Annotated in this window: 102 protein-coding genes, 1 tRNA gene and 1 pseudogene (1 of these 104 running past the window's edge); 40 read left to right on the plus strand and 64 right to left on the minus strand. The window is 70.9% G+C overall.

Translation table 11 applies throughout. The features are described from left to right. Positions 1-520, minus strand: a 520-nt coding sequence (locus ACGFZA_RS22285; RefSeq protein WP_393681379.1) for a LacI family DNA-binding transcriptional regulator, incomplete at its 3' end; no start/stop codon positions are given. Continuing rightward, positions 517-705, minus strand: a complete 189-nt coding sequence (locus ACGFZA_RS22290; RefSeq protein WP_393681381.1) for a hypothetical protein — start codon at positions 703-705, stop codon at positions 517-519. The genes ACGFZA_RS22285 and ACGFZA_RS22290, both read right to left, overlap by 4 nt. A gap of 192 nt (positions 706-897) precedes the next feature. On the opposite strand from ACGFZA_RS22290, the gene ACGFZA_RS22295 reads away from it, so the two are divergent. Beyond that, the gene (locus tag ACGFZA_RS22295) at positions 898-1524 is read left to right on the plus strand and encodes a precorrin-8X methylmutase (RefSeq protein WP_385284547.1); all 627 of its coding nucleotides are present in this window, start codon (positions 898-900) and stop codon (positions 1522-1524) included. A 12-nt stretch (positions 1525-1536) separates the two neighbouring features. Here ACGFZA_RS22295 and ACGFZA_RS22300 read toward each other — a convergent pair whose 3' ends face one another. Continuing rightward, positions 1537-2292 (minus strand): cobalt-precorrin-6A reductase, encoded by a 756-nt coding sequence (locus ACGFZA_RS22300; RefSeq protein WP_393681384.1) that lies wholly within the window; start codon positions 2290-2292, stop codon positions 1537-1539. Between the two features lie 11 nt (positions 2293-2303). Here ACGFZA_RS22300 and ACGFZA_RS22305 point away from each other — a divergent pair, with 11 nt between their 5' ends. Together ACGFZA_RS22305 and ACGFZA_RS22310 are read left to right on the plus strand one after the other, a co-directional pair. After that, a complete protein-coding gene (locus ACGFZA_RS22305) occupies positions 2304-3419 on the plus strand; it encodes a cobalt-precorrin-5B (C(1))-methyltransferase (RefSeq protein WP_385284551.1) in 1116 nt (371 codons plus the stop codon). Positions 3420-3688: 269 nt separating this feature from the next. Further along, positions 3689-4483 carry an SGNH/GDSL hydrolase family protein gene (locus tag ACGFZA_RS22310; RefSeq protein WP_385284554.1) on the plus strand — a complete coding sequence of 265 codons (795 nt, stop codon included), beginning with the start codon at positions 3689-3691 and terminating at the stop codon, positions 4481-4483. A 211-nt stretch (positions 4484-4694) separates the two neighbouring features. On the opposite strand, the gene ACGFZA_RS22315 is transcribed toward ACGFZA_RS22310, so the two are convergent. Together ACGFZA_RS22315 and ACGFZA_RS22320 are read right to left on the minus strand one after the other, a co-directional pair. Further along, positions 4695-5156: a nuclear transport factor 2 family protein gene (locus ACGFZA_RS22315; protein WP_393681389.1), complete on the minus strand. Its 462-nt coding sequence runs from the start codon at positions 5154-5156 to the stop codon at positions 4695-4697. 74 nt (positions 5157-5230) lie between these two features. Then, entirely contained in the window at positions 5231-6079 is an 849-nt protein-coding gene (locus ACGFZA_RS22320) for a class I SAM-dependent methyltransferase (protein WP_385284559.1), read from the minus strand. 71 nt (positions 6080-6150) lie between these two features. Between ACGFZA_RS22320 and ACGFZA_RS22325 the strand changes: the two genes are divergently transcribed. Together ACGFZA_RS22325 and ACGFZA_RS22330 are read left to right on the plus strand one after the other, a co-directional pair. Further along, positions 6151-7989, plus strand: coding sequence for a S9 family peptidase (locus ACGFZA_RS22325; RefSeq protein WP_393681392.1), 1839 nt, complete (start codon positions 6151-6153; stop codon positions 7987-7989). A gap of 104 nt (positions 7990-8093) precedes the next feature. Continuing rightward, entirely contained in the window at positions 8094-8972 is an 879-nt protein-coding gene (locus ACGFZA_RS22330; RefSeq protein ID WP_385284564.1) for an SURF1 family protein, read from the plus strand. Positions 8973-9248: 276 nt separating this feature from the next. Here the strand turns inward: ACGFZA_RS22330 and ACGFZA_RS22335 are convergent, their stop codons facing one another. The 5 genes from ACGFZA_RS22335 to ACGFZA_RS22355 form a co-directional block, all read right to left on the minus strand. Continuing rightward, positions 9249-10445 carry a hypothetical protein gene (locus ACGFZA_RS22335; protein ID WP_393681394.1) on the minus strand — a complete coding sequence of 399 codons (1197 nt, stop codon included), beginning with the start codon at positions 10443-10445 and terminating at the stop codon, positions 9249-9251. A gap of 98 nt (positions 10446-10543) precedes the next feature. Beyond that, complete coding sequence (locus tag ACGFZA_RS22340; protein ID WP_323178042.1) at positions 10544-11119, minus strand: SigE family RNA polymerase sigma factor; 576 nt, start codon at positions 11117-11119, stop codon at positions 10544-10546. Between the two features lie 359 nt (positions 11120-11478). Next, a complete protein-coding gene (locus ACGFZA_RS22345) occupies positions 11479-12543 on the minus strand; it encodes an aspartate-semialdehyde dehydrogenase (RefSeq protein WP_393681396.1) in 1065 nt (354 codons plus the stop codon). After that, positions 12540-13811, minus strand: a complete 1272-nt coding sequence (locus ACGFZA_RS22350) for an aspartate kinase (protein WP_148019924.1) — start codon at positions 13809-13811, stop codon at positions 12540-12542. The genes ACGFZA_RS22345 and ACGFZA_RS22350 overlap by 4 nt, the downstream gene beginning before the upstream one ends. A 219-nt stretch (positions 13812-14030) precedes the next feature. Next, positions 14031-16184: a LamG domain-containing protein gene (locus ACGFZA_RS22355; protein ID WP_393681398.1), complete on the minus strand. Its 2154-nt coding sequence runs from the start codon at positions 16182-16184 to the stop codon at positions 14031-14033. A gap of 184 nt (positions 16185-16368) precedes the next feature. Here ACGFZA_RS22355 and ACGFZA_RS22360 point away from each other — a divergent pair, with 184 nt between their 5' ends. Continuing rightward, entirely contained in the window at positions 16369-16659 is a 291-nt protein-coding gene (locus tag ACGFZA_RS22360; RefSeq protein WP_393681400.1) for a hypothetical protein, read from the plus strand. Positions 16660-16669: 10 nt separating this feature from the next. Here ACGFZA_RS22360 and ACGFZA_RS22365 read toward each other — a convergent pair whose 3' ends face one another. The 3 genes from ACGFZA_RS22365 to ACGFZA_RS22375 all read right to left on the minus strand — a co-directional run bounded on the left by ACGFZA_RS22365 (position 16670) and on the right by ACGFZA_RS22375 (position 18893). Then, a complete protein-coding gene (locus tag ACGFZA_RS22365) occupies positions 16670-17632 on the minus strand; it encodes a hypothetical protein (RefSeq protein ID WP_393681402.1) in 963 nt (320 codons plus the stop codon). A 269-nt stretch (positions 17633-17901) separates the two neighbouring features. Next, positions 17902-18096 carry a DUF397 domain-containing protein gene (locus ACGFZA_RS22370; RefSeq protein ID WP_393681404.1) on the minus strand — a complete coding sequence of 65 codons (195 nt, stop codon included), beginning with the start codon at positions 18094-18096 and terminating at the stop codon, positions 17902-17904. Then, positions 18093-18893 (minus strand): helix-turn-helix domain-containing protein, encoded by an 801-nt coding sequence (locus tag ACGFZA_RS22375; protein WP_393681406.1) that lies wholly within the window; start codon positions 18891-18893, stop codon positions 18093-18095. Before ACGFZA_RS22375 ends, ACGFZA_RS22370 begins: the two co-directional genes overlap by 4 nt. Positions 18894-18977: 84 nt before the next feature. Between ACGFZA_RS22375 and ACGFZA_RS22380 the strand changes: the two genes are divergently transcribed. Continuing rightward, positions 18978-19382: a hypothetical protein gene (locus tag ACGFZA_RS22380; RefSeq protein ID WP_393681408.1), complete on the plus strand. Its 405-nt coding sequence runs from the start codon at positions 18978-18980 to the stop codon at positions 19380-19382. Here ACGFZA_RS22380 and ACGFZA_RS22385 read toward each other — a convergent pair. The 3 genes from ACGFZA_RS22385 to ACGFZA_RS22395 all read right to left on the minus strand — a co-directional run bounded on the left by ACGFZA_RS22385 (position 19375) and on the right by ACGFZA_RS22395 (position 21153). Then, a complete protein-coding gene (locus ACGFZA_RS22385; protein ID WP_385284590.1) occupies positions 19375-20034 on the minus strand; it encodes a DUF5063 domain-containing protein in 660 nt (219 codons plus the stop codon). The two genes, ACGFZA_RS22380 and ACGFZA_RS22385, sit on opposite strands and share 8 nt — an antisense overlap. A gap of 101 nt (positions 20035-20135) precedes the next feature. Next, the gene (gene recR, locus ACGFZA_RS22390; protein ID WP_266780167.1) at positions 20136-20735 is read right to left on the minus strand and encodes a recombination mediator RecR; all 600 of its coding nucleotides are present in this window, start codon (positions 20733-20735) and stop codon (positions 20136-20138) included. An 82-nt stretch (positions 20736-20817) separates the two neighbouring features. After that, positions 20818-21153 (minus strand): YbaB/EbfC family nucleoid-associated protein, encoded by a 336-nt coding sequence (locus ACGFZA_RS22395; RefSeq protein ID WP_385284656.1) that lies wholly within the window; start codon positions 21151-21153, stop codon positions 20818-20820. A 394-nt stretch (positions 21154-21547) separates the two neighbouring features. Between ACGFZA_RS22395 and ACGFZA_RS22400 the strand changes: the two genes are divergently transcribed. Then, a complete protein-coding gene (locus tag ACGFZA_RS22400) occupies positions 21548-22327 on the plus strand; it encodes an SLATT domain-containing protein (protein ID WP_393681899.1) in 780 nt (259 codons plus the stop codon). Positions 22328-22386: 59 nt separating this feature from the next. On the opposite strand, the gene ACGFZA_RS22405 is transcribed toward ACGFZA_RS22400, so the two are convergent. The 3 genes from ACGFZA_RS22405 to ACGFZA_RS22415 form a co-directional block, all read right to left on the minus strand. Continuing rightward, positions 22387-23037 (minus strand): hypothetical protein, encoded by a 651-nt coding sequence (locus tag ACGFZA_RS22405; RefSeq protein ID WP_385284597.1) that lies wholly within the window; start codon positions 23035-23037, stop codon positions 22387-22389. Positions 23038-23301: 264 nt separating this feature from the next. Then, entirely contained in the window at positions 23302-24066 is a 765-nt protein-coding gene (locus ACGFZA_RS22410) for a GntR family transcriptional regulator (RefSeq protein WP_385284600.1), read from the minus strand. 67 nt (positions 24067-24133) lie between these two features. Next, positions 24134-25495 carry an aspartate aminotransferase family protein gene (locus tag ACGFZA_RS22415; RefSeq protein WP_393681412.1) on the minus strand — a complete coding sequence of 454 codons (1362 nt, stop codon included), beginning with the start codon at positions 25493-25495 and terminating at the stop codon, positions 24134-24136. A 251-nt stretch (positions 25496-25746) separates the two neighbouring features. Here ACGFZA_RS22415 and ACGFZA_RS22420 point away from each other — a divergent pair, with 251 nt between their 5' ends. The 4 genes from ACGFZA_RS22420 to ACGFZA_RS22435 all read left to right on the plus strand — a co-directional run bounded on the left by ACGFZA_RS22420 (position 25747) and on the right by ACGFZA_RS22435 (position 31376). After that, complete coding sequence (locus ACGFZA_RS22420; RefSeq protein WP_385284606.1) at positions 25747-26346, plus strand: type 1 glutamine amidotransferase family protein; 600 nt, start codon at positions 25747-25749, stop codon at positions 26344-26346. After that, positions 26343-26831 (plus strand): MarR family winged helix-turn-helix transcriptional regulator, encoded by a 489-nt coding sequence (locus ACGFZA_RS22425; RefSeq protein WP_385284609.1) that lies wholly within the window; start codon positions 26343-26345, stop codon positions 26829-26831. Before ACGFZA_RS22420 ends, ACGFZA_RS22425 begins: the two co-directional genes overlap by 4 nt. Before the next feature lie 214 nt (positions 26832-27045). Then, complete coding sequence (locus ACGFZA_RS22430; RefSeq protein ID WP_393681415.1) at positions 27046-29139, plus strand: protein kinase; 2094 nt, start codon at positions 27046-27048, stop codon at positions 29137-29139. Positions 29140-29384: 245 nt separating this feature from the next. Next, positions 29385-31376, plus strand: a complete 1992-nt coding sequence (locus tag ACGFZA_RS22435) for a YncE family protein (RefSeq protein ID WP_393681417.1) — start codon at positions 29385-29387, stop codon at positions 31374-31376. A 149-nt stretch (positions 31377-31525) separates the two neighbouring features. Here the strand turns inward: ACGFZA_RS22435 and dnaN are convergent, their stop codons facing one another. Next, the gene (dnaN, locus tag ACGFZA_RS22440; protein ID WP_393681419.1) at positions 31526-32650 is read right to left on the minus strand and encodes a DNA polymerase III subunit beta; all 1125 of its coding nucleotides are present in this window, start codon (positions 32648-32650) and stop codon (positions 31526-31528) included. A gap of 340 nt (positions 32651-32990) precedes the next feature. On the opposite strand from dnaN, the gene ACGFZA_RS22445 reads away from it, so the two are divergent. Next, the gene (locus tag ACGFZA_RS22445; protein ID WP_385284658.1) at positions 32991-34517 is read left to right on the plus strand and encodes a helix-turn-helix domain-containing protein; all 1527 of its coding nucleotides are present in this window, start codon (positions 32991-32993) and stop codon (positions 34515-34517) included. Between the two features lie 70 nt (positions 34518-34587). Here the strand turns inward: ACGFZA_RS22445 and ACGFZA_RS22450 are convergent, their stop codons facing one another. Together ACGFZA_RS22450 and ACGFZA_RS22455 are read right to left on the minus strand one after the other, a co-directional pair. After that, positions 34588-35481, minus strand: coding sequence for a glycoside hydrolase family 19 protein (locus ACGFZA_RS22450; protein WP_385284621.1), 894 nt, complete (start codon positions 35479-35481; stop codon positions 34588-34590). Between the two features lie 318 nt (positions 35482-35799). Next, positions 35800-36732, minus strand: a complete 933-nt coding sequence (locus ACGFZA_RS22455; RefSeq protein ID WP_393681902.1) for a glycoside hydrolase family 19 protein — start codon at positions 36730-36732, stop codon at positions 35800-35802. A gap of 254 nt (positions 36733-36986) precedes the next feature. Between ACGFZA_RS22455 and ACGFZA_RS22460 the strand changes: the two genes are divergently transcribed. Further along, positions 36987-38522 carry a substrate-binding domain-containing protein gene (locus ACGFZA_RS22460; RefSeq protein WP_393681421.1) on the plus strand — a complete coding sequence of 512 codons (1536 nt, stop codon included), beginning with the start codon at positions 36987-36989 and terminating at the stop codon, positions 38520-38522. 182 nt (positions 38523-38704) lie between these two features. On the opposite strand, the gene ACGFZA_RS22465 is transcribed toward ACGFZA_RS22460, so the two are convergent. After that, complete coding sequence (locus ACGFZA_RS22465) at positions 38705-39988, minus strand: adenylosuccinate synthase (protein ID WP_393681423.1); 1284 nt, start codon at positions 39986-39988, stop codon at positions 38705-38707. A gap of 186 nt (positions 39989-40174) precedes the next feature. Between ACGFZA_RS22465 and ACGFZA_RS22470 the strand changes: the two genes are divergently transcribed. Further along, positions 40175-41032 carry a diacylglycerol kinase gene (locus tag ACGFZA_RS22470; RefSeq protein ID WP_393681425.1) on the plus strand — a complete coding sequence of 286 codons (858 nt, stop codon included), beginning with the start codon at positions 40175-40177 and terminating at the stop codon, positions 41030-41032. A 163-nt stretch (positions 41033-41195) separates the two neighbouring features. Here the strand turns inward: ACGFZA_RS22470 and ACGFZA_RS22475 are convergent, their stop codons facing one another. After that, positions 41196-41642, minus strand: a complete 447-nt coding sequence (locus ACGFZA_RS22475) for a GbsR/MarR family transcriptional regulator (protein ID WP_385284664.1) — start codon at positions 41640-41642, stop codon at positions 41196-41198. A 233-nt stretch (positions 41643-41875) separates the two neighbouring features. Here ACGFZA_RS22475 and ACGFZA_RS22480 point away from each other — a divergent pair, with 233 nt between their 5' ends. Then, positions 41876-42814 (plus strand): ATP-binding cassette domain-containing protein, encoded by a 939-nt coding sequence (locus tag ACGFZA_RS22480; RefSeq protein ID WP_385284632.1) that lies wholly within the window; start codon positions 41876-41878, stop codon positions 42812-42814. After that, positions 42811-44442 carry an ABC transporter permease gene (locus ACGFZA_RS22485; RefSeq protein ID WP_385284635.1) on the plus strand — a complete coding sequence of 544 codons (1632 nt, stop codon included), beginning with the start codon at positions 42811-42813 and terminating at the stop codon, positions 44440-44442. The genes ACGFZA_RS22480 and ACGFZA_RS22485 overlap by 4 nt, the downstream gene beginning before the upstream one ends. A gap of 128 nt (positions 44443-44570) precedes the next feature. On the opposite strand, the gene ACGFZA_RS22490 is transcribed toward ACGFZA_RS22485, so the two are convergent. From ACGFZA_RS22490 to ACGFZA_RS22565, 16 genes are all read right to left on the minus strand, one after another. Then, positions 44571-45806, minus strand: a complete 1236-nt coding sequence (locus ACGFZA_RS22490; protein ID WP_393681428.1) for a cytochrome P450 — start codon at positions 45804-45806, stop codon at positions 44571-44573. A gap of 296 nt (positions 45807-46102) precedes the next feature. Then, positions 46103-46780: a response regulator transcription factor gene (locus tag ACGFZA_RS22495; RefSeq protein ID WP_362539279.1), complete on the minus strand. Its 678-nt coding sequence runs from the start codon at positions 46778-46780 to the stop codon at positions 46103-46105. Further along, positions 46777-48090, minus strand: coding sequence for a sensor histidine kinase (locus tag ACGFZA_RS22500; RefSeq protein ID WP_393681431.1), 1314 nt, complete (start codon positions 48088-48090; stop codon positions 46777-46779). Before ACGFZA_RS22500 ends, ACGFZA_RS22495 begins: the two co-directional genes overlap by 4 nt. 100 nt (positions 48091-48190) lie before the next feature. Further along, the gene (locus ACGFZA_RS22505; protein ID WP_385284644.1) at positions 48191-49066 is read right to left on the minus strand and encodes an alpha/beta hydrolase; all 876 of its coding nucleotides are present in this window, start codon (positions 49064-49066) and stop codon (positions 48191-48193) included. Between the two features lie 98 nt (positions 49067-49164). Continuing rightward, positions 49165-49884, minus strand: a complete 720-nt coding sequence (locus ACGFZA_RS22510) for an SUKH-4 family immunity protein (protein WP_393681434.1) — start codon at positions 49882-49884, stop codon at positions 49165-49167. Between the two features lie 94 nt (positions 49885-49978). Beyond that, positions 49979-51184 carry a kynureninase gene (kynU, locus tag ACGFZA_RS22515; RefSeq protein WP_393681436.1) on the minus strand — a complete coding sequence of 402 codons (1206 nt, stop codon included), beginning with the start codon at positions 51182-51184 and terminating at the stop codon, positions 49979-49981. After that, a complete protein-coding gene (locus tag ACGFZA_RS22520) occupies positions 51177-52025 on the minus strand; it encodes a tryptophan 2,3-dioxygenase family protein (RefSeq protein WP_385284652.1) in 849 nt (282 codons plus the stop codon). Before ACGFZA_RS22520 ends, kynU begins: the two co-directional genes overlap by 8 nt. Before the next feature lie 356 nt (positions 52026-52381). Next, entirely contained in the window at positions 52382-52795 is a 414-nt protein-coding gene (locus ACGFZA_RS22525; RefSeq protein WP_393681439.1) for a DUF3151 domain-containing protein, read from the minus strand. Positions 52796-53061: 266 nt separating this feature from the next. Next, complete coding sequence (locus ACGFZA_RS22530) at positions 53062-54570, minus strand: MFS transporter (RefSeq protein WP_393681441.1); 1509 nt, start codon at positions 54568-54570, stop codon at positions 53062-53064. Between the two features lie 81 nt (positions 54571-54651). After that, positions 54652-55815: a MalY/PatB family protein gene (locus ACGFZA_RS22535; RefSeq protein ID WP_393681443.1), complete on the minus strand. Its 1164-nt coding sequence runs from the start codon at positions 55813-55815 to the stop codon at positions 54652-54654. A 98-nt stretch (positions 55816-55913) separates the two neighbouring features. Next, positions 55914-56936 carry a class II fructose-bisphosphate aldolase gene (gene fbaA / locus ACGFZA_RS22540; RefSeq protein ID WP_385289134.1) on the minus strand — a complete coding sequence of 341 codons (1023 nt, stop codon included), beginning with the start codon at positions 56934-56936 and terminating at the stop codon, positions 55914-55916. A gap of 212 nt (positions 56937-57148) precedes the next feature. Beyond that, on the minus strand, positions 57149-57688 hold the full coding sequence (gene pyrE, locus ACGFZA_RS22545) for an orotate phosphoribosyltransferase (RefSeq protein WP_393681445.1): 540 nt from the start codon (positions 57686-57688) through the stop codon (positions 57149-57151). Positions 57689-57747: 59 nt separating this feature from the next. Then, positions 57748-58545 carry an aldose 1-epimerase gene (locus tag ACGFZA_RS22550; protein ID WP_385282878.1) on the minus strand — a complete coding sequence of 266 codons (798 nt, stop codon included), beginning with the start codon at positions 58543-58545 and terminating at the stop codon, positions 57748-57750. Positions 58546-58566: 21 nt separating this feature from the next. Continuing rightward, positions 58567-59571, minus strand: a complete 1005-nt coding sequence (locus ACGFZA_RS22555) for an SRPBCC domain-containing protein (protein WP_393681448.1) — start codon at positions 59569-59571, stop codon at positions 58567-58569. An 84-nt stretch (positions 59572-59655) separates the two neighbouring features. Then, complete coding sequence (locus tag ACGFZA_RS22560) at positions 59656-61254, minus strand: polyamine aminopropyltransferase (RefSeq protein WP_393681450.1); 1599 nt, start codon at positions 61252-61254, stop codon at positions 59656-59658. Between the two features lie 84 nt (positions 61255-61338). Then, the gene (locus tag ACGFZA_RS22565; protein ID WP_393681452.1) at positions 61339-61863 is read right to left on the minus strand and encodes a DUF2617 family protein; all 525 of its coding nucleotides are present in this window, start codon (positions 61861-61863) and stop codon (positions 61339-61341) included. 787 nt (positions 61864-62650) lie between these two features. Between ACGFZA_RS22565 and ACGFZA_RS22570 the strand changes: the two genes are divergently transcribed. Beyond that, a complete protein-coding gene (locus ACGFZA_RS22570) occupies positions 62651-63829 on the plus strand; it encodes a pyridoxal phosphate-dependent aminotransferase (protein ID WP_393681454.1) in 1179 nt (392 codons plus the stop codon). Positions 63830-63898: 69 nt separating this feature from the next. On the opposite strand, the gene ACGFZA_RS22575 is transcribed toward ACGFZA_RS22570, so the two are convergent. Further along, entirely contained in the window at positions 63899-64459 is a 561-nt protein-coding gene (locus ACGFZA_RS22575) for a YbjN domain-containing protein (RefSeq protein WP_385282889.1), read from the minus strand. A gap of 141 nt (positions 64460-64600) precedes the next feature. Next, a complete protein-coding gene (gene clpB, locus ACGFZA_RS22580; protein WP_385282891.1) occupies positions 64601-67195 on the minus strand; it encodes an ATP-dependent chaperone ClpB in 2595 nt (864 codons plus the stop codon). Between the two features lie 190 nt (positions 67196-67385). Here clpB and ACGFZA_RS22585 point away from each other — a divergent pair, with 190 nt between their 5' ends. Continuing rightward, a complete protein-coding gene (locus ACGFZA_RS22585; RefSeq protein WP_385282894.1) occupies positions 67386-67790 on the plus strand; it encodes a pyridoxamine 5'-phosphate oxidase family protein in 405 nt (134 codons plus the stop codon). A 163-nt stretch (positions 67791-67953) separates the two neighbouring features. Here the strand turns inward: ACGFZA_RS22585 and ACGFZA_RS22590 are convergent, their stop codons facing one another. Both ACGFZA_RS22590 and ACGFZA_RS22595 read right to left on the minus strand, forming a co-directional pair. Then, complete coding sequence (locus tag ACGFZA_RS22590) at positions 67954-68826, minus strand: hypothetical protein (protein WP_393681457.1); 873 nt, start codon at positions 68824-68826, stop codon at positions 67954-67956. 195 nt (positions 68827-69021) lie between these two features. Beyond that, positions 69022-69342 (minus strand): (2Fe-2S)-binding protein, encoded by a 321-nt coding sequence (locus ACGFZA_RS22595; RefSeq protein ID WP_350994739.1) that lies wholly within the window; start codon positions 69340-69342, stop codon positions 69022-69024. A gap of 281 nt (positions 69343-69623) precedes the next feature. On the opposite strand from ACGFZA_RS22595, the gene ACGFZA_RS22600 reads away from it, so the two are divergent. From ACGFZA_RS22600 to ACGFZA_RS22610, 3 genes are all read left to right on the plus strand, one after another. Beyond that, complete coding sequence (locus tag ACGFZA_RS22600; protein WP_393681460.1) at positions 69624-70634, plus strand: helix-turn-helix transcriptional regulator; 1011 nt, start codon at positions 69624-69626, stop codon at positions 70632-70634. 188 nt (positions 70635-70822) lie between these two features. Continuing rightward, positions 70823-71803: a LuxR C-terminal-related transcriptional regulator gene (locus ACGFZA_RS22605; RefSeq protein WP_385282902.1), complete on the plus strand. Its 981-nt coding sequence runs from the start codon at positions 70823-70825 to the stop codon at positions 71801-71803. 11 nt (positions 71804-71814) lie between these two features. Further along, complete coding sequence (locus ACGFZA_RS22610; protein WP_385282905.1) at positions 71815-72810, plus strand: LuxR C-terminal-related transcriptional regulator; 996 nt, start codon at positions 71815-71817, stop codon at positions 72808-72810. A gap of 31 nt (positions 72811-72841) precedes the next feature. Here ACGFZA_RS22610 and ACGFZA_RS22615 read toward each other — a convergent pair whose 3' ends face one another. From ACGFZA_RS22615 to dnaK, 4 genes are all read right to left on the minus strand, one after another. Then, positions 72842-73288, minus strand: coding sequence for a heat shock protein transcriptional repressor HspR (locus ACGFZA_RS22615; RefSeq protein ID WP_093899393.1), 447 nt, complete (start codon positions 73286-73288; stop codon positions 72842-72844). Between the two features lies 1 nt (position 73289). After that, positions 73290-74480 (minus strand): molecular chaperone DnaJ, encoded by a 1191-nt coding sequence (gene dnaJ, locus ACGFZA_RS22620; protein ID WP_393681463.1) that lies wholly within the window; start codon positions 74478-74480, stop codon positions 73290-73292. 81 nt (positions 74481-74561) lie between these two features. Next, positions 74562-75215, minus strand: a complete 654-nt coding sequence (grpE, locus tag ACGFZA_RS22625; RefSeq protein WP_385282910.1) for a nucleotide exchange factor GrpE — start codon at positions 75213-75215, stop codon at positions 74562-74564. Further along, the gene (gene dnaK, locus ACGFZA_RS22630) at positions 75212-77071 is read right to left on the minus strand and encodes a molecular chaperone DnaK (RefSeq protein WP_385282912.1); all 1860 of its coding nucleotides are present in this window, start codon (positions 77069-77071) and stop codon (positions 75212-75214) included. The genes grpE and dnaK overlap by 4 nt, the downstream gene beginning before the upstream one ends. Positions 77072-77409: 338 nt before the next feature. On the opposite strand from dnaK, the gene ACGFZA_RS22635 reads away from it, so the two are divergent. The 4 genes from ACGFZA_RS22635 to ACGFZA_RS22650 all read left to right on the plus strand — a co-directional run bounded on the left by ACGFZA_RS22635 (position 77410) and on the right by ACGFZA_RS22650 (position 83081). Continuing rightward, positions 77410-78108, plus strand: coding sequence for a sugar transferase (locus tag ACGFZA_RS22635; protein ID WP_393681466.1), 699 nt, complete (start codon positions 77410-77412; stop codon positions 78106-78108). Positions 78109-78262: 154 nt separating this feature from the next. Then, complete coding sequence (locus ACGFZA_RS22640) at positions 78263-80530, plus strand: (Fe-S)-binding protein (protein ID WP_385282918.1); 2268 nt, start codon at positions 78263-78265, stop codon at positions 80528-80530. 445 nt (positions 80531-80975) lie between these two features. Then, positions 80976-82052, plus strand: coding sequence for an FG-GAP repeat domain-containing protein (locus ACGFZA_RS22645; RefSeq protein WP_393681468.1), 1077 nt, complete (start codon positions 80976-80978; stop codon positions 82050-82052). A 108-nt stretch (positions 82053-82160) separates the two neighbouring features. Further along, complete coding sequence (locus tag ACGFZA_RS22650) at positions 82161-83081, plus strand: Yip1 family protein (protein WP_385282922.1); 921 nt, start codon at positions 82161-82163, stop codon at positions 83079-83081. A gap of 108 nt (positions 83082-83189) precedes the next feature. Here the strand turns inward: ACGFZA_RS22650 and ACGFZA_RS22655 are convergent, their stop codons facing one another. Further along, positions 83190-83690 carry a phosphoribosyltransferase gene (locus ACGFZA_RS22655; protein ID WP_385282925.1) on the minus strand — a complete coding sequence of 167 codons (501 nt, stop codon included), beginning with the start codon at positions 83688-83690 and terminating at the stop codon, positions 83190-83192. A gap of 6 nt (positions 83691-83696) precedes the next feature. Continuing rightward, positions 83697-84272, minus strand: coding sequence for a dCTP deaminase (dcd, locus tag ACGFZA_RS22660; RefSeq protein ID WP_136326616.1), 576 nt, complete (start codon positions 84270-84272; stop codon positions 83697-83699). A gap of 502 nt (positions 84273-84774) precedes the next feature. Between dcd and ACGFZA_RS22665 the strand changes: the two genes are divergently transcribed. Continuing rightward, positions 84775-84848: transfer RNA gene (locus tag ACGFZA_RS22665), tRNA-Gly, on the plus strand. Between the two features lie 448 nt (positions 84849-85296). Here the strand turns inward: ACGFZA_RS22665 and ACGFZA_RS22670 are convergent. After that, entirely contained in the window at positions 85297-87606 is a 2310-nt protein-coding gene (locus ACGFZA_RS22670; RefSeq protein WP_393681471.1) for an N-6 DNA methylase, read from the minus strand. Positions 87607-87927: 321 nt separating this feature from the next. On the opposite strand from ACGFZA_RS22670, the gene ACGFZA_RS22675 reads away from it, so the two are divergent. The 4 genes from ACGFZA_RS22675 to ACGFZA_RS22690 all read left to right on the plus strand — a co-directional run bounded on the left by ACGFZA_RS22675 (position 87928) and on the right by ACGFZA_RS22690 (position 91079). After that, positions 87928-89352, plus strand: coding sequence for an ATP-binding protein (locus tag ACGFZA_RS22675; RefSeq protein WP_393681473.1), 1425 nt, complete (start codon positions 87928-87930; stop codon positions 89350-89352). Positions 89353-89553: 201 nt separating this feature from the next. Next, positions 89554-90300, plus strand: a complete 747-nt coding sequence (locus ACGFZA_RS22680) for a hypothetical protein (RefSeq protein WP_393681475.1) — start codon at positions 89554-89556, stop codon at positions 90298-90300. 132 nt (positions 90301-90432) lie between these two features. Continuing rightward, the gene (locus tag ACGFZA_RS22685) at positions 90433-90681 is read left to right on the plus strand and encodes a hypothetical protein (RefSeq protein ID WP_385282939.1); all 249 of its coding nucleotides are present in this window, start codon (positions 90433-90435) and stop codon (positions 90679-90681) included. Then, on the plus strand, positions 90678-91079 hold the full coding sequence (locus tag ACGFZA_RS22690) for a DNA-binding protein (RefSeq protein WP_306089338.1): 402 nt from the start codon (positions 90678-90680) through the stop codon (positions 91077-91079). The genes ACGFZA_RS22685 and ACGFZA_RS22690 overlap by 4 nt, the downstream gene beginning before the upstream one ends. 424 nt (positions 91080-91503) lie before the next feature. Here ACGFZA_RS22690 and ACGFZA_RS22695 read toward each other — a convergent pair whose 3' ends face one another. Both ACGFZA_RS22695 and ACGFZA_RS22700 read right to left on the minus strand, forming a co-directional pair. Continuing rightward, a complete protein-coding gene (locus tag ACGFZA_RS22695) occupies positions 91504-92622 on the minus strand; it encodes a fatty acid desaturase family protein (RefSeq protein WP_385282945.1) in 1119 nt (372 codons plus the stop codon). Between the two features lie 7 nt (positions 92623-92629). Then, positions 92630-93685, minus strand: a complete 1056-nt coding sequence (locus tag ACGFZA_RS22700) for a ferredoxin reductase (protein WP_327710285.1) — start codon at positions 93683-93685, stop codon at positions 92630-92632. Between the two features lie 85 nt (positions 93686-93770). Here ACGFZA_RS22700 and ACGFZA_RS22705 point away from each other — a divergent pair, with 85 nt between their 5' ends. After that, positions 93771-94910, plus strand: coding sequence for a helix-turn-helix domain-containing protein (locus tag ACGFZA_RS22705; RefSeq protein ID WP_327710284.1), 1140 nt, complete (start codon positions 93771-93773; stop codon positions 94908-94910). 352 nt (positions 94911-95262) lie between these two features. Then, positions 95263-96012, plus strand: coding sequence for an SDR family NAD(P)-dependent oxidoreductase (locus tag ACGFZA_RS22710; protein ID WP_393681479.1), 750 nt, complete (start codon positions 95263-95265; stop codon positions 96010-96012). A gap of 139 nt (positions 96013-96151) precedes the next feature. On the opposite strand, the gene ACGFZA_RS22715 is transcribed toward ACGFZA_RS22710, so the two are convergent. Then, positions 96152-97120 carry a formylglycine-generating enzyme family protein gene (locus tag ACGFZA_RS22715; protein ID WP_393681481.1) on the minus strand — a complete coding sequence of 323 codons (969 nt, stop codon included), beginning with the start codon at positions 97118-97120 and terminating at the stop codon, positions 96152-96154. 31 nt (positions 97121-97151) lie between these two features. Then, positions 97152-98540, minus strand: coding sequence for a sulfatase (locus ACGFZA_RS22720; protein ID WP_385282958.1), 1389 nt, complete (start codon positions 98538-98540; stop codon positions 97152-97154). Between the two features lie 136 nt (positions 98541-98676). Between ACGFZA_RS22720 and ACGFZA_RS22725 the strand changes: the two are divergent. Continuing rightward, a pseudogene (locus ACGFZA_RS22725) lies at positions 98677-98844 on the plus strand (DNA-binding protein); the annotation flags it as partial. A 41-nt stretch (positions 98845-98885) separates the two neighbouring features. On the opposite strand, the gene ACGFZA_RS22730 reads toward ACGFZA_RS22725, so the two are convergent. From ACGFZA_RS22730 to ACGFZA_RS22740, 3 genes are all read right to left on the minus strand, one after another. Beyond that, the gene (locus tag ACGFZA_RS22730) at positions 98886-99170 is read right to left on the minus strand and encodes a hypothetical protein (RefSeq protein ID WP_385282960.1); all 285 of its coding nucleotides are present in this window, start codon (positions 99168-99170) and stop codon (positions 98886-98888) included. Between the two features lie 394 nt (positions 99171-99564). Then, positions 99565-101511 carry a YncE family protein gene (locus tag ACGFZA_RS22735; RefSeq protein WP_393681483.1) on the minus strand — a complete coding sequence of 649 codons (1947 nt, stop codon included), beginning with the start codon at positions 101509-101511 and terminating at the stop codon, positions 99565-99567. Positions 101512-102032: 521 nt separating this feature from the next. Next, positions 102033-102338, minus strand: coding sequence for a hypothetical protein (locus tag ACGFZA_RS22740; protein ID WP_393681485.1), 306 nt, complete (start codon positions 102336-102338; stop codon positions 102033-102035). A 406-nt stretch (positions 102339-102744) separates the two neighbouring features. Between ACGFZA_RS22740 and ACGFZA_RS22745 the strand changes: the two genes are divergently transcribed. Together ACGFZA_RS22745 and ACGFZA_RS22750 are read left to right on the plus strand one after the other, a co-directional pair. After that, positions 102745-103446, plus strand: a complete 702-nt coding sequence (locus tag ACGFZA_RS22745) for a response regulator transcription factor (protein WP_385282968.1) — start codon at positions 102745-102747, stop codon at positions 103444-103446. Continuing rightward, a complete protein-coding gene (locus tag ACGFZA_RS22750) occupies positions 103443-105077 on the plus strand; it encodes a sensor histidine kinase (protein ID WP_393681488.1) in 1635 nt (544 codons plus the stop codon). The genes ACGFZA_RS22745 and ACGFZA_RS22750 overlap by 4 nt, the downstream gene beginning before the upstream one ends. 154 nt (positions 105078-105231) lie before the next feature. Here ACGFZA_RS22750 and ACGFZA_RS22755 read toward each other — a convergent pair whose 3' ends face one another. From ACGFZA_RS22755 to ACGFZA_RS22775, 5 genes are all read right to left on the minus strand, one after another. Beyond that, a complete protein-coding gene (locus ACGFZA_RS22755; RefSeq protein ID WP_393681490.1) occupies positions 105232-106500 on the minus strand; it encodes an ABC transporter permease in 1269 nt (422 codons plus the stop codon). Continuing rightward, complete coding sequence (locus ACGFZA_RS22760; RefSeq protein ID WP_385283079.1) at positions 106497-107132, minus strand: ABC transporter ATP-binding protein; 636 nt, start codon at positions 107130-107132, stop codon at positions 106497-106499. The genes ACGFZA_RS22755 and ACGFZA_RS22760 overlap by 4 nt, the downstream gene beginning before the upstream one ends. A 143-nt stretch (positions 107133-107275) precedes the next feature. Continuing rightward, a complete protein-coding gene (locus ACGFZA_RS22765) occupies positions 107276-108583 on the minus strand; it encodes a peptidoglycan-binding protein (protein ID WP_393681491.1) in 1308 nt (435 codons plus the stop codon). A gap of 8 nt (positions 108584-108591) precedes the next feature. After that, positions 108592-109173: a hypothetical protein gene (locus ACGFZA_RS22770; RefSeq protein ID WP_393681492.1), complete on the minus strand. Its 582-nt coding sequence runs from the start codon at positions 109171-109173 to the stop codon at positions 108592-108594. A 180-nt stretch (positions 109174-109353) separates the two neighbouring features. After that, positions 109354-110097, minus strand: coding sequence for an alpha/beta fold hydrolase (locus tag ACGFZA_RS22775; protein ID WP_393681493.1), 744 nt, complete (start codon positions 110095-110097; stop codon positions 109354-109356). Positions 110098-110257: 160 nt separating this feature from the next. Between ACGFZA_RS22775 and ACGFZA_RS22780 the strand changes: the two genes are divergently transcribed. The 4 genes from ACGFZA_RS22780 (at position 110258) to ACGFZA_RS22795 (ending at position 114966) form a co-directional block, all read left to right on the plus strand. After that, positions 110258-110653: a winged helix-turn-helix transcriptional regulator gene (locus ACGFZA_RS22780; RefSeq protein WP_393681494.1), complete on the plus strand. Its 396-nt coding sequence runs from the start codon at positions 110258-110260 to the stop codon at positions 110651-110653. Positions 110654-110987: 334 nt separating this feature from the next. Further along, positions 110988-112652 (plus strand): D-alanyl-D-alanine carboxypeptidase/D-alanyl-D-alanine-endopeptidase, encoded by a 1665-nt coding sequence (gene dacB / locus ACGFZA_RS22785; protein ID WP_393681496.1) that lies wholly within the window; start codon positions 110988-110990, stop codon positions 112650-112652. Between the two features lie 186 nt (positions 112653-112838). Next, the gene (locus tag ACGFZA_RS22790; RefSeq protein WP_393681498.1) at positions 112839-114296 is read left to right on the plus strand and encodes an FG-GAP repeat protein; all 1458 of its coding nucleotides are present in this window, start codon (positions 112839-112841) and stop codon (positions 114294-114296) included. Between the two features lie 325 nt (positions 114297-114621). Continuing rightward, entirely contained in the window at positions 114622-114966 is a 345-nt protein-coding gene (locus ACGFZA_RS22795; RefSeq protein ID WP_385282993.1) for a hypothetical protein, read from the plus strand. 289 nt (positions 114967-115255) lie between these two features. On the opposite strand, the gene ACGFZA_RS22800 is transcribed toward ACGFZA_RS22795, so the two are convergent. Continuing rightward, positions 115256-115343, minus strand: the 3' portion of a protein-coding gene (locus ACGFZA_RS22800) for an AAA family ATPase (RefSeq protein ID WP_393681501.1). It continues 482 nt past the right edge of the window; 88 of the gene's 570 nt are visible here — the last part of the coding sequence; its start codon lies off the right edge, out of view; its stop codon occupies positions 115256-115258.

The raw sequence follows: 115343 nt of genomic DNA on the forward strand, positions 1-115343 counted from the left end.
CAGCGGTCGCATCATCGGTCCACACCGCCGGAAACCCCCCGGTCAGCGACGGATGCCCCACCGCCACCGCCGGCAGCCCGATCGACTCCAGCGCCACAACCCTCGGATCGTCCTCGTGGAAGTCGACCAGAATCGCCCCCGCGATCGTCTGACTGCGCCACCAGGACCTGTACAGCTCGCTCTCCTCGTCGAGATCCCGCACCAGCCGCAGAAGCAACGAGTACGACCGCTCGGCCAGCACACTCTCGATACCCGAGATGAAGTCCATGTAGAACGGCTCCAGCCCCAGCAGCCGGGCCGGACGGCACAGAGCCAGACCGATGATGTCCACCCGCTGACTCGACAGACTGCGCGCGGTCAGATTCGGCGCCCAGCCCAACTCCTTCGCCACCCCGAAGATCCGCTCCCGGGTGGCATCCGAAACACCGGGCTTGTTGTTGAACGCCAACGACACCGCACCCTTGGACACACCGGCCCGGGCAGCGACGTCCTTGATGGTGATACGCGCCGGACCGTTCACTCCGTATCCGCGCAGACGTGCACAGCTCGCGCCCTCTTCGCGTCCGCGCAACCGCGGCCGGTCACGCGGAACCGGGCCTGCTCGCCGGGCGGCAGCGTCCGCAGCCCCTCATCGGCCGCGACGTGCGAGCCGAGGCGGTGGGCTCGAAGGAGGGGGTTACTCAGCAGAGTGCGCGCGCTTGCCACGACGCCGACTGTATCGCCCCTGCTCGCCCATGCCCGCGGCCTGCCCGCCCCTGCTCAATGTCCGCGATCGGGTGATCGGGCCGGCCGTGCGGGGGCCCATCGGGCGGTGGGTAGCCTCGGGCGGACCCGTACGGCCGTTCCCCGCGCCCGCACGGGCCGAGAAGGCAGCCACTCGAAGAGAGCGACAGCACTGTGCACCAGTACGAGAAGGACGGACCGGCCATCTATCGCCAGTCCTTCGCCACCATCCGGGCAGAGGCCGATCTCACGGGCCTGCCGGCGGATGTGAGCCAGGTCGCGGTCCGGATGATCCACGCCTGCGGCATGGTCGACCTGGTGCGCGATCTCGCCTTCAGTCCGGACGTGGTCGGCCGCGCCCGTGCGGCGCTGCGGGGCGGTGCGCCGATCCTGTGCGACGTGGCCATGGTGGCCAGCGGTATCACCCGGCGGCGGCTGCCCGCGGACAACGAGGTGGTGTGCACCCTCTCCGACCCGGCGGTGCCCGGTCTCGCGGCGGAGCTCGGGACGACACGCAGCGCCGCCGCCCTGGAGCTGTGGCGCGACCGGCTGGACGGTGCGGTCGTCGCCGTCGGGAACGCGCCCACCGCGCTGTTCCGGCTGCTCGAACTGATCGAGGAGGGGGCGCCGCGTCCCGCCGCCGTCATCGGTGTGCCGGTCGGGTTCGTGGGCGCCGCCGAGTCCAAGGAGGCCCTGGCCGCGCACCCGTCGGGACTCGACCACCTGATCGTGCGGGGCCGGCGGGGCGGCAGCGCGATGGCGGCCTCGGCCGTCAACGCGATCGCCAGCGAGGAGGAGTGATCCGCCGGCCGTTCAGGATGCGTGGCCGAGGTGGTCGCGCAGCCAGGTGACGGCCTCCTCCGGAGTGCCGGCCACCGCCGTGCCCTCCGGGACCGGTGGCCGGCGCACCACGATCACCGGGATCCGCGCCTCGCGGGCCGCGCCGAGCTTGGGGGCGGTGGCCGCGCCGCCGCTGTCCTTCGTGACGAGGACGTCGATGCGGTGGCGGCGAATCAGCTCGTGCTCCCCGTCGAGGGTGAACGGCCCCCTGTCCAGCAGCGTCTCCATCCGCACGGGGTGCGGCGGTACGGGTGCGTCCACGGACCGCGCCAGGAACCACAGGCCGTCCAGTGCCGCGAAGGCCGCGAGGCCCAGGCGCCCCGTCGTGAGGAACACGCGCCGGCCCAGGGCGGGGAGTGCCGCCGCGGCCTCCTCCAGGGAGGCGGCCGGGTGCCAGTCGTCGCCCGCGCCGGGCACCCAGCCGGGGCGGCGCAGAGCGAGCAGGGGAACATGGGCGGCAGCGGCACCGGCGGCCGCGTGGAAACTGATCGTCCCGGCGAAAGGATGGGTGGCGTCGATGAGCGCATCCACCCTGTGCGTACGCAGCCAAGCGGCCAGGCCCTCGGCTCCGCCGAAACCGCCGATGCGCACCTCACCGGGCGGCAGCCTCGGCCCGGTCACGCGGCCTGCCAGCGAACTCGTCACCCGGGCGCCCGCGGGCAGTTCCTCGGCCAGCAGCTCGGCCAGCCGACGGGCTTCCGTCGTGCCGCCGAGTACGAGGACGTGCATCGGATCCCTCCATGGGTGAGGCGACGGGCGGCCGCGGCGCCCAACTCAAGCACACCGGTCTGCGCCCCGGCTGGACCACCGGCGCCTGCGCGACCGCCGCCGCCACGGCCGCGTACACCGCCCTGCTGACCGGCGACTTCCCCGATCCGGTGACCATCACCCTGCCCGGCGGCCAGACTCCCGCCTTCGCTCTCGCGGTGGAGGAGGTGCGTGACGGGCGGGCCACGGCCGGCATCGTCAAGGACGCGGGCGACGACCCCGACGTGACCCATGGAGCGCTCGTCAGGGCCACCGTGCGGGTACTGCCGGCCGGCTCGGGTGTCGTCTTCAGGGCCGGGCCGGGCGTGGGAACGGTCACGCTGCCCGGCCTGCCGCTCGACGTCGGTGAGCCCGCCGTCAACCCGGTGCCGCGCCGGATGATGCGTGAGCACATCGGTAGGGTCGCGGCAGCGCACGGGGGCGCGGGAGACGTGGAGATCACGCTCTCCGTGGACGACGGCGAGGAGATCGCGCGCTCCACCTGGAACGCGCGTCTGGGCATCCTGGGCGGCCTGTCCATCCTCGGCACGACCGGCGTGGTGGTGCCGTACTCCTGCTCGGCGTGGATCGATTCGATCCGCCGCGGTGTGGACGTGGCGCTGGCCGACGGGCAGACGCATGTGGCGGGCTGTACCGGTTCCACCTCGGAGAAGACCGTCGTGGCCGAGTACGGCCTGCCGGAGATCGCCCTGCTGGACATGGGGGACTTCGCGGGCGCGGTGCTCAAGTACGTACGCCGCCATCCGGTGGAACGGCTCACCGTCTGCGGGGGGTTCGCCAAGCTGTCGAAGCTCGCCGCCGGCCATCTCGACCTGCACTCGGGGCGTTCCCAGGTCGATCCGTCGTTCCTGGCCGGGCTGGCCCGGCGGGGCGGGGCGGACGAGGACCTGGCCGCCGAGGTGGCCGCGGCCAACACGGGGCTCGCGGCTCTCCGGTCGTGCCTGGCGCGCGGGGTCCCGCTCGGGGATCTGGTGGCGTCGGCGGCGCGGGACGAGGCGCTGTCGGTCCTGCGGGGAGCGCCGGTCGCCGTCGACGTCATCTGCATCGACCGGGCGGGCGTGGTGGTCGGGCGCAGCAGCGTGCGCTGAGGCGTTGCCCGGGGTTGGCCCGTCGTTCTTCTGCCCGGCACGGCCCTCGCACCGCAACCTGTGAAGTGATGAGCAGGTCGTCGTAAAACCTTTGTTTCAGGGCGAGTTACAGGTTTATCTACGCGCGGAGCTACGGGTACCGAACGATCATTCGGGCATATCCGGCGCGTTCCCGCACGGCTATTACCGACCGGTACCGGAAGCTGCTACAACAGGTGACGCCTCATCAACCCCCCACCCACCCCCCACACTTCGGAGGGCTGACAGCTATGTCAGTACGGAGATTCTGGGCGTCCGCATCCACTCTGCTCCTCGCCGCCGCGGCCGCTCTCGGCGTGGCCCAGCCGGCCTCGGCCGCCGCCGGCGGGTACGTCGCCCTGGGCGACTCGTACTCGTCCGGCGTCGGAGCCGGGAGCTACCTGTCCGACAGCGGTGACTGCCGCCGCAGCACCAATGCCTATCCCTACCTCTGGGCGGCGGCGAACTCCCCTTCGTCGTTCGCCTTCGTCGCCTGTTCCGGCGCCACCACGAGCTCCGTGGCGAGCGGCCAGCTCGGCTCGCTGAGCTCGTCGACCTCGCTGGTCAGTGTCACCGCGGGCGGCAACGACGTCGGGTTCGCCGACGTCATGCAGGACTGCGTGCTGTCCGGCGAGGCCGCCTGTCTCACCAGCGTGAACACGGCCGTCGGACAGATGAACAGCACGCTGCCGTCCCGGCTGGGTTCGCTCTACGCCTCGATCCACTCCAAGGCCCCGCAGGCACATGTCGTGGTGCTGGGCTACCCGCGCTTCTACAAGATCGGCGGCAATTGCATCGCCGGTCTCACGGAGGCGGAACGCACCGCGATCAACAACGCGTCCGACGTGCTGAACGGCGTCATCGCCAAGCAGGCGGCGAACGCCGGATTCACGTTCTCCAGCGTCGTCGACGAGTTCACCGGGCACGAGCTGTGCTCCGGTGACGCATGGCTCCACAGCGTCTCGATCCCGGTGTACAACTCGTACCACCCCAAGGCCGCAGGGCAGTCGGGCGGTTATCTGCCCGCCTTCCGCTCGGCCGCCTAGGGACAGCCCTCAGGGTCCGCACCCAGGCAAGGCGTGGCGTCGCGCGGAGTTCCCGGCTCCGGAGCGATGCCGCGCCTCCGTCATGCCCGGGTGGGCCGAATCCGGCGCGTGCGTGGATGTCCGCGCCCCGCGGTGGCCGGCGGACCCGGGGGCCTATACCGGTACCGCCCGGCCGAGGGCCTAAGGCGTCGCGCCGCGAGCGCCTCTCGGGTCAGTACCGCTCGACGAGGTGCTCCCGGCCTGCCGGGGGCTCGTACGGTTCGGGCCAGAAGTCGGTGACCTCGCTGATCAGCCCCTGTACGTCGAACGTGAAGAAGTGGACGGCGTGCGACTCCTTCCCGCCGTCCGTGAACAGCGTGCGGACGGCGACCTGCCGCCCGTCCCGGTCGGCCACGATCCGCTCGACGCGCACCCGCCAGTCCCCCGGGTACTCCCGGTTGAACGCCAGATACCGCTCCTTGCCGCGAATGCGCTCGCGGGTCTGCGGAAGGTCGTACACCACCTCGTCGGCGAGGGTCGCCGCGAAGGCGTCCCAGTCACGGAGGTCGGCCGCGGTCCAGTAACGCTCGGCCGCGGCACACGGATCGGCGGTCGGATCAACGGCCGGGTCGGCCGTCGAGTGACCGGTCAGGTCGGCCGTCGAGTCAGCGGTCGGATCAGCGCTCGTCGTCATGGTTCGAGTCTGGACCCTGCCACTGACAATCGGCCCGACCTGGGCGAACGGCCCCCGCCGACGGCTCCGCCGCGCTATCGGCTTCTGCCCGGATCCTCCGGACGGGTCGCCTTGATCGAGTACATCAGGGGAATCCGCGGCCGCTCCGCCGGGAAGCGGTAGAAGCCGTCCGAACGGCGTTCCAGCACCGGGAAGCGGGCGAAGAGCGAGGCATCGTGCTCATGCAGGAACTCGATCCGCAGACCAGCAGCGGCCAGTGCGGAGACCACACTGCCCACCGGGTGCTGCCACTCGACGCTGCGGTTGTGGACGGTCGGCGCGTCGAAGTCCGCGTACGTGCCCGGCGTCTCGTCCACCCACGCGTCGCGGCTGAAGTAGTCGTGCACGATCGTCGAACCGGTCTCGTCGTCGAGGCAGTCGGTGAGCGGGTGGAACTCCGCCAGGTAGAGGAATCCACCGGGTGCGACGAGCGAGGCGGCCGTCTCGGCCCAGCGGTCGATGTCAGGCAGCCAGTTCAGCGCACCGATGCCCGTGTAGACGATGTCGTACGAGGAATCCGGCACCGCCTCGGCCGCGTCGTGGACGTCCGCGGCGACGAAAGCCGCCCGGTCCGGGCCCAGGCCCAGCTCCTGGGCCAGCGCGCGGGCGGTCTCGACCGCCGGTTCCGAGAAGTCGAGGCCGACGACCTGCGCGGCGCCGTGCCGGGCCCAGGAGAGGGTGTCGACACCGATGTGGCACTGCAGGTGCAGCAGCGTCCGGCCGGTCACGTCCCCGACCTCCGCCAGCTCGAAGTCCCGAAGGGCCTCCTTGCCCGCACGGAAGGAGTCGAGGTCGTAGAAGTCGCTTTCGGCGTGGATGGGCACACGCTCATCCCACATCGCGCGGTTGGCCTCGCGCCAGTCGGCAGGTATCGGAACAGGCATGCCGGCGAGGTTATCCACAGGCTGCGGACGACGCGAACGGATTGTCGTCCGTCCGGCGCAGAATGGGGGGCATGACTGAGACCACTGGTTCGACGAGCGATTCCATCCCTGCGTGGGAGCAGCGTTTCCGGGCCCCCCGGGTGTCGCTGCCCGATTGGGCGGAGCACGCGCCGGACCGCGCGCTGTTCGTCTCCAACGCGACGGGGACGTACGAGCTCTACGCGTGGGACCGGTCGACGGGCGAGCAGCGCCAGGTGACGGACCGGCCGAACGGGACGACGGACGGGGTGCTGACTCCGGACGGCGAGGCGGTGTGGTGGTTCAGCGACACCGACGGGGACGAGTTCGGGGTGTGGATGCGCCAGCCGTTCCGGGCCGGCGGTGAAGGCGCACAGGACGAGCCGGCGGCTCCCGGTCTCGGGCCCTCCTATCCGGCCGGACTCGCGATCGGACGCGACGGGACGGCCGTGATCGGCCGTTCGACGGACGAGGACGGCACGACGGTCCATGTCGTACGGCCCGGAGCGGCGCCGGTGGAGGTCTACCGCCACCGTGAGTCTGCGGGGGTCGGCGACCTGTCGCGCGACGGCTCGCTGATCGCGCTGGAGCACACCGAGCACGGCGACGCGATGCACTCCGCGCTGCGCGTGGTCCGCCCGGACGGGACCACGGTCGCGGAGCTGGACGACACCGACGGGGGCACGAAGGAGCTCGGCCTCACGGTCCTCGGCTTCGCACCGGTCGCCGGGGACACCCGGCTGCTGGTCGGGCACCAGCGGCGCGGCCGCTGGGAGCCGATGATCTGGGACCCGGTGGCGGGCACGGAGACGGACCTGGCCATCGACCTGCCGGGCGACGTGGGCGCCGAGTGGTATCCCGACGGCTCCGCGCTGCTCGTCGAGCACGGCTTCGAGGCCCGCAGCGAGCTGTGGCGGTACGAACCCGTCGCCGCGGACGGCGCCCTGGTGCGGGTGGAGACGCCCGCCGGTTCGGTCTCGGGTGCCACCGCCCGGCCGGACGGCACGGTGGAGTACCTGTGGTCGTCAGCCGCCGAGCCGCCGGTCGTCCGCTCCACGAGCGGTGCGGTGGTGCTCGATCCCCCGGGTGCGAAGGCCCCGGTGTCCGTGCCGGTCGAGGACGTGTGGGTGGACGGGCCGGGGGGCCGCATCCATGCGCTCGTCCAGCGCCCCGCCACTGTGGCCGACGGCCCGTTCCCGACCGTCTTCGAGATCCACGGCGGACCGACCTGGCACGACAGCGACGCCTTCGCGGCCGGGCCCGCCGCCTGGGTGGACCACGGCTATGCGGTCGTGCGCGTCAACTACCGCGGCTCGACGGGCTACGGGCGGGCGTGGACGGACGCGCTCAAGCACCGGGTCGGCCTGATCGAGCTGGAGGACATCGCGGCGGTGCGGGAGTGGGCGGTGAAGTCCGGCCTCGCGGACCCGGCGAAGCTGGTGCTGGCCGGGGGCTCCTGGGGCGGCTATCTGACCCTGCTCGGCCTCGGCACGCAGCCCGGCGACTGGGCCGTGGGCCTGGCCGCGGTCCCGGTCGCGGACTACGTCACGGCGTACCACGACGAGATGGAGGCCCTGAAGGCGATGGACCGCACCCTGCTGGGCGGGACTCCGGAGGAGGTGCCCGAGCGGTTCGAGGCCTCGTCGCCCCTCACCTACGTCGACGCCGTGCGGGCTCCCCTGTACATCTCGGCGGGCGTCAACGACCCGCGCTGCCCGATCCGCCAGGTGGAGAACTACGTCGACCGGCTGAAGGACCGCGGCGCCGTGCACGAGGTCTACCGGTACGACGCGGGTCACGGCTCGCTCGTCGTGGAGGAGCGGATCAAGCAGGTGCGCCTGGAACTCGACTTCGCCCGGCGCCACCTGGGCGACCCGGCCGAGGAGGCATGACGGTGGCGCAGGTGGCGCAGACGGAGACGTAGGGGCCGGATAAAAGGCAGTGCAGGAGGTGCCCCCGCTCCGGGGAGCCGGAGCGGGGACCGTACCGTGGAGGGGTGTACCGGTTCCTGCTGACCCCGCGATGGTGGGGGATCAACCTCTTCGTCGTGCTGGCCATCCCGTTCTGCGTGTTCATGGGCACCTGGCAGCTCGGCCGCTTCGAGGACCGCGTGCAGACGCACGAGGCCGCCGAGAAGCAGCCCGCTCCGGGCACGATGGCCGCCGAGCCGCTCGACGAGCTGCTGCCCGTCGACACGGTGACCTCCGGCCGCCCCGCCACCGCGAGCGGCCGGTACGCCGATCAGTTCCTGGTGCCCGGCCGGCAGCTGGACGACCGCAGCGGCTTCTACGTGCTGGACATGCTGCGCACCGACAGCGGCAAGGCCCTGCCGGTGGTACGCGGCTGGCTGCCCGGGAAGGCCGGAACGACCCCGGTGCCGGCCGCGCCGACCGGCCGGGTCACCGTGACAGGCGACCTCCAGGCCTCGGAGAACGCGGGCACCGAGGGAGTCGACGCGAAGGGCGGGCTGCCCGAGGGCCAGGTCGGCATGATCAGCGCCGCGTCCCTGGTCAACCTCGTGCCGTACGACGTCTACGACGCCTGGGTGACGCTCCAGGTGACCGACGCCCGCACGGGTGCGTCCGGAACCGACGCGTCCGGGACCGCCGACGCCGCCCTTACCGACGCCCCGGGCAAGGGAGACGGTGAGCTGCGTCCCGTACCGGCCGCCGCCCCGGAGGGTGGCGGGCTGGACCTGAAGGCGTTCCAGAACCTCGGCTACACAGGTGAGTGGTTCGTCTTCGCCGCGTTCGTCGTCTTCATGTGGTTCCGGCTGCTGCGACGTGAGGCCGAAGCGGCCCGGGACCTGAAGCTCGGCCTGATCGCCGACGAGGACATGCCCGAGAAGACGGCCGAGGGCGCCCCCGCGAGCTGACCGCCCGCGGTCCGGAGGTTATGCGGCGGCCTGACGGCCCGTCGGCGCGTCGCCGCTCCGGGCGGGGCCCTGCTCGCCCCGCTCGCACGGGTCCGCCCAGCTCACGCCGAGCCCCGCTCGCACGGGTCCGCCCAGCTCACGCCGAGCCCCACCCGCACGAGGCCGCCCAGCTCACACCGAGCCCCGCTCACGCCTCGCCCGCCCCACTACGCCGCGGGTTCCAGCACGCCCACTCCCGCCCCCACTACGCCGCAGGCTCCAGCACAGCCGTACCCCCTACGACGTGGATTCGAGCACGCCCGTGCGGTAGATCGTGCCCGCGCAGGCGTTGGCGATCGTCGTCTCGGCCACCGGCGCTCCCGGTTCCGGGGTGTGCTGCACCGACACGGCTCCCGGTGTCGTGCCGTCGCCCTCTTCGCTGCCGAACTGCGTCTCCGTGCCCGACTCGCTGTCCGCGGTCCCGCTGCCCGTCGTCGACCCGGCGGCGACCCCCGTACTGCCGGCCGCGCCGTCCGTGGGTGTCGGGGACGGCGAGCCGCCCGTGGTCGGACAGGTGTCCTGGGGCACCCAGGCGAACTGCACCTCGTAGGCCATGGCCGGCTTCAGGAGCACCGTCGCCTCCTCCTGCGCAGGATCGGGCAGTCCGGACGCCGCATCCCCCTGGGTGTGCCGGACGACCACGATCCTGGCCGGGTCGGCCGCCCCGGTCGCGGCGAAGCCCACGGTGCCGCTGCTGCTCACCGAGCAGTCCGTGCCCGACACGTTGGCGATGCGGAAGGTTCCGTACACCGTGCCGTCGGCTCCGGCCGTGCCGGTGCTCGCGGAGGCGACTCCGAGCTGATCGGGGGAGCAGGCCGGCATGGTGGCGGCCTCCGCACTGGCGGACGGGTCGTCCGAGGCTCCGCCGGTCACCTTCTCGTCCGTGCCCTGGCCGCTGCTGTCCGACGGACTGACCGTACTGTCCGGGACGCCGTGGGCACCGCTCTGGTGTCCGTCGCCGCCGGTACCGCCCCCGTTGCCGGATACCGCACCGGGTTCCTCGCCGTTGCCGCCCTGCGCCTGTTCACCGTGACCGGCGATGGCGGGGCTGGCGGTGGTCGAGCCCTCCGAGTTGGCGACATGGACGAAGGCGGGGACGGCGGTGCCGATGAGCAGCGCGGCAGCCGCCACCCCGACGAGCGCCTGCCGACGGCGCGCGCGCCGGGCGGGCACCGCGCGGAACAGGTGGTCGAGGGTGCCGTCGCGCGGTTCGAGGTCGCTGACGGCACCGTGCATCATCCGGCGCAGTGCGGCCTCGTCGAGCGGGTCACCGCCGAGGTGCCCCCGGTCGAAGAGCCCGGAAACGCCACCGGACGAGCCGGCGCCGCCGGAGGAGTCAGCACGGCCGGAGGCGTCGGCGTCGCCCGTGCCGGGGTGCGCGCTCTCCTCCGCATCGCGATCCGTGTGCGGGGTGTTCTCCGGCCCGAGGTTCACAATTCCGTTTCCAGTCCGGTCATGTCGATGTCCGCGAGCAGGCGGACGCCGGTTTCCGCTCCCGCTCCGGTCACCGCGGTCGTCGTCGTGGGGCCGGCTCATGCCTGCGCCTCCATCACCACACGCAGCGCCGCGATACCGCGGGAGCCGTACGCCTTCACCGAACCCAGAGATATCCCCAGCGTCTCGGCGACCTGCGCCTCGGTCATGTCTGCGAAGTAGCGCAGCACCAGCACCTCCCGCTGGCGCCGTTGCAGCCCCCGCATCGCTTTGATCAGCGCGTCCCGCTCCAGCTGGTCGTACGCCCCCTCCTCCGCGCTCGCCATGTCCGGCATGGGCTTGGAGAGCAGTTTCAGCCCGAGGATGCGGCGCCGCAGCGCGGAGCGGGAGAGGTTGACGACGGTCTGGCGCAGATACGCGAGCGTCTTCTCCGGCTCGCGTACCCGGTTGCGCGCCGAGTGAACACGGATGAACGCCTCCTGCACGACGTCCTCACACGAGGCCGTGTCGTCCAGCAGCAGGGCGGCGAGGCCGAGCAGGGAACGGTAGTGGGCGCGGTAGGTCTCGGTGAGATGGTCGACGGTGGTTCCGGCTGCCACGCTCTCCTCAGCGCCCTCGCGCTGCGACGGCAGTCCCGCAGGCCGCGCTGCGGGCATGGGCGCGATCACCGGCATGCCGCCGGACGCGCGGGGCCGTCTGAGCGGTCGCACCGAAGCGCCGCGCAGGGGGCCCACCACTGTGATATCGAGAACCTCTGCCACGCCAGTTGGACACGTTTCCCCCCGTCAGGGTTGTACGCATACGGCACCGCGTTTGAGTCCATGCGATATGCCTTCATACGTACCCGATCTTCCCCAAATGCCCCGAATGTGCGCTCCGCCGCGCAGGAAGTGACCGCTGAGACGCATGCCACCCGGTCGGCGGTTGCGACGGGCCGAAAGGTCATCGTCGGCCACCGCTACACCCCAGCTCAAGAGGTTCAGACCAGCGAGTTGCTCACAGGGCGTTCACAGAGCGTACAAAACAGGTTCGATCAGGACCGGGGAAATTCGGCAGCGACCGCTTCGGCGATCTGCGCCACGTTCAGCGCCGCCCCTTTACGGAGGTTGTCGCCGCAGACGAAGAGTTCCAGCGCCCTGGGGTCGTCCAGCGAGCGACGCACCCGGCCGACCCAGGTCGGGTCGGTGCCCACCACATCGGACGGGGTGGGGTAGTCCCCTGCTCCGGGGCTGTCGTAGAGCACCACTCCCGGCGCGGTGGCCAGGATCTCGTGGGCCCGGTCGACCGCGACCTCGTTCTCGAAGCGGGCGTGCACGGACATCGAGTGCGTGGCGATCACGGGTACGTACACACAGGTCGCCGAAACCCTCAGAGCGGGCAGATCGAGGATCTTGCGGCACTCGTCGCGGATCGCCAGCTCCTCGGACGACCAGCCGTCGCCCGCGTCCGTACCGGCCCACGGCACGACGTTGAGGGCCACGGGCGCGGCGAACGGGCCGCCGTCGGTGTCGCCCACGACCCGGCGCACGTCGCCCGGCTTCGTACCGAGTTCGGTACCGGCCACCATCGACAGCTGCTCACGCAGTACGGCGACGCCGTCGCGGCCGGCACCGCTCACCGCCTGGTAGGAGGAGACGACGAGCTCCCGCAGCCCGAACTCGGCGTGCAGGGCCCCCACAGCGACGATCAGCGACAGCGTCGTGCAGTTCGGGCTCGCGACGATGCCGCGCGGTCTGATCCGGGCGGCATGGGAGTTGATCTCGGGGACGACCAGCGGCACGTCGCCCTCCTTGCGGAAGGCGGCGGAGTCGTCGATGACGACGGCGCCCTTGGACGCGGCGAGCGGCGCCCAGCGCGCGGACACCTCGTCGGGCACCAGGAACAGCGCCACGTCGACGTCGTCGAAGACGTCCTCGGTGAGGGGGAGGACCTCGCTCTCCTCACCGCGCACGACCAGCTTGCGGCCGGCCGAACGCGGTGAGGCGACGAGTCTCACCTCGCCCCAGACATCCGCGTGCTGCGAAAGGATCTGGAGCATGACGCCGCCGATCACCCCGGTCGCGCCGACGACCGCGAGCGAAGGGCGGCGTGCGGTCATCGGCCGGTGCCCCCGTACACGACTGCCTCGTCGGAGTCGCTGTCGAGGCCGAAGGCGGTGTGCACGGCGCGCACGGCCTCGTTGACGTCGTCGGCGCGGGTGACCACCGAGATGCGGATCTCGGACGTCGAGATCAGCTCGATGTTCACACCGACGTCGGACAGCGCCTCGAAGAAGCCGGCGGTGACGCCCGGGTTGGTCTTCATACCCGCGCCGACCAGGGAGATCTTGGCGATCTGGTCGTCGTAGCGCAGCGACTCGAAGCCGATGCCGGCCCGGCTGCGCTCCAGGGCGTCGATGGCCTTGCGGCCCTCCGCCTTGGGGAGCGTGAAGGTGATGTCGGTCAGACCGGTCGACGCGGCGGAGACGTTCTGCACCACCATGTCCATGTTGATCTCGGCGTCCGCGATGGCGCGGAAGATCGCTGCGGCCTCGCCCGGCTTGTCGGGCACGCCGACGACCGTGACCTTGGCCTCGGAGACGTCGTGGGCGACTCCGGAGATGATGGCGTGCTCCACCTGCTGGTCCCCTTGCGGCTCGTTGCTGACCCAGGTTCCGCGCAGCCCCGAGAAGGACGAACGGACGTGGATCGGAATGTTGTAGCGGCGTGCGTACTCCACACAGCGGTGCAGCAGCACCTTGGAACCGGACGCGGCCAGTTCCAGCATGTCCTCGAAGGAGATCCAGTCGATCTTCCGGGCCTTCTTCACGACCCGAGGGTCGGCGGTGAAGACACCGTCCACGTCGGTGTAGATCTCACAGACCTCGGCGTCCAGCGCCGCCGCGAGCGCCACCGCGGTGGTGTCGGACCCGCCGCGGCCGAGGGTCGTGATGTTCTTGCCCTCCTGGCTGACGCCCTGGAACCCGGCGACGATGGCGATGTTGCCCTCGTCGATCGAGGTCCGGATGCGGCCCGGCGTGACATCGATGATGCGCGCTTTGTTGTGGACCGAGTCGGTGATGACACCGGCCTGGCTGCCCGTGAACGACTGGGCCTCGTGGCCCAGGTTTTTGATCGCCATCGCCAACAGGGCCATGGAGATCCGCTCTCCGGCGGTCAGCAGCATGTCGAACTCACGCCCAGCCGGCATCGGAGATACCTGCTCGGCGAGATCGATCAACTCGTCCGTCGTGTCGCCCATCGCTGACACCACGACAACCACCTGGTTGCCGTTCTTCTTGGCATCGACGACTCGCTTGGCAACCCGCTTGATGCCTTCGGCATCGGCTACGGAGGAGCCTCCGTACTTCTGCACGACAAGGCCCACGTGCGCTCCTCGCTCAATCCATTTATCGCGGTCGGCTCAGTTTAACGAGCAGTCCGGAAACGACCCGTTACTACCACATGCTGAGATGTCCCGCTCACCACGTGATCATCGGCGTGTCGCCCCGAACTGCTCGTACGGGGCTGCTGCCCGCCGATCATCCGGCCACTCCCTGATGTGGCCCAGCCCACACGGGGAGGGCTGGGCCACACGGGGGCGTGATCAGCAGGTGAGGCAGGGCTCGCCGCCGAAACCGAGCTGGCTGATGGAGGTCGCGCTCAGCGCCCCGGAGAAGGCCTGCACCTCGTCCACCGATCCGTGCAGGTACTCACCCCAGCCGTCGGCGGTGCGGCCGCGTCCCACCTGAAGACCGCCGGTGCTCGTCCATGCGGAACGGAAGGCGGCGTCGGCGGTCGCCAAGCCGTTCACGTACAGGGTGATCCGGTCCAGGCCCCGGTCATGCACGACCGCGAGGTGGGATTCCCGCCCTCCTGCCCAGTCCGGTTCTCCGGTGTGTACGGCCACCGTCTCATCCGCGTCCGGCGCGTCCGCGTGGCTCATCACCAGCTCGAACGTCTGCGTCGACGGAACGTACCTCACCTTGAACGCGTCACCGTGTTCCCCGCCCTGCGAGAGAACGGTCATGGGGTGTGCGGGCTCCTCGTCCGCCAGGTTGACCACCGCAGCGACGGTGAAGCTGTCGCCGGTGTCGACGACCGGGCCGGCCGTGGCCGCGTAACCGCTGGTCCCGTCAAGATCCAGGTGCCCGAAGCCGACGAGCGGATAGGGGAGCAGCGAGGGTTCACAGTCCGGATCGGCCTCCGGGTCGCACGGCTGGTCGGCGTAGTTGTAGGCCGAGGCGCCCCCTGCGAACTTCAGAGCCTGACCACCGTGAAGCTCCGGGCTGAGACCCTGGGGTGCGGTCTCCAAGGCCCAGTGGCCCCGCTCCTGCGGGGTGCGGCGGCCCAGATCCGCGGCCTCAGCGGGCACGACGACCCGGTCGTACGTCCGGACGTCGCCGATCTCGCCCTGCCAGCGGTCCCGGTAACCCGCCTTACCGCGTGCGCGGCCGATCTGGAAGTCACCGGTGACCGTCGAGGGTGCGGCCTCGGTGGCGGTGCCCGCCTCCTGGCCGTTCACGTACAGACGCGTCAGGCCCGTCTCGGCGTCGTACAGCCCGAGCACGTGCGCCCACTCACCGGTCTCCGGACGGCCACCGCTGACGCGCGTACCGCCGATGCCGAACGACCAGACCGGCTCACCGTCACCGGTACGTGCTCCGAGCGTGAAGCCGGGCGCCGTACCAGCGTCCTGGCTGGCGAGCGTCATGTCGTGGTCCAGCGCCGCAGGCCGTACCCACCCGCCGACCGCGAAGGTCTTTCCGGTGTCGACGACCTGCGTGCCGGGCGACAGGAAACCGTGCCCCGTCCCGTCGAGCGTGGCCGTGGACGTCAGCGGGGTGCCCTGGGGCACCGGGCCACCGAAGGCGACACCCGCTCCGGCGCGGGCGTCGGGCCCTGCGGTGGGTGCGGCGGACTTGGAGCCCGCAGGATCGGACAGCGCCCACTGCGCGACCGGGGAGCGGCCCGAGTTCACGAAGAAGTAGTAAGTGGTGGGCGGACTGAGACGGCCCGCGCGGTCGTCCGCCTGCACCTGCAGAAAGCCCGTCCCCGCCGACGTCGGCATGTAGCGGATCTCCGCCCCGCCGCCCAGCCCGTCTGCCTGCACCGTCCGGAGCGGACCTCCCCCGAAGCTGTACGTGTAGCTGACGACATCATCGGACGGCGAGTCGAAACGGAATGTCCCGTAAACCCCGACACCATCCGACCAGTGCACCTCCTCCGGATACTCGGCCGAGGTGACGGTGGGCTTCTCCGGGCTCACGTTGTCATACATGAACTCACAACCGGAGCCACTGGCATCAGCCGCACTCCACGGCGAGACGGCATCGCCGTCATCGGCCCGCACCCGCCACGAGATGACCGTCCACGGTGGCAGGCCCGAGGGGAGCTGCCACTCCGCAGCGGAACCGGAGGACACCCCTCCCAGGGAGTGGTAGCTCCGGCGCTGCTCGACGCCGTCCGCGTCCGTCCACCACGCCTCGAACTCCGCGGTGACGAAGTTGCCCTCCGCGGGGCGGTCGTCCTCCACCGGGTCGTTCAGCACGGCCGTCACCCGGGGGGCCGCTCTCACGTACGGCCGGTCGTCCCCCGCGGCACACACCTTGCCACCGGTCGTGAGATCTGCGGCGACCGGCTGGAGCGGCGGCAGATTGTCCGCGGCCACGGCCGCGTTCGGCGCCGCCAGCACGACGGCCACACCGACCGACAGCACTCCGAGCCACCGGGCTCTCCCACGTCTTATCCCGCTTGTCATGCTTTCGAGTCCCCTCCCCTGTGCAGCCCGTGATGATCACGGGCTGGGGAGGCTAGCAGCGGGCACCGACAACAACCCCGGCATTTTTCACACGCCGGGCGAGGTCCGTCGCCGGGCCGCGCCTCGCGCCTACCGTGGCCCCGGACCGGACCCCGCGATCTTCTTCCTCCCGGAGGCCCCACCCATGCGCAAGACGCCGCTCCGCGCGCTCCCGCTGCTGTTCCTGGCCGTGTCCGCCGTCCCCCTGGCCGCGTCCCCCGCGCACGCGGGCGGCACCTGCTTCGCGACGCACGCAGACGCCCCCATCTACGGGGGCGACAACCCCTGGACCGACATCGTCGGCTACCTGGACCCGGGCATCCCGGTGAACGGAACCCGGCCGGGCGCGGACGCGCTCTGGCAGGTGTCGCGCACGGACAACGGTGCGCCGCTGGGCTTCATGCGCCCGCAGGACCTGCGCTGCGACGGCGGCTGAGCGCCCGCCCTCACCTGCCCGGCCCCGCAGGGCGCCCGGCTGCCGCCCGCAGCTCCGCCACCATGGCAGCGACGTCCGTACGCTTCCGGGGGCGGGCCAGGAACGTGTCCGGGACATCGCCCGTCGCCCCGTTCGCCTCGTCCCGGTCGATGTCCGCCCGGCAGTCCGGGCAGACCCCGTCCACGAGCGTGGTGGTGCTCTCGTCCTCGTCGCAGAACGCGCACATCTCCAGCGCCCCCACGATCTCTTCGCGGATCTCGCTCTTCCTCGGCTGCGGTACGGGCGGCATCTTGTTCTCCAGTCGGGTACGGAGGAAGGCTCCGGCGGAATGCACGGAAGCCGGCAGTCCTGACACCAGCGCCTGGCTGACCTGTTCGCAGCCCAAGCCACGCACCAGCCACTCCTTCACCAGCTCTTCCAGCGCCACGCATTCGCCCTCGGAGAGCTGGAGCCTCGGCTCCCTCCTCCCGAGGCCGGCCAGCACGGTGTACGCCTCCGAGCGCGGGGCCGGGACGCCCGGCTCGGGCTCGCCGGGCCGCACCTCGTCCGGCGGGGCGGGCTGCCCGGGCGCGTCCACACCCCGGATGAACCGGATGTACTGCCGCCACCAGGCCGCGTCACGGGCGGTGCGGGAGAAGAACGTCCGCGTCACCCAGCGCAGCCCGCTCCCCTCCACGGCGATCTGCACCCTGATCCGGCGCAGGTGCCCTTCCCTGGTCAGCCGGTCCAGGGCACTGCGGCACGCCTGCTGCCCGTAGTCCGCCAGCTCCTCGGCCAGCACCTTGTAGCCGATCGCGGCGCCCTCGGGCAGCCGGTCGACGTACGCGGCGATCGCCGCTTCCCGCGTGGGCAGATGGGCGAAGTCGGCCGCGCCGCGCGGGGCTTCGTCGGGGGCGTGGCGCTTGCCGAAGCCGGCTTTGGCCATGCGGTGGGCGGGCGCGCGCAGGGCAGCACTAATGTGGGGAGAAGTCATGTGGATCGAACCTCTGATTTCGATCTGTCAGGACGAGATCCCGGTTGGTGTTGGCGCACCGCCGGGATCGTCCTTTTCAAGGACTGTTGTGCCGAACCTAGAGCGTGCACACGCTGTGACGCAAGCCGGTCACCGAAAGTCATCCGCGCAGGTGTGCGCGGGACTTGGGAGGGTGGGTGGGTTCAACCTCACCACCCATTCCTACAGAAAGAGGCTCGGACTCCGAGGCTCGCGGCTCGGGGCTTGAGCCTCGGGCGGACCTGCGGAAATCAGTGGTCGGCGGAACCCATGGCGTACGTGAGGAAGTCCGCCCAAGGCTCTGCGGGGAAGGCCAGTTCAGGGCTGCGGGAGGACAGCTTCGAGTCACGTACGTGCATCGCGGTGGGGCAGCGGGCGACCTGCACGCAGTTACCGCCCTCGGAGTTGCTGTAACTCGACTTGAACCAATGCAATGTGTCGCTCATAGCCCGTCCGCCATCCGCTCGATGAAGTCGGCCGACTCCCGCACCCCAAGAGCCTCCATGCGGATCATGCTAAGTCGCTCACTCGTGACACTGACCATGTCCGGGTCGGAGCTCAACCGGCTGTCGAACTGTCCCTCGTCAAAGGCGAGTCGCTCATGGTCCCGGGACTCCAACAACACCACTGGTCCGAGAAGTGCAGCGGGAACGGCGCGCTCAAAGGGCAGCACCTGCACAGAGACATTGCGCAGCCGCCCAAGCTTCACCAGCTGCAGGAGCTGCCCCTTGTCGATGTGGGGGCCGCGCAGTACGGCCTCGTACACGACAAAGCTCAGGGCAACGAGTGGCTTCCTGTACAGGATCTGCTGACGCTCCATCCTGGCGGACACGCGCGCCTCGACGGTCTCTTCATCGAGCAGCGGCGAATGGTTGCCGATCAGCCTGCGGGCGTAAGTCTCCGTCTGCAGCAGCCCGGGCACGAGAACCGTTTCGTATGACCAGTGAGTGCGGGCCTCGCTCTCCCGCGCCATGAAGTCCTGCGCCCGCGCCGGAAACCGCTCCCGCCGCACATACTGCTTCGCCGCGCTCAGCAGCCCCTCCGCCCGGAACAACTCATCCGCCGCGTCGAGCAGTTGCGGCGTCGGCATCCGCACACCCTGCTCCATGGACTTGACGGTGTCCGGGGCGTACTTCGCCGCCGCGCCCAGCTCCTCCCGGCTGACGCCCGCCCGGGTGCGCCAGCGTTTCAGCTGGTCACCGCAGTAGCGCCAGGCCGCGGGGGACGGGTCCTGAACCGACACAGCAGCCACCTCCAACGGATACACCTCTCCGTGTATCACCCCGGTCACTACCGAGCGTAGCCAACCGGCGGCCACTGTGTAGCCATGACGCAAGCAATTCACCGCCCCGACTGGGTACCCGCCTCCGGGCACCAACTCCGCATGAGCGGGGTGCACTTCGATGCCCTGCGTGTCCAGGGCATCCGCGGCGAGGAGGTCGCGGCACGGCTGGGGCGGCTCACGGGTGACGATGCCGGGCCGGTCGTGTGGCAGGGGACCGGGCCGCGGTGGATGTACTTCCTGCTGCCGCCACGAACCGCAGGCGACCGCGCCTGGCCGCTCGACGTCGAGCGGTACGGGACCCGGTTCCAGGTCGGCTTCGTGGGCGTACCGGCCCTGAACGGGCACACCTGGCCCCTGATGTGGCAGTCCCGGCCCACGCCGACAGCGCCCTTCGTCGACGCGGACCGGCTTTACGAAGCGCTGGGCGCCGGAAGAGCCGCTACTTGACCGGACGCAGCCCCAGCGGGCCCGCGATCTCCTCGACCATGACGCGGCCCGCCTCCTCGGCCAGGTCGTCGTCACCGGCGTCCTGGTCGGTGTCCAGGCCGTCGAGCTCCTGGAGGGGCTGGTTCAGCCGGATGTGGGCGATCAGGGACTGGAGCGCGCGCAGGGCGGCGGACGCCGTGGAGCCCCAGTTGGAGAAGTAGGAGAACTGCCACCACCACAGGGCCTCAGTGGTGCGGCCCTCCTCGTAGTGGGCCAGGCCGTGGCGCAGGTCCGTGACGAGGTCGGCGAGGTCGTCGGAGATACGGGCGGCGACCGGGGCCTTGCGGGGCTCGTACGGGTCGAAGACCTCGGAGTAGACGTCGATCGGCTCCAGCAGGGCCGCGAACCGCTCGCGCAGCCCGTCCGCGTCCGGCTCGGCGCCCAGGTCCGGCTCGTAGCGCTCGTCGGGAAGGATGTCCTCGTACGCGCCCAGCCGGCCACCGGCCAGCAGGAGCTGGGAGACCTGGAGGAGCAGGACCGGGACGGCTTCCTCGGGCTCCTCGACCATCGACACCTCGGTGACCGCGACGATGAACGTCTTGATCTGGTCGGCGATCTGGACGGCGAAGTCGTCAGGGTCCTGGGTGACAGTGTTCAGCGTGGCGTCAGACATCGAGGAGACCTCCCGTGGGCACGGTCGCAGACGGTGAGTAGAAGATAGCGGCGCTGAACGTAAAGCCGCCGTGAGACCGCCGGCCGACGGCCGGAAGGCGATCAGACATCGAGCAGGCGCCTCCCCTCGAAGGCGCGGCCGAGGGTGACCTCGTCCGCGTACTCCAGGTCGCCGCCCACCGGAAGGCCACTGGCCAGCCGGGTGACGCGCAGACCCATCGGCTTGACCATCCGCGCCAGGTACGTCGCGGTGGCCTCGCCCTCCAGGTTGGGGTCGGTCGCCAGGATCAGTTCGGTGATGGAGCCGTCGGCGAGACGGGCCAGCAGCTCGCGGATGCGCAGATCGTCCGGCCCGACGCCCTCGATGGGGCTGATCGCCCCGCCCAGGACGTGGTAGCGGCCCCGGAACTCCCGGGTCCGCTCGATCGCCACGACGTCCTTCGGCTCCTCGACCACGCAGATGACCGTCCGGTCGCGGCGCGGGTCGCGGCAGATCCCGCACTCCTCCTGCTGGGCCACGTTGCCGCAGACCGCGCAGAAGCGGACCTTGTCCTTGACTTCCAGCAGCGCGTGGGCGAGACGGCGCACATCCGTGGGCTCGGCCTGGAGGATGTGGAAGGCGATCCGCTGCGCGCTCTTGGGACCGACGCCGGGCAGCCTGCCCAACTCGTCGATGAGGTCCTGAACCACGCCTTCGTACAACGGATCGCCTTTCGGGCCGGGTCGGCTGCTGGGTCGTGGTACGTACCGTAGGGGGTACGCACCGGCTTGGATATGTCCGTGCTCAGAAGGGAAGGCCGGGCATGCCGCCCAGGCCCTGGGCCAGCGGGCCCAGCTTCTGCTGCTGGAGCTGCTGGGCGTTCTCGTTCGCCGCCTGGACCGCCGCCACGACGAGGTCCGCGAGCGTCTCGGTGTCCTCCGGGTCCACCGCCTTCGGGTCGATCACCAGGCCGCGCAGCTCGCCGGAGCCGGTGACCGTCGCCTTCACCAGGCCGCCGCCGGCCTGACCGTCGACCTCGGTCCTGGCCAGTTCCTCCTGCGCCTCGGCAAGGTCCTGCTGCATCTTCTGGGCCTGCTGCAGCAACTGCTGCATGTTGGGCTGACCACCACCGGGAATCACGGTCACTCCAGGCATTTCGACGACAAATGTTTCGGTAAGCCGAGCCTACGTGGTCCCCGGGCAGCGCGCCCCACCCGCTGGCGAGCAACTCTTTCGAGTGAGTTCGGGTGAGCGGTGGCACGACTCCTATACCTGACCAGAGGCCCTGTGCACCCGGGAATACCTCGATTTCGACCCCACGGCCCACCATTCGGCGGTAGGAAGGGGTGGCGTCCCGGTACGCGCATGCGCATCTCCCGTCACGCAAGGTTACGCACGAGGGACTGCGGGTCGCACCGGGGCCGGTGAGCAGCGAGTGCACAGAGAACAGAGATCCGCCCATCGTCGAGTACGCGGTCGAGAACACGCGCCGCCATGCAGCATGCAGAGGAGTACCCCGGTGAGTCAGCCGGAGATGCAGCCCGAAGGGCCGCCCCGCAACGAATCCGGTGTGCCCGGTCCGGCCACTTCCTCCGGTGCGGGCTCCGGCGCTCGGAGCCGCGAGGCGCAGGGCAGGGACCTGGCCGGGACGCCGTTCCCGCTCGGCGACTGGGGCGAACCCGCCCAGCGGCTGGACGAGCTGTACCGATGGGTCGAGGCCGATGCGCTGCGCACCGCCGGCTGGTATCTGGGCGACCGGGTGTGGAAGCGGCGCGGCGCCAGGGCGCTGCGGCTGGGGACCGCGGCCGGGGCGGTGGCGGGTGCCGCGCTGCCGCTGCTCGACCTGACGGGCGCGCTGCACGGCGCGGCCGGCTGGGGGTACCTGTCGCTGCTGCTGGGCGCCGCGTGCATGGCGTGCGACCGGTATTTCGGGCTGACCTCGGGCTGGATAAGGAATCTCGCCACGGCACAGGCCGTGCAGCGACGGCTCCAGGTGCTCCAGTTCGACTGGGCGTCGGAGTGCGTGCGCGAGGTGCTCGGCCCGGCCGAGGGGACGGCGAGCGAGGCGGCCGAGCGGTGTCTGGGGGTGCTGCGGCGCTTCTCGGAGGACATCACGGAGCTCGTACGGTCGGAGACCGCGGACTGGATGGTCGAGTTCCGGGCAGGTCCCGCGCCGATGGGCATGCAGACGCTGGTCTCCGGCGGAGCGGGCGGCGGACGCACGGAGCCGGGGGCGCAGCCGGGAAGGTTTCCGCTGCAGTCGATGGGCCGCCCGAACATGCCGCGGCAGCGGCCGCCGGAGTCCCCGCGGTGACCGGTCACCGGTGAGCACCGCGGGGAGCGGCGGATTCCGTACAGGGCGGCCCCGGGCCCTCAGCTGAAAATGATCATCGAGCCCTGGGCGAGGCTGCGGGTGACCGCCGCGTGCAGGCCGAGCCAGACGTGGCGTTCCCGGGCGAAGGGGTTGTCGTCGTACGGGATCGGCAGCGCCGGTTCCTCCAGCGCGGTGGGCGCGGCGGGCGGCAGCGGGGCGGGCGGCGGGTTGGCCGGATCGATGCCGATGGACGGGGCGACGAACTGCAGCTCCCGCAGCAGCCCGTGCGCCGAGCCGAGCGGACCGCCGCCCTCCAGCAGTGCGTCGGTGGACAGCGGCACGGCGAAGTCCACGGGGACGTAGGCGCCCGCGTGGTCGTAGTGCCACACCAGGTGCGACTGCTGAGCGGTCGGCTCGAACATCTCCAGCAACTGCTCGTAGTCCCCGCCCAGTTCGTCGACGGGGGTGACGGCGAGACCGCTGAGCTGGAGGAGGTACGCGCGGCGCAGGAAGTGCAGCGCGTCGTAGTCGAAGCCCGCGACCGGGGCCACGTCACCGGTCAGTCCGGGCATGTACGCGTAGACGGGCACGGGCGGCAGCCCTGCCTCACCGAGCGCTCTGTCGTAGACGGCTATCTCTTCTGCGAAGGGGTTGTCGGGGCTGTGGCACAGCACATCGACGAGGGGGACCAGCCACAGGTCACAGGCCACGAAGTCTCGCTCTCATGCGGGGATGCGTGCAGGGATGCATGCACGTGTGGGTGCGGGGATGCATGCACGTATGCGTGCGGGTGCGCGTATGCGTGCGGGTATCGGTGCGGGTATGCATGCGGGTGTGCGCGCGGGTTGTCTGTGCGGTGGTGCGATGGTCGGGACAGCGTAATGCGGTCGGGACGTCGCGGACAGTGGTCCCTCACGACCTGTTCGGCCCCGCCCCGCTCCGCCCTGTCCGCCTCGCCCGTCCCGCCGGACCGGTCAACTTCGCGGAGGTCCCCCGGCCGCGGGCCCGTCCGGCCCGTCCGGCAGCGGTGCGGGTCCCGGATCGGCCGGATCTCCTGCCGCCAGCCGGTCCGCCCAGCTCAGGGCGTGTTCGTTGTAGTCCTCGACGGCCCTGCGCAGCGCCTCGCGGTCGCGCTGGGTGATCGCGGCGACGAGTTCGGGGTGCCCGTTCCAGAGCCAGTCCCGCACATCGGCGTCGCCGCGCAGGTACGGCACGGCGAACACCCAGGCCTGGACCCGCAGCCGGTGGAGGAAGTCGGTGATGTAGCTGTTGCCGACGAGCGCGCCCAGCTCGCGCCAGAAGCGCAGGTCGTAGCCGATGAGGATGTCCAGGTCGCCGCCGCGCGCCGCGCGGGAGGCCTCCTCGGCCCGGCGGCGTACGGAGACGAGCGCGTCCCGGTAGGCGGTCTGCTTCGCCGGCGAGGGGAGCGCCCCCGTGAAGACGTCCCGGATGACCGCGTCCATGACCAGGGTGCGGGCCTCCACCATCGCGCGGTAGTCCGCGACGGTGAACTCGTGGACCCGGAACCCCCGGTGCTGGTCGGATTCGAGCAGACCCTGCGCGGAGAGGTCGAAGAGCGCCTCGCGGACGGGCGTCGCGGAGACGCCGTACTGCTCGGCGATCTGCTTGACGGTGAACTCCCGTCCCGGCTGCAAACGCCCGGCGAGCACCTCGTCACGCAGCGCGTCCGCGATCTGCTGCCGCAGCGTACTGCGGGTGACCGCTCCGCTCGCGCGCATGGCGCCCCTCCCCTGTTTCGGCCTCGGGTCACCTTAAACGAGGGGGGCGGGGAGGGGCGCGGCAGCGTTACGCGGTGTGCTCGTCGGCCACGGACAGCGCCGCGTCGAGAGCGACCAGGCCCTCCTTGGCCTCGGCCTCGGTGACGTTGCAGGCAGGAACGGCGTGGGTGCGGTTCATGTTGATGAAGGGCCACAGGCCGTTCTTCTTCGCCGCCGCGCCGAAGGCCGCCATCGGCGCGTTGGCCTCGCCCGTCGCGTTGTACGGGACCAGCGGCTCGCGGGTCTCCTTGTTGCGGACCAGCTCCAACGCCCAGAACGCGCCGAGGCCGCGGACCTCGCCGACCGAGGGGTGGTTCTCGGCCAGCTCGCGCAGACCGGGGCCGAGGACGTTCTCGCCGATGTGGGCGGCGTTCTCGACGACCTTCTCGTCCTCCATCACCTGGATGGTGGCGACGGCTGCGGCGCAGGCCAGCGGGTGGCCGGAGTACGTGAGGCCGCCGGGGTAGGGGCGGGTCTCGAAGGTGGCGGCGATCTCGGCGGAGATGGCGACGCCGCCGAGCGGCACGTACCCGGAGTTGACGCCCTTGGCGAAGGTCATCAGGTCGGGCGTGACGTCGAAGTGGTCGGCGGCGAACCATTTGCCGGTGCGTCCGAAGCCGGCCATGACCTCGTCGAGGACGAAGACGATGCCGTACCGGTCGCAGATCTCGCGGACGCCGGCGAGGTAGCCGGGCGGCGGCGTCATGATCCCGGCCGTGCCCGGGATGGTCTCCAGGATGATCGCGGCGATGGTCGACGGGCCCTCGTAGGCGAGGGTGTCCTCCAGGTGCTGGAGCGCGCGGGCGCACTCCTCCTCCTCGGTCTGCGCGTAGAACGGCGAGCGGTAGAGGAACGGCGCCCAGAACCGTACGACGCCCGCGGAGCCGTTGTCGGACGCCCAGCGGCGCGGGTCGCCGGTCAGGTTGATCGCGGTGGAGGTGGCGCCGTGGTACGAGCGGTAGGCGGACAGCACCTTCGTACGGCCGGTGTGCAGCCGGGCCATCCGGACGGCGTTCTCCACGGCCTCGGCGCCGCCGTTGGTGAAGAAGATCTTGTCCAGGTCACCGGGGGTGCGCTCGGCGATGAGGCGTGCGGCCTCGGAGCGCGCCTCGACCGCGAAGGCGGGCGCGAAGGTCGTCATCTTCCCCGCCTGCTCCTGGATCGCGGCGACGACGGTGGGGTGCTGGTACCCGATGTTGGTGAAGACGAGGCCGCTGGTGAAGTCCAGGTAGCGGTTGCCGTCGTAGTCCCAGAAGTACGACCCCTCGGCGCCGGCGACGGCGAGCGGGTCGATCAGGCCCTGGGCGGACCAGGAGTGGAACACGTGCGCGCGGTCGGCGGCCTTGACGGCCGCGCCGGCGGCGGAGTCGACAGGGGGATGAGGGGTCATGCGACGAGCGTAGGCGGCGGCGGGACGCGTCCGGTATGGCCACCTTGTATGGCGTGGGCCGCCTGGTTCGGCAGGGTGTCGGGTCGCCGAGGACCCGCCGTCCTGCTGTGCCGGGGCGCCGCGGACCGCCGTCCTGCCGTGCCGGGCCCGTCCTGCCGTGGCGGGCCGCCGCGGACCCGCCGCATCATTGACAGCATGTTGTCGAAGTGACAGCATGTTGTCATCAACGTTCTTCCGCCGAGGAGGCCGCCATGACCCACAGGACGAAGACCGCGCACCTGGCCGTGTACGACACCTACGCCGACTGGGAGACCGGGCACACGACCGCCCACCTCGCCCAGAACGGCTTCACCGTCCGGACGGTCGGCCCCACCACCGCTCCCGTCACCAGCATGGGCGGGCTGAGCGTCCGGCCCGATCTCGCGCTCGCGGAGCTGAGTCCCGAGGACAGCGCGCTGCTGATCCTGCCCGGAGCGGCGCTGTGGGACGCCGGCGACGCGCTCGCCCCCTTCGCCCGCACCGCGCGCACCTTCCTGGACGCGGGCGTGCCGGTCGCCGCGATCTGCGGGGCGACGGCGGGCCTGGCCCGCGAGGGCCTGCTCGACGCACGCGCGCACACGAGCGCCGTCTCCTTCTATCTGGCGGCCACCGGCTACGCGGGCGGCGCGCACTACGTCGACGCCGACGCCGTCACCGACGGCGACCTGATCACCGCCGGACCGACCGAACCGGTCGCCTTCGCCCGTGAGGTCTTCGCCCGCCTCGGGGTGTACGACGAGAAGAAGCTCGACGCCTGGTACCGGCTGTTCCACGACTCGGACCCGAGCGCGTACGAGGTGCTGCAGGGATGAGTCACGCGGACCAGGACCGGCTGAGCCGGACCGCCCTCGGGATCTTCCACCTCAACGGCCGTTTCCTCTCCCTGGCGGAGAAGCTGGCCGCCCCGGCCGGGCTGACCGCCGCGTGGTGGCAGGTGCTGGGCGCGGTGATCGACGAGCCGTTGCCGGTCTCCGGGATCGCCCGCTCGATGGGCATCACCCGGCAGGCCGTGCAGCGCATCGCCGATCTGCTGGTGGCCAAGGGCCTCGCGGAGTACCTGCCCAACCCGGCCCACCGCCGCGCGAAGCTGCTCCGGCCGACCCCGGAGGGGCGTACCGCGATGTCCCGGATCAACCCGGGCCACGCGGAGTTCGCGGCGCGCCTGGCGCGGGAGCTGGGGGACGAGGGCTTCACGGAGACGGTACGGGTCCTGGAGCGCCTGACCCGGGCCATGCACACGCTGACCGGCCCCGAGGCCCCAGGCGCATCCGACTCCATTGGCCCTGCGGGAGGTTGAGGACGCGGCACCCGCCCGGCCCGGCCTCCGCCCCGTCCCGGCCCGGTCGCGGGCCCCGGCAGCGCAACCTCTGCGCGGCCCGGTCGCGGCCCCGGCAGCACTACCTTTGCGCGGCCGGTCGCGGAGCCCGGCACCGCAGCCCCGTCACCGCACGACCGCGCCGCTATTCTCGACCCCGTCCGGCGTGTCGCCGTACGGGGGAGGACTGCACACCATGGAGAAGCTCGGGGCCACCGATCCGCAACGCATCGGCGCCTACCGCCTGCTGGGCCGGCTCGGCGCGGGCGGCATGGGCCAGGTGTACCTGGCCCGCTCGGACCGCGGACGCGTGGTCGCGATCAAACTGGTCCGCGAGGAACTCGCCGAACAGCAGGAGTTCCGCGACCGGTTCCGCAAGGAGGTGCAGGCCGCCCGCCGGGTCGGCTCCACCTGGACCGCACCCGTACTGGACGCCGACACCGAGGCCGCCGTGCCGTGGGTCGCCACCGGCTACGTCGCCGGACCCTCCCTCCAGGCCACCGTCTCGGGCCGCGCGAGCACCTCGGCGGGCCCGGCCCCCGGGGCGTACGGCCCCCTGCCCGAACGCTCCGTCCACATCCTGGGCGCCGGTCTCGCCCATGCTCTGCGCGCCATCCACACCGCGGGCCTCATCCACCGCGACCTCAAGCCGTCCAACATCCTGCTGACGATCGACGGCCCGCGCGTCATCGACTTCGGTATAGCCCGCGCCCTCGACACCGTCACCGACGGCGGCCTCACCCGCACCGGCGCCCTGGTCGGCTCGCCGGGCTTCATGTCGCCCGAGCAGGTGCGCGGCGAGCGCGTGACCATGGCGTGCGACGTGTTCTGCCTGGGGTCGGTGCTGGCGTACGCGTCGACCGGGCGGCTTCCGTTCGGCGCGGCGGCCAGCGGGGTGCACGCGCTGCTGTTCCGGATCGCGCAGGGGGAGCCGGACCTGACCGGGGTGCCGGCCGACCTCGTGGGGCTCATCCAGGAATGCCTCCGCAAGGACCCCGGGGCCCGTCCGTCCACGGACGAGATCCTGGCGCGACTGGACGAGAGCGCCGGCGCGGAACCCTGGCTGCCGGGCGCGCTCATCGCCCAACTCGGCCGCCACGCGGTGGGGCTGCTGGACTCGGAGGACCCGGCCGACGCGGTCCCGGACGATGCGGACCCCGCCGGCACCGCACCCACCCGCACCCTCCCGCAGGACACCGCCCGCAACGACGCGAGCCCGGACACCGCGATTCCGGGCAGCGGGAGCCCGCACGGCGCGGCCCCGGACGACACGCCCCCGCAGGGCGCGGCCCCGGACGGCGCGGGCCTCGACGCCGCCCGTCCCGGAAGCGCGCCGCAGCCTCCCGCGCCCGGCAGCGCCCCGTGGCTTCCCACCGCGGTCGGAACCCCCACGCCCGCCACCACGCCCGCCACTGTGCCGACCCAGCCGCCACCGGCCTCGACACCCGCCCCCGCCTACGGCCATCCGCCCCAGCAGCCCCCCACCGACCAGGGCTACGGCAATGCGGCTCCGCAGACGCCCGGCCAGGGCTACGGCTATCCGGCTCCGCAGACACCCGGTCAGGGCTACGGCTATCCGCAGCAGCAGGCCCCCAACCAGGGCTACTCGTACGGCTATCCGCAGCAGCCGGGGTTCGGTCCCACGCCCCCGTACGGCCCGCCCCACCCGTCCGGAGTCCAGCCGTCCGTACCCGGGCCCGCACGCCGGAGCGCCGGCTCGACGGTCGCCCTCGTCGCGATAGCGGTGCTCGTCGCCATCGGGGCCGGCGGATCCGTCTACGCGCTCATGAGCGACCGCGGCTCCCCCACCGCGGGCCCTGCCGACCCCTCCCCGTCGGACAGCCCCTCGCACTCGCCCTCCGACTCGCCCTCCTCCGACGGCCCCCAGGACCCTTCCCCCAGCGACGACGCGCAGAACGGCGACGACGAGGGAGCCGTCCCGGAGGCGTATCTGGGCACCTGGTCCGGCAGCATCGACAACGCCGCCGGCCACTCCACCCGCGAACTGGTCATCCGCCAGGGCCAGGTGGGCGAGGCCGTCCTGACCCTCACGGCGGAGGGACCACTGGACAGCGGCGGCACCTACCGCTGCGTCTTCGAGGCGGACCTGGCGACCGAGCCGTCCGAAGGCGAGCCGGTCAGCGTCGGCCCGTCCGCGGTGACGGAGGGCGAACCGATGACGTCCTGCACCCCGGGCAGCTCCACCACCCTCACCCTGCTCCCGGACGGCAGCCTGAGCCGGGTGAACACCGACTCCGGCGAGAAGCTCACGTACACGAAGTCGGGCTGATCCGGACCGGACCGCGCGCCACGCGACCGACGGCTGCGGGCAGGCCCGCGGGCCGGGGCAGGCACGTCACCCGGCCGCCACTCGCACGTCACCGCAGGTCCGGCGGCGCCGGAACAGGACACCGGCGTGGAATACGTGCACACGATGTAAAGCTCATGTCATACCCTGCGACTCCGGGCCGGACCCCGTTCTCGTAGCCGGGTGCCACACGGCCCACCTTTACCGTGGGGGTAGACGTCATCATCATGCGTACGCGAAGAATCTCCACCGCGACCTCGCTCGCGGTCCTCTTCAGTTCAGTAGTGCTGGTCGGCGGTGCGGCCAATCCTGCCGCCGCCGACTCCAGCAAGGTTCTTCCTGCCACGTCCGTCGGCGACATCGTCACCGACGGCGTGCACAAGCGCGTCTTCATCAGCGACCCGACCGGCGGTCAGGTCATCGTCGCCGACTACGACGGTGCGGTTCTCGCAACGGTCCCGTCGCTTCCCGGAGTGACCGGGCTCGACCTGTCCGCCGACTCCGGCACGCTCTACGCCGCGGTACCGGGCGCCGACGCCATCGTCACGATCGACACCGCGGCGCTCACGGAGTCCGCCCGCTACGACACCGGCAGCGGCACGGGCCCGAAGTACCCGGCGCTCGCGGGCGGCAAGCTCTGGTTCGGTTACGGCTCGGCCGGCGCGGGCCAGATCGGTTCGCTCGACCTGACCGGCGCCGAGCCGGTCGTGAACCTGGGCCAGGAGACGGACGGCACCTGGTACGCGGCGCCTACCCTGGCCTCCACTCCGGGCGCACCCGGCGTGCTGGCGGCCGGTATCGAGGGCCGGAGCCCGGTGGAACTGGCGACGTACGACGTGGCCTCGGGCACGGCCACCCGCACCGCTTCCACCCGCACCGACGGCAGCAACCTGGGCGACCTCGCGCTCACCCCGGACGGCACGCAGGTCGTCGTGGCCAGCGGCGCCCCGTACAAGCACCAGGCGTACCGGACCTCGGACCTCACGCCCGCCGACGCGTACACGTCCAACGCGTACCCCAACGCCGTCGACATCGCACCGGACGGGACGGTCGCCGCCGGCATCTTCGGCTGGTACGACCCCGACGTCTACGTGTACAAGCAGGGTGCCACCACCACCACGCCCGTGCGGACGTACGAGTTCCCCAACACCGGGGACAACAGCGGCTCGGACACCCTGGACCCGGCCGGCCTGGCCTGGGCGCCGGACACCAGCAGGCTGTTCGCCGTCACCGTGAACAGCCGCGGTGTCCACTCACTGCGGGTGCTCACCGACCCCAACCGGTCCGTCACCACCGTCACGGTCAGCGCCCCGCCGAAGGCGACGCGCGGCAAGAAGGTCATGGTCACCGGCAAGGCGGTGTCCAACGTCCCGTTCGCCGCGGGCGCCACGGCCACCGTGACGCGGATCGACCTCGAGTCGCCCACGGGCAAGGTCCTGCCTCCCGTGGAGCTGAAGCCGGACGGCGCGTTCCACTTCGTCGACACGCCGCCCGCGGGCAGCACGGTCACGTACAAGGTGTCGTACGCGGGTGACGCCGCCCACTCCCCCGGATCGGGCAGCGGCAAGGTCACCGTCTCCCGCGCGGCCACCTCGCTGACCCTGAACCGCAACAAGGGGCTGTACGCGTACGGCACCGACGTGTCGTTCACCGCGCACCTCGGCACGACGTACAAGAACCGCGCCGTCGAACTGTGGGTGGATCCGTTCGGCGCGGACAAGCCCAAGAAGCTGGTGAAGACCGGCACGGTCGACTCCAAGGGCAATCTGTCCACCACGGTCGACATGACGCGGGACACCACCGTCACCGCGGTCTTCAAGGGTGACGGCCGCTACGCGCCCAGGACGGTCACGTCCACGGCGTACGCCAAGGTGTCGGTCTCGACGTCCATCTCCAAGCAGTACAAGAACGTCAAGATCGGCTCCACCACGTACGCGTACTTCCACAAGACGACCAACCCGGTCTTCACGACGAAGATGACGTACTACAAGGGCCGCAGCCACCTGCTCTCCCTTGAGCTCTACTACGCGGGCAAGTGGTACGACGCGGGCTCGCAGTACTTCGGGCTCGGCCCCGCAGGCTCGATCGTGACGCTGGAAGGCGAGCACGAGACGGGTTACCGGATGCGTGTCCGCGCCTCGTACGTGAACGACGCGTCGGGCGACAACGTGAACTCGACGACCCACGGCGCCTGGAAGTACTTCTACTTCACCAAGTAACGCGACAGGCACGCTGGATGGCTGCGGGGCCGGAGTCCTCACTCCGGCCCCGCAGTCGTGTCATCGGCCCGTCTCCGGGTAGGCCGTGGGCCCCGGCCCGCAGTCGTGGTCGTCCGGGCGGGCGGGCAGGCAGGCAGGCGGAAAGCGCCCTACATCAGCGGCTTGACCGACATGAGCAGGTGCTGGTGGGCCGGCTCCTCCGGGCCCGCCGCCGCCTCCCGGTCCGCGTGCCCGGTGACCATGGCGCGCTGTCCGGGGCCCATCAGCTGGAACCGGACGACCGGGGTGTCGAACGTGGACAGCGCGTCCATCAGGTACGAGGGGTTGAACGCGACCGTCAGCTCGTGCGCTCCCGCCAGTTCGGCGGGCAGCCGCTGGGAGGCCACATCGTCCTCGTAACCGGCCTGGAGAAGCACCGAATCACCGGCGAAGGCGAACTGGAGCGGGCTGTCCCCGTCCGCCACCACCGAGACCCGCTTCACGGCCTCCACCAGGGGCTCGCGCTCGGTCACCGCCGTGACCGGGTCCGCCAGCGTGAACAGCTTGTCGTGGCGCGGCAGCCGGCCGTCCAGGAGCCGGACCGTCGTCCGCATCCCGCCCAGCTCGAAGCCGGCCGAACCGCTGTCCAGCGCCAGGCTGACCATGCCCGCCCGGCCGAAGGAGCGGGCGATCTCGGAGAGCCTGCGGGCCGAGACGACGACATCGGCCGAGACGTCCGCCGCCGTGGGCTTCCACGCCAGCCTGCGGACCGCGAAGCGGTACCGGTCGGTGGCCGCCAGGGTCATCCGGTCCCCGTCGAGCCCCAGCCGGATCCCGGTGAGCGTCGGCAGGGTGTCGTCCCGGCCCGCCGCCACCGACACATCGGCCACGGCATCCGCGAACTCCTGTCCGTCCACCGCCCCGAGCACCCCGGGCAGCGGCGGCAGGGCCGGATAGTCGTCGAGCGGCAGCACCGACAGACCGAACCCGGCACCGCTGCCCGTCACCGTGAACCGGGATCCCTCGACCGCGCACTCCACGGCCCCTTCGGGCAGCACCCGGCACACGTCGAGCAGCCGACGGCCCATCACCAGGACCTTGCCGGGCCGCACGGTCTCGGCCGGCACCTCGATGCGGGCGGACGCCTCGTAGTCGAGGCCGGAGATGCAGAGCGTGCCGTCCGCCGCCTCCAGCAGCAGACCGCCCAGCACGGGAACGGGTGACCTCGTCGGCAGCACCCGGGCCGCCCAGGCCACCGCGTCCGCGAACTCGCCGCGTTCGATCCGGAACTCCATGATGGTGACCTCTCCTCGTGCGCCGACCGTCTCCGGTCTCCGACGCTAAGGGTCACCACTGACAACGGGGCGCCGAGGCGGTTGCGGCCGACGACAGCGGCCACCCCCGTGAGCCGCTGCCGTCGTTCCCCCGTGCCTCTCCCCCGAAAGGCCCGCAACCGCGTTCGGACTCTAGGACGCGGGGCAGGCGAGGGGAAGAAACAGTTCGCACGGTGTGGTCGAGCAGAGGTATCAGTTCGCACAGCCGAACCGGTACGCTGCACTCCGGTTTTTGGCGGGACCAGGGGACGGGGGCGAGGCGAACGTGCACGCGCCGAGGCGGGCGGACGACGTCATACGCATGCACGGCCTGGCCCGGTCGGGCGGCTCGCAGGAGCTGCTGCGCTGGCTGTCGGGGCGGGCCGACGGCTGGGCCGGGCTGCTCGGCGGCGACGGGACCGTCCTGCACGGTGTGGCCCGGGTCCCCGATCCGGCGAGCGCCGGATCGGCCGCCCTCGCGACCGAGTCCGCCAAGGAGCTGACCGCACTCGGAGCCCGCTCCTTCTCCCTCGACAAGGGGGCGCACACCGCGATGCTGTTCACGCTGGACGCGCCGTCCGACGTCCCCGCGCCCGTGCTCGCCGTGGTCGGCAGGCGCCCGCTGCCCGAAGGACTGCCCACGCTCCTCGCCGACGCGGCCCTGCCGCTGGCCATGTGCTGGGCGGCCGAGGCCGTCGAGCGCAAACGCCGTCGCGTCGACCTGGCGGAGTCCCGCGGCCGGGAAGCGGTGCTGCATCTGCTGATGACCGGTCAGCTGTCGATCGCGCACCAGGTCGCGGGCGCCCTGAAGCCCACCCTGCCGGACCCGGTCCGGGTCTGTGTCGTCGAGTGCCGGGGCCGCGACCGGGACGAGGTGGCCCGCATCTGCGCGGACCTCTCCGGCGGGCGGTCCTGGATCGTGCGGTGCCCCGTGTACGCGAGCCACCTGATCCTCATCGTGCCCGCGCAAGCAGGACAGGCGGACGGGCGGCTCGGCCCGCAGGTCGCCTCGGTGGTGGACGACTGCGTCGTCGGCGTCAGCGAGGACGTGCCGCTGGCCGACACGGCGACCGCGTACCGCCAGGCGTTCCACGCACTCGCCGTCGCCCGCGGGCTTCCGGACCGGCACGCCCGCTTCGGCTCCGCTCCCGAACTCGCCCTGGTCGCCGGTGCCGAAGGCGCCCGGTGGGCGGACGCGCTGCTGGCTCCGCTGCTCGCCCATCTGCCGCGACGCGGCCAGGACCCGGGCAGTCAGGAACTGGCGGCGACGCTCGCCTCCTGGCTCGCGTTCTCGTCGCACGCGACCGACCACCTGAAGATCCACCGCAACACCCTGGCCGCGCGGCTGCGGCTGATCGGCGAACTGCTGGATCTGGACCTGGACAAGGTCGCCGACCAGTCCGCCCTCGACCTCGCCCTGCGCATCCGGGCCACGCCCGCCCTGCCGAGGCCCGCACCCCGGCAGGGCAGAGAAACCGTGCCCCGGCAGGGGGAAGCAACCGCACCTCGGCAGCCCGGAGGAACCGTGCCGGAGTCCGTGGCCTCGCTGGACGAGGTCCTGTGCCTGCCGGCGGTCCGTTCCTGGGCGACGCAGCAGCTGCGGCCGCTCGGTGACCCGGGGGCGGCCGGCGGCCCCGCGGATCCGTACACCACGCTCCGCACCTGGCTGGCGCACGAGGCCCAGCTCGGCCCGGCCGCGGCGGCGCTCGGCATCTCCGTGCCCGGGGCGCGCAAACGGCTGACCCGGCTGGAGACCGTGCTCCAGCGCTCGCTCCTGCGGACGCCCAGCGCCCGCTACGACCTGTGGCTTGCGTTCCGGGCGCTGGACCGCGCGGCGGACCGCGGATAGCGGGAACGGGGGGGTGCGTACGGCCCCGGAGGCCGTGCGCACCCCCCGTTCTCCGAGGGCGTTCAGCCGGTCAGCAGCTGAGGTTCGATCCGGCCGTGGTGCCGAGAATCTGCACGAAGGCCTGGTACTTGTCGATCCGGCTCTGGACCTGGGCGGGGTTGCCGCCGTTGCACTCCAGGGAGCCGTTGATGGAACGGATCGTCTCGCCGAATCCGGCGCCGTTCACCATGGCGTTGTGGGCCGTCATGGTGCCGGGTCCGTTCTGGGTGTTCCAGTACCAGAGGCCGGTCTTCCAGGCCACGGAGGCGTTCTGCTCGACCAGGTAGGGGTTGCCCAGCAGGTCGATGCCGAGCGCGTCACCGGCCGCCTTGTAGTTGAAGTTCCAGCTGAGCTGGATCGGTCCACGGCCGTAGTACGCGGCCGTGCCGGCCGGACAGCCGTAGGACTGGCTCGTGTCGCAGTAGTGGGGGTAGTTGGCCGTGTTCTGCTCGACCACGTACACCAGGCCGCCCGTCTCGTGGCTGACGTTGGCGAGAAAGGCCGCGGCCTCCTGCTTCTTCACCGTGTCGCTGCCGGTGTTGGCGAAGCCCGGGTAGGCGCTGAGGGCGGCGGTCAGACCGCTGTACGTGTAGAAGGAGTTGCGGCCCGGGAACATCTGGTTGAACTGCGCCTCGCTGACGACGAAGCCGTCGGACGAGCCCGGGTCGCCCGGATCCGTACCGCCGCCTCCGCAGCTGCCCTGGTCGGCCCAGACGTCGGAGCTGCCCGGGGTCTCGTTCTGGGTCCACCACTTGGCGGTCCAGTTGTGCCCGTTGTACGAGGCGGCGCCACCGCCCGTGTAGACGGAGGAGGAGTTCCAGGGGGACGCGCACTCGGCCGCCGAGGCGGTGGTGGCGGGAAGGACGACGACCATCGCGACGACCGCGCCCAGCGCGGCGAGCAGGCCCATGATGCGTTTGATCATGTGAGCACTCCTTCGGCGCGGCGCACCGAGCTCATCGGTGCGCCGCCATGGGGGGTGCCGACACTCAAGCGCTGCTGGTCTGAACCTGTCAAGGTCTAGACCAACATGAGGAATCCTTCCCGTCACGGACTCCCCAACGGGCGCCCCCGTGAGCCCGTTGGCGCACACCGTCTCCCAACAGGCGTGATACACACGGAAGTCCATGCCGATCGAAGCGTTTTCCGGCGCCGGGCCCGAAGGCAAATACCTTCGGTCCCGTCCAGCATGCGGAACGCGGACTGTTCGGCTGTTCAGTCCGCACGAACCCCCGGTCCGGCCTCAACAGGTCAGACGCGAACCGGGGTCCGTACCGATGATCCCGGTGATCCGCTCGTACCTGGCGACCCGCGCCCGCACGGAGGCGGGGTTGCCCCCGTCGCACTCCAGAGCCCCGTTGAGCGAACGGATCGTCTCGCCGAAGCCCGCACCGCCGACCATGGCATCGTGCGAGGTCATGGTCCCGGGACCGTTCTGGGTGTTCCAGTACCAGAGCGCGGTCTGCCAGGCGACCGACGGATCCCGCTCGACCAGCCACGGGTCGTTCAGCAGATCGAGTCCCAGCGCGTCGCCGGCCGCCTTGTAGTTGAAGTTCCAGCTGAACATGATCGGGCCGCGCCCGTAGTACGCGGACTGCCCGGCCGGGCAGCCGAACGGCTGGCTGTAGTCGCACTTGATCCAGTAGTTGGCCTCGTTGATCTCCTTCACGTACTGCAGGCCGACCGACTCGAAGTCGGCGTGCGTGAGGAAGGCGGCGGCCTCCCGGCTCCGCATCGCCTCGGTCCCGGTGTTCGCGAAGCGCGGGTAGGCGTGCAGGGCGTCGATCAGGCCCTGGTACGTGTAGAAGGGGGCGCGGTCCGGGAAGATCTCGTCGAACTCCGCCTCACTGATGACGAAGTCGGACACCCCTCCCGTACAGGCGCCACGGTCGGACCAGACGGTGGTGGCGCCCGGATTCTCGTTCCGCGTCCACCACTTCGCCGTCCAGTTGCGGCCGTGATGCGCGACGGTGCCGCCGGCCGCGTAGGCGGTCGAAGAGCTCCAGAGAGGCGCGCACGCGGCGGGGGCGGGGGATTCGGCGGCGTGCGCGGGGGCGGGTAACCCGGCGGCGCGCACGAGGACGGGGGATTCGGCGGCGTGCGCGGGGGCGGGGAGGAAGACCGCCGTCGCGACGACGGTGCCCAGTGCGGTCAGAAGGCTCTTGATGCGGTTCAGCGCTGCTCACTCCTTCGGCAGGCGCCCGGACAGGCTCCGGCGTACCGTCCGGGCATCCCGACACCCAATCCCGATTGGTCTGGACCTGTCAAGGTCTGGACCAATTGCTGCCCGTCCGCCTACCGCCCGCCCCCTGTCCGAACGGCGGGCGAACACCTGGCGACGGAAGGCGGTACTGACCCGCGCCCGCCCCCGGCGCTGCATACGGTGACCCGCACTCGTACAGACGTCCGGCAGCCGAGGGGGAACGGGCCGTGGAGTGGTTCAGCGCCGAGAACATCGTGGCCGTATTCACCGCCGTGCTGGGCGTCCTCGCCTCCGTGGGCGTGCTCTGGTACGAGCGCCGTGTCCCCCGCCGCAAACGCATCGGCTACCGGGTGCAGATGGACACCCCGATCGGCAGCGAGGTCAGCCAGGCGCGGGCCAACGTACGGCTCGGCCTGTTCGACGAGACCCCAGACATGGCGGACGCCACCCTCGTCCTGCTCCGCATCGAGAACGACGGCTCGCAGTCCATCGACCGCGGCGACTACACCGGACCGGACGGGCAACTCCACGGGCTGGTAGTCGAATTCACCGAACGCCGGGTGCGGGGCATCGCCGTCACCCACTCCCCGGGCGCCGACCACCTCATGGACCACTTCACCCCGTCCGAGGGACTCCGGGGCAGCGGGTCCCTGATCCGGCTGCCGCGCGTCCCGCTCAACCGGGGCGAGCACTTCAAACTCCTGGTCCTGCTCACCGGTTCACGCGTCGGCAGCCCCGTCCGGATCACCGGCGGCATCCGGGACGGCGAGGTGCGGCCGAACACGGCGGCCCGCCCGGACGAGAAGCCCCCGCTGTTCGGCCGGGCCGCCCGGTTCATCACCGTGGCCCTCACGGTCTGCGTCGTCACCCTGGCCTCCATCATCCTGGTCCGGGACGACACCCCGCCCCCGATCGGCTGCGCCCGCGGCGAGCTGACCGTGACCGGCTCCACCGCCTTCGAGCCGGTCCTGGACGAACTGGCGGAGAAGTACGGCAAGGCGTGCGAGGGCGCCACGATCACCGTGGACCCGCACGGCAGTACCGCCGGGATAAGAGAACTGGCCGAACGGGGCGCCCGGGCCGGGAAGTCCGGCTCGCCCGCCCTCGTGGCCCTCTCCGACGGCCCCAAGCCCAGCGGCTTCCCGCAACTGCGCGAGAACCGTGTCGCCGTCTCGCTCTTCCGCCTGGTCGTCAACGACAGGGTTCCGCTGAAGAACCTCAGCCGCGAGGCGATCCGCTCGGTCTACCGCGGCGACATCCGCAACTGGAAACAGCTCGACGGCCCCGACCTGCCCGTCCTCCTGGTCAGCCGGGACGCCAACTCCGGTACCCGCGAGGTGTTCCAGCGCCGCGTCCTGGGCCGCAACGAACCCGCACAGTCCTCCCGCGACTGCACCACGAAGGACGATCCCGAGGCCCAGGTCATCCGCTGCGAACTCGACTCCACCGACCAGGTCCTGACCGAGGTCGGCCGGCTCGACGGCGCGATCGGCTACAGCGAACTGCGTACGGGGACCAAACCGGCCGGGGCGCACCAGATCGCCATCGACGGCGCCGCCCCCTCCGTCGACACGATCGGCACGAGCACCTACCCGTACCGGGAGATCGAATACGCGTACACGTACGGCAGTCCGCCCGCCGACTCGCTGGCCTCCAGCTTCCTCTCCTACCTCAGCCGGGGCAGCGGGCAGGACGTCATCCGCACCCACGGCCACCTGCCGTGCGCGACTCCGGAGGGGCTGAGGATCTGCGGGGAGGACTGAGGCGGGCCATCGCGAAGGCAGGGAGCGGGAGGGCCGGGAGCGGGAGGGCCGGGAGCGGGAGGACGGTTGAGCAGGAGGGCCGGGCTCCGGGGGCGGGTGGACAGAAGGGCCAAGGTCCGAGGGCGGGCAAACAGAAGGGCCGGTGCGCTTTCGCGTCCCGGCCCTCCTCCGCTCCCGTATGCCTACAGGAACGAGTTGATCTCGATGGTCTCGGTGCGGCCGGGGCCGACACCGATCGCGGAGATCGGGGCGCCGGACATCTCCTCCAGCGCCTTCACGTACGCCTGGGCGTTCTTCGGCAGGTCGCCGAAGGTCTTCGCCTTGGTGATGTCCTCGGACCAGCCCGGCAGCATCTCGTAGATCGGCTTCGCGTGGTGGAAGTCGGTCTGGTTGTACGGGAGCTCCTCGACGCGCTTGCCGTCGATCTCGTACGCCACGCACACCGGGATCTGCTCCCAGCCGGTCAGCACGTCCAGCTTGGTGAGGAAGAAGTCGGTCAGGCCGTTGACCCGGGTCGCGTACCGCGCGATCGGGGCGTCGAACCAGCCGCAGCGGCGGTCACGGCCGGTGGTGACACCGCGCTCGCCACCGATCCTGCGCAGCGCCTCGCCGTCCTCGTCGAGCAGCTCCGTCGGGAACGGACCGGCGCCGACACGGGTGGTGTACGCCTTGAGGATGCCGATGACCCGGCTGATCTTCGTCGGGCCCACGCCGGAACCGGTGCAGGCGCCGCCCGCAGTCGGGTTCGACGAGGTGACGAAGGGGTACGTGCCGTGGTCGACGTCGAGCAGCGTGCCCTGGCCGCCCTCGAAGAGGACGACCTTGCCCTCGTCGATGGCGTTGTTCAGGATCAGCGTCGTGTCGGCGACGTAGGGCTTGATCTGCTCCGCGTACTGGAGCATGTCCTCGACGACCTTGCCGGCCTCGATGGCGCGCCGGTTGAAGACCTTGGCCAGAAGCTGGTTCTTCTGCTCCAGGGCCGCCTCGACCTTCTGCTCCAGGATCGACTCGTCGTAGAGGTCCTGGACGCGGATGCCGACCCGGTTGATCTTGTCCGCGTACGTCGGGCCGATGCCGCGCCCGGTCGTACCGATCTTGCGCTTGCCGAGGAACCGTTCCGTCACCTTGTCGACCGTGACGTTGTACGGGGTGATCAAATGAGCGTTACCGCTGATCAGCAGCTTGGACGTGTCCACGCCGCGGTCGTTCAGCCCACTCAGCTCGGAGAGCAGGACCGCAGGGTCGACGACGACACCGTTACCGATGACCGGGGTACACCCCGGTGACAGGATTCCGGAGGGGAGGAGATGAAGTGCGTACTTCTGGTCACCGACGACCACCGTGTGGCCGGCATTGTTGCCGCCTTGGTAGCGCACCACATAGTCCACGGATCCACCGAGGAGGTCGGTGGCCTTTCCCTTGCCCTCGTCACCCCACTGAGCACCGAGCAGCACAAGTGCGGGCACAGGCGTACACCCCTTCCGGGCGGGGCATGTCCAAGGTCAGGGGGCGTACGTAAACGCCGTACATGCCGTACGACGTTGTACGACAAGGCCTGAACCGTCGAACCGGGTGCCCCGGAATAGACGAAGCCCCTGGCGCAATAGCGCAAGGGGCTCTTGCACCAAGATGCTACCCGAGGAAGGACCGAGGTGTCGGCTGCCCAGCCCCCCGGTAACGGTGCGCCCCATCTGCTGGTGGTGATCGATCCGGTCGCCCGCCGGACGGACGGCGAGTCCGTCCGGATCGCAAAAGACGTGTTGAGCGCCGGTTCGCAGCTCAAGATCTGTCTCCCCGACGGACCCGAGGAGTTCGCCCGGGCCCTGTCCCGCCGGGGTACCCGAAGGCCGGTGGTCATAGGCGACGACCGGGCGCTGCGGCGCGCGGTGACCCTGCTCCACCGGGAGCGAGAACCAGCCATGAGCGCCATGTCGCTCATCCCGGTCGGTGCCGCGGCGGCGCTGGAACTCGCGCATTCACTCGGCGTGCCGAAGGGCGCGGTGGCGGCGGCGCGTACGGCTCTGGACGGCGCGGTGCGCCGGCTGGACCTGCTGGTCGACGACAGCGACGGCGTCGTCCTGGGCGCGCTGCGCATTCCGCCCCTGAGCCGCGCCCCGGGCACGCAGTCGGACCGCACGGGTGTCACCGCGGTCTGGGACACCTGCCGCTCCCTGGTCCGCACCCTGGTGCACCCCGCGCCCTCGGAGCCGGCGGCCCCACCGGCCACGCACCGGCTGCGCGTCGAGGTGGACGGCGTCGTGCTGAACGATCTGGACCGCCCGGTCGAATCGGTGACGGTAACCTCGGGCAGCGGCGACGACGGCCTCGCCGAGGTGACGATCCACGCGCCGGACGGCGCTCCGGTGACCACGGAGGCCAAGGCCGTCACGGTGTCCGGCGCGGACTTCCGCTACCGGGCGGACATACAGGTCGGCGGCCCGGTGCGGACCCGGACGTGGACGGTGCGGGCGGGGGCGTGGGGGCTGATGCTGCCGGTGGCGGAGGGCTGAGCGGGGCCTTGGAGGCCGATGCCGGCAGGGGCGGAGGACCGAGCGTGGGCCTGGTCGAGGCGATGGGCCGGGCGCGAACCGGGAGGCCGACGCTGCCCGACGGCGGAGGACCAGGGACGGGGGCGGCCGAAGCACCTGAACGGCGCACCCCTCGGTCCGCCGTTCAGGCGTCCGATGCGTCGTCGGCCGGCGGCAGGTCGAGGGTTTTCCGGTGGGCCTCCCAGCGGTCCATCATCGCGCCCAGCTCCGACTGCATGAACTCGAAGAAGGCCGCCGTCTCGGCGATCCGGGCGCCGGCCGGTGTGTGCTCCCCCAGCGTCCGCGCGCCGTCCCTGAGGGTCTGTTCCCAGCGGGTGAGCACCCGGTCGCGACTGGCGAAGGTGGTGTACCAGATCTCGTTGTGCAGCCGGTAGCGATCGCGGCGTGAGCCCGGTTCGCGTTCGCGGCCGACCATGCTGACCTGGGTGAGGTAGCTGACCGCACCGGACACGGCGGCCGGGCTGATCTGCAGGGCCAGGGCGAGCTCGGCCGAGGTCATGGAGGCGTCGTCGTCGGCGAGGAGGGCGGCGAAGACGCGGGACGCCATCCGCTGCATTCCCGCCTCGGTCATCTCGGACGCGAAGCGCTCGACGAACCGCGAGACCGCCTCCGGGTCACGCCCGTCCCGTACCTCGCGCCTCCGGGCCACGTCCTGCGGTTCTCGTGCGCCCTCTGCGGATTCGCTGACCACCCGTGCCTCGTCCCTTCCGCGCCCCGGCTCCTGTCACTCGCCCGAGTCACTCATCCGAGTTTATACGCTTCCTTAACTTCACAAATTTGTGAACGTAGCGTACGTTCAAAATCATGACGAAGGCAATCACCGTGGCCGGACTGCACAAGTCCTTCGGCCGGACACATGCGCTGGACGGGCTCGACCTGACCGTCGAGTCCGGTGAGGTCCACGGTTTCCTCGGGCCCAACGGATCGGGGAAGTCCACCACCATCCGGGTCCTGCTGGGCCTGCTGAGGGCCGACTCCGGTGCGGCCCAGCTGCTCGGCCGGGACCCGTGGCGCGACGCGGTGGAACTGCACCGGCGAGTGGCGTACGTCCCCGGTGACGTCACCCTGTGGCGCAACCTCTCGGGCGGCGAGGTGATCGATCTGTACGGGCGGCTGCGCGGCGGTCTCGACGACGCCCGGCGCGCCGATCTCGTCGACCGGTTCGAGCTCGACCCCACCAAGAAGGGCCGGACGTACTCGAAGGGCAACCGGCAGAAAGTGGCCCTGGTCGCCGCGTTCGCCTCCGATGTGGACCTGCTGATCCTGGACGAACCGACCAGCGGTCTCGACCCGTTGATGGAGGAGGTCTTCCAGAGCTGCGTCGCCGAGGAGCGCGACCGCGGGCGGACGGTCCTGCTCTCCAGCCACATCCTCAGCGAGGTCGAGTCGCTCTGCGACCGGGTCAGCATCATCCGGCAGGGACGGACGGTGGAGACCGGCTCACTGGCCGGCATGCGCCACCTGACGCGGACGAACATCACCGCCGAGCTGGCCACCGAACCCGAGGGGCTGGCGGGGCTGCCCGGGGTGCACGCCCTCGACGTCCAGGGGCGTCAGGTCACGCTCCAGGTCGACACGGACCGGCTGGACGCCGTCCTCAAGTCGCTCTCCGCTTCCGGCGTCCGGTCCCTGACCAGCACGCCGCCCACCCTGGAGGAGCTCTTCCTGCGGCACTACACGGCGGACGCGGAACAGGACGCCGGACAGGGTGCGGGACACGGCGCGGGGGTGGCCGCGCGATGACTGCCGCGACCATGGCCGTGACGACCGGGACCGGGCGCCGGGCCGGAACGGGGCAGCTCGCCGGGACCTGGACCCTGCTGAGGCTCGCCCTGAGGCGCGACCGGATCATCATGCCGCTCTGGGTGATCGTGCTCGGCGGATCGTTCTCCTCCGTCGGGACGTCCATCTCCTCGCTCTACGACACGGCCGGGCGCCGTGCCGAGCTCGCCGCCTCGATGAACGGCAACAGCTCGGTGCGCGCGATGTACGGGCCCGTGTTCGGCGACTCCGTGGGCGGGCTCGTCAGCTGGCGCATGATCGCCTTCGGGTCCGCGCTGGCCGCGGTGATGAGCCTGGTCGTCGTCGTGCGCCACACCCGGGAGGAAGAGGAGACCGGCCGTCAGGAGATGCTCTCCTCCGCCATGGTGGGCCGCCGGGCGCCGCTCACCGCGGCGCTGCTCGCCGCGCTGGTCGCCAATGCCGCGCTGGCCCTGATGATCGTGGCAGGCATGGCCGGGTCCGGGGCGGGCGGAGCCGGAGCGGTGGCGCTCGCGCTGTCCGTCGCCGGGGTCGGAGCGCTGTTTGCCTGCACCGCGGCGATCGCCGCGCAGTTCACCGAGAGCGCGCGGCTCGCGAAGGGGCTGACCGCCGCCGTGATCGGTGCCGCGTTCGTTCTGAAGGCGGCGGGCGACTCCGCGACGGACGACGGCTCGTCCGTCCTCACCTGGCTCTCCCCTCTCGGCTGGGCGGAGAACACCCGGCCGTACGCGGACGAGCGGTGGTGGGTGCTCCTCGTGATGGCCGGCGCCGTGGCCACGCAGTGCGCCGTCGCGTACGCGCTGACCGGGCGCCGCGACGTCGGCATGAGCTTCCTCGCCACACGGCCCGGTCCGGCCCGGGGCCGGATCTCCAGCGCCGCCGGCCTGGCGGTGCGCCTCCAGCGCGGTGCGCTCCTGGGGTGGACGCTGTCGTTCGCCGCGGTCGGCGTCGTCTTCGGCGGGCTGACCGGCGGCGCCGCCGATCTCGTCGGGGACAACGAGAAGACCAAGGAGATCTTCGAGCGGATGGGCGGACAGTCAGGTCTGACCGACGCCTTCCTCGCCTCCATGGTCTCCGTGCTCGGCACGGTGGCCGCGCTGTACATCGTCTCCTCGGTGCTGCGGCTGCACGGCGAGGAGACCGCCGGGCGCGCGGAACCGGTGCTCGCGGGCGGGGTCGGCCGGATCGGCTGGGCGGCCGGCCATCTGCTCATCGCCTTCGGCGGCGCGGCCCTGATCATGACGGTCGGCGGCCTCGGCCTGGCGGCGGGTTACGGACACGAACTCCCTGCCGTGCTCGGTGCTTCGCTGGTGCAGCTGCCCGCCGTCTGGCTGCTGGGCGGAGTGTCGGTCCTGCTGTACGGGGCGCTGCCGAAGGCCGCCGCTGCGGGCTGGGGACTGGTGGGGCTCTGCCTCGCGCTGGGCTGGATCGGCCCCGCCCTGGACCTGCCGCAGCCGGTGATGGACATATCGCCGTTCACGCACCTGCCGAAGCTTCCGGGGGCGGCGGGCATGGAATGGGGGCCGGTGGTGCTGCTCACCGCGGTCGCGGCGGCACTGGTCGCGGGCGGCCTGGCGGCACTGCGGCGACGCGACATGCTGAGCGGCTGAGGCGCCGGACCGGGAAAGGGTTGCCGGACCACAGAGGCCACCCGGGAAAGGCGGGGCGGGGCCGCAGGCCGCCCGGACGGGGGAAAAGGCCGGGCCGGGGCCGCAGACGCCGCCCCGGCACCTCCCCGTCAGAGCTCGACGCGCAGTTCCTTCACGCCCCTGATCACATAGCCCGGGTTCCACTCCGGTTCGGAGATCAGCCGCATGCCCGGCGCCCTGCGCAGCAGTTCACCGAAGGAGGCAGCCAGTTCCGCCCGGGCCAGCGGCGCTCCGAGACAGAAGTGGATGCCCGCGCCGAAGGTGATGTGCGGGTTCTCCTGCCGGGCGAGGTCCAGGGTGTCCGGGTCGGCGAAGCGGGCGGGGTCGCGGTTGGCCGAGCCGAAGAGCAGGGCCACCTCCGAGCCGCGCGGGATGACCGTGCCGTCGATCTCGATGTCGTCGAGCACCCAGCGCTCGAACATCTGCAACGGGGTGTCGTACCGCATCAGCTCCTCCACCGCGGTGGGCAGCAGCCCGTGGTCCGCCCGCAGCGCGGCCAGCTGCTCCGGGTGGCGCAGGAGCGTCCACCAGCCGTTCACGGTGGTGTTGACGGTCGCCTCGTGTCCCGCGTTCAGCAGCAGGACGCACGTGGAGACCATCTCCTGCTCGGTCAGTCGCTCGCCCTCGTCATGGGCGGCGATGAGCGCGGAGATGAGATCCGTACCCGGGTTGCCTCGCCGCTCGGCGATCAGCTCGCGCAGGTACGCGGAGAAGTCGAGGGAGGCGCGGACGGCCGCGCGGGCGGTCTCCTCGGACGGGTTGAGTTCGAACATTCCGCAGATCGCCGCCGACCAGGGCCGCAGCGGAGCACGGTCGGACTCCGGGATGCCCAGCATTTCGGCGATCACGGCGACCGGCAGCGGTTCCGCGACCGCCGTCAGCAGATCGCCCCCGCCCTGGGCGACGAAGTCGTCGACAAGTCCGTTGGCCAGGCGCTGGACGGTCGGAAGGAGCTGTTCGACGGTGCGCGGGGTGAACGCTTTGGAGACGAGCCGGCGGATCCGTGTGTGGTCCGGCGCCTCAAGGTCCAGCAGCCCCTGCCCGTTGAGCGTCTCGAACGGCTCGTGCGCGGCGGGCGGCGGCGTCCGGCCGAATTCCTCGTGCGTGAACCGGTGCAGATAGGTCCGGCCCAGCCGCCGGTCTCGGAGCAGTCCCGACACATCGGCGTAGTGCGGGACGAGCCACTGTCGGGTCGGCTCGAACCAGTGCGCCCGGCCGGTGGCGCGCAGCTCGGCATAGGCGGGGTACGGGTCGGCGACGAACGCCGCCGACCAGGGGTCGAACGGGGCGTCGGGGCCGGGGGCGGAGGGAGTGGGCTGGTCCATGGACCGACGCTAACCGGCCACCCGCGCCCGGGCCAGCCCTGCCCCCGGCACGGGTCCCCTCGCCCGGCGCGGCCCGCTTCTCACTGACCTGCCGCCCGCTCCCCGCCCCTGCCGCTCGCCTCACGTACCCGCCGCCGGCTTCACGTCCTGGCTGCTCACCTCACGTCCCCGCTGCCCCGCACACGTGCGCGGGCCCACCTCGCGCCGACGCAGGCCGCCTCCCCACCGTGCCGGACCTCGTCCCAACGGCACAGCCCGCGCCGCCGGCGCCACCCGCCCCACCGTGCCGGACCGCCTCAGGACGGCGTGACCAGCCGGGCCTCGTAGGCGAAGACGGCCGCCTGGGTGCGGTCGCGCAGGCCCAGCTTCACCAGGATGCGGCTCACATGCGTCTTGATCGTCGACTCCGCGACCACCAGGTGCGAGGCGATCTCCGCGTTCGACAGCCCCTGGGCGATCAGGACGAGCACCTCCGTCTCGCGCTCGGTGAGATCACCGATCTGAGCGAGGGCCGGTGGCCGCGGCGCCGCCGCGAGCTTGGAGAACTCGGTGATCAGCCGCCGGGTGACCGTGGGGGCCAGCAGCGCCTCGCCGGAGGCCACCACCCTCACACCGTCCGCGAGTTGCCGGGCGGAGGCGTCCTTGAGGAGGAAGCCGGACGCACCGGCGCGCAGCGCCTGGTAGACGTACTCGTCGAGGTCGAAGGTCGTGAGCACCAGCACCTTCGCGTCCGCGTCGGCGGCGACGATCTCGCGGGTGGCCTCGATGCCGTTGAGTTCCGGCATCCGGATGTCCATCAGCACCACGTCGGGCCGGAGCGCCGCGACCTGGGCGACGGCCTGGCGCCCGTTGACCGCCTCGCCCACGACCTCGATGCCCGGCATCGCGTTGAGGAGGACCGAGAAGCCCTCGCGGACCATCATCTGGTCGTCGACGATCAGCACCCGGATCGGCGCGGCGGCGGGGGCCGTCATGACTGCTCCTTGTGGGCGCCGGAGGGCGCGTCGGAGGGGGCGGTCTGCACGGGGATGAAGGCGGTGACCTCGTAACCGCCTTCCGCGGTCGCCTCGGCCGTCATCTCGCCGTTCAGCATCGCCACCCTCTCCCGCATGCCCGTGATCCCGTGCCCGGCGCCGGGCGAGGGCTTCACCGGACCGGTCGGCGGACCGTTGACGACGCGCAGCCCGAGCCCGCCCAGCACGTAGCCGATCTCGACCTTGGCGGTGGCGCCCGGTGCGTGCCGCAGGCTGTTGCTGAGGGCTTCCTGAATGATCCGGTACGCCGACAGTTCCACGCCCTGCGGCAGCTCGCGCACCGCACCGGTCACGGTCTTCTCCGCCGGCAGCCCGGCCTCGCCGACATTGGCGAGGAGCCCGTCCAGCTCGGCCAGGGTGGGCTGCGGGGCGTCCGGCGCCTCGTAGTCCTCGGCCCGTACGACGCCCAGGACACGGCGCAGTTCGGTGAGGGCCGCGACGGCGTTCTCCCGGATGGTGACGAAGGCCTGTTCCAGCTCCGGCGGCGGGTTCTGGACCCGGTAGGGGGCGGCCTCGGCCTGGATCGCGACGACCGACATGTGGTGGGCGACCACGTCGTGGAGCTCACGGGCGATGGTGGTGCGCTCCTCCAGCAGCGTGCGCCGGTCGCGCTCGACGGCGGTGACGGTGCGCTGCACGGTGACCTCGCGCTCCGCCTCCCGGCGGACCTGCACCACGGTGACCACCAGCAGCGCGAACGCGGAGACCACCGCCATGGCCGCGGTGGACGGCGCGGAGTCCCATCCTGCGGCGTTCTCCAGGAGCGTGCCGAACAGCACGGTCAGGCCCCACATCCAGGCCGCGGTGCGCGGCCTGGTCCTCGCCGCGACGACGGCCAGCACCACCAGGTGCGCGAAGAAGGAGCTCGGCCCCCACGGCCCGTCGCCGCCACCGACGACCATGGTCACCGGGACGAGCGCCATCGACATCCAGAACGCCCCGACCGGCCTGACCAGCGTCATCGCGACGCAGACGGCGGGCAGCAGCCCCGACACGAGGACTCCGGCGTTGCCCGTGAGGGAGAACCCCATCATGAAGGCGAGCAGCGCGGCCGCCAGGACCACCGCGTGCGGCGTCCACTCGGCACGCGCCCGGAGCCGCTCCGGCAGCCTCCGGGTCAGCACCCCGTCGGTCCGCATCGGCGGCAGCGGACGGTAGGCGAACGCGTCGTGGATGAGGTCCTGGCGCAGGCCGCCTATCGCCCCTGCGGCCACCCGGAGCTCCGGGCTTCTGGTCTTGGTGTTGGTCACGCTTCCACGGTAGGGGGCGCGGCGTCCGGGGTCGTCAGCACCGATACGGATCCTGAACCGTCCGTCGCAAGTACTACCCGGGTCCCCCGTCCACGTGGTCTCACCAGGCCAGCTGGGCGATCTCCTCGGCGACGACGGCGCACGCGTCGGCCGCCGGGTCGATCAGCGGGAAGTGTCCGACGTCCGGCAGCAGCGTCAGCCCCACCGTCTCGCCCTCCTTCGCCGCCGCGTCGACGAACGCCTCCGAGACGGCCTGCGGAACGGTGAGGTCGGTGGTGCCCTGCACGACGGCGGTCGCGATGCCGGTGGGCAGCAGCAGGGCCGGGTCGGCGTGCGCACCGCGTTCGGCGAAGTCCTCCTCGCGCCCCAGGAACTGCCCGATCGCCCCCGAGCACACGTCCAGGGCGACGGCCGCGGTGAAGTCCGCGATCGGGGCGAGCGCGACCACGCCGCGCAGCGCGGGCGGGCGCGGCAGCCGCCACGGGGAGCCCTCCGGGAGGACGTGGCGGGCGGCGGCCCACAGGGCCAGCTGCCCGCCCGCGGAGTGCCCGGTGACGACGATCCGGCGGGCGTCCGCCGCGGGAAGGTGCCGCGCCAGGAGTTCCGGCAGCGCGTCCATCGCCGCGGCGACGTCGTCGAAGGTCTCCGGCCAGCGGCCCGCGACGGGGCCGGTACCCCGCTGCTGCGGGAGCTCGCTGCCGCGCCGGTACTCGACGCTGGCGACGGCGAAGCCGCGCCGGGCCAGGAAGTCCGCGAACGGCGACACATGGAGCCGGTCGTACGGTGCACGCCATGCCCCGCCGTGCAGAACGACCACGACGGGTGCGCCGACGCGCTCGTCGCGCGGGGCGTAGAAGTCGATCACCTGGTCCGGGTGGCTGCCGTAGGCGGCGGAGACATCGGGGGCGACCACCGGATGCGAGAACGCCGACTCGGTCTCGGCTGCGTCCTGATCACGCGCGGCAGAATCCGACATGCTGCTCCAACCGTCCCTGTGACATGCCCAACTGGCTTGACCTGCGGGGACGGTATCAGTACGGAGGCGCCCTCCTCCCCGCGGCAGGTGATCCGGCGTCAGACCCGGCCGGGCCGGGAGTAGTACCTGCCGTACAGCCCGTCCCGGAAGTCGCCGAAGAAGTAGACCCAGAGGCTCTCCCTGGACTCCTCCTCGGAGAAGGCCACCGGGTCGACGCGGGCGAACTCGGCCTGGATCCCGTCGGCGAAGCGGGCGAGTTCGGCATACGGCGTGCTCCGGTCGGCGGGCGGCGTGCTCCGGTCGCCACCGGTCCGCTCGCGGTCCACCTTCAGCGCCCGTCGGTGCAGCAGTTCCAGCAGGTGCCGGAGCGAGGAGAGGTCGGTGTGGACCGGGCGCAGGTCCCCGTCGAAGAGCTCCCTCGCGTCGGGGACTGCGTGCACCGTGCCGTCGCCGAGGTGGAGGAAGAGGTACCAGCCCTGGACCGCTCCGAAGAGGAGCAGTACGCCGGACTCCTCCTCGATCATCTCCACTTCGTCCCCGAGGTCCACCACGGGGCGGCCGCCCTCGACCGCACAGCCGTCCGCGGTGAGGACCGGGGCCAGCCGGAACGGGCGCTGCGGGAAGCCGATGTCGCACAGCGCGCGAAGGTCCTCGGGGCGGTGCACCACATCGGCGAGGACCTCGCGAGAGGCCCGGACGTACCCGGCGAGGCCGCCCGGGTCCTCACCATCGGCGTCGATGCCGCCACCGGAGTTGATGTCGGCGTCGGTGTCGGTGTCGGTGTCGGTGTCGGTGTCGGTGTCGGTGTCGAAGAGCATCCGGTGCCACCCCCTGGACGTCGACCGCCGTCGCGGCCACGGTGCTGCTGGTCCGGCGACCGGGGCGAGCCGGTCGCCGGACTGATCCGGCAGCCTACGCCGCCGGAGCGGCCGTACCGGCCAACACGTCCGCGAGCACGCGCGCCGCACGTTCCGCGTCGGCGAACCCCACGTACAACGGGGTGAAGCCGAACCGCAGCACATCCGGCCGCCGCAGGTCCCCGACGACGCCGCGCGCGATGAGTGCGCCCATCACGGGTTCGGCATCGTCGCAGCTCAGCGCGACCTGGCTGCCGCGTTCCGCGTGGGAGGCCGGGGTGACGGAGGTGACCCGGCCCCCGGGGGCGTACGCGTCGACGCACTCCAGGAAGAAGTCCGTCAGTGCCAGGGACTTGGCCCGGACCTCGTCGATCCCGACCCCGTCCCAGACGTCGAGGGACGCCTCCAGCGCCAGCATGGACAGGATGTCGGGGGTCCCGACCCTGCCCCGTACGGCGCCGTCCGCGGGTGTGTATCCGGGGGTCATCGCGAACGGGTCGGCGTGCGACGTCCACCCCGGCAGGGGCGAGTCGAAGGCCGTCTGATGGCGCTCGGCGACGTACAGGTACGCGGGCGAACCGGGGCCGCCGTTGAGGTACTTGTACGTGCAGCCGACCGCCAGGTCCACCCCGTGCTCGTCCAGTCCGACGGGCAGCGCGCCCGCACTGTGGCACAGGTCCCAGACGGCGACCGCGCCCGCGGCGTGCACGGCCGCGGTGAGGCCGGGCAGGTCGTGGAGCCGGCCCGAGCGGTAGTCGACGTGGTTGAGCAGGACCGCGGCGGTACGCGGGCCGAGCGCGCCCGGCACGTCGGCGGGGGCGACCGGGACGATCCGGTGGCCGGTCATCCGGGCCGCCGAGGTGGCGATGTACCCGTCGGTGGGGAACGTAGAGGCGTCGACCAGGATCTCGTCGCGGCCCCCGGGCGCCAGCCGGGTCGCGGCGACGACGGCCTTGAAGACGTTCACGCTCGTCGAGTCGCCGACGACGATCTGGCCGCCGGCCGCCCCGACGATCGGCGCGATGCGGTCGCCGATCCGCTCGGGCGCGGTCCACCAGCCGCTCTCGTCCCAGGACCGGATGCGCAGCTCGCCCCACTCGCGGGTGAGGACCTCCTGCAGCCGGGCCGGCACGTGGCGGGGCAGCGCGCCGAGCGAGTTGCCGTCGAGGTAGACGGTGTCGTCGAGAGTGAACAGCTTGCGCAGCGGAGCCAGTTCGTCCGCGGTGTCGAGCGCCTGTGCGCGCTCCTGGAGGTCAGACATGGCTGCGGGCCGTCCAGAGCTCGGGGAACACGTTCTTCGTGGCGCGCTTCTCCAGCCAGGCGACCCCGGCGGAACCACCCGTCCCGGTCTTGGAACCCATGGCCCGCCGGGTCGCGACGAGGTGGTCGTTGCGCCAGCGCCACACGAGCTCGCCGACGTCGGTGAGCGCCTCGCCGAGGCGGACCAGCTCGTCGTGCTGGTCCGGGTTGGCGTATATCTCCGCCCAGACGGCCTCGACCTCGGGCGACGGCTCGTACTTCTGCGTGAGGTCGCGGCCGAGCACGGCCTCGGGCACGGCGTGGCCGCGCCGTGCGAGGAGGGCGAGCGTCTCGTCGTACAGACCCGGCTCCGCCAGGGCCTTCTCCAGTTCGGCATGGACGCGGGGCGCACCCCGGTGCGGCACGAGCATGGACGCGGACTTGTCGCCGAGCAGGAACTCCATCCGCCGGTACATCGCCGACTGGAAGCCGGAGCCCTCGCCGAGCGCGGACCGGTAGGAGTTGAACTGGGCGGGGGTGAGCTGGGCGAGCGGCGTCCATGAGGCGTTCAGCGCCTCCAGCTCCCGCACGGACCGCTTCAGCGCGTCGCGTGCGACGTCCAGCCGGTCCTGGCGCAGGGCGTGCGCGGCGGTCTCCCACTCATGGACGATGACGGTGAACCACAGCTCCATGACCTGGGTGGTGACCAGGAAGACCATCTCGCCGGGGTCGTCCGAGCGGAGGTGCTGGAGGTGGGTCAGGACATCCGCCTGGACATAGTCCTCGTACGGAGTCGTTCCCGCGAAGTCGAGGTGCGGGGTCTGCGCACCGGTGGCTTCGGGGTCGGGGTGAATCGTCGACATCGCTGTCTCCTCGACACGAGCTTCCGGGTAGCGGTCCGCCCCCACCGTGAGGTGGTGGAGCTCCGGTCCCCTGCCGGCATCCTAACGACCTCTCCCGCGAACGGCAGCGGCCCCGTGGACGGTGATCGTCCACGGGGCCGGCATGATCCGGACGAGAGACCTAAGGGCTGTCCCGCAATTCCTGGTGGATCAGCGCGCGGCGTCAGATGCGGTGCATCGCAAGGCGGAGGGGCGCCCGCATACTGGATGTATTCGGGCGTTCCGACGACGGAGGGGGTCCCCCCGTGCCGTTGAGGCTACGGGGGAGAGGTGCCGTAGCTGTCGTCGTGCGCCCGCCAGGAATCGCGGGACAGCCCTTAGCCGAGAGTCTCGGCGGCGGTCGGCGAGGAGTCGCGGAGGAACGTCGAGCAGCGCTCGTACTCCTCCTGCTCCCCGATCGACTGCGCGGCGCGCGCGAGGGCGTGCAGGGCGCGCAGGAAGCCGCGGTTCGGCTCGTGCTCGAACGGCACGGGACCGTGGCCCTTCCAGCCGGCCCGGCGCAGGGCGTCGAGCCCGCGGTGGTAGCCGGTGCGCGCGTAGGCGTACGACTCGATGACCCGGCCGCCCTCGAACGCCTCGTCGGCGAGCTGCGCCCAGGCCAGCGAGGAGGTCGGGTACTTCGCCGCGACGTCGGCGGGCGCGGTGCCGGCGGCCAGCATCTCGCGCGGTTCCGGGTCGTCGGGCAGGTGGGTCGGGGCGGGGCCCCCGAGCAGGTTCTCGTGGATCGACATGGTGCAAGTGTGCCTGGCACCGGGGCCGCCCGGGCACACGGTGCGCACAATGGCCGTGAACGCGCCGGGGCTGAGGGCTGTCCCGTAATCCCTGGCGGATCAGCGCGCGGCGTCAGATGCGGTGCATCGCAAGGCGGAGGGGCGCCCGCATACTGGATGCATTCGGGCGTTCCGACAACGGAGGGGGTCCCCCCGTGCCGTTGAGGCTACGGGGGAGAGGTGCCGTAGCTGTCGTCGTGCGCCCGCCAGGGATTACGGGACAGCCCTTAGCGACCGGTTTCCGGTGCGGGTTCGAGTGGGGGGCTCGTGACGCCGCAGTTCACCGTGCACTCCGGCTGCACGGTCTCCTGCACGGATGCCGGCGGTGTGCGCACGGTCGCCCAGGCGATGAGGGAGCCGAGCACCAGCAGCCCGGCACACATCGGCATGGCCCGCCGGAAGGTCGCGGCGAACTCCCCGGCGTCCCGGTAGGCCTCCGGCCCCATCCCGGCGAGCAGGGGCAGGGCGGCCACCGCGATCAGCCCGGCGGCGCGGGCCGCCGCGTTGTTGATTCCGCTGGCGAGACCGGCCCGGGTGGTGTCCACGGAGGCCAGGACGGTCGCGGTGAGGGGCGCCACGAGGGTGACCAGGCCGACGCCGAGGACGGCGACGGCGGGGAGTACGTCGGTCAGGTATCCGGTCACGGTGTCGGACCCCGGCCCGACGCGCAGCATCAGCAGCATCCCGGCGGCGGCGATCAGCGGACCGGCGGTGAGCGGGATACGGGGGCCGATGCGCCGGCCCAGCTCGCCGGACCGGGCGGAGAACAGCAGCATCAGGACGGTGGTCGGCAGCAGTGCGGTGCCGGCGCCGAGCGCGGAATACCCCGCCACGACCTGGAGCTGGATGGCCGAGAGGAAGAAGAAGCCGCCCAGCGCCGCGTAGACGCAGAGCGTGACGAGGTTGACGGCGGTGAACTGCCGGGACGCGAACACCGACGGCGGCAGCATGGGATCCGGCCGCCGCCGCTCGACCTGGACGAACGCGGCGCCGAGCAGCACCCCGCCCACCGCTGACCCGATCACCGCCGGGGACGCGCCCTGCCCCGGCGCCTCGATCAGCGCGTACGTCACCAGCGCGAGCGCGACGGCCCCGAGAGCCGCACCCAGGACATCGAAGCGGCCGTGCTGGTACGGGTCCCGGGACTCCGGTACGTGGCGCAGGGCGACGGGTACGCAGATCGCGGCGAGCGGCAGGTTGAGCAGGAACACCCACCGCCAGCCCGGCCCGTCGACGAGCCACCCGCCGACGAAGGGGCCGACGGCGGCGCCGACCCCGCCGAGCCCCGACCACAGCCCGACCGCGCGGGCCCGGTCGTCCGGGTGGAAACTCGCCTGGATCAGAGCGAGCGACCCGGGGGTGAGCAGGGCACCGCCGACGCCCTGGAGGGCGCGGGCGGCGATGAGCACGTCGGCGTTCGGCGCGACACCGCAGAGCAGCGAGGCGGCGGCGAACCACACGACGCCGATGACGAAGACCCGCCGTCGCCCGTACCGGTCACCGAGCGCACCCCCGAGGAGGATCAGCCCGGCCAGGGTCAGCATGTAGGCGTTGACGGTCCACTGGAGAGCGGCCAGGCCGGTGCCGAGGTCCTCGCCGATGCGGGGCAGGGCGACGTTGATGACGGTGGAGTCGAGCATGGCCATGCTCGACCCGAGCACGGTCGTGAGGACGACCCAGCGGCCGGTGGGGGAGGCGACACGAATGCCGGTGGGACCTGCTGAGCTCTCCGCCATGGCCTCAGCATCGCAAACTCAAGCCCGTCCAGCCCGTTCAAGCCGCGCATCGCCTCGCCCTCCCGGGCCCCCGGACAGCCCTTAGGGCGCCCGTACCGCCTCCACCCCGCGGATCAGCGCCGCGATCCCCGCCTCCACCTTGCTCCGCGCGCACCCCACGTTCAGCCGTACGAAGCCCTCCGCCCCGTACACGCTCCCCGGCATCACCGCGACGCGTTCCCGCTCGACCAGCACGCGCTGGAGCGCCTCGTCGTCCTGTACACCCGCCCGCCGCAGATCGATCCAGGCCAGGTATCCGGCCTGCGGCGGCTCCCACTCCAGACCCGGGAACGCCGCGTTCAGCCGTTCGGCGACCAGTGCCAGGTTCCCGGCGACATACGCGCGCGCGGCATCCAGCCAGGCCGCGCCGTCCCGGTAGGCGGCGATGTGCGCGGTCAGCGAGAGGACCGCCGGCGAGGCGAGGCCCTCCGCGGTCTCCATCCGGCGCAGATACTCCGTCCGGTCCTCCGCTCGGCCGATGAGTCCGTACGAACCGGTCAGTGCCGGGAAGTTGAACGCCTTCGAGGCCGAGGTGATGAGCGCCCAGCGCCCGTCACCCCCCACCCGCGTCCACGGCACGTGCGGGCGCCCGTCGTGCACGAAGTCCGCGTGGATCTCGTCGCTGATCACGGCGACCCCGTGCCGTGCCGCGAGGGAGGCCATCTCGACGAGCTCCGCCTCCGTCCACACCCGCCCCGACGGGTTGTGCGGCGAACAGACCACGAGGACCTTGCTGTCCTCCCGCGCGAGCTCCCGCTCCAGCGCGGCCGTGTCCCCCAGACCCACGCCCCGCAGTTCACGACCGAGCCCGGTGACCGCCTTGCGGAAGCCGTCGTACGTCGGGGTGTGGACGACCACGCCGTCGCCCTCGGCCGTCCACATCTGGAGCAGCTGCGACAACTGGCTGAGCACGGACGGCCCGTACACCAGCCGCTCGGTGTCGATCGTGGTGTCGTACCGCGTCGCGTACCAGTGGGCGATCGCCGGACGGAAGTCGCCCAGCCGCCAGTCCGTGTAGCCGAACACGCCGTGGCCGAGCCGGTCACGCAGGGCGGCCAACACCTCGGGGGCCGTCTCGAAGTCCATGTCCGAGATCGTGAACGGCAGCAGTCCGTCCACACCGAACCGGTCCGCGACGCCGTCCCACTGCACACTCCAGGTGCCGCGCCGGTCGATGACGGTGTCGAAGTCGTAGGACGTGCTCACAGCTGTTTCCTCACATCGTTCCTGCCGGGCACGGACATGGCGTGGGCCCGGCACCCCAAGGGGATACCGGGCCCACGCAGACATCCGTACGGACGGACTTACTTCAGCTTGGTGCCGGTGGACCGCAGGTTGGCGCAGGCCTCCGTGACGCGCTTGGCCATGCCGCCCTCGGCGGACTTGCCCCAGCTGCGCGGGTCGTAGACCTTCTTGTTGCCGACCTCGCCGTCGACCTTCAGGACGCCGTCGTAGTTGCGGAACACGTGGTCCACGATCGGGCGGGTGAAGGCGTACTGGGTGTCGGTGTCGAGGTTCATCTTCACGACGCCGTTCTCCAGCGCGGTGGCGATCTCCTCGGCGGTGGAGCCGGAGCCGCCGTGGAAGACGAAGTCGAACGGGGACGCCTTGCCGTACTTGGCGGCGACGCCCTCCTGGAGGTCCTTGAGGAGCTCCGGACGCAGGACGACGTTGCCCGGCTTGTAGACGCCGTGCACGTTGCCGAAGGACGCGGCCAGCAGGTAGCGGCCCTTCTCGCCCAGACCGAGCGCCTCGGCGGTGCGCAGCGCGTCGTCGACGGTCGTGTAGAGCTCGTCGTTGATCTCGTGGGTGACGCCGTCCTCCTCGCCACCGGTCGGGGTGATCTCGACCTCAAGGATGATCTTGGCGGCGGCCGCCTTGGCCAGCAGCTCCTGGCCGATGGCCAGGTTGTCGGCCAGCGTCTCGGCCGAGCCGTCCCACATGTGGGACTGGAACAGCGGGTTCAGACCCTTGGCGACGCGCTCCGCGGAGACCTCGATCAGCGGACGGACATACGTGTCCAGCTTGTCCTTGGGGCAGTGGTCGGTGTGCAGCGCGACCGTGATGTCGTACTTGGCGGCGACGATGTGCGCGAACTCGGCGAGGGCGACAGCGCCCGTGACCATGTCCTTGTTGTACTGGCCGCCCAGGAACTCCGCCCCACCGGTGGAGATCTGAACGATGCCGTCGCTCTCGGCCTCAGCGAAACCGCGCAGCGCAGCGTGCAGGGTCTGCGTCGACGTCACATTGATGGCCGGGTAGGCGAACTTGCCTGCCTTCGCCCGGTCGAGCATCTCGGCGTAGACCTCGGGGGTTGCGATGGGCATCTGTCCGCTCCTTGGGATGTGCGGGTGTGCGTTGCTGGTTCCCTGACCTGGGGGCGACGTCATCGTCGCCCCCATCTTCCCAGACTCTGGCTTCGGCTCCACCCGGTGTACTCCCCCAGCGTTCGCGGGCTCCCGCTGCAGGGATACGACAAGGGGGGTCGGTTTCACGTGAAACCGACCCCCCTTGAGGGAAACCGCAGGTCAGAGCAGCGTCAGGACAGATCGAGGTCCGGAACCGAGTAGACGTGAACGTACGGAAGGCCCGCCTCGGCGATGGCCGGAGCCGCGCCCCGCTCCACGATCACGGCGACGGCGACGACCTCGCCGCCCGCCTCCCGCACGGCCTCGACGGCGGTCAGCGGCGAGCCACCGGTCGTCGAGGTGTCCTCGACGACCAGGCAGCGGCGGCCCTTCACGTCCGTGCCCTCGATCCGGCGCTGCATGCCGTGGGCCTTCTGCGCCTTGCGCACCACGAAGGCATCCAGCTCCTGCCCGCGAGCGGCGGAGGCGTGCAGCATCGACGTGGCGACCGGGTCGGCCCCCAGCGTCAGCCCGCCCACGCAGTCGTAGTCCAGCTCCGCGGTGGCGTCGAGCATGACCTGACCGACCATCGGAGCGGCCTTGCCGTCCAGCGTGATGCGGCGCAGATCGATGTACCAGTCGGCCTCGAGACCGGAGGAGAGCGTCACCTTGCCGTGAATCACGGCCTTGTCCTTGATCTGCTGCAACAGCTCAGCACGTACGTCAGTCATGGCTACGAGGATAAGGCGCCCGGTAGCGGTCCGTACGCGAGGCCCGTAGCGCCTCGCGCTCAGAGAGCGCGCCAGCTCCAGGTCGTCGCGATCTCCAGGGGCTCGATCGGGGTGACGTAGCGGGGCGCGGTGTTCAGTCCGTTCGGCGGGCCCGACTGCGGCTCCACACAGACCGCCTCGTCCTGCTCGTCGTAGACCACGACCCACTCGGTGCGGCTCTTCACCGTGAGCTCCAGCTGCTCCGGCCAGGTGAGGGTCACATCGACACCGTCGGGCATGCCGAAGCAGTCGTCCCACGGTCCGGCCAGGGGAGGGATCCGGCGCCCGGTCGGCAGATGGTTCTCGCCCCGCTCCTCCTGCCATGCGGCGTCGAAGTCGATCCGGACGTCCTCGCCGCTGCCGAGGTTGCGCCGGAACCACGGGTGCCAGCCGGCCTGTGCCGGGAACGAGTCCCCGTACGTCTCGACGCCGAACGCCAACGTCAGTGAGGACTCGGCCAGTTCGAAGGTCTGGGTCACCCGGCCCGGGTACGGCCAGGGGTCGGTCAGGTCGTAGTAGAACGCGGCTTCCGTTCCGCTCGCCCGCGCGGTGTGCCAGGCCGTGTCACGGCCTGTGCCGTGGATGGCGTGCGGCGGGGCGGTCAGCGGCAGCTGATGCGCCACACCGCCGTTGTGGAACTGCCCGTTCTCGGTGCGCCCGCACCACGGCACCATCGGGAAGCAGCCGTACCGCTCCCCCTGCCGCAGCAGTTCGGTACCACCGATCCGCAGGCTGCTGATACGGCAGCCGTTGGCGGGGTTCACGGTCAACTCTGCGTCGCCGACGGACAGCCGGACGTCCTTCTCGCTGCTGCTCACACGAAGACCCTACTGGCGCGGCTACCTCCGGCGCCGCAGCGCCCGGCCCACCACCACCGCGGAGGCGAGGGCGAGCGCGGCCGCAGGGGCCACCCAGCGCAGCGTGGCGCCCGCACCGGTCGCATCGGGCGACGGCACGGGGGCGTACCGGCCGCGCGGCGGAGCGTGGTCGACCTCCTCCGCACTGCGGCCGATCATGGTGCGCCGGGCATGCGCGGCCTCGGCCGGCGGCCCGTCCGGGACGGTGAACTCGATCCCGGCCACCGGGTCCAGCGACGACGGCGGCACCGGGGTGTCGAAGACGGAGGCATGGTCCGGGGACTGGTCCCCCGGCTCCTCGTCCGCGGCCGCCTCGTGGGGGTGCCCGGCCTCGGCGGAACCCGGGATGTCCGACTCCTCGGCCGCCTCCTCGATGGCCTGCTCCACCGCTTCCCCTACGGCCTGCTCCTCGGCGGCGACGGCCGCACCGGGCTCGTCCACGTCACCCGCATCCCCGCCGACGTCGCGCGCGGACCCGTCCGTGCCCGCGGCCCCGTCCGTCCCCGCGGCCCCGTCGGCCCCCGGCGTGTGCTCGGCAAGGGACTCCGTCACCAGCTGCTGCGCGAACCGGTCCAGCAGACGGTGGGCCGTCGACAGCGCGGCCGCCGGGTCCAGCTCCAGCAGGCGGCCGTCGCCGCTCACCGTGCCCTCGAAGGTGATCGCCGTACCGCCGTCGCGTTCGGTGAGGCGGACGGTCAGGGCCAGCTTCGCCGAACCGGTGCCCCGCGCCTCCGTCCCCTCGCCCGCCACGGACAGGGCGTACGCGGCCTCACCGGCCTCCCCGGCCGTCGGCAGGGTGAGCCGCAACGCGCCCCGATAGGTGATGGTGTGGCCGCCTGCGCGGACCTTGAGCCGGCCGGCCAGCGGGCCCGCGGACGTGTCGGCGTCCTGCTGAAGCCCCGGCACACAGCGCGCGACCCGGGCAGGATCGGCCAGCGTCCGCCGAAGGGCCGGGACCGGAACCGGAACGAACACCTCATGCTCCATGGAAACCGAGCCTACTCAGCCCCGGCCACCACGTCAGCGCTTCGGCCCCCTCGAAGACCGCCGCACGGGCCCGGCGCGCCCCGCTCACCGCTCCTCCCAGTACCGCGGGTGCACGAGCGTCGAGGGCGCCTGGTCCCACAGCCGCCCGGACTCCGCCCGCCGCCCCGCGTCCCGCAGCGCCGGGCCCGTGACGGACCGCAGCCGCGGCGCCCCCGGGTCCAGGCCGAGGGCCGGTGCCACGACGGGGCCGGCCAGCACGAACCCCCAGCCGTGCACCTGCGCCGTCCGGTCCGTCGCCCGGTCGGGGCCGGGCGCGAATCCGACGTACCGCCCGCTGATCCGATAGGGGCGGGTGTGCAGCCCCGCCGCGCGCACCGACGCCTCGACCGTCCAGTACGTGCGCGGCCGGGTCACGGCCGGCCCCGCGTGCACCACCAGCCGGCCGTCCGGAGCGAGGGCCCGGGCGACCAAGCCGTAGAACTCCGCCGAGTAGAGCTTCGTACTGGCCGAGATCCCCGGGTCCGGCAGGTCCGCGATCACCACGTCGTAACGGTCGTGCGCCGTCCGCAGCCGGCTGAACGCGTCCCCGGTCACGGCGGTCAGCCGGGGGTCCCGGTAGGCGTGCCCGTTCAGCGCGGAGAGCGCACGGTCCGTACGGGCCAACCGGGTGACGGCGGGGTCCAGCTCCACCACGGTCACGCTCCGCACGTCCGGGTAGCGCAGCACCTCACGGGCCGCCAGACCGTCGCCGCCGCCCAGGATCAGCACCCGGGCGTGCGGCCCGTTCATCGCAGGATGGACCAGCGCCTCGTGGTAGCGGTACTCGTCGCGCGAGCTGACCCGCAGGCGCCCGTCCAGGTAGAGGTCGAGCGAGCCCCGGTCGGCGCCGGTCAGCACGACCTCCTGGACCTCGGTCTGCACCGCGACCCGCACCTGGTCGCCGTAGACCGCCCGCCGCGCCGCCCGCTCGAAGTCGTCGGCCAGCAGGGCGGCCGACGCGAGCACCACGATCACCGCCACGTTGGCGGCGATCAGCAGCCACCGGGAGCGGGCCGTGAGATCCCGCCGGAACAGCCACAGGACCAGCGCACCGCCCGCCGCCGCGTTGACCGCCCCGGTGAACAGCGCGCCCGTGAGCTGCCCGAGCATCGGCAGCAGCAGGAACGGGAACGCGAGACCCCCGACCAGCGCGCCCACGTAGTCGGCGGCGAAGAGGTCGGCCACGGCCCCGCCCGCGTCCTGCCGGTCCACCCGCTGGATCAGCGTCATCAGCAGCGGGATCTCCGCACCGATCAGGACCCCGATCGCCAGCGAGAACCCGACCAGCGCGTACCGCGACTCCCCGATCCAGGCGAACGAGGCGTAGAGCACCAGCGCGGAGAAGCCGCCGACCAGGGCGAGGGCCGCCTCGATCAGGCCGAAGCCGACCGCGGCGTGGCTGCGTAAACGTTTCGCGAGCAGCGAGCCGATGCCCATGGCGAACACCATCACGGACAGCACGACGGACGCCTGGGTGACCGAGTCACCGATCAGGTAGGAGGCGAGTGCCACCAGTTCGAGCTCGTACACCAGCCCGCAGGCGGCGCAGATGAAGACGGTGGCCAGCACGAGATACCTGCCGGTCCTCGGCCGCACGGGAAGCCGCGCCGCGCCCCCTCGCAGCGGCACCTGCTGGTCGATCATGCCGCGAACGCTACGTCACGGAAACGTCGCCGCTTGTCACCCACAAGGGTGTAATCGGCGCACTGCCAACGGAGTTGGAGCCGGTCACAGCGCCGCCGTCGCCGGCATCCGCACGCCGACCCGGGTCCGCGTGACCACCAGCCGGCCCTCCTGCGGGTACGCGTGCCAGGTGCGCCACCGCACCTGGCCGTCGGTCCGCTGGGCGAACATGGCGGTGAAGGCGTGCGGGCTCCCCGGGAACGTCCCGGCCAGCCCGTGGGGATGGTCGGCGACGAGCGCCAGCAGCTCCTGCGCGCGTCCCGCGAAGGAGCCCGCACCGAGCGTCTCGACGTGCGCCGCGAACTCGTACTCCCAGTCCCCCAGCCGCTTGGAGACGCCTAAGGGCAGGGGGGTGCTGCTGCCGGGGATACAGGCGACGGTTTCGGAACAGCTGCCGCGTTCCTCCTCCAGAAGCACCTGGTGAGAGGCGCCGAGCAGGCGCAACTGCAGTTGCGCAGCCCCGAGCCGGAGGTCGAGGACGGCCAGCGCCGGGAGCGGTTCACGCCCCAGCGCCCAGGCCAGATCGGCGGCACAGGTGTCGGAATAGGCCGTATGAAGGGTCGTGAGCATGGGTCGGCTCCGCAAAACACACATGGACACGTGGACAGGGGGCGCCCCGAGGTGGTGCACGTGGGAGGTGGGAAGCGCCCGATCAGGTCCAACTGGGGTCCGAGGGCTGAATGTTCTCTCAACCGAGGGAATCACGAACTACGCCGCACTCGCAGCGTTTTTACCCAACTTGGCGTGGTTTCCATCCCCTCGGGGGCCTGCCGGTTCAGGTGTTCACCGGCAACGCGCCGCACAGCCCAACAAAAAGACGCCCGGCGGGACTTAGAGGGTCTCCCTCCTGTCCCGCCGGGCGTCCGGGCCGGCCGTGCCTGCCCGGCCGCGGACCAGCTGCCCCGTGTCAGCTGCCTCCGCCGCATCCGCCCCCGCCACCGCACGACGAACCGCCGCCGCACGACGAGCCCCCGCCACATGACGAACCCCCGCCACACGAATGGCCACCGGAGTGGCCGCCCGAATGGCCGCCGCTGCCGCCGCCGCAGGACGAGCCGCCGCCCCCGCCGGCCCACCAGCTGCCCCCGCCCGCCGCACCGGCCGTGCCGCGCCGCTTGCTCCGGCCCAGCGGCTTCCTGCGGCTTCCGGCGCTCGCCATCATCGCGACGAGGGACACCACCCCCACGACCAGCAGCACCCCGATGACCAGTCCCTTCACGGACCTCACGCCCTTCCGTTCCCCCGAAGCGAGGCCCCCCGCTCCGCACCGATTCCTGCGTGCAGGGGGAATTCCCCCGCCCCCGGACGGCCAAAGCAGACTTGAGCAACTCCAGAGCTTCCGCGCAGGATGGCGCTCATGACACAGGGACGACCGCTGCTCAACCGCCGCCTCGCCGAGTTCGGCACGACGATCTTCGCGGAGATGTCCGCGCTGGCCGCCCGCACCGGGGCCATCAACCTCGGCCAGGGCTTCCCCGACACCGACGGCCCCGAGGAGGTCCGCGAGGCCGCGGTCCGTGCCCTGCGCGCCGGGCACGGCAACCAGTACCCACCGGGGCCGGGCGTCCCCGAGCTGCGCACCGCGATCGCGGACCACCAGCAGCACCGCTACGCCCTGACCTACGACCCCGACACCGAGGTCCTCGTCACCGCGGGCGCCACCGAGGCCATCGCGGCCTCCCTGCTGGCGCTCCTGGAGCCCGGCGACGAGGTCATCGCGCTGGAGCCGTACTACGACTCGTACGCCGCCTGCATCGCCATGGCGGGCGCCACCCGCGTCCCCGTCACCCTGCATCCCGAGCCCGCCACCGGCACCTACCGGCTGGACCTCGACGAACTGCGCGCCGCCGTCACCCCGCGCACCCGGCTGCTGCTGGTCAACACCCCGCACAACCCCACGGGCACCGTCCTGACCCGCGAGGAACTCGGCGCGATCGCCGAGCTGGCGTGCGAACGCGATCTCCTCGTGGTCACCGACGAGGTCTACGAGCACCTGGTCTTCGAGGGCGAGCACCTGCCACTGGCCGGCTTCCCCGGCATGCGCGAGCGGACGGTGACCATCGGTTCGGCCGGCAAGACCCTGTCCTTCACCGGCTGGAAGGTCGGCTGGGTCACCGCGAGCCCCGGGCTGGTGACGGCGGTGCGCTCGGCGAAGCAGTTCCTGACCTACGTCTCCGCGGGGCCGTTCCAGTACGCGGTCGCCGAGGCGCTGCGGCTGCCCGACAGCTACTTCGACACGCTGCGCGCGGATCTGCGGGCCAAGCGGGACCTGCTGAGCGGCGGGCTCGCCGAGGCCGGTTTCCAGGTCTACCGCCCGGCCGGCACGTACTTCGTCACCACCGACATCCGCCCGCTGGACAGCAGCGGCGACGGCTTCGCGTTCTGCCGCTCGCTGCCGGAACGGTGCGGGGTGGTGGCCGTCCCGAACGCGGTCTTCTACGACCACCGCGAGCAGGGCGCACCGTTCGTGCGCTTCGCGTTCTGCAAGCGTACGGAGGTGCTGGAGGAGGCCGTTTCACGGCTCAAGGGCCTGTGACACGACAGCGGCGCGGGGGCGGTCCGATGAGGGACCGCCCCCCCGCCGCCGGCGTCGCGTACGGAGGGCTCAGGCCTCGGGAGCGTCCTGCTCCACGCCTTCCGCCTTCTCCTCGGCCGGTGCCAGGCCGAGGCGCTCCAGGAGCCACTTGTCGAACTCGATGGAGGCGCGCACCCAGCTGACCGTCGAGGAGACGAAGTGCTCCAGGGAGACGCCGGTGCCGATGAGCATCTGCGCCTCACCGATCAGCCGCACCGAGGTGGCGGTGTCGTCGGCGCCTTCCTCGGGCTCGTGGGTGTGCGTGTAGACCTTGGGCCACAGGGTGCGGCGGTTCCAGTCGTCGATCGCGTCGAGCAGGACCGGGCGCTGGTCCGTGTCGTGCGGGCGGTCGTAGAACGTGCGGACCGAGAAGACCTGCTGCTCGCCCTCGCCACGGAACATGAAGTACGTGCGGAAGTCTTCCCACGGCGCCGCGAGGTCGCCCTCGTCGTCGACGACGTACTTCAGCTCCATCTGCTCCAGGAGCTGCTTGACGAGGTCCTGGTCAGGGACGACGGGGCCCTCCGGTCCTGCCGCCTGCGGTTCGGGCTGGCCCCCGAAGTTAGGAATCGAGGACGGATCGATGCTCACCGTAATTTCCCTTCGTGCGGTTGGCTGCCATCCTCTCCCATGGCGGGCGGGGCATGGCAAGCCCGGACGGCCCCGATCCGCCACAAGCTGATATCCAGCCGGTGGGGACCGGGGCCGCCGGTTACGCCACATGTGCTCCGGTCAGCTCGCCGGGCCGACGGTCAGGCCGTCGCCCTCCCGGTCGACGCGGACCGTCGCGCCGTCCGTGATCTCGCCCGCGATGATCTTCTTCGCGAGCCGGTCGCCGATCGCCGTCTGGATGAGGCGGCGCAGCGGCCGGGCACCGTAGGCCGGGTCGTTGCCCTCCTCGGCCAGCCAGGCCAGGGCGGCCGGGGTGACGTCGAGGGTGAGCTGCCGGTCGGCGAGCCGCTTGGCGAGCCGGTCGATCTGGAGCCCCGCGATGTGGGCGAGCTCGTCGCCGGACAGGGCGGAGAAGACGACCAGGTCGTCGAGCCGGTTGAGGAACTCCGGCTTGAAGGACGCCCGCACGACCTCCAGGACCTGCCGCTTCTTCTCCTCGGGCTTGGTCAGGGGGTCGGTCAGGTACTGGCTGCCGAGGTTGGACGTCAGGATCAGGATGGTGTTCCGGAAGTCCACCGTCCGGCCCTGTCCGTCGGTGAGCCGGCCGTCGTCGAGGACCTGGAGCAGGATGTCGAAGACCTCGGGGTGCGCCTTCTCCACCTCGTCCAGCAGGACGACGCTGTACGGGCGGCGGCGGACCGCCTCCGTGAGCTGGCCGCCCTCCTCGTAGCCGACGTACCCGGGCGGGGCGCCGACCAGCCGGGCCACGCTGTGCTTCTCGCTGTACTCGCTCATGTCGATGCGGACCATGGCCCGCTCGTCGTCGAAGAGGAAGTCCGCGAGGGCCTTCGCCAGCTCGGTCTTGCCAACGCCGGTGGGTCCGAGGAAGAGGAACGATCCGGTGGGCCGGTCGGGGTCGGCGATCCCGGCCCGGGTGCGGCGTACCGCGTCCGAGACGGCCTGCACGGCCTCGGTCTGCCCGATGAGGCGCCGGCCCAGCTCCTCCTCCATGCGCAGCAGCTTCTGGGTCTCGCCCTCCAGGAGCCGTCCGGCCGGGATACCGGTCCAGGCACCGACCACGTCGGCGATGTCGTCCGGGCCGACCTCTTCCTTGACCAGGGTCTCCTTGGGCTCCTTCGCGGCCTCCTCCTCGGCCTCGGCGGCCTCGGCCAGCTCCCGCTCCAGGCCCGGGATCTCCCCGTAGAGCAGCTTGGACGCGGTGTCGAAGTCGCCGTCGCGCTGGGCTCGTTCGGCCTGTCCGCGCAGCTCGTCGAGGCGTTCCTTGAGCTCACCGACGCGGTTGAGGCCCTGCTTCTCCTTCTCCCAGCGGGCGTTGAGACCGCGCAGCTCCTCCTCCTTGTCGGCGAGGTCGCGGCGCAGCTTCTCCAGCCGCTGCTTGGAGGCGGTGTCCGACTCGTTCTTGAGAGCCAGCTCCTCCATGTGCAACCGGTCGACCGAGCGCTGGAGTTCGTCGATCTCCACGGGAGAGGAGTCGATCTCCATGCGCAGCCGCGAGGCCGCCTCGTCGACGAGGTCGATGGCCTTGTCCGGCAGGAAGCGGGAGGTGATGTAGCGGTCGGAGAGGGTCGCGGCGGCGACCAGCGAGGAGTCCGCGATCTGCACCTTGTGGTGGGCCTCGTAGCGGCCCTTGAGCCCGCGCAGGATCGCGATGGTGTCCTCTACGGACGGCTCCGCCACCAGCACCTGCTGGAAGCGGCGCTCCAGGGCCGGGTCCTTCTCGATCCGCTCGCGGTACTCGTCGAGCGTGGTGGCACCGACCATCCGCAGCTCGCCGCGGGCCAGCATGGGCTTGAGCATGTTGCCCGCGTCCATGGCGGAGTCGCCCCCGGCGCCGGCGCCGACGACGGTGTGGAGCTCGTCGATGAACGTGATGATCTGGCCGTCGCTCTCCTTGATCTCGGAGAGGACGGTCTTCAGGCGCTCCTCGAACTCGCCGCGGTACTTCGCGCCCGCGACCATGGCGCCCAGGTCCAGCGAGACGAGCCGCTTGTTCTTCAGGGACTCGGGGACGTCGCCCTTGACGATGCGCTGGGCGAGCCCCTCCACGACGGCGGTCTTGCCGACGCCGGGCTCACCGATGAGCACCGGGTTGTTCTTGGTGCGGCGCGAGAGCACCTGGACGACGCGGCGGATCTCCTGGTCGCGCCCGATGACCGGGTCGAGCTTGCCCTCGCGCGCGGCCGCGGTGAAGTCCGTACCGAATTTCTCCAGGGCCTTGTACTGGCCCTCCGGGTCCGGTGTGGTCACCCGGCGCCCTCCCCTGCTCTTCTCGAACGCGTCCAGCAGCTTCTTCGCACTGGCTCCCTGCCCGTCGAGGATCTCACCGGCGCGGCCGCCCTTCGCCGCGATGCCGATGAGCAGGTGCTCGGTGGAGATGAAGTCGTCGCCGAGCTCCTTCGCCCGCCGGGCGGCGTCGTCGATGACGGCGAGCAGTTCACGGTTGGGCTGGGGCGGGGCGACGGTCGAGCCGGTCACGCTGGGCAGGGCGCCCAGGAGCCGCTCGGTCTCGCTGCGTACGGCGATCTGGTCCGCCTCGACTGCGGCTAGCAGATCGACGAGATTCTCGTTGTCCTCACCCGCGAGCAGCGCGAGCAGCAGATGCCCGGGGGTCAGATCGGGGTGCCCGTCCTTCACGGCCCTGCTGGTGGCCGCGTTGATGGCGTCCCGGCTCCTGTTGGTCAGCTCGGCGTCCACGTGCGCTCTCTCCTCCTTGCGGTGACTGGCCCATCCTCATTACTGACACGATCAACGTGCACAAAGTTGAGTCTATTCCACTCAAGGCCAGAAGGTCACCCGTTCCCGGCTCCTCGTTCCGTTCCGAGTGAACCGGCCGCCCCGCCCGCCCGCCACCGCGCGGCACCTCCGGACTGCCTAGGCTGATCCCATGGCAGTCGACGTACGCAATCCCGGCCCGGAGTACCTGGCGTTCTGGCGCGAGTCCCACCTGTGCACCCTCACCACGCCCCGCCCCGACGGGACCCCGCACGTGGTGCCGGTGTGCGTGACGTACGACCCCGAGGCCGGCCTCGCCCGCATCATCACGAACAAGAACAGCCGCAAGGTCGCCAACATCCTGGCCGCGGGCCCGGACGGTGCCCGCGTCGCCGCCTGCCAGGTCCACCGGGCACGCTGGGCGACCCTGGAGGGCGTCGCGAGGGTACGCACGGAGCAGGACAGGGTCGATACGGCCGTACGCCTCCACACGGAGCGCTACGCACGCACGCCGTCGCCCAATCCGGACCGGGTCGTCATCGAGATCAGCCTGGACCGGGCACTCGGCCGGGGATGACCCGCAGGGGCCACCGGGCACTCAGCCGGGGATGACCCGCAGCGGCCACCTGGGATCACCCGCAGGGGCCGCCGGGCGCTCCGCCCGGGGCGCCCGGGCGGCCGCCGACCCCCTCGCGTGCCGTCAGCCGCCGCCGTCCGCTGTCACCCCCGTCCGCGTGCCGTCAGCTGCCGCCCCCCGACCACGGCCGGCGGGGCGGCACGGGCGGCGGGGCCATCGGCGTGGGCGCCTGCGCCTGGGCCGGGAGGGGAACCGCGATCTCCTCCTCGATCTCCGGGAGACCGTGCGGGAAGGCCACGTCGGGAGCGACCTCGCGGCCGTCGACGGCGACGTACAGCCCTTCCCGCGCGGCGGCGTGCAGCGCCTCCCGCAGGGCGCGCGGCGCCTCGGTCCGCATGACGGCCCTCTCCTCGTCAGCGGGGCCGAAGCCCTTGACGAAGTCGGAGAAGAACTGTCCGACGAGTTCGGTGCCCCGCCGCTCGCGCCACATCACCCAGCCCAGATAGAGGCCGGTGCCGTAGGCGAACACCGAGAGGTGCGCGACGTAACTCCCGTCCCGGAGCGCCATCCGGTGGGTCACCCGGGGGTGCTCACCCCCGGCCCGGATGCGGCGGAACACCGGCACGACCGGCAGCCGGCGCTCCTGCACGACCCTGGCGATCTCGGTGTACGCCGACGCGGCGTGCGCCTCCCGGTCGGCCAGCAGGACCCGCCACTCGCCGACGGGCTCGGTGATCTTCGACGCCAGGAAGACGGCGACGAAAACGATCATGGCGATCTGCAGGCCGATCCCCATGATCCCGAGACCGCTCTGCGGATCACCGGCCAGGGCGACGAGCCCGGCGAAGCCGAAGAGGAGAAGCACGCCGAACGCCACGGCGGCGGCCCTCAGCCACACCGCCAGAAAGACCTTCCCGTTCACCGTGTCGTCGAAGGAGACCTCCACCTCGCGGTGGAGCAGCATCTTGTCGAGGTACGCGGCATCGCCGTCATGCCCGCGACGGCCCGGCAGTTCTTCGACCTCGTGTCCGCTCATGAATGCCCCTTGGGGTGGAAGGGCGGAGCGTGGAGGACCGTGGCCCCACCCACACAGGCGGCGCGCTTTGACACCTTCTGCGCTGCTCCGACCGGAATGTCTCCGGGAGAAGCACAACGGCGCCACCGTGTTCAGGTCACGGTGGCGCCGTTGTGTGGGGGAGTGTCTGAGCGACGTGGAACGACGGGGGATCGCTCAGGCACTGCGGGGGGTGGCGGAGATGGCTTCGGTTTCGAACAGCTGGTGGTCACGCTGTGCGAGGTTCACAAAGATCATGTCGTACCGAATGGCGCAGCGCACGGGCTGCGGTGCTCCGCGCGGCTTGCGGAGGCAGCGGTAGGCACGCAGTTCCCCGTCGTCCTCACGGGCGACGACGACCGGGTCGCCGAACAGAGTGACCATCAACGAATCACCACGGTGGGGAAGTGCCGTGACGAGGTCGATGAAATGCCACCCTGAGCGGTAGGCGGTTGCCATCTCACGCCGGAAGGTCCGGTCGTCCGGCGGCGTGGTCACACCTCTGCCCGGTTCACCACGGAATTGCCCCACCCGACATCGGACTGGTGCAGGTCGGCGGGGGCGGCCTGCACGTTGCCCCACCCGACGTCCGGCGGAGAGACTTGTGCCACGAGCAGCAGTGCAGCAGCCGCAACCACAGCGCCAAGCACTGAGCGAAGCATTCTCTTGTACATAGTCGGCTTCGTCCTCACTTGATGAATTCCTCTCCCCCGCTCCACAAGAGACGATGGCTCATTCGGACATGTCAAAGCCACAGGAGCGATGCATCATGTTCCTGAATGTTCAGGACCCTGGGGGGTGGAGTTTTGCCTATAACAGATACGAAACCGACACATACTCACACGGTCACGAACCTATGCACCGAGGGAGTCAGGCTGTACGCGGCTGCCCTGAGCGTCGGACGCATCGCCCGTGCCGAGGTGGAACCCGCACCCTGCCTCGTCGAGTTCGGCCTCCTGTTGCCCGACCCGGACGACGCCTCGTGGCTCCGTCCGGTTCCGCCCTCCGCAGCCCTGGCACAGCGGCTTCACCCACTGGAGCGTGAGATCCAGGACCGCAGACGAACGTCCCTGGAGCTGGCCGACGCGTTCGAACCGTTCATGGCCATCAGCGCCCAGAGCCCTGCGCCGACCCATGCCATCACGGTGCTGGAAGGCATCGACCGGATCAACGCGGCCCTCGACCTGGCCATCGCCGAGAGCCGGACCGAGGTGCTGACCGTCCAGCCCGGAGGCCGGCGCAGCGAGGAAATCCTGGGGGAAGCCCTGACCCGCAGCAAACCTCTCATAGATTCCGGGATCAGCGTCCGCACTCTGTACCAGCACACGGTCAGGCACAGCCAGCGCACCTTCGCCTACGTCGACCTGATGGCCGGCGCCCGCATGGAGATCCGCACGCTCGAGGAACTCATCGAACGCCTCATCATCTGCGACGACACCGTGGCCTTCATCCCGGCCCGGGACGACCCGCCCATCGCACTCGAACTGAGGCACCCGGGGCTGGTCACGTACCTGACGAAGGTGTTCGAGCAACTGTGGCGCAGGGCCGTCCCCTTGAACGAGGCGGCGCCGTACGATCCGGCCCGCGACGGCATCACCGGCGTCCAGCGTGCCATCGCCACCCTGCTGGTGGAGGGTCATGTCGATGAGGCGATAGCCCGGCGGCTCGGCATGAACGTCCGCACCTGCCGGGCCCACGTCGCCAAACTGTCCGCCGTACTGGGAAGCACCAGCCGAGCCCAACTCGGCTATTTGATCGCCCAGTCAGGAATCCTCAATGAGGATTCCTGACCGGGCCGGCCCCAAAAAGTCCCCCACCCCCGGGCCGGTCGGACGCCGCCATGCAACGGGGGAGAGCACGGCCACGCCCTGTAATCAACCGAGGGAGTTCCCGGCTCCCCCGACACGCCCAGACTCTCCCGAGGGCTACGCTTCCACCACCGTCATCTTGCTGCACTGCCGAAAGTGGGGGGTCACGAATGGGCAGGGATGAGGACACACCGGCCCACCCGCACGGGGGGCGCGAGCTGTGCGACGCGGCGGTCAGGATCTACACCGAGGCACTGAGCGCGGGACGGATACCCCGGGCCGCGATCGAACCCGCTCCCTGCCTGGTGGAGTTGGCCCTGGTACATCCCGATCCCCAGGACCCCGAGTGGATACGTCCGGTACCTCCGTCCGCAGCCCTCACCCACCTGCTGCAGCCCGTCGTACGCGAGATCCACGAGCGCATCAGACTCTCCGCCGCGCTGGCCGACTCACTGGCTCCCCTCGCCTCCGTCGCCAGCACCGACCCCAACCTCGCGATCACCGTCCTCGAAGGCATCCCGCTGATCGAGGCGACCGTCCAGAACGCCCTGGACGGCGCGCAGGAGGAGATCCTGACGCTGCAGCCGGGAAGCAGCCGCCCGGCGGAACAGCTCAAGAAGGCGCTGGCACTCGCCCTGTCCACGGTCGAGCGCGGCGTCACCATGCGGCACATCTACCAGCACCCGGCCCGGTACAGCCCGACCATCAAGGCGTATCTGTACGAAGTGCCGCCCGGCCACATCCAGGTCCGCACCATCGAGCAGACCGTCGAGCGGCTGTTCATCTTCGACCGCACCGTGGCCTTCATCCCCGCGAACGCCAAGCGTGACGTGGCCCTGGAGATCCGCCACCCCGCACTCGTCCGCTATCTGGTCCAGGTGTACGAGGTCCTGTGGGCCCAGGCCACCCCCCTCGCCGAAGCGCTGAAGGCACCCCCTCCGAGCGCCTCCGTCACCGCCGTCCAGCAGAGCATCGCCCGCCTCCTCGTCGAAGGACACGTGGACCAGGTGGTGGCCCGCAAACTCGGTATCAGCGTCCGCACCTGCCGCACCCACATCGCCAAGCTCATGCAGATCCTGGGTGCCACCAGCCGCACCCAACTGGGCGTCCTCCTCGTCCGGTCCGGCATCGCCGACCACGCGAAGAGCTGACGGTGCCGTCCATGCACGAGCACAGCGACCGCCCGGTGTGCGACGCGGCGGTCAGCCTCTACTCCGAAGCGCTGGCCGCAGGCCGCATCGCCCGGTCCGCCGCCGAACCCCTGCCCTGCCTCATCGAGGGCGCGCTGCTCGAACCCGACCCGCTGGACAGCCTGTGGCTGCGCCCGGTACCGCCGTCCGCCGCCCTCGCGCACCTGTTGCACCCCATCGCCCAGGGGCTCCTGGACCAGGTACGCGCCTCCGACCTCCTGGCCAGGTCGCTGGTCCCCCTCACCTTCCTCAGCCATGGCCTCCCCCATCTCGCCATCACCGTGCTCAGCGGACGCTCGACGATCCAGGCGTCCATCAACGATTCCGCGCGGGAGACGGCCGAAGAGATCCTCACGCTGCAACCCGGCAGTACCCGGCCGCGCGAGGACCTCCAGACGGCCCTGTCAGGAACGCTGCCCACCGCGGAACGGGGCGTTCAGGTGCGGCACATCTACCAGCACTCGGCGCGCTACAGCCCCGCCCTCAAGGCGTACCTGGGCCAACTGAGCGGCGGACTCCTCCAGGTCCGCACCATGGAGCAGGCCGTCGACCGCCTCCTCATCTTCGACCGCAAGGTCGCCTACCTCCCCGCCAACCCCGACCGCAGCGCCGCCCTGGAGATCCGCCACCCCGCACTCGTCGGCTTCCTCGCCGGGATCTACGAAACCCTGTGGGCCCAGGCCACCCCCTTCACCCAGCAACTCCCCACCACCCTGCCCGGCACCCCCGTCACCGCCGTCCAGCACAGCATCGCCCGCCTCCTCGCCGAAGGAAACCAGGACGAAGCCGTCGCCCGCACACTCGGCATCAGCGTCCGCACCTGCCGCGCCCACATCTCCAAACTCATGCAAACCCTCGGCGCCACCAGCCGCACCCACCTCGGCGCCCTCCTCGTCCACGCCGGCATCGCCGAGCCCGGACCGCCGGACACGACGGAGAAGCCCGCCACCCCTGACGTTCCGGGGTGACGGGCTTCTCCGTCGCGGGGATCGGATCCCCTCAGTCCTTCGGCCTCTTCGGCCGCCAGACCACCAAGGCACTGGTCTGCTGCACATCCTGATACGGCACCAGGTCGCGCCGGTACGACGCGTGCACCTGCGCCTCGCGCTGCTGCATGGCCACCGCCGCCCCGTCCACGGCCGCCGAGAGCTCGGCGACGCGCTGCTGGAGGGCCGCGACCTGATTCTCCAGTTCGATGATGCGCTTGATGCCGGCCAGATTGATGCCCTCGTCCTGCGACAGCTGCTGCACGGTGCGCAGCAGCTCGATGTCGCGGGCCGAGTAGCGCCGTCCGCGTCCGGCCGTACGGTCGGGCGAGACCAGGCCGAGGCGGTCGTACTGGCGCAGCGTCTGCGGATGGAGGCCCGAGAGCTGGGCCGCGATCGAGATCACGTACACCGGTGATTCATCGGTGAGTTCGTACGGATTGCGTCGTCGGCCGTCCACCTCAAGCTCCCTTCGCTGCCTGGAACAGCTCCGCCCGCGGGTCCTGGTCCGCGGTCGCCTTTCGGTAGGTCTCCAGGGCGTCCCGGGCCTCGGGGCCCAGGTCCGTGGGGACCGTCACCTCGACGGTGACCAGCAGGTCGCCACGGGTGCCGTCCTTGCGGACCGCGCCCTTGCCCCTGGCCCGCATGGTGCGCCCGTTGGGCGTGCCGGCCGGAAGCTTCAGGGTGACCGGCGGTCCGCCGAGCGTGGGGACCTTCACCTCGCCGCCGAGCGCCGCCTCCGTGAAGGTGACGGGCACGGTGACGGTGAGGTTGTCGCCCTTGCGGCCGAAGACCGGGTGGGCGTCGACGTGGACGACGACATAGAGGTCGCCGGCCGGTCCGCCGCGCTCGCCCGGGGCGCCCTTGCCGCGCAGCCGGATCCGCTGGCTGTCGAGGACACCCGCCGGAATCCTGACCTGCATGGTGCGGGACGACTTCGCCCGGCCGCTGCCCTTGCAGACCTCGCAGGGGTCCTGGGCGATGAGGCCCCGGCCCTTGCAGTCCACGCAGGGATCGGTGAGCGAGAACCCGCCGCCGGTGCCGCGCGAGACCTGGCCGGTGCCGACGCAGGTCGGGCAGACCCTGGGGGTGCCGTTCTTGTCGCCGGTACCGGAGCACGCCTTGCAGGGCGCCTGGCTGGACATCCGCAGCGGGACCGTGGCCCCGTCGACCGCCTCGGTGAAGCTGAGCGTCACCTCGGACTCGATGTCCTGGCCGCGGCGCGGCTGCACGCGTGTGCCGGTGCCGCCGCCGCCGCGGTTGAAGAGGCCGCCGAAGACATCTCCCAGACCGCCGCCGCCGCCGAAGCCGCCGGCACCGCCCTGGCCCCCGCCCGGGGCACCTCCGAAGAGGTCCCCCAGGTCGAAGTTGAAGTTGCCCTGCGCTCCGCCGGGTCCGGCGCGGAAGCCGCCGTTGCCGAAGAGGGCGCGTGCCTCGTCGTACTCCTTGCGCTTCTTGGTGTCACCGAGGATGTCGTTCGCCTCGGAGATCTCCTTGAAGCGCTCCTCCGCCTTGTCGTCGCCCTTGTTGGCGTCCGGGTGGAACTCGCGGGCGAGCTTCCGGTACGCCTTCTTGATCTCGGCGTCGGTGGCGTCCTTCGGGACGCCGAGAACCTTGTAGTAGTCCTTCTCGACGAAGTCCTTCGTACTCATCGACGTCCCTCCTTCCGGACGACCGGCCCCTTGGCCGGACGGGTGGGCGGGCGGTGTGCCGCCAGGTGGTCGGACGGAATGTCAGACCTCCTCGCCGCCACCGCTCTCCTCGTCGTCAGTCTTCTTCTCTTCCTTGGCAGCCGCGGGCGTGGCCCCCGGCTGGGGTTCGGCCACCGCCACCCGCGCGGGGCGGATGGTGCGCTCGCCGATCCGGTACCCAGGCTGCAGGATCGCCACGCAGGTCGTCTCGGTGACGTCCGGCGCGTAGCTGTGCATCAGGGCTTCGTGGATCGTCGGGTCGAAGGGCTCGCCCTCCTTGCCGAACTGCTGCAGTCCGAGCTTGGCGACGACCGTCTCCAGCGATTCGGCCACCGACTTGAACCCGCCCACGAGCTCACCGTGCTCGCGGGCCCGGCCGACGTCGTCGAGCACGGGCAGGAGCTCGGACAGAAGACCCGCGACTGCGATCTCCTTGACCGTGACCCGGTCCCGCTCCACGCGGCGGCGGTAGTTCTGGTACTCGGCCTGGAGCCGCTGGAGGTCGCCCGTGCGCTCGGAGAGCGCGGTGCGGACCTGGTCCAGCTGTGCGGTCAGTGCCGTCGTCTGGTTCGCGTCCCCGGCCGGGGCCGCCTCCTCCTCCGAAGAGGGGGTGGCGGCCTTCGGCTCGGCGTCGTCAGGGGTGGCGCCGGAGGGGACGTCGGGCTTCTCCTCGAAGCCCGGAGTCTCCTCGGTCACGCCGCACCGCCCTTGGAGTCCTTCTCGTCGTCGACGATCTCGGCGTCGACCACGTCGTCCTGGGCGTCGCCGTGGGCCTGCTCGGCACCGGGCTGCGCGTCGGCCTGCGGACCACCCTCGGCCTGGGCGTTGGCGTACATCGCCTGGCCCAGCTTCTGGGAGACGGCCGCGACCTTCTCGGTGGCCGTGCGGATCTCGGCGGTGTCCTCGCCCTTGAGCTTCTCCTTCAGCTCGGTGAGCGCGGTCTCCACCTCCGTCTTCACGTCACCGGGGACCTTGTCCTCGTTGTCCTTGAGGAACTTCTCCGTCTGGTAGACGAGCTGCTCGCCCTGGTTGCGGGACTCGGCGGCCTCGCGACGGCGGTGGTCCTCGTCCGCGTACTGCTCGGCCTCTTCGCGCATCCGGTTGACCTCGTCCTTCGGCAGCGAGGAGCCACCGGTGACGGTCATCTTCTGCTCCTTGCCGGTGCCGAGGTCCTTGGCAGCGACGTGCATGATGCCGTTGGCGTCGATGTCGAACGCGACCTCGATCTGCGGCACACCGCGCGGGGCCGGCGGCAGACCGGTCAGCTCGAACATTCCGAGCTTCTTGTTGTACGCCGCGATCTCGCGCTCACCCTGGTACACCTGGATCTGCACGGACGGCTGGTTGTCCTCGGCCGTCGTGAAGATCTCCGAGCGCTTGGTCGGGATCGTGGTGTTGCGCTCGATGAGCTTGGTCATGATCCCTCCCTTGGTCTCGATACCGAGGGACAGCGGGGTGACGTCCAGGAGCAGGACGTCCTTGACCTCGCCCTTGAGGACACCGGCCTGGAGCGAGGCGCCGATGGCGACGACCTCGTCCGGGTTCACACCCTTGTTGGCGTCCTGACCGCCCGTGAGCTCCTTGACGAGCTCGGCGACGGCCGGCATACGGGTCGAGCCACCGACGAGAACGACGTGGTCGATCTCGGAGAGCTGGATGCCCGCGTCCTTGATGACGTTCTGGAACGGGTTCTTGCAGCGGTCCAGGAGGTCGGCGGTGAGCTGCTGGAACTGCGAGCGCGTGAGCTTCTCGTCCAGGTGCAGCGGGCCCTCGGCCGACGCCGTGATGTACGGCAGGTTGATCGAGGTCTCCGTCGAGGACGACAGCTCGATCTTCGCCTTCTCCGCGGCCTCGCGGAGACGCTGGAGAGCCATCTTGTCCTTGGACAGGTCCACGCCGTGCCCGTTGGCGAACTGCTTCACCAGGTAGTCGACGACGCGCTGGTCCCAGTCGTCACCACCGAGGTGGTTGTCACCGTTGGTCGCCTTCACCTCGACGACGCCGTCGCCGATCTCCAGGAGGGACACGTCGAAGGTGCCGCCACCGAGGTCGAAGACGAGGATCGTCTGGTCGTCCTTGTCGAGCCCGTACGCCAGCGCGGCGGCCGTCGGCTCGTTGACGATACGCAGGACGTTCAGGCCCGCGATCTCGCCGGCCTCCTTCGTCGCCTGACGCTCGGAGTCGTTGAAGTACGCCGGGACGGTGATGACCGCGTCGGCCACCTTCTCGCCCAGGTACGCCTCGGCGTCGCGCTTGAGCTTCTGCAGGATGAAGGCGCTCATCTGCTGCGGGTTGAAGCCCTTGCCGTCGATCTCGATCTTCCAGTCAGTGCCCATGTGGCGCTTGACCGAACGGATCGTCCTGTCGACGTTCGTCACTGCCTGGCGCTTGGCGACCTCGCCGACCAGAACCTCGCCGTTCTTCGCGAAGGCGACGACGGACGGCGTGGTCCTGGCGCCTTCGGCGTTGGTGATGACGGTGGGCTCGCCGCCTTCGAGAACGCTGACGACGGAGTTAGTCGTGCCCAGGTCGATGCCGACCGCACGTGCCATTTCAATTCCTCCAACTGACTACTTGAGTGGATCTGGCTCAAGGATGCATGACACTCGTCCCAGTGTCAACAGACCTGAGTCGAGTGGACTCAACTATCGTGCACGCACCCCGCACCACCAGGGAAAAAGCGACAGTTCGTGGCGGCGGACACACGCCACATACAGGTGATCGGCGGCATATCGGGCCGCGTACGGGCGACACCTGCCCACCCCCACGGGTCACACACCCCCCTCCATCATCGCCTCGTGGGATCGTTCTGTCACAAAATGCCGTGAGACGCGCAAAACCGGCGAACGAGCCGCCGACTCCAGTCAGCCGACCCAGGCAGGTGCGAACGATGCAGACGCAGAGGCGAGGGCAGAGCCGCGGTCCGCGGCAGCGGCGGAGACCGGCGGGACGCACCTGGCGGCCCCCGCGGGCCTCGCGCCTCGCGGCGGCCCGCGCGGCCCTGAGGTCACTGGCGCAGACGGCCCCGCCCCGCCCCACCGCGAAGCGCACCCTGGACGTGCTCCTCGGCTCGGCCCTCCTGGTCCTGGCCGCCCCCCTGCTCGCCGCGGCCGCCCTGACCCTTGCCGCACAACGCGGCCCGGGGGGCGTACTGACCCGCTCGGACCGGGTGGGGATGGCCGGCAGACCCTTCGTCCTGCGGTCGCTGCGTACCCGGCGGCTGCGGCTGCACGTGATCTCCCGGCTGCCCCATGTCGTACGGGGCGAGCTCTCCCTCGTCGGCCCGGCCCCCCTGACACCGGGGCGCGTGCACGAGCGGCCGGCCGGTGCGCGAGACTGGCGGCGGGAACTGAAGCCCGGCCTGACCGGCCTGGCCCAGATCCGCCACCGCTCGGCGATGCCGTGGGACGAGCCGGAACTCCTCGACCAGCACTACGCCGAGCACCACAGGCTGGGCCTGGACCTGGCGATCCTCGCGGAGGCCGTCGGCACACCCCTGCGCGAGGCGGCCCGGGGTCTGGCACGGCGCGGCAAGGCAGACCTGAGCGACACAAATCACCGCCTGCCCGGCTACAGGACGGCGGAATAAGTGGATAGTGTCAGCACAGACTGATTAAGTTACCGCTTAGTAAGACTGTTCGGTACGCGCTCGGTACGACGCCGGGCGCGACTCCCGGGCACGACTGCCGAGCACGCAACATTCATCGCTGGATCCCACCCTCGCAGGCCCGAGGAGCCCCCAAATGCAACTCGCCGCGATCATCGTGTCGCTGGTGCTGACCGTCGTCGGCGTTGCGCTCATCGCCCGAGCGGTCGCGCAGATCTACCGGTTCGTCCGCCTCGGACAGCCGGTACCGGCAGGCAGCCGCACCGACGACCCCAAGCAGCGCACGATCACCCTGGTCAAGGAGTTCCTCGGCCACACCCGGATGAACCGGTGGGGCATCGTGGGCTTCGCGCACTGGTTCGTCGCCATCGGCTTCCTGACGCTGCCGCCGACGCTGATCCAGGCGTACGGACAGCTCTTCAAGGCCGACTGGGTGCTGCCGATCATCGGTGAATGGCTGCCGTTCGAGCTCTACATCGAGTTCATCGGCCTGATGACGACGGTCGGCATCCTCGTGCTGATCGCCATCCGGCTGCTGAACCTCCCCTCCCGGGCCGGCCGCAAGTCGCGGTTCGCGGGCTCGAAGGCCTGGCAGGCGTACTTCGTCGAGTACGTCATCCTCGTCATCGGCCTGGCGATCCTGACTCTGCGCGGTCTCGAGGGCGCGATCCACCACGTCGACGGCTACGAGGCCGCGTACTTCGTCTCGTACCCGCTGGTCCTCGCCTTCAAGGGACTCGCGCTCGGCACCCTGCAGAACCTCATCTACTTCACCGCGATGGTCAAGATCGGCGTCTCGCTGATCTGGATGATCACGGTCTCGCTCAACACCAACATGGGTGTCGCCTGGCACCGCTTCCTCGGCTTCCCGAACATCTGGTTCAAGCGGAACGCCGACGGCGAGGTCGCGCTGGGAGCACTCCAGCCGATGACCTCGGGCGGCGAGGAGATCGACTGGGAGGACCCGGCGGAGGACGCCGTCTTCGGCGTCTCGCAGGTCGAGCAGTTCTCCTGGAAGGGCATCCTCGACTTCTCCACGTGCACGGAGTGCGGCCGCTGCCAGTCGCAGTGCCCCGCCTGGAACACGGGCAAGCCCCTCTCCCCGAAGCTCCTGATCATGTCCCTGCGCGACCACGCGCACGCCAAGGCCCCGTATCTGCTGGCCGGCGGCGGCAAGGACATGGAGGGCAACGAGAAGGCTTCGGCCGAGGCCCTGAAGGACGTCCCCGCGGCCGCCCTCGCCGAGGCCGAGCGCCCGCTGATCGGCACGGTCGAGGAGAACGGCGTCATCGACCCGGACGTGCTGTGGTCCTGCACCACCTGCGGTGCGTGCGTGGAACAGTGCCCGGTCGACATCGAGCACATCGACCACATCGTCGACATGCGCCGCTACCAGGTGATGATCGAGTCCGCGTTCCCGTCCGAGGCGGGCACGATGCTCAAGAACCTGGAGAAGAAGGGCAACCCCTGGGGGCTCGCCAAGAAGCAGCGCGTCGAGTGGACCAAGGAGGTCGACTTCGAGGTCCCGATCGTCGGCAAGGACGTCGAGGACCTCACCGAGGTCGACTACCTCTACTGGGTCGGCTGCGCCGGCGCCCTGGAGGACCGGGCGAAGAAGACCACGAAGGCCTTCGCGGAACTCCTCCACATCGCGGGCGTCAAGTTCGCGATCATGGGCGGCGACGAGAAGTGCACGGGTGACTCGGCCCGCCGCCTCGGCAACGAGCCGCTGTTCCAGCAGCTCGGCCAGGAGAACGTCGCGATGCTGAACATGGCGTTCGGCGAGGACGACGAGGACGACTCGACCAAGAAGGCGAAGGCGACGAAGAAGATCGTCGCGACCTGCCCGCACTGCTTCAACACCATCGCGAACGAGTACCCGCAGCTCGGCGGCGAGTACGAGGTCATCCACCACACGCAGCTGCTCCAGCACCTGGTGGACGAGGGCAAGCTGATCCCGGTGACGCCGGTCGAGGGTCTGATCACGTACCACGACCCCTGCTACCTGGGCCGTCACAACAAGATCTACACGCCCCCGCGCGAGATCATCGCGAAGGTCCCGGGTCTGCGGAACGAGGAGATGCACCGCCACAAGGAGCGCGGCTTCTGCTGCGGCGCCGGTGGTGCCCGGATGTGGATGGAGGAGCGGATCGGCAAGCGCATCAACAACGAGCGCGTCGACGAGGCCCTCTCCCTCAACCCGGACATCGTCTCCACCGCCTGCCCGTTCTGTCTCGTCATGCTGACCGACTCGGTCAACGGCAAGAAGAACGACGGCAAGGCGAAGGAGTCGATCCAGGTGGTCGACGTGTCGCAGCTGCTGCTCGACTCCGTGAAGACCCCGGCCGACCCCGCGGGCGAGCCGGAACCGGCGGACGCACCGGAGCCGGAACCGGTGAAGTAACCGGAACCGCGCCAGCGCGTTGCAGAAGCGGCCGGACCTGCCTCGGGGGCAGGACCGGCCGCTTCTGCTTTGCCGTCCCGGTGGCGCATCATGTGGGACGGCCGCGACGAGAGGGACGGCCGGGACGACCACCACGTACGAGGTATCCCTGCGGGGGATACGCATTCGGAGGCATTCCGTGCGGATACGCATCGCAGGAGCGAGGGATTCCGTGCGGACAGGCACAGCGGGAACGGGAGACTCCACCCGGACACGCACCGCGGGAACGGAAGACTCCACCCGGACACGCACCGCGGAAACGGGAGGCCCCTCCCGGACACGCACCGCGGACACAGGAGGCTCCACCCGGACACGCACCTCGGAAACGGGAACGGGAACGGGCGCGGCAGCGCGAACCGGACGGACAACCGGCGCGGCCCGGGCCGCGGCGGCCGGCGGCCTCTGCGTGCTCCTGTTGACGGCCTGCGGCGGCTCGCCCGCCTCCCCGGCCCCCAAGAACGGCGACGCCCCTCCCACGGCCCTCTCCGGCCTGGCGGGCGCCGAGCGTCACGCCGTCCCGCACGGCACCGGCAGCCACACCCCCGACGACTTCAACGGCGACGGCCACCGCGACCTCGTCCTCGACGACCTGGTGAAGCCGGCGGCCGACAGCCTCGGCGACGACGCCGGGATCGGCATCGTGTACGGCTCCGCCACGCGCGGCCTCGACCCCTCGGTACGCCAGTTGCTCAGCGCGCACTCGAACGCCGCCAAGATCGGCGACACCCTCCCCTCGGCGTTCGACGCCGAGGCGTCGTGCGACCTGGACCGGGACGGCTTCACCGATCTGATCGTGGCCACCGACCCCCCGTACAACGGCATCGGCCGCCCGCCCGTGCCGCTGCAGATCCTGTTCGGCTCCCCTGCGGGTCTCACCGGCAAGGCGGTCACCCTGCGGATCCCGGACCGGGCGCGCTTCGGCAACGCCTGGCCGGACCACCCCGTCTGCGGCGACTTCGACGGCGACGGGAAGCCGGACCTGGCCGTGACGGCGAGCGCGGGCCGGTTCAGCTTCCTGCGCGGCCCCTTCACCCGCGACGGCCGCCCGCACGCCGCCGGCGGCACCGTCCCGGGCGCCGGCCCCGCCCTGTCCGCCCCCGAGCCCCGGACGGACACGAACGACGACGGGTACGACGACCTGGTGTACACCGCCCTCCCCCACGAGCCAGGCACCGCCGGCAAGGGCACGCTGCTGCTCGGCAGCCCCGACGGGCCGGGCCGCCCGGGCGGTACGTACCGCTACACGGCCCCGGCGGCGGCCCTCCCGACGGCGCCCCTGCGCAGGGCCGCGGGCAGCTCGGCCGCGCCCCGTACGGAAACGACCCTGCTCCAGCGGTACGCGGACTTCGACGGCGACGGGAAGCCGGACACGGTGGTCCGCACCCACCGGGGCGAAACGGCGGACCTGATCGCGCTGTACCCGGCGGCGACGCCGGACCGTCCGCTGATCACGTTCACCAGCGCCCTGTTCACCGCGGGCTGAGGACAGCCCCCCAGGGTTCCCCTAGGGGATGTCACAGGTAGGCCGCAAAGGCGGGCCAGTTCCCCCGCCCCTCCCACTCGACCCGTACGGACCAGGTACGTTCGATTAGTGGCTGGATTCAGGATCGGACGCGGCCGGGACAACCGCACCCCGCAGCAAGGGCAACAGCAACCGCGGCAACAGCCGTACGGCACGCAGGCACCACCGCCGTACGGACAGCAGCAATGGCCGCCGACGGGAGGCGGTGGAGCTCCGCACAACGCCGGATACAACAACGGCTACAACGGTGGCGGCTACCAGGGCGGCGGGGCCGACGAGCCCGAGTACTTCGGCGACCCGTACCCGCAGCCCCACCACCCCCAGCAACCCCACCAGGGCGACCCGTACGCGAACAGCCCCGGTCACACGCAGGCCTTCAGCATCAACGAGGACCCGTACGGCGACGGCAACACCTACCGCGCCGGCCAGGCCCCCGCCCAGCCCGCGGGCCCGCGCCTGCACTGGAAGCAGCTGCTGAGCGGCATCGTGGCGCGCCCCGCACCGACGTTCTGGCAGATGCGTGACTACCCCGTCTGGGGCCCCGCGCTCATCGTCACGTTCCTCTACGGCCTGCTGGCCCTGTTCGGCTTCGACCAGGCCCGCGACGACGCGATCAACGCACCGGTCGGCAACGCCATCCCCTTCGTCGTCATCACCGGGGTCGGCTTCGTGCTCGGCGGTCTGGTACTCGGCGCGGTCACGCACACCCTCGCCCGCCAGCTCGGCGGCGACGGCGCATGGCAGCCGACCGTGGGCCTCTCCATGCTGATCATGTCGATCACGGACGCCCCGCGCCTGATATTCGCGCTCTTCCTGGGCGGCGAGAACTCCCTGGTCCAGATCCTCGGCTGGATCACCTGGCTCGCCGCCGCGGCGCTGCTCACCTCGATGGTGAGCAAGTCCCACGACCTGCCGTGGCCGAAGGCACTGGGCGCGTCGGCGATCCAGCTGCTCGCGCTGGTCTCGATCCTCAAACTGGGCACGATCTGACAGAGAAGACCACGATCCGACGGACGACGCCGTTCCGGCAGAACGCAGGGAACCCCCGGTGCCACCCATGGCCCGGGGGTTCCTGTTCTTCCGCGCTCAGGAAAGCGGTCAGGCGTCGAGAACCTGCCCACTCCGCCGTACGACGGGCTTCTCCACACTCCACGGGAAGTTGATCCAGCGATCGGTCTTCTTCCACACGTATTCGCACTTCACGAGAGAATGCGACTTCTCGTAAATGACGGCGGAGCGCACCTCGGCGACATGGTCGACGCAGAAGTCGCGCACCAGTTTCAGCGTCTTCCCGGTATCGGCGACATCGTCGGCGATGAGGACCTTCTTCTCCGAGAAGTCGATGGCATTGGGCACGGGCGCCAGCATGACGGGCATCTCCAGCGTGGTGCCCACACCCGTGTAGAACTCCACGTTCACCAAGTGAATGTTCTTGCAGTCCAGCGCGTACGCCAGCCCGCCGGCGACGAAAACCCCGCCGCGCGCGATGCTCAGCACCACGTCCGGCTCGTACCCGTCGTCGGCCACGGCCTGCGCCAGCTCCCGGACGGCATGCCCGAAGCCGTCGTACGTCAGGTTCTCGCGTGCGTCATCACTCATCGGGCATCACACCTGGGTCCGGTGGAAATTCATGAACGAGCGCGACGCGGTCGGCCCGCGCTGTCCCTGGTAGCGCGACCCGTACCGCTCGGAGCCGTACGGGAACTCCGACGGCGAACTCAGCCGGAACATGCACAGCTGACCGATCTTCATCCCCGGCCACAGCTTGATCGGCAGCGTCGCGAGATTCGACAGCTCCAGGGTCACGTGCCCGGAGAACCCCGGGTCGATGAACCCGGCCGTCGAATGCGTCACCAGCCCGAGCCGGCCGAGCGAACTCTTGCCCTCCAGCCGCGACGCGAGATCGTCGGGCAGCGAGATGACCTCGTACGTCGAGGCGAGCACGAACTCACCGGGGTGCAGGATGAACGCCTCGTCCCCGTCCGGCTCGACGGTACGGGTCAGATCGGCCTGTTCGACGGCCGGATCGATATGCGGATAGCGGTGGTTCTCGAACACCCGGAAATAGCGGTCGAGCCTCACATCGATGCTCGACGGCTGCACCATCGACGCATCGAAAGGATCAATACGTACGCGTCCGGCGTCGATCTCGGCCCGGATGTCCTTGTCTGAGAGAAGCACCCACCGAGGATACGCAGAACGCGCGGGCCCACCCTCATCGGGCCGCCCGCGCGCCTGTCGCCTGCTCCCGCAGACCCCTGCCGCTCGCTCCTCTACCGCTCCTCGAACCCCACAGGCACGGCATGCCGCAACCGCGCACAACGAGGACAGCGGATCAGCCGCCCGGGACCGATCCGCCCGGGACCGAGCTGCTGCATCGGAAACGAGGCGGTAGCGAAAACGTGCCCTTCGGCACAGCGGACGACGGTGCGCTCCATGGAGTCCATCAAGTCCCTTCCCCATCAAGCCGTGGACGAGAAAGCCACATTAGGGGATGAACAGGACGCCGCCGCACGCGGCACTCCGACAACCCACGCTACGCCCCCAACTCCCGCCCGGCACACCCGCATCCACCCCAGACCCACCGACCCCCCACCACGCCTCACCTCCGGGCTCACGCCTCGGGGGGCCTGCGATGGGGTACAGTGTGTGACGATGCGTCGCTGATCAACCAGCGCGTTACGCGGGTGTAGTTTAATGGTAGAACATGAGCTTCCCAAGCTCAGAGCGCGAGTTCGATTCTCGTCACCCGCTCCATGCAAAAGCCCCGGGCCAGCGGCCCGGGGCTTTCGTGTTGCCCAGAATCTCCACGCGTATCCGAGGTGGAACAGACAGCGGCAGAGCCGTTGCCTAGAGCCGCCGCCGACTAGGGGATCCTGGTCGACCGGGCTCAGCCGCGCGGACGGCCGTTCCGGATCAGCCCTGTCGTTTGAGTTCTCGCACGGCCGCGGGCAGTGCGAGGCACAGGGCAAAGGAGGTCGCGAAGCCGCCTCCGCCTGCCAGAACAACATCAGCGGTCCCAACGCCTGACCGGAGTACCAAAAGGCTTACGACGAGGCCGACCACCATGGAGCAGGCAACGTACAGCGCCAGCCACAGTTGCCACGTACCTCCGGAACGGGCTGTCGATTCGGGCATGGACTCGATCCTTTCGAGGGTCACGGGCAACGCAAGGGCTGGAGAGGGCATCAGCGGCGGCAGGCCGTCACATTGGCTCGACCGACCCGTACAGCAGGTGTTCGGCGAGTTCCGTCCGCAACCGGCCAAGTGCCGAGACGTACGAGGCGCACGCATCGGCACGTTGGCCGAGCTCACCAAGAAGATCCACGCTCCGCCGCTGCGACCCGATCGATGGAAAGCGCACGGGGAGGTGTCCCAGAGCCGCAGAGCTCAGCGAGGGGGCTGCCGTGGCCGCGGCACGGTGGGACATCCACTCGCGCGCGTACCGGAGGCCGAGGTAAGCGTGTAGATACAGGGGGTCGATCCCGGCATCCGGGCGTACGCGCAGACGCATCACATTCGAGCTGAGCAACCATCCAGCCTGCAGGTCCGAGACGAGCGCGGGTCGTTGTTGGGCGCCCGTGCGCACGCAGACGATGTCGTTCGGAAGCAACTCGAACTTCTTGAAGCGCTCGGCAGTCTTCCACGGCACGCGGGCCCGGGCTTCGTCCGCGATCTTCCCTTCGCCGAGATCCTGCGGGAAGACGAGCGGAATGCCGGCGTCTGTCGTACGCGCCTCTGCTGGTAGGCGGGTGTAGGACGGACCGGCTTGGATCTCACACAGGTCCTTGAGCACTGCCTCGTTCCAGCCGGCAGGTCCCGAACCCGTGCGGTGACCGTTCACCGTTTCTCCCGCCCGCTGCTCCAGCAGGCGAAGCGTGTCCGCACGCTCCGCCGCCGCCTCGGCGGCTTCACGCAACTGGGCCGCGGCCGGAGCGGCACCGTACTTTCCGATCCCCAGGTAGTCAGCGGGGCGGAGTGACCACTCCTCGTCGGCGACGACTTCACGGGCCACGACGACAGCAGAGAAGCCCCGCTCGGCAGCACGCACCGCGTACTCGCTGTCCAGGCACTGTTCCCCGTCGAGCCACGGGCGGACCACCGCCGTGATCGCATCGCGATCCGTGTCCCGCAGCACGCGCCGCCGCCCGGCCTTCGCCCCCAATTCCTGAGCGTCGACGAACAGGATGCCCCTCATCGGACGCTCCGCTCGTCGCAGCACCCATAGAGAAACCGGCACGGGCGTCGCGGAGAACAGATGGGATGGCACCGTGATGACGCACTCCGCAGCCCACCCAAGTACAAGGGCGCGGCGGATCTCGCGCTCGGCGATATTCACCGAGTTGCCCGCCTTGACCGGCATGACCACCACTGCTCGACCGCCGGGTACCAGCGCGCCGAGGACGTACTGCACCCAGGCGAAATTGTCGTTGCCCTGTGGTGGTGATCCGTACGGCCAGTTTCCCGCCCGGCGCCCAGGGCCGGGTGCATCGCTCATGTTGAACGGAGGGTTCGTCAGCACCACGTCAACGCCATGTTCGCGGCTCGGTGGCCATCGGTCGGACCGGGTGCTGGTCAGCTTCGGTCGCACGCCGAGGTGAAGGAGGTACAGACTCGCGACCGCCTGCAGCCGGCCGTCGAGGGTCTCCCCGTGCACGGTCCCCTGCGCGCCTCCGATGTGCCGGTACGCAGCCGCCAGCATCTCTCCGCCCCTCATGTAGGGGTCGAGCACCGTCATCTTCTGCCCCGGGGTCAGTACGAGTGCCGCGGACAACGAGGCCAGGCCCATCGGGCTGCAGAACTCTGAGCTCTGCAGCCCTTCCCGTGCGCTGAACGCCTCCCACACCAACTGAAAGGCGCCCGTACCTGTGCTCGCCGCCGTCCGTACGGCCGTGGCGAGGTCGTCCCAGCTCCGTGGTTCCAGCTGCAGCAAGCTGCTGCGCATGTCGGTGCGGTCGCCGTGCCGGCGCAGCGTCTCCTGCGCCGTGTTGCCGAGGGAACGGAGCAGCGATTGCACATCCCGGGCCCCCTGACCTGCCGCCATGGCGTCCTCGATCCGACGCCACTGCTCCGGTTCCGCATGCCGTACGTACATCACGATGAGACAGAGATTCACGAAATCCGCCATCGTTGCCGGGCCCCGGACCCGGTCCGCGAGACGGCCCATCAACTGATCGACGGCCTTCTTGTCCTCGATCCCGAGACGCCGAGCGAGACTCCCCACCGCTTTCGCCTCCGCAGACGGTCGGTCACCGCTGGTCCGGCGGAATCGGTCGGCATAGGTGGTTCCCACCTGCTCCCCGTCGAACAGCTGCGATTGAGGAATGGTGCGGTTGGTGAACCACCGCGCGACCTCGGCCTCGTGGAAGAGCTCCGTATCACCGGAGCGCACAGGGGCGGGAAAGTCCTTGTGCCGCCGAGCCCAGTTCGACACCGCCGGGCGCCTCACCCCCGCACGCTCCGCGATCTGACTCCGGGTGACAAGACCGGTTTGTTCATCTTGCGACAACTGCATGGCGTCTCCAGCGAGTTGGGCCGGTTGAGCTTCCGATGCGAGGACAGTACGAGGAAGACGCCACACGCGACAAACGCGCATTCACAGTGCTCACTTCGCCCCACGGTGCGGCAGTAGACAAGCAACCCCGCCACGAACACAGCAGAGCCGAGTACCAGGGGGAAAATGGGCCCATTGAGGCGCCTGCGACGGGGCCATCACTCCAGGTTCATCGATTACCTGGGTTAACAGACCGATCATTACCTTGCGTCACCAATAATGCTTCTATTCATGATAGTATCTTGAATAGAAGCATCATGGCCTATGTCATGGAGGACTGCCGTGAACGGATTCATCGGACGCCGCACCGAACTCAGCCTTCTGGAGGACCTGTTGCGGCCAGTGATGACTGGCGGCCGCAGCGGACGCCCGGGGCGTGCCGTCCTGATCCGCGGGCGCCGCCGGGTAGGCAAGTCCCGCCTGGTGGAGGAGTTCCTGGAGCAGCACGGTCTGCCACATGTGTTCTTCACCGCCGTCGGTGGCTCCCGCGAGGAGGATCTGGCTGGCTTCGCCGCCGAGGTGGCCGCTTCCCGGCTTCCCGATGCGGCTCGGTTCAGTGACTTCGCCGCCCCGCTGAGCTGGGACGCCGCGCTGACCATGCTCGCCTCCGCGCTGCCCGCAGACTCCCCCAGCGTGGTGGTCCTCGATGAGATGCCCTGCCTCGTACGCGAGGACCCGAGCTTCGAAGGGACGCTGCAGAAGGCATTTGACCGGACATTGTCGAAACTGCCCGTTCTGCTCATCCTCGTCGGCTCCGACATCGCCATGATGGAACAGCTCAACACCTACGGGAGGCCCTTCTATCAGCGGGGCACCGAACTGGTGGTGCCGCCGTTGAATCCGGCAGAGGTCGCCGCGATGCTCGATCTGCCGCCCGCCGATGCCTTCGACGCCTACCTGATCTCCGGCGGTCTCCCGCTCATCCTGGAGGAATGGCCACAGGGCGCCGGGCTGTGGGACTACCTCGAACTGGCCCTGCGCAGGCCGACCTCTGCCCTCCTGGTCAGCGGCGAGCGGTCCCTGGCTGCCGAGTTTCCCGCCGAGGCGCAAGCCCGCACCGTCCTGGGCGCCATCGGTCACGGCGAACGCACCTTCACCCTGATCGGCAGAGGCGCCGGCGGCCTCAACCCCAGCTCGGTCTCCCGCTCGCTGGAGCTCCTCACCTCCCGCCGCATGGTCGCTGCGGAACTGCCCCTCTCCACCAAACCCAGCCGTGAGACCCGCTATCGCATCGACGACCCGTACCTGCGCTTCTGGCTCTCCTTCATCGGCCCCGGCATCCCCGCGATCGAACGCGGCCGGGGCGACCGCGTCCTCGACACCATCCGTGCCAGCTGGACGTCCTGGCGGGGCAGGGCCATCGAGCCCGTCATCCGCGAAGCCTTGTGGCGACTTGGCCCCGACGACGGGCAGCTACCTGCGGACACCGATGCGATCGGCGGCTACTGGACCCGCACCAACGACCCGGAGATCGACATCGTCGGCGCCGACCGCGCCCCCATCGCCAAGAAGATCACCCTCGTCGGTTCGGTCAAGTGGCTGGAGAAGAAGCCCTTCGACAACCGCGATCTCGCCCGTCTCATCACCCACCGCTCCCAGCTTCCCGGCGCCGACGACACCACCCCTTTGCTCGCCGTCACCCGCAGCGGCTGCACCGCCGACGTCCTCACCTTCACGCCGGAGGACCTCCTTGGCGCCTGGACCTGAATCTGTGGCAGGCCGTGCCACTACGTGCCAGTAGGAGGGGTATGGAGCGGTCAACACAGGTGCGAATACTGATGGTGACCACCCGGCGATCACCATTGGCCACACAGCCGGGCGGCGGCCGGTTAGGCCCGTCTCCTGCTCACAGGAGTGTTGCGTGCGGACCAAGCAGCTCACTGCCGGCTCTTCCCGGACAATCGAGCTGTGAACCAAAGCCGTTCCAGCGCCGGCATGCCCTGCGAGCCTGACTTGCCGCCGTACCAGGTAGTCCTCTCAGAGACTGATTGGGGTTCGCTCCAGACGGCATTCGGGGACGGTCAGGACCTCCCCAAGATCCTGACACGGCTGTTGGAACCCGATCCCAAGGTTCAGGTCTCCGCTTTGTCGGAGCTGGGTGAGATGGTCCACCACCAGAACAGTATCTATGAAGCCACTGCCCCCGTCGCCATGTATGTCGCCGGCATCCTCGCCCACCCGGCGGCCACAACCCCCCGGCCCTATCGCAACGTCCCCATCCGCGCGGCGCTGTTGAACTGGTTGGCTTCCACGGCCTACGACGCCTCCGACGAGATCGTGGGCCTCACGGAGCAGTACTCCCCTGGATTCCTCGCCCCCGGCACCATCGTGGCGTCCTTCCGAGACCGGCGCCCGATGCTCTATCGGGCGGTCTCGCCCTTCCTCCGAGACAGCCACGAGGACGTGCGCGCAGCCGCTGTCATCGCCGCGCTCATCCTCGCCGAGCACCCCACGCTTGCCGAGCACCGCGATCACCTCGCCGTGCACGCGCGCGCCATGCTGGACACCAGCGGCGATGCCCCCAATCGGCGTGTTGCCCGGAAGGCGCTCGAAGCGTGGGGCCACGAGGTCCCCGACCCTGAGCCTGTTGCGGAGGAGCCCTGGGACTGGGGGCCACACAGCGATGGCCGCAGTTATCTCGATCCGCCCTTCTGACCGATACGCGCATGGCCCGCGGGCTTGAACTCCCGGCGCCGGAAACCGCACCCTCCGGTCGCGAAACCTTGACCGGAACGATCGGTCCCGCAAACCCAAGCCCGGTCACGCATACTCCAGTATGCTTGACGTATGTCCTCAACGACTCGCATCACCGTCACGCTCCCCAGCGACCAGGTGGCGGAGCTCCGCAAGCTCACGGACAACGTCTCCGGCTATGTGGCGGAGGCCGTGGCCCGCCAGATCCGGCACCAGCTCCTGGGCGACGACCTCCGTCGGTACGAGGAAGAGCATGGAGGCTTCAGCGACGAGGAGCTCTCCGAGGCCCACGCGAAGATCTTCGGCGCCACCGGCTCCTCCAAGGACGCGGACGCCGCGTGAGCGAGCGCATCGAAACCGTCGTCCTGGACTCGGAAGGACTGTCCGCCTGGATCGCGCAGGACCGCAAGCTCCTCGCCATGCTGCAGGTCTTCCACGACATGGGAGCCGACCTGGTGATCGGGGCGAACACCATCGTGGAAGTAACCCACGCCCGCACCAACATGCCGCGCCTGAACTGGGCCCTGTCCCGCATCAAGGTGGAGCCGGTCACCGAGCAGGCGGCGAAAGCGGCGGCTGAGCTCCTCAAAGGCGCCGGACTGCACGGGCACAAGTACGCCATCGACGCCACGGTCGCCGAGGTCGCACTCCGCCAGCCGAAACCCGTCGCTCTGCTGACCTCCGACAGCGACGACATGACCAAGCTCTGCGGCAGCCAGGTTCGCATCATCCCTCTCTGACCAGCCGGCCCGCCCGGAGCACGCGTCGCGCTGCCAGCTCTCGTGCCCCATCCGTGCCCAGCAGAGCGGACAACAGCGGTCAGATATGGCTCTCAGAGATCGGGAGCCGCCCACCTGGCCGATCCGAAATCGCAGGTCAGAGCCCCTGCAACAACCTCGGAGCCGTTGATTCCCAAGCTCAGAGCGCGAGTTCGATTCTCGTCACCCGCTCCAGGCAGAAGCCCCAGGCCGGCGGCCTGGGGCTTCTTTGTTGGCCCGGAGCGGAATCCGGATGCCGCCGACAGACGGCAGCACCAGCGGTGTCCCCCTCGCCCTGCACCTGGTGGGCGAAACGGTGGGCCCGGGCAGCAGGGAACTCCACCGGCCGGGTCGGCCGTCGTGGCGCAGCGGTGACGTCGTCCAAGGGCTTGAGGTGCGGCCGGAGTCAGGCCGCGATGAGGTCCTGCTCACGGTCCGGCGTTCCGACCTTGGGCTGCTTGTTCGGCAGTGCGAGCCGGAAGACCTTGTGCCACGCGGAGAACACCTGCTTGGGCAGCGGGCCGGTGACGTACTCCAGCTCGTACTTCTCGAACAGCGCGCGCACCTTCACCGCGACCTCGGCATACCGGTTGCTCGGCAGGTCCGGGAACAGGTGGTGCTCGATCTGGTGCGACAGGTTGCCGGTCATGAAGTGCATGGCCTTGCTGCCGCTGATGTTCGCCGAGCCCATCATCTGGCGCAGGTACCACTGGCCGCGTGTCTCGCCCGTGATCGACCGGCGCTCGAAGACCTGTACGCCCTCGGGGAAGTGCCCGCACATGATCACCGAGTGGGTCCAGAGGTTGCGGACCAGGTTCGCGGTGAACGTGGCGCCAAGTGTGGTGAGGAACGAGGGGCCCGACAGCAGTGGGTGGATCACGTAGTCCTTGAGCACCTGCTTGCGGATCTTGCGGCCCACGGCCTTGGCCCGCGCGCGGAACTCCGGGTTCTTGCGGCGGCGCTTGGTGAGGTTCTTGCCGAGCTCCAGGTCGTACGCCGCGATGCCGTACTCGAAGAAGCAGGCATTGAGGAAGTTCCACAGCGGCTGGCCGATGTGGAAAGGGTGCCACTTCTGGTCTTCGTCGACGCGCATGATGCCGTAGCCGAGGTCGTTGTCCTTGCCGATCACGTTGGTGTACGTGTGATGCAGCTCGTTGTGCGAGTGCTTCCACTGATCGGACGGCGAGACGTGATCCCACTCCCAGGTGGTGGAGTGGATCTTCGGGTCACGCATCCAGTCCCACTGGCCGTGCAGGACGTTGTGGCCGATCTCCATGTTCTCCATGATCTTGGCCACGGACAGACCGGCGGTGCCGAGCAGCCACGCGGGCGGGAAGAACGAGAACAGCAGCACACCCCTGCTGACCAGTTCGAGCCTGCGCTGCGCCGAGATGACCTTACGGATGTAGGCGGCGTCCTTCTCGCCGCGGCCGGCGATCACCTCGTCACGGATCGCGTCCAGCTCGCGGCCCAGCTCCTCGATCTGCTCCGCAGTCAGGTGGGCAGTGGGGTCGATGGCGGTCAAGGTGCTCCTACCGTTCGATGTCGCAGGGGCCCGCCGCGGCGGACACACAGGTCTGGATGAGGACGCCGGGCTCGGCCTCGGTGATCTCGCCGGTACGCAGGTCGCGGACAGCGCCGGCCTTGAGCGGCGTGACGCAGCCGAAGCAGATGCCCATGCGGCACCCGGAGGGCATGAGCACACCGGCCTCCTCACCGATGTCGAGCAACGGCGTGGCGCCGTCCGCGTCGACGGTCTTGCCGGTGGCGCTGAACGTGACCTCGCCGCCGTCGCCGGCGACGACGATGCCGGGGCGGAAGCGTTCGGTGTGCAGGCGCTCATGGACGCCGTGCTCTCTCCAGTGCTCCTCGGCGGCGTCGAGCAGACCTGCGGGCCCGCACGCCCAGGTCTCGCGCTCGGCCCAGTCGGGCACGAGCTCTTGGAGACGGGCGATGTCGAGCTTGCCGTCCGTCTCGGTGTGCACCTCGGTGAGCCGAAGCTTCTTGTCCGCGACCAGGCTGTGCAGTTCCTTGCGGAAGATCACGTCCTGAGGCTGTGGCGCGCAGTGGACCATGACGACGTCGTCGAGTTCGATATCGCGCAGCATGCCCATCACGGGCGTGATGCCGCTGCCGGCCGTCAGGTAGAGCACCTTGGCGGGCTTGGCCCGCGGCAGGACGAAGTCACCGGTCGGCTGGTCGAGCTGGATCAGCGTGCCCGGTTCAGCCCTGCGGACCAGGTGGTTGCTGACCTTGCCGTCCGGGATCGCCTTCACGGTGATCGTGACACGGCCGTCCCGGCGGTTGGCCGGCGAGGTGATGGAGTAGGCACGCCACAAGCGCACTCCGTCGACGTCGACCCCGATCCTCACGTACTGGCCCGCCGTGTGGCCGCGCCAGCCCCGCCCCGGCCTGATCACGACACTCGCGGCGTCATCCGTCTCGGAGTGCACGGCCTCGATGCGCCCACACAGGTCACCGCCCGCACGCAGCGGGCTGACCAGGTCGAGGTAGTCCGACGGCAGCAGCGGCGTCGTGACCATCTCCAGCAGTTTCCACGCCCTACTGCGGAGGGCTCCACTCGTCATGACCCCAGCTTGCTGCGCCTCCAGGCGTAAAGTCCTGACCACAAGACGTAAACCTGGTCGACTGAATTGTTCGCAGGGAACAAAAATGAGCTATGCAGTCCAGAGGGCCAGCGAACTGGCCCTGGATAAGACGACGGCCACCGCCCTTCGGGCTGCACTGAAGACCACCGCCGACGAAGTCGTCCAGGCGATCATCGACGAGGTTCCTCCCTATGCCCATGCCTTGTCGGGCCGCATGGGCGCCACCATCCGCAGAGCCGTCCGCACCGCCCTGGGGCACTACCTGGACCTTGCGAGCGGGAACGCCACGGGCGGCGACGCCGGGGACGCCGCCTACGAGCTGGGCCGCGGCGAGGTGCGCGACGGCCGTTCGATGGACGCCCTGCTCAGCGCCTACCGCGTCGGCGCCCGGGTCGCCTGGCGATGTCTGGCAGCGGGGGCCGTACCCGCGGGTCTGCCCGCCGCCGAGGTCGCAAAGTTCGCCGAGCTGACCTTCGCCTACATCGACGAGCTCTCCGCCGCGAGCGCCGCGGGCCACGCCGACGAACTGGCCGCCCGGGGCAGAGCCCACGAGCGCCACCTGGAACACCTGGCTCGCGACCTCCTCGCCGGCGCGAGTCCGGACGTCCTGCTGGCCTCGGGCCAACGGGCCAGGTGGCAGCCCCCTGTTTCGCTGACCGCCGTCCTGCTGCCCGCCGCCCAGGCACGGCCCGCCTACCGGACACTCGACCCGAGCACCCTCGTGCTCGACGATCTGCCGAATGCCACCGGTGTGCTCCTCGTCCCCGATGCCGACCGATCACGTCTCCTGCGGCAGCTGACCGATCGCGCCGCCGTGGTCGGCCCGGCCCGGCCATGGACCCACGCGTCCGCCTCGTACGCACGAGCCCTGCGCGCGCGCTCCTTTTCCTCTGACATTCGCGACACCGAGGACCACCTGCCCGACCTGGTGCTCAGCGCCGACGTGGACGCGTTCGCAGACCTGCGCGCCCGAGCCCTCGCACCGTTGCGGACCTTGCCCACCGCAACCGCACGACGGCTGGAGGAGACGTTGCGGGCGTGGCTGCTGCACCAGGGCAGACGGGACGAGGTCGCGGCGGCCTTGTTCGTCCATCCCCAGACGGTTCGATACCGGATGTCGCAGTTGCGGGAGCTGTTTCCCGATCTCGCATCACCACGCCGGGTACTTGAACTGACGCTGGCGGTCGGTCTCCGGGTCAGCTGACGCGTCACCCGTCCACGCCACGTCCGAAGTTCGCCCGGCGCCTGCCCGCAGCGCTCTCCGAGCTCGCCGGCCCACAGCACAGCGGCCCTGCGCGTCTGCCGCTCCATCTCGCAAGGTCGGGGCCGACCACCCTCGACATCAACCAGCCCCGGTTGCGGATGAGCTACTACCGCATCGTCTGGCCGAGGGGCAGCAGGAGGACAACAGGGCCTCCTGGCGCACACTAGCCTCAGCAGCTCCGAACTGCAGGAGCCTGCGGGCACCTGCCCGTTGACTCCGGCGATCCGCGGTCGTACCGTGCGGCGGATAGAGATGTGACCGTCGTTCATAAACGAGGACGTGGGGTGGGGTCGTGGGGCAGCGCAAGGTCGTGGTGTCGGGTGGCGGTACGGGGATCGGGCGGGCGGTGGCCGAGGTCTTCGCGGCGGACGGCGACCACGTCGTCCTCATCGGGCGGCGCGAGGGGCCACTGGAGAAGGCCGCCGGGGAGCTCAACGCCGCGCACGGTGCGGGAGCGGCCTCCTGGGTCGCCGCCGATCTGAGCGATCCCGGCCAGGCCCGCAGAGCCGTGGAGTTCTGCACCGCGGGCGGCACGCAGGTCGACGTGGTCGTCGCCAACGCCGGCGGCAACGTCGCACCGGCCCACGACGGCACCCTCGAAGGCGTCGCGGACAGCTTCCGCCGCAACTTCGAGGCCAACGTGCTCACCGCCGTGCTGCTCACCGAAGGGTTGCTGCCGCACCTCACCCGGCCCGGCGGCCGGATCATCCAGATGTCGTCCATCGCCGCGCTGCGCGGCCCCGGTTCGTACGGCGGCTCCAAGGCCACCGTCAACACCTACACCGTCGACCTGGCGCAGAGGCTCGGCCCGCAGGGCATCACCGTCAACGCGGTCGCCCCAGGCTTCGTCGTCGACACCGAGTTCTTCGGCGACCGGGCCACGCCCGAGTTCGTCGCCGCCCGGACCGGGCAGTCGCTGACGGGCCAGGCGGGCCGGCCCTCGGACATCGCCGCCGCGGTGCACTATGCGGCGTCACCTGAAGCGGCGTACATGACGGGGCAGATCATGCATGTGAACGGGGGAGCAGCGCTCGGGCGATGACGGAGCGGCTGATGCTCGGCGTGGTCGACCTGCGGCGGGTCGAGTAGAGCCCGGCGCCCGACGCGACAGCCGGGCCACCGGCCTTTCCACGGCCGACCCACAGCAGTGAAACGGCCCGCCGCGAAGAACCGTCGGACCGTCATGCAGGATCGAGGCCCGAGACCCTTTCCAGCGAGGACCCCGCCGCCACCCGGAACCCCGTGTGCCCCGTCGAGGCGTCTGGCGTGTTGGACGTGCGTGCCGAGCACCGGTAGCGGTTGCAGTAGGAGTCGTGGCACAGGTGGGAGCCGCCGCGCAGGGCACGCGCGGGGGAGCCGGGCTGGAAAAGGTCAGCGGTCCACTCCCAGACGTTGCCGACGGCGTGGTGCAGGCCGTGGCCGTTGGGGGCGTGCGAGCGCACGGGGGCGGTCCCGACGGCGGACGTCGGATGGTCGGGGAACGTGCCGCGGAAAATCACCGCGCGTTCCGGGCCGGGCGGTTCGTCGCCCCAGGGGTGGCGGGCCTGGTCGAGGCCGCCGCGGGCCGCGTACTCCCACTCCGCCTCGGTGGGAAGCCGGGTACCGGACCAGGCGCAGTAGGCCTGCGCGTCGTGCCAGGAGACGTGCGTGACCGGGTGGTCGAGGCGGTCGTCCGATCGCGACCCGGGGCCTTCGGGTTGGCGGTGCCAGGCGTCCGGCACCGCCAGCCACCAGTCCGCCCCCGGCACGGACTCGGCCCGCTCCCGCCCCTGCGCGGTGACGCTGCCCCGGAAGACGAAGGAGTAGCCGAAGCGTTCGGCCTCGGTGCGGTAGCCGGTGGCGTCGGCGAACGCGCGGAACTCGGCGTGGCTGACGGCCGTGGCGGCAATCCGGAACGGTGCCACCTCGACCGTCCTCACCGGACCCTCGCCGTCGTCCGGGAACGCGTCGTCGTCCTCCGTCCCCATCCGGAAAACGCCTCCGTGAAGAGTGAGCAGCGGCGCGAAGGCGCCGGCCGCCGGACCGCCGCCGTGCTCCCCGTGACCGTGGCCGTGATCCAGCACCGGCAGGGCGGCCCGGCCCTGCGCGCCCGACGCACTCGGCACGCCCAGCGCGTCGGAGCGCCCTGGGGCGCAGCAGCGGCGGCTCATCTCAAGCGATCCTCTCGGCTCTGCGGTCTCGTCAGACGTCGCGGTCCGTGGCCAGTGCGGCCGCGAGCCCCGGAATGCCGAGGGCTCTCTCGTCCGCGGGCGTGGCCTGGTGGAGGCTGTTACGCAGTTGGTAGGGGTCCGCCAGCAGGTCGTAGTACTCGCGGAAGCTGACCTGTCCGGTGCCGCTGACGTTGCCCGCGGCGTCCGTGTGGAGCTCGTAATACTCCGTGTACTGCCGGTCCTTGGCGACATACGACGACCAGGTGTTCTGCCCGGCCCCGCCCGTGCCCTGCTTCCACCACTCGATGAGCAGGTGGTCGCGGGAGTAGCCGCTGAGCAGCGAGCGCCCGTCGTGCGGGGTGTCCGGCGTGATGCCGGCCGCGTCCAGGACGGTGGGGGCGATGTCGATGTTGGCCACGATCCGGCTGTCCGTCGTGCCGCCGCCGGCCCCGCCGGCCGGCCAGGAGAGGTAGAACGGCACCTCGTGGGCGGGCCGGTAGGGGACGCCCTTGCCGGACAGTCCGTGGTCGGCCCAGTTGAAGCCGTTGTCGCCGATGTAGATGACCAGGGTGTTGTCCAGTTGGCCCAGCGCGGCCAGCTTGTCGCGGAAAGCCTGCACCGCGTCGTCCACCGAACGCAGCGTCCGCAGTTGCTTGGCCCGCGTCTGACGGCCGTCCGCCAGCGTCCCGGTCGCGTTGCGCACGTACGCCGGCTTGTCGCTGCGGTCCGCTTCGGGCACGGAGGGACGTCCGTCCCAGGCAGGCACGTCGGTGCCGGCGTACTTGGGCTCGGGCGTGTTCGGCCCGTGCGAGGCGTACGGGGTGACGTAGGCGAACCAGGGGCGGTCGTCCGTGGTGGACTTGTCGATGAAGGCGAGCGTGCGGTTCTTCACCACGGTGGTGGTGTAGCCGGGGACGGTCTGCACCGTGCCGTTCACGTTGAACGTGCCGTCCACGTACGACGGCTTCAGCAGCGCGAAGTCCTCGAAGTGCGGCGGGGCTTCGGCGACGTCCCAGGAGTTCAGATACTTGCCGAACAGCCCGGTCCGGTATCCGGCCTGCTTCAAGTACCGCTGCAGAGTGGTGCGCTGGTCCAGCGAGCGCGAGGCTCCGTTGTTCCGCACCCCGTGGTTGTGCGCGTAGCGCCCGGAGAACACCGAGGACCGCGACGGCGCGCACAGCGGGGTGGTGACGTGGCCGTTGGTGAACCGCACGCCCTGCCCCGCCAGCCAGGCGACGGTCTTCGGCGTGGCCCATTCGGTCTGTTTGGGCTGGTCATCGGTCACGATCAGCAGCACGTTGGGCCGTGCGCCGGCGGCCCGGGCGGGCGCGGCGGCGAGCGCGGGGACGGTGGCACCGGCGGCGACGGCCGCGGCACCGGCCAGCACCCCTCTACGGCTGGGACCGGATGTACTAGACATGCCCATGACAGAACTCCTTCGGCGGTGTGCGCAACGGCGAGGAAGACGACGGATAGAACGCTATGGCGACGCCCGGTCGCGATCCATGCACACAGGGCTAAGGGTTCATTGCTGCTTTGTTGCCGCACCGCTTCGGGCTCCGTCGCGCGTCAAGGTGGCGCCGGTCACCGAGTAAGCGGCGCAAGCAGCGGCGGAACTCCTCAAGGACACCGGGCTGCCCGGACCCGAGTACGCCATCGGGGCCACCGTCGCCGAGGTCGCCCCGCGCCAGCCGGAACCCGTCGCCCTCCTGACCTCCGAGACAGTGATGACGCCGCCGGGGCCGGCTGCCCCGGCGGCGGTTGGTCACTCCTCGGCGGCGGTCTCCTCCTGTCCTCGGAGGCGGTCCCGACGCCGGATGCGGAGGCGGCGGGCCAAGTAGACCGTGGCAGCCGCGAGCACGCCGGCGAGGTAGTCACCCAGGACGTCATCCCTGGCGAAAGCCGCAACGGCCTTCAATACCTCGGCGACCGAGTGTTCCCTGTTCATCTGTCCCTTGGGCGCGCCCGAGGGGCCGATCAGCGCGCCTCGCCGTCGTGGAGAGGTGAGCTGGTCCGGTTCGGCCCTACCGGACCGATGGAGCTCGCGCATGGGGTGTGACCCTCTCGGCCAGGACGGCGAACCGGTCGAGTGGGCTACTTGGATTGCTCACTTGAAGCCCCGGAAGCGCGGGCCGCACACCGACCATGCCAGGCAACGCGGGTGGAATCCAGCGGAGTTGCCTGCATGCAGGTTGCTGCGGTAGTGCAGCTCGCAGCGCCCTCCCGGCGAGCAGACCCCCACCCGGATGCCCACCGCTCACCACGGCAATGTCGACCTGATCGTGACTGAGGCTCCTCGGCGGCCGGGCGCGCCCCGTCGCCGTGCAGCGAACCTCGAAGGGGCCCCACCGCGAGCGGTGGGGCCCTTCACACGGGATCGGATCCGTGAATGATCCGGACGCGGCGGCCTGAGGGCTGTCCCGCAATTCCCGGCGGCACGGGCCTCAGTTGGAGAAGTACAGGTACTTCCAGGAGCCGTACGTCGTGGAGTTCACCGTGTCGCCGGACGACGCGTTCACGTACACCGCCCGCATCCGCGCCTTGATCCCGGACTTCCCCGGCGCCCCCAGGCGTACGGCCGACTTTCCGTTCGCGCCGAGCGGGAAGTACTCCGAGCCGGCGGCGTACCACTTGCCGCCCGAGTAGACCTGGAGGTCGAGACGCTGCTTACGCCCCTTGTAGTAGGACATGGTCGTCGTGAGCAGGGGGTCGGTCTTCTTGTGGAACCAGTAGTACGACGTGGAGCCGATCTTGGCCGTCTTGTACTGCTTGGAGACGGCGGTGGACACCTTGACCCGGGCGTATGCCGTGGACTTCACCGTCCTGGGCGCGATGCGGGTGTCCCCCTTGAAGACCGCGGTGACCTCGGTGTCCCGCGTCATGTCCACCGTCGCGGAGATGTTGCCGCTGGAGTTGACCGTCCCGGTCTTCAGCCGCTTGTTGGGCTTGTCGCCGCCGAAGGGGTTCGCCCAGATCTCGACCGTGCGGTTCTTGTACGCCGAGCCGAGGTGCGCGGTGAAGGAGACGTCGGAGCCGTAGTTGTAGACGTTGCCGTTCCTGTTCAGGGTCAGCGTCGGCTGCGTCAGGGGAACGGTGACCTTGTCGGACGCACTGACCGCCATGTGCGCGGCGTCGCCCGCGTAGGCGGCCTTGTACGTGACCGTGCCGCCGGCCGGCGGGGTGTCCGTGAAGGAGTACGAGCCGTCCGCCCTCAGTGAGACAGCGGGCAGCGCCTTGCCCTTCGGGCTCTCCAGGTCCGTGCGGGTGACCTGCACTTTGACGCCGCTCGGCAGCGGCACCGTCGCCGACAGCTTCCCGGACACGGTGAGCTGTTTGCCGCGCGTGGCGGTGGACGGTGCGTTCACCGTCAGGGTCGGGACGTTCAGTGTCGGGTCGGTGAGCACCTTGAGGGTGTAGCCGCCGGGCGAGCTCACGAGCGCGAAGATCCGGGAGGCGTCCGGGGCCCAGGCGAGGGCGGAGGTGTCGGCGGCGTAGGTGCGGATCGGCTTGGTCGCGCCGGGCCGGTAGACCGACACGTTCTCGTCGCTGACCTGGGCGACCAGGCCGTTCGGAGCGATGTCCGCGCGCTGCCCTGCCGGGTAGGCCCCGGCAGCGGTGAACTTCCCGTCCGCGTAGGCGTGCCGGTCCGTACCGTCGACCAGCACCTGTGAGGTCCCGGGTACGAGGTCGATGTCGTTGACGTAGTTCAGCGAGTAGTCGCCGTCGTGCCAGGCGGTCACCTGGGGCGCGGCGCCGGAGACGTCGACGACGGCCATCAGGTCCTTGGTCATGTCGTAGAAGTCGGTCGCGCCGACGGCCAGCAGTCCGGGTGCGGACGGGTCGGAGTCGAGGAACGGCCCGCCCCCGAATCCGGAATCCCGGGAGAGCTGTCCGAGCGTCACCGGGCCCGTCCCGCCGGCCGGGTCCACCGCCGGATCGACCGAGCCCAGGTTGCCGTGGCCGTCCGACGGGTCCTCGTAGCTGAACCAGGCCTTGCCGCCGACGAATTCGACGTACAGCGGACCGATGGAGGCGGCCACGGGGTACCGGGCCTTGATGTCGAGGGTGGCCGCGTCGAGGGCCACGATCTCGTGGCTGACCCGCGCCGCCGCGTACAGGGTGGTGCCGTCGTCGGAGAGAGCCAGGTCGAAGATTCCGTCGATGCCGCTCACCGAGTCGGTGATCCTGCCGTTGTAGTCGGCGGCGATGATCCTGTCGTTCGTGTCGTCGCCGACGAAGACCCGTCGGCCGACGCCGTCGACGACGATGCCCGCGGGCGAACCGACGGTCGCGGTGCCCGCCGACGCGGGACCGGCGGCGGCGACACCCAGTACCACTGAGCTGAAGAGGACCGCGAGCGCTGTCGCGGTCGAGATGCTGCGCGTGCGCACAGTGTTTTACCCCCACGAGAAAACCCGGTGGATGAGCCGGGAATCGGTAGCGCCGCGCATCACCCGGACGTGACCGCGGGGTGCGGTGACGCGCGGGGCGCGGCTGCTATCGGGCAGCGTATGACATGAAAGTGACAAATGAGGGGCGCGTTTCCCGCGCGGAGACGGCGCAGTCGCCCGCCGGAGCCACGTCAGGGGCGGCGGAGTGGCCGACGCGGGATGCCGTCGCCGCGCCCCGGCCCTCGGGCGCCGGGACCCTCACCGCATGCGAGCCCCCTACCCGACCGTCTCCCCCCGCGCCCCCTCGTGGGAGCCCGTGCCACCGAGTGACCGTGGGGCGGTGAACAGCGGTCGTCGGAGAAGACCGCACGCCCTGTCAGGACGCGATCGTGGGCGTACGTCCTCACCGCTCAGCGGCTGTACCCACAGCCCGGTACGGGGGTGGTTCCCCAGCTCGGAGCCCGAGTTCGATACGTGTGGCCGCGTCGCGTCGGCTGCCCGCCCCCGTCGCGTACCGCCGGTCATCGGGTCGGCATGCCTCCATGGGGGCTGTTGACCACGATCGACGCGGACCCTTCACGGAGGTAGGGATGCTCGGGGAAGTAGTCGACGTGGAGGTGCCCACCGTCCTCGGCGGCAGCCATGGCCCTCAGGTTGTCCGCCAGGACCTCCCTGCCACCCGGATCGCCACGGATCACCAGGACGTGCCGCGCCGCGTCGACTTCGATCCGCACCCCGGAGCGGGATGAACTCCTGGATTCGATCCCGGCCAGGGCGCCTGCGGCCGCCGACGAGGTGGATCCGATGAACCCGTCACCCTCGGCCACCGCGTTCGCCAGGAGGGCCAGCTACTCCGCTGACGCGGTGAGGTCCACCTCACCGGAGGCGGGATCGGACACGAGTCGCACAGGGCACTCCTCCATGGTCGAGCTTCCATCATGCCGTGGGCGGCATCCCCGCCTTCTGGTCGCCTCCTGGTCACCCGACAGGCCATCGGTACCGGCCGTGCCCGCCCTCACGCGGCCCGGCGGTTGCCCCGGTCGTCGCAGGGATCTTGAACGCGGGAACGTTCGCTCACTCCCGCGCAGGGATGCCCTCACGCCGGCGGGAGCACTCCGCGGTCGCCCTGAGCGCGACCGGGGGTGCGTGCGTCGCGGGCGGTCTCGCGGGAGGCCGCCGCTGACGCGGGACCGGCAAGTACCTTGGCCCTGGTTCGACAGAGAGGGGGGCGTCGTGGGGGCGCGCGTTCTGGTGGCCGAGGACGATGTGATGCAGGCCCGGCTGGTGCGGATCTATCTGGAGCGGGAGGGCAACGAGGTACACGTCGTGGGGGACGGGCGGGCAGCGCTCGAGTGGGCCAGGAGCAGCCGGCCGGATCTGATCGTGCTCGACGTGATGATGCCGGAGGTCGACGGGCTCGACGTGTGCCGGATCCTGCGGGCCGAGTCCCAGGTGCCGATCCTGCTGCTGACCGCGCGCAGCACGGAGGAGAGCATGCTGCTCGGGCTCGATCTGGGGGCCGACGACTACCTGACGAAGCCGTACAGCCCGAGGGAACTCACGGCCCGGGTCAGGGCGTTGCTGCGCCGTTCCGGAGCAGCGGCGCGCAGCGCGGACCGTACGCGGCTCTCGGTGGGGGACCTGGAGATCGACACCGCGCGGTTCGAGGTGCTGGTGGCCGGCGAACCGGTGCCGCTCACCGGCAAGGAGTTCGCCATACTGGGGATGCTCGCGGAGCAGCCGGGACGCGTCTTCACGCGCGCGCAGATCATCGACCGGATCTTCGGCTTCGGACGGAACGTTCTGGAGCGGACGGTCGACGCCCATGTGATGAACCTGCGCCGGAAGCTGGAGCAGGGCCGCACCGGGGCGCGGTACGTGGAGACCGTCTACGGCCGGGGATACCGGCTCGCGGACCAGGGCGGCGGCCGGTGACCTTCCGGCTGCGGGCCCTCGGGCTGCTGCTCCTCGTCGCCGTGGTGGCCACCGCCGCTACCGCGTGGCTGACCTTGCGGCTTGCGACCGGCCAGGTGAGGGAGTCCGTCGCCGCCGGCCGGGAGGAGGTGTCCCGGATCACGGGCGAGCTGTACGCGTACGGGTTCGCGCACGGCACCTGGACGGGCGTCCCGGACACGGTCCGCACGCTGGCGGAGGACACCGGTCAGCGCATCAGGGTCGTCACCGAGGACGACGTGCTGATCGCGGACTCCGACGCGCTGGCGGGCCGGGCGCCGCGGCCCGTGAGCGATCAGCCCCCGGTGCTGGTGGACCCCCGGCCCGAACTGCTCTTCCCTCCGTCGGAGATGCCGGAACTCGCCGCGGTCAAGCGGACCGTCCTCGCGATCGGCAGATACCGGATCGCGTCCACCCGTGCCGCGTGTCTGACGGAGTCGGGCGTCACGGTGACGGCGGAACGGGACGGCATGGGGCTCCCCGTGGTGACTTCGGATCGCCCCGTTCCCCGGTGCGACCCGTCGGAACAGGTCCCCGACCCCCTGGGCGCCTCCGACCCCGAGGCGGCGGCGAAGTGCCGGGGCGAACCGGGCCGCCGCGTGTTCCTCGACTGCCTGAGACGGGTGTTCGCCGCCCGCACCGTCGCCGTCGCGCCCCCGCGCCTGGAGATACGTCTCGGCACCCGGGACGAGGCGCCGCCGACCCTGGAGGTCCTGCCCGCGGCGGCGACCGCGGGGGGCGTCGCGCTGGTGGTCATGCTGGGAGCGGTGCTGCTCAGCCGTACCGTCCTCCGTCCCGTACGGGCCCTGACCTCGGCCGCCCGCGGGCTGGAGGAGGGCGACCTGGCCCGCCGGGTACCGGGCGGCGGACGGGACGAAATCGGCGCGCTGGGGCGCGCCTTCAACCGGATGGCCGTTTCGCTCCAGGACGCGGAGGAACGGCAGCGCCGGCTCACCGGCGACATCGCGCACGAACTCCGCACACCGCTCGCCAACCTCCGCGGCTATCTGGAGGCCCTCCGGGACGGCGTGGTCGAGCCGACACCGGAGCTCCTCGCCTCGCTGCACGGGGAGGCGCTGCTCCAGCAGCGCATCGTGGACGACCTCCAGGACCTGGCGCTCGCCGAGGCCGGCGCGCTCACCTACCACCGCGCGGACACCGAGCTGGGCGACCTCCTGGTCGCGTGCGGCACCGCCCATCGCGGTCAGGCGGAAGCCGCCGGGGTCGACCTGGTGGCGGTCTCGGAGGGCGAGGTGCGCGTGGAGGCCGACGCGTACCGGCTGCGGCAGGTGGTGGGCAACCTGGTCTCCAATGCCCTGCGGGCCACGCCGCCCGGCGGCCGGGTGACTCTGGTCGCCGGGCGGCGGGGCGGGAGCGCGGTGGTCGAGGTCAGGGACACGGGCTCGGGGATCGCGGCGGAGGAACTGCCGCATGTCTTCGACCGGTTCTGGCGGGCGGACAAGGCGCGCGGGCGGGCGACCGGCGGGAGCGGGCTCGGGCTGGCCGTCGTCCGGCAGATCGTGACCGATCACGGGGGGACGGTGGAGGTGAGGAGCGAGGTGGGGACCGGCACGGTCTTCACGGTCCTGCTGCCCGCCGGCCCCGCGGGGTGAGGACCGGACCCCCTGAGGCCTGACGGTCCTCCCGGCCCCCGGCGGCGCGTGAGGACCGGGCACCGTCAGGGCAGGGTGGCAGGTGGCGGGCGGCGCGCGACGGGACAGCGGACGGCGGGCAGTAGTCGGCGGGTGGCAGCCTGCAACCGGCAGGTCAGGCTCCCGCCAGTGCCTCCGTCGGTGCGAGCCGGCCCGCCCGTACCGCCGGATAGAGCCCGGCCAGCGCGCCGATCAGCAGCGTGGTCCCGATCCCGGCGGCGGTCGCCCATACCGGCACGTCGGTGGGCCAGTCGCGGGCGTACGCGTAACCCGCGGTGATCACCGTACCGAGGACCGTGCCGGCCAGACCGCCGAGCGCGGACAGCAGCAGCGACTCGGAGACGAACTGCCCGCGAATCTGGCCGCTGGTGGCTCCCAGCGCCCGTCGCAGTCCGATCTCGGGGCGCCGCTCCAGAACCGAGATCACCATGGTGTTGCCCACACCGACCCCGCCCACCAGGAGCGCCACCCCGCCCAGTCCGAGGAGCAGCCCGGTCAGCGCGGATTCCGTCGCCTCGCGGGCGGCGAGCGCGTCGGAGGGCCGGGAAACCAGGACGGCACCGGTCCGCTGCGGGTTCGCGGTGGCCGCGAGCACGGCGCGTACGGCCGTGACCCGGTCCTCGCGCGCCCGGACGTACACCGTCGAGGGATGGCCGTCGAAGCGGAGGTAGGTACGGGCCGCCTGCCGGCCGACCAGCGCCGAACTGTCGATCTCCGGGGCGAGGGGCACCGGTTCGAGGACGCCGACCAGAGAGAACCACGTGCCGCCGAGCCACAGCCGGGTGCCAGGTGTGTACACGTCGAGCCGTTGGGCGGCCTTCGCGCCCAGGACGACCGCCGGGTACTCCTCGGTGGCCGAGGAGAGCCAGCGCCCGCTACGGATCCCGCCGCCGATCGCGGACAGCAGACCGCTGTCGGCCGCGGCGACCGCGACGCTGCCGGTGCGGCCGACGGGGATGTGCTCGTTGCGGTAGACCGCCGCGTCCGGGATCGCCCCCGTGGCGGCCACGTCGGTGACCGGGCCGATCCGGCCGATCATGGGCACGGCCTGTTCGGGGAGGCGGGTGTCCTGTCCGTCGGCGCTCTTGGCCGGGGCGACCCGCAGCAGGTTGGTGCCGAGGCTGTCGAGCCGGCGGTCGACCTCTGCGCGGCTGGAGCTGGAGATCCCGACGACGGCGACCATCGCAGCCACCCCGATGGCGATCCCGAGGGCGGACAGGAACACCCGCAGCGGGCGGGTGCGCAGTCCGGTGCCGCCGAGACGGGCCAGGTCGGCCGGGCCGAGCCGGGCGGGACGCAGGAGCGCGGCCGAAGAGCCCCGCGCTCGCCGCGAGTGCGCGGCCGAAGTGCCCCCCGCTCGCCGCGCATGCGCGGTCCGCCTCATCGCAGCGCCTCCGTCCGGGTCGTGTCCGCGATGACCCGGCCGTCCCGCATCTCGACCTTGCGGTCGAAGACCTCGGCCATCTCCCGGTCATGGGTGATGACCACCACCGTGGTGCCGGCGGCGTGGAGTTCACGGAGCAGGCCGAGGACCGCCGCTCCGGATCCCGAGTCGAGGTTGCCGGTCGGCTCGTCGGCGAGCAGGAGCGCGGGCTCACCGATCACGGCGCGGGCCACGGCCGCGCGCTGGCGTTCGCCACCCGAGAGCTGGTGGGGGAGGTGGTCGGTACGGTGCCCGAGCCCGACCCGCTCCAGCGCGGCGGCCGCCAGGCGGCGGCGCTTGCGCAGGGGGACCCCCGCGTAGAGCAGGCCGTCGGCGACGGTGTCGAGGACCGGCACCCCGACGGCGAGGTGGAACTGCTGGAAGACGAAGCCGATGCGCTGGGCGCGCAGCGCGGAGAGCTCGCGGTCGGACAGCTCCGCGACCGGGTGGCCGTCCACGGTGATCCGGCCGCGCGAGGGGCGGTCGAGGGTCCCCATGAGGTGGAGCACGGTGGACTTCCCGGAACCGGACTGGCCGACGACACAGACCAGTTCGCCGTGGTGGATGGTGAGATCGACCTCGCGGACGGCCATGACACCGCCGGGATAGGTCTTGGCCACGCCCTCGAACACCACGACCGGTGCGGAGCAGGAGAGGGACGACGAGGCGGAGGAGGGAGCGGTACCGGCGGTGGAGGGGGCGGACGAGGGAGCTGTCGAGGCGGAGGACTCTGCCGTCACTCGGGGATCCTCACCTTCGTGCCCGGGCGGATTCCGGACCCGCTCACCTCGACCAGACCGTCCGCGAACAGCCCGGTCTCGACGGGCACGAAAGAGCCCGTGCCGCCGGCGGGTTCGAGTGCGTAGCCGCCCTCGGCGAGAGCGACCAGCGCCGCCACCGGCACGGTCAGCACATCCTTGTGCTGCCGCAGGACATAGCGGACGGTGACCGGGCCGCTCTCCAGTCTGCCCACCGCCTTCTGGTCGTCGAAGGCGACGACCACCGAGACGGTCGCGCTGCCCGCCGCCGGTCCGCCGGCGTCCTGGCCCTCGCCCTGCCCGCTTCCCGGGGCGTCCGGTGCGGTGGCGTCCTTACCGACCTGGGCGACCTCGCCCTCGACCGTTCGTCCGTCGGGGAGTTCCACCGTGACGTCGGTGCCCCGCTCGGCCCACGCGAGGTCGGCGGCGGGGGCCGCCATCGTCACCATGCGCGAGGTGCTGGTGTAGATCACCGGATCTCCGGTCGCGTCGGCCCCGATCCGGGTGCCGGTGCTCGCGATGCGGACCGGGCCGGGAGCGTAGACGACGTCCCCGAGGGCGACCCTGCCCGTCTGCGGGAGCCCGAGATCCCGCTGCCAGCGCCCGACCGCCTCGGCGGTCAGGCCGGTGAACTCGTCGTCCACGGTGAATCCCGTGTACCCGAGGGCGCTGAGGTTGGTCTCGAACTGTCTGACGTCCATACCCCGCAGCGTCCGCGGCGTGGAGGAGGACTGCGGTGCGGAATCGGTCTGCGGCGTGGAGGAGGACTGCGACTCCGCAGAAGACTGCGACCCCGCGGAGGACTGATCCTCCGAGGAGGACTGCGGGTCGCCCTTCTCCGTACCGCCGGATGTGCTGCCGTCGGTCCCGGTGGCCGGGGGGCCCGGCTGCGGCACGGCCAGTTCCCGGTACATCGGCAGGCTGCCGTACAGCAGGGTGACCGGACGGTCGTCGACCCGCAGCACGGTGCCACCACGCCCGACCTTCGCACCGGCTTCCGGCAGCCAGGTGACCGTCCCTTCGGCCCGGATCCGGAACGGCACCTCGGCACCGTGGCCGAGCGTGCCGTCGATCTCCCTCTGCTCGGTCAGGGTGCCCTGCTCGACGCGCACCGTCCGGCTCGTCCTGGGGCCGGCCCGGCCCGCGTCGTCCGTTCCGCCGCCGCCCAGGCCGAGCGCCCCGGCCGTCCCGACCCCCGCGACCAGCACGATCCCGGCCCCGACGAGGGCCGGGGTACGGGCCCGCGACCGGCGCCTCGGCCCGGCAGTGTCCTGTGTGTCGTCCATCGCGTGCCTCAGCCCTTGGCCGAGGCGGCGTCGTCCGGCACCCCGATGATCGAGCCGCAGGTGCGCTGCGCCCGCTTGGCTCCGACGGACGTGGAGTCCCACGCGACCTCCTTGGAGAAGCCCTTGTCGTCCGTGTCGGGGAAGTCGGGGGCGCCGCCCTCCTGCATGCACGTCGCGTAACGCTTCTTCTGCGCGATCTCCTTCGCGGAGAGCTCGGGCTGCATCTCCTGCTCCAGGCTGTCCGGCAGGGACGGCACGAGCGACCGGCACTTCTCCTGGGCGGCGAGGAACTTCGGGTCGCTCTTGGCCTTACGGGCGTCCCCGAGGTCGACCCTCCCCTTGGCGTCGGGGTCGGGTGCGTCCAGCCCGTGCCCCCGCAGACAGCCGACCCACTCGCGCTGAGCGTCGACGTACCTGGCCAACTCGCCTTTCCCCTGGGCCGATCCGGAGGCGGCAGCACCGCCCGGCGTGCTCTTCCCCGCCGACGCGACCTCTCCGCCGGACCCCTCGTCCCCACCACCACAACCGGTCAGCACCAGCGCCACCACGAGCGACGCAGCCCCGAAACCCGCACGCGTTCTCATCTTCATGGGGCAGGAGTGTGACCGCGGCCTGTGAAGAACCGTTGAAGAAGCCATCAAGAACTCCTCCGGTCCCATGCCGCACCGTGCCGGTGCGCGGACCCGGCGGCCGAGGAGAGGTCCACCCAGACCAGCGCCGCGCAGGTTGACCTCGTCCCCCGGCGCGCTGCCGCGGTCACGGTCCGGACGCTACCGAGGCGCGGAGACGGAAGCGGATTCGAGGAGCAGGTCGCTCAGGTCCGACGGCATGGTGATCATGCAGTCGTGTCCGGTCGGCAGTTCCCGTATCCGCGCCGGGGAGCCGTTGGGCTGGGTCGCGGGGACGGGCCGCCGCACGATGCCTTCCGGCTCTGCGCCGACACAGTGGATGTGCGTGCGGGGAACCGCGTTCAGTGCGGGGTTGTCCAGCCGGGCCGGTTGCCGCAGGCAGCGCACCGGCTGGTCGGAGAGCGTCGCACGCAGCCATGCGACGTCCGCCGGGTCGGTGACCCCGAACAGGCCGAGGGGCGGCGGCATCTCGGGCAGTGGCGGGATGCGCCAGTCGGGGTCGGACGCGGCGGCCAGGTCGATCAGGTTCTGGGTCATGGGCTGCACGTCGACGGCGCTCTCGCCGTGCTCCGGGACCATCGCGTCCAGGTACACCAGGTGCGCGATCCGTTCCGGTACCTCGTTGGCCACGGACGAGACGACCATCCCCGCGTAGCTGTGGCCCACGAGCACCACCTCCGTCAGGTCCTCCTCGTGGATCAGCTTCACGACGTCCTCGACGTGCGTGTCGAGCCCCACCTCGGGGCCGAGCAGGTGTGCCTTGTCGCCGTAGCCGGTCAGCGAGGGCGCGAACACGCGGTGTCCGGCCGACTCCAGCAGCGGGACCACCCGGTCCCAGCACCGGCCGCTGTGCCAGGCACCGTGCACCAACAGGAAAGTTGCCATGCGGGGGATCTTCTTCCTCATTCGGGGCGTGGAGGCACGCGAAACATCGTGGTTCCTGTCCGTGCCTCGGTACTCTTCAGGAACCGACATCATCGTGCGGTACCAGGCGCATCCCGATCAATAAGGCACATTTACGTGCCCCGGTTCTCTGGAGGTAACCATGAGCAGCACAGCGGGCGGCGATGCGCGGCCGGGACAGCCGGAGGACCCGTGCAAGGCCCGTGAAGTGCTGGGCATCGTCGGCGACAAGTGGTCACTGCTGATCGTGCGCAACCTCAGCCAGGGACCGCGCCGCTTCACCGAGCTCAAGCGGGCCGTCGACGGGATCAGCCAGCGCATGCTCACCGTCACCCTGCGCGGGCTGGAACGCGACGGGATCCTCACCCGGACCGTCCGCAACGTCATGCCACCGCACGTCAGTTACGAACTCACCCCGATGGGCATGACCCTCCGCGAAGCAGCCGCACCCCTGTTGGAGTGGAGCATCGCGCACCTGACGCACATCGACACGGCCCGCGCCGCGTACGACGCCCGCCCCGACACCCCGTCCACCTGACGCCCACCCCGGTTGCACGCACCGGTCGGCAGGTACGTCTACGTCTCGACGGGCCCTGTCGCCGATGCACCGCGCACCGAGCGGGGAGGGGCGGTCGCCGAGGTTCACCGCGGCCGCCACCAGGGGCAGCCGGGAGCGGCGTGGGCCGAATCCCGCCCGGCCGGAGTGCGGCCTGCGAGCGGCGCCGTACTCCGCCGGGGGAAACTGCGCATTTCGACGAATGCCCCGTGCCGTTCGGGTGACTACCGTTCGCGCCGCCCGTATCCGGCGCCCACCGGGGTTCATACCTGACCCCATGAACAGGAAACTGCCGAGACGAACGGTGCGTGCAGCGGTGCCAGGAGAGAGATTCGGATCCCTTCGGCACCGCGTCGCCGCCGGATGCTGTGCCCTGCTGCTCCTGGCCCTGACCTCGGGTGAGGCCGCCCGGGCGGCCTCGTCGCCCGAGGCGCTGCCTTCCGGCACGGCAGCCCGGGCTGCGGCCCCGTCGCCCGACGGCGGCGGTTCTGACCGGCTCGACCCGCGGATCACGGCGATCATGCGGAAGCCGGACTATCCCCACGCCCAGTGGGGCCTGCTCCAGCAGGACCCGGACAGCGGGCGGGTCGTCCACAGCCGGTTCGCCGATCAGTTCTTCATCCCCGGGTCGGTGGCCAAGCTGTTCGGCACCTCCGGGGCGTGGAACACCCTCGGCGGCGACCACCGCTTCAGGACGCCGGTCTACGCGGTCGGCGAGCGCCGCGGGAGCACGCTGGACGGCAACCTCGGCCTCGTCGCCCAGGGCGACCTCACCATGGGCGGCAGGACCCGGCCCGACGGCACAGTCGACTACACCGACCTCGACCACACGTACGCCAACGACTTCCCCGGGGCCACGCTCACTCCGGAGAACCCGCTCGCCGGGATCGACAAGATCGCGCAGCAGGTCCGGAGTTCAGGCATCACGCGCGTCGAGGGCAACGTGATCGTCGACGACCGCCTCTTCCGCCCCGAGCCGGTCTTCGTCCCCGTCCCGACCCCGCTGATCATCAACGACAACCTCATCGACCTGCTGACCACCCCCGGAGCCCGTCCCGGCGCACCGGCCCGACTGGACTGGCGGCCGAAGGTCGCGCCGTACCGCGTCACCTCGACGGTACGGACCGTGGCCGCGGGTCAGCCGACGGACATCGAGGTGGCGACCTCCGACAACGGCACCCGGATCCGTCTCTCCGGCACCATCGCGGCCGGCTCCGAACCCGCTCTGAAGGTGTCCCCCATCACCGATCCGGCGGCCTTCGGACGCACCGCCCTGATCGAGGCGCTGGGGCGGGCCGGGGTGAAGGTGACGGCGAAGCCGACCGGGGCCAACCCGGTCGCACAGCTGCCCGGTTCGTACGCGGGCCGGCCGCGCGTGGCGCTGTACACCTCGCCGCCGTTCGCCCAGTACGCCAAGCTCATCTTCAAGGTCAGCCACAACCTGGGCGGCAACCTCGCCATCTGTCTGATGGCGGTCAAGGCCGGCAGCAAGGACTGCATGGACGGGTTCCCGGTGCTGGCCGACTTCCTGGACCGCTCGGGCGTCGACCGCAAGCAGGTCCAGCTCCTCGACGGCCGCGGCGGCAACCCCGTCGACCGGACCACGCCCCAGGCCGTCGTGCAGTTGCTGACGTACTGGCAGCACACACCCGAGGCGAAGCGCTTCCGGAACGCGCTGCCCATTCTCGGCGTCGACGGTCTGCTGGCCCACAACTGCACGGACTGCCCCGCACGCGGGAAGGTGTTCGCCAAGACGGGCGCCGCCGTCGGACTGGACGCGCTCAACAACCGCCTGGCCGTCGGCGCCATCACGATCGCCGGTTACCTGGACAAGGGCCACGGCCGTTTCGACGCCTTCTTCGCCGGTGTGAACGGCGCCTCCACCCCGACCACCGACGTCAACGGTGTGCTGGACATCGCCGACGACCTCGCCATGATCTCCGCCTACTTGCAGGAGGCGGCGGCGCGGCACGACGACTGAGTGCACCCCTGATCGCGGCCGGTCGACGGGCCGCACACGACGCGGTACCGCCGGCTGTCACACCATCCGCAGGACGGTGTGACAGCCGGCGCCGTCCTTTCCGGCCCGACGGCCCCAACCGCCTCTAGAATCCGACGCGATGTCCGGGTGCACGGGAAGTGCGCCCGAGGTGGAGGGGGACTCAGCATGAAAACGAACCACGTTCCGACCGGGCGCAGATGGAGAGTCGCCGCCCTTCTCGTCGCCGGTCTGGTCGGCGCCTCGCTGCTGCCGGCCACTCCCGCGGCCGCCGTGCACGGCGCGGTCCCCGGTGACTTCAACGGCGATGGATACCGTGACGCCGTCCTGCCCGCCCCCGGAGCCGATGTGGCGGGCAAGGAGGCGGCCGGTGCGGTCGTCGTGCTGTACGGGTCGAAGTCGGGTCTGTCGACGACCCGCCGGAAGACCCTCACCCAGGACACCACCGGCGTGCCGGGCACCGCCGAGGCGTACGACCGCTTCGGCGCCGCCACCGCGACGGCGGACCTGAACCGCGACGGGTATGCGGACCTGATCGTCTCGTCGCCCTACGAGAGCACGGCCAAGGGCGAGGATGCCGGGTCGGTGACGGTGCTGTGGGGGAGCAGCGCCGGCCTCACCACGGGAACCGCCCTGCCGACGACGGAGGACGATCCGCTGTACTACGGCGTGGACGTGGCGGCCGTCAGCGCCGGCGCGGGCGCGAAGACCGAAGTCCTGGTGGGCGGCTGGCACGGGTCCGTCCGCTTCACCGGCCCGTTCAGCCGCACCGGCTCGATCGGCAACGCGGCCGAGCCGGCGGTCATGTCCTGGGGCGAGTCCGTGGCGCTCGGCGACTTCGACGGGGACGGCGCGCAGGACCCCGTGAACGTCACCTACCGCTACGCCGGTCTCTCCGGCGGCCTGATTCTCGTGCACCCCGAGACGATCGATCACGGGCCCGGTGCGTCACCCGGTCTCCACAAGGGCAACGGCCTCATGACCGCCACCGGTGACCTCAACGGCGACGGATTCGCCGATCTCGTGGTCGGTGACCCGGACGAACCCGAAGTGGCCGGGGCCGACGGCGCGCTGGGCGGTCGCGTCCTGGTCTGGTACGGCTCTGCGCTCGGCATCACGGCCGATGCGGCACCGGTTCAGATCACGCAGGACACCGCGGGCGTCCCCGGCGGGAGCGAGAAGTACGACGCCTTCGGCGGCACTCTGGCGGTGTCCGACCTCAACCGCGACGGGCTCGCGGACATCATCGTCGGGGCACCGTACGAAGCCGTCGGCAAGGTCGGCCGGGCCGGGCAGGTGACGGTCGTACCCGGACGGCGCACGGGTGCCCTCGGCACCGGGGCGTACGCCTTCAGCCAGGACAGCGCGGGTGTCCCCGGGGGCTCGGAGACGGACGACTTCTTCGGTACGACGGTCGCCGCGGGGGACATCGACAAGGACGGCAGAGCCGAGTTGTTCATCGGAGCGGCCGGCGAGAACAACTCCACGGGCGCCGTCTGGGTCCTCCCCGGTGGCGCCTCCGCACCGACAGCCGTGGGCAGCCGCATGATCACCGCGTCCTCCGTCGGCCTCACCCAGCAGCAAGGCACCCTCCTGGGCGGCAACGGACTGCTCTGGGTGATCTGACACGCCGTACGGCTACAGGGGCGGGACGGGCCCACCACCTTTCCGTGGGCCGGTCCCGTCCGTCCCGTCCTCGCGGAACACCGGACTCGCCGGACACCGGGGTCGCGGAGTACGGGATTCGCGGAGCACGGGAGTCGCGGCGCTCGCTCCGGGCGAGGCGAGGCGAGGCACTAGGCGCAAGGCGCAAGGCGGAGTCCGTAGAGCCGAATGCGCGGGAAGAACGATTCCTCACACCTCGTTCGGGCGACGCAAGGCCTAGGTCACGGGCGGCACGGGCAACGCTTGCCCTGATCTCCCCCACGCCCACGAAAAGGTGAACACCCCCATGCGTCTCCGCTCCGCCATGGCCGCATCGGCCGGCGCCCTCGTCCTGCTCCTCGCCACGCCCGGCTCCGCCCTGGCCGCCGAAGGCCAGTTCCGCTACACGTACACGACCTCCGACGGCTACGAGGCGGTCGGCTTCCTGAACGACCCCGACAGCGGCACGTGCATCAATCTCCAGGGGCCGGGGTCCGAGCCGGGAACCGCGGCCTACGCGCCCAAGAACCGGACCGACGCCACGGCGACGGTCTTCCTCGAAGCGGACTGCTCGGGCGACGCCTACTACACCCTGCGCCCGGGAGGCGGCGCCTCGGACCGGCTGCTCGTGCGGTCGGTCGTCTTCTCCTGACCCCGGTGGTGACCGCGTCCTGAGTCCGTCGGGAAACCGCCCACCGGCCCGCACCGGCACCCCCGCCGCGCCGCGGAAGCCCGCCACGAGCAAGGCGTGCGGGGGCCCCGGAGCCTCTCGTCCGGTCCGCCTCCCGACGGCTCGCGCCCGCCGGGAAGCGGACGGCCCACCGGTTCACGTGAACCGGTGGGCCGTCCGGGCCTGCGCGCACTCAGGCTCCGGGCGCCAGGCACCCGAGCCCCGGCTCAGACCGCCTCGCGCCCGGCTCGGGGCCGGCTCAACCCCCGGCTCACCTCCGGCAGAACGTGAAGCGTCGGGCGGCTTCCGCGGGGGTGACCCCTTGGCCCCGCCCGGGGACGTCGTACACGCGCACCGCC

The sequence above is a fragment of the Streptomyces sp. NPDC048211 genome (assembly GCF_043202315.1).
Lineage (GTDB): Bacteria > Actinomycetota > Actinomycetes > Streptomycetales > Streptomycetaceae > Streptomyces.

Coding starts and splice junctions, on each gene's coding strand:
- ACGFZA_RS22300 (WP_393681384.1), bottom strand. CDS start 2,292: ATGCACGTCCTCGTACTCGGCGGCACGACGGAAGCCCGTCGGCTGGCC.
- ACGFZA_RS22305 (WP_385284551.1), top strand. CDS start 2,304: ATGGGTGAGGCGACGGGCGGCCGCGGCGCCCAACTCAAGCACACCGGT.
- ACGFZA_RS22310 (WP_385284554.1), top strand. CDS start 3,689: ATGTCAGTACGGAGATTCTGGGCGTCCGCATCCACTCTGCTCCTCGCC.
- ACGFZA_RS22315 (WP_393681389.1), bottom strand. CDS start 5,156: ATGACGACGAGCGCTGATCCGACCGCTGACTCGACGGCCGACCTGACC.
- ACGFZA_RS22320 (WP_385284559.1), bottom strand. CDS start 6,079: ATGCCTGTTCCGATACCTGCCGACTGGCGCGAGGCCAACCGCGCGATG.
- ACGFZA_RS22325 (WP_393681392.1), top strand. CDS start 6,151: ATGACTGAGACCACTGGTTCGACGAGCGATTCCATCCCTGCGTGGGAG.
- ACGFZA_RS22340 (WP_323178042.1), bottom strand. CDS start 11,119: ATGCCGGTGATCGCGCCCATGCCCGCAGCGCGGCCTGCGGGACTGCCG.
- ACGFZA_RS22345 (WP_393681396.1), bottom strand. CDS start 12,543: ATGACCGCACGCCGCCCTTCGCTCGCGGTCGTCGGCGCGACCGGGGTG.
- ACGFZA_RS22355 (WP_393681398.1), bottom strand. CDS start 16,184: ATGACAAGCGGGATAAGACGTGGGAGAGCCCGGTGGCTCGGAGTGCTG.
- ACGFZA_RS22360 (WP_393681400.1), top strand. CDS start 16,369: ATGCGCAAGACGCCGCTCCGCGCGCTCCCGCTGCTGTTCCTGGCCGTG.
- ACGFZA_RS22365 (WP_393681402.1), bottom strand. CDS start 17,632: ATGACTTCTCCCCACATTAGTGCTGCCCTGCGCGCGCCCGCCCACCGC.
- ACGFZA_RS22370 (WP_393681404.1), bottom strand. CDS start 18,096: ATGAGCGACACATTGCATTGGTTCAAGTCGAGTTACAGCAACTCCGAG.
- ACGFZA_RS22380 (WP_393681408.1), top strand. CDS start 18,978: ATGACGCAAGCAATTCACCGCCCCGACTGGGTACCCGCCTCCGGGCAC.
- ACGFZA_RS22385 (WP_385284590.1), bottom strand. CDS start 20,034: ATGTCTGACGCCACGCTGAACACTGTCACCCAGGACCCTGACGACTTC.
- ACGFZA_RS22400 (WP_393681899.1), top strand. CDS start 21,548: ATGCAGCCCGAAGGGCCGCCCCGCAACGAATCCGGTGTGCCCGGTCCG.
- ACGFZA_RS22410 (WP_385284600.1), bottom strand. CDS start 24,066: ATGCGCGCGAGCGGAGCGGTCACCCGCAGTACGCTGCGGCAGCAGATC.
- ACGFZA_RS22415 (WP_393681412.1), bottom strand. CDS start 25,495: ATGACCCCTCATCCCCCTGTCGACTCCGCCGCCGGCGCGGCCGTCAAG.
- ACGFZA_RS22420 (WP_385284606.1), top strand. CDS start 25,747: ATGACCCACAGGACGAAGACCGCGCACCTGGCCGTGTACGACACCTAC.
- ACGFZA_RS22425 (WP_385284609.1), top strand. CDS start 26,343: ATGAGTCACGCGGACCAGGACCGGCTGAGCCGGACCGCCCTCGGGATC.
- ACGFZA_RS22430 (WP_393681415.1), top strand. CDS start 27,046: ATGGAGAAGCTCGGGGCCACCGATCCGCAACGCATCGGCGCCTACCGC.
- ACGFZA_RS22435 (WP_393681417.1), top strand. CDS start 29,385: ATGCGTACGCGAAGAATCTCCACCGCGACCTCGCTCGCGGTCCTCTTC.
- dnaN (WP_393681419.1), bottom strand. CDS start 32,650: ATGGAGTTCCGGATCGAACGCGGCGAGTTCGCGGACGCGGTGGCCTGG.
- ACGFZA_RS22445 (WP_385284658.1), top strand. CDS start 32,991: ATGCACGGCCTGGCCCGGTCGGGCGGCTCGCAGGAGCTGCTGCGCTGG.
- ACGFZA_RS22450 (WP_385284621.1), bottom strand. CDS start 35,481: ATGATCAAACGCATCATGGGCCTGCTCGCCGCGCTGGGCGCGGTCGTC.
- ACGFZA_RS22475 (WP_385284664.1), bottom strand. CDS start 41,642: ATGACCGAGGCGGGAATGCAGCGGATGGCGTCCCGCGTCTTCGCCGCC.
- ACGFZA_RS22480 (WP_385284632.1), top strand. CDS start 41,876: ATGACGAAGGCAATCACCGTGGCCGGACTGCACAAGTCCTTCGGCCGG.
- ACGFZA_RS22485 (WP_385284635.1), top strand. CDS start 42,811: ATGACTGCCGCGACCATGGCCGTGACGACCGGGACCGGGCGCCGGGCC.
- ACGFZA_RS22490 (WP_393681428.1), bottom strand. CDS start 45,806: ATGGACCAGCCCACTCCCTCCGCCCCCGGCCCCGACGCCCCGTTCGAC.
- ACGFZA_RS22495 (WP_362539279.1), bottom strand. CDS start 46,780: ATGACGGCCCCCGCCGCCGCGCCGATCCGGGTGCTGATCGTCGACGAC.
- ACGFZA_RS22505 (WP_385284644.1), bottom strand. CDS start 49,066: ATGTCGGATTCTGCCGCGCGTGATCAGGACGCAGCCGAGACCGAGTCG.
- ACGFZA_RS22510 (WP_393681434.1), bottom strand. CDS start 49,884: ATGCTCTTCGACACCGACACCGACACCGACACCGACACCGACACCGAC.
- kynU (WP_393681436.1), bottom strand. CDS start 51,184: ATGTCTGACCTCCAGGAGCGCGCACAGGCGCTCGACACCGCGGACGAA.
- ACGFZA_RS22520 (WP_385284652.1), bottom strand. CDS start 52,025: ATGTCGACGATTCACCCCGACCCCGAAGCCACCGGTGCGCAGACCCCG.
- ACGFZA_RS22525 (WP_393681439.1), bottom strand. CDS start 52,795: ATGTCGATCCACGAGAACCTGCTCGGGGGCCCCGCCCCGACCCACCTG.
- ACGFZA_RS22530 (WP_393681441.1), bottom strand. CDS start 54,570: ATGGCGGAGAGCTCAGCAGGTCCCACCGGCATTCGTGTCGCCTCCCCC.
- fbaA (WP_385289134.1), bottom strand. CDS start 56,936: ATGCCCATCGCAACCCCCGAGGTCTACGCCGAGATGCTCGACCGGGCG.
- pyrE (WP_393681445.1), bottom strand. CDS start 57,688: ATGACTGACGTACGTGCTGAGCTGTTGCAGCAGATCAAGGACAAGGCC.
- ACGFZA_RS22555 (WP_393681448.1), bottom strand. CDS start 59,571: ATGGAGCATGAGGTGTTCGTTCCGGTTCCGGTCCCGGCCCTTCGGCGG.
- ACGFZA_RS22560 (WP_393681450.1), bottom strand. CDS start 61,254: ATGATCGACCAGCAGGTGCCGCTGCGAGGGGGCGCGGCGCGGCTTCCC.
- ACGFZA_RS22565 (WP_393681452.1), bottom strand. CDS start 61,863: ATGCTCACGACCCTTCATACGGCCTATTCCGACACCTGTGCCGCCGAT.
- ACGFZA_RS22570 (WP_393681454.1), top strand. CDS start 62,651: ATGACACAGGGACGACCGCTGCTCAACCGCCGCCTCGCCGAGTTCGGC.
- ACGFZA_RS22585 (WP_385282894.1), top strand. CDS start 67,386: ATGGCAGTCGACGTACGCAATCCCGGCCCGGAGTACCTGGCGTTCTGG.
- ACGFZA_RS22590 (WP_393681457.1), bottom strand. CDS start 68,826: ATGAGCGGACACGAGGTCGAAGAACTGCCGGGCCGTCGCGGGCATGAC.
- ACGFZA_RS22600 (WP_393681460.1), top strand. CDS start 69,624: ATGTTCAGGACCCTGGGGGGTGGAGTTTTGCCTATAACAGATACGAAA.
- ACGFZA_RS22605 (WP_385282902.1), top strand. CDS start 70,823: ATGGGCAGGGATGAGGACACACCGGCCCACCCGCACGGGGGGCGCGAG.
- ACGFZA_RS22610 (WP_385282905.1), top strand. CDS start 71,815: ATGCACGAGCACAGCGACCGCCCGGTGTGCGACGCGGCGGTCAGCCTC.
- dnaJ (WP_393681463.1), bottom strand. CDS start 74,480: ATGAGTACGAAGGACTTCGTCGAGAAGGACTACTACAAGGTTCTCGGC.
- dnaK (WP_385282912.1), bottom strand. CDS start 77,071: ATGGCACGTGCGGTCGGCATCGACCTGGGCACGACTAACTCCGTCGTC.
- ACGFZA_RS22635 (WP_393681466.1), top strand. CDS start 77,410: ATGCAGACGCAGAGGCGAGGGCAGAGCCGCGGTCCGCGGCAGCGGCGG.
- ACGFZA_RS22640 (WP_385282918.1), top strand. CDS start 78,263: ATGCAACTCGCCGCGATCATCGTGTCGCTGGTGCTGACCGTCGTCGGC.
- ACGFZA_RS22655 (WP_385282925.1), bottom strand. CDS start 83,690: ATGAGTGATGACGCACGCGAGAACCTGACGTACGACGGCTTCGGGCAT.
- ACGFZA_RS22670 (WP_393681471.1), bottom strand. CDS start 87,606: ATGCAGTTGTCGCAAGATGAACAAACCGGTCTTGTCACCCGGAGTCAG.
- ACGFZA_RS22685 (WP_385282939.1), top strand. CDS start 90,433: ATGTCCTCAACGACTCGCATCACCGTCACGCTCCCCAGCGACCAGGTG.
- ACGFZA_RS22700 (WP_327710285.1), bottom strand. CDS start 93,685: ATGACGAGTGGAGCCCTCCGCAGTAGGGCGTGGAAACTGCTGGAGATG.
- ACGFZA_RS22705 (WP_327710284.1), top strand. CDS start 93,771: ATGAGCTATGCAGTCCAGAGGGCCAGCGAACTGGCCCTGGATAAGACG.
- ACGFZA_RS22715 (WP_393681481.1), bottom strand. CDS start 97,120: ATGAGCCGCCGCTGCTGCGCCCCAGGGCGCTCCGACGCGCTGGGCGTG.
- ACGFZA_RS22720 (WP_385282958.1), bottom strand. CDS start 98,540: ATGTCTAGTACATCCGGTCCCAGCCGTAGAGGGGTGCTGGCCGGTGCC.
- ACGFZA_RS22730 (WP_385282960.1), bottom strand. CDS start 99,170: ATGCGCGAGCTCCATCGGTCCGGTAGGGCCGAACCGGACCAGCTCACC.
- ACGFZA_RS22755 (WP_393681490.1), bottom strand. CDS start 106,500: ATGAGGCGGACCGCGCATGCGCGGCGAGCGGGGGGCACTTCGGCCGCG.
- ACGFZA_RS22760 (WP_385283079.1), bottom strand. CDS start 107,132: ATGGCCGTCCGCGAGGTCGATCTCACCATCCACCACGGCGAACTGGTC.
- ACGFZA_RS22765 (WP_393681491.1), bottom strand. CDS start 108,583: ATGGACGACACACAGGACACTGCCGGGCCGAGGCGCCGGTCGCGGGCC.
- ACGFZA_RS22770 (WP_393681492.1), bottom strand. CDS start 109,173: ATGAAGATGAGAACGCGTGCGGGTTTCGGGGCTGCGTCGCTCGTGGTG.
- ACGFZA_RS22775 (WP_393681493.1), bottom strand. CDS start 110,097: ATGGCAACTTTCCTGTTGGTGCACGGTGCCTGGCACAGCGGCCGGTGC.
- ACGFZA_RS22780 (WP_393681494.1), top strand. CDS start 110,258: ATGAGCAGCACAGCGGGCGGCGATGCGCGGCCGGGACAGCCGGAGGAC.
- ACGFZA_RS22790 (WP_393681498.1), top strand. CDS start 112,839: ATGAAAACGAACCACGTTCCGACCGGGCGCAGATGGAGAGTCGCCGCC.
- ACGFZA_RS22795 (WP_385282993.1), top strand. CDS start 114,622: ATGCGTCTCCGCTCCGCCATGGCCGCATCGGCCGGCGCCCTCGTCCTG.